This is a genomic window from Stenotrophomonas sp. yr243 (assembly GCF_900184195.1).
Classification (GTDB): Bacteria; Pseudomonadota; Gammaproteobacteria; order Xanthomonadales; family Xanthomonadaceae; genus Stenotrophomonas; species Stenotrophomonas lactitubi.
Map to the genome: position 1 here is coordinate 1,139,253 of NZ_FXWT01000002.1, position 115,343 is coordinate 1,254,595.

Annotated in this window: 97 protein-coding genes (2 of these 97 cut by a window edge); 27 read left to right on the forward strand and 70 right to left on the reverse strand. The window is 67.6% G+C overall.

Features of this window, described 5'->3' with window-relative positions:
* On the reverse strand, window positions 1-780 hold the 5' portion of the coding sequence (locus QOL57_RS11905) for a bestrophin family ion channel (RefSeq protein ID WP_089237659.1). Its footprint begins 138 nt before the window's first position; the window shows 780 of its 918 coding nt (coding positions 1-780); its start codon is at window positions 778-780; its stop codon lies off the left edge, out of view.
* 123 nt (window positions 781-903) lie between these two features.
* Window positions 904-1,152, reverse strand: coding sequence for a hypothetical protein (locus QOL57_RS11910; RefSeq protein WP_032952021.1), 249 nt, complete (start codon window positions 1,150-1,152; stop codon window positions 904-906).
* 183 nt (window positions 1,153-1,335) lie between these two features.
* Between QOL57_RS11910 and QOL57_RS11915 the strand changes: the two genes are divergently transcribed.
* Window positions 1,336-1,800 (forward strand): hypothetical protein, encoded by a 465-nt coding sequence (locus QOL57_RS11915; RefSeq protein ID WP_089237661.1) that lies wholly within the window; start codon window positions 1,336-1,338, stop codon window positions 1,798-1,800.
* Between the two features lie 91 nt (window positions 1,801-1,891).
* On the opposite strand, the gene QOL57_RS11920 is transcribed toward QOL57_RS11915, so the two are convergent.
* The 4 genes from QOL57_RS11920 to QOL57_RS11935 form a co-directional block, all read right to left on the reverse strand.
* Window positions 1,892-3,694, reverse strand: a complete 1,803-nt coding sequence (locus QOL57_RS11920; RefSeq protein WP_089237663.1) for a DUF885 domain-containing protein — start codon at window positions 3,692-3,694, stop codon at window positions 1,892-1,894.
* Window positions 3,695-3,770: 76 nt separating this feature from the next.
* Complete coding sequence (locus QOL57_RS11925; protein WP_089237665.1) at window positions 3,771-4,286, reverse strand: cytochrome c oxidase assembly factor Coa1 family protein; 516 nt, start codon at window positions 4,284-4,286, stop codon at window positions 3,771-3,773.
* Window positions 4,287-4,311: 25 nt separating this feature from the next.
* Window positions 4,312-6,537, reverse strand: a complete 2,226-nt coding sequence (locus QOL57_RS11930; RefSeq protein WP_089237667.1) for a DPP IV N-terminal domain-containing protein — start codon at window positions 6,535-6,537, stop codon at window positions 4,312-4,314.
* Window positions 6,538-6,748: 211 nt separating this feature from the next.
* Window positions 6,749-7,438 carry a glutathione binding-like protein gene (locus QOL57_RS11935; RefSeq protein ID WP_089237669.1) on the reverse strand — a complete coding sequence of 230 codons (690 nt, stop codon included), beginning with the start codon at window positions 7,436-7,438 and terminating at the stop codon, window positions 6,749-6,751.
* Window positions 7,439-7,551: 113 nt separating this feature from the next.
* Here QOL57_RS11935 and QOL57_RS11940 point away from each other — a divergent pair, with 113 nt between their 5' ends.
* Both QOL57_RS11940 and QOL57_RS11945 read left to right on the forward strand, forming a co-directional pair.
* Window positions 7,552-8,181 carry a TIGR00645 family protein gene (locus QOL57_RS11940; protein WP_089237670.1) on the forward strand — a complete coding sequence of 210 codons (630 nt, stop codon included), beginning with the start codon at window positions 7,552-7,554 and terminating at the stop codon, window positions 8,179-8,181.
* A gap of 200 nt (window positions 8,182-8,381) precedes the next feature.
* Window positions 8,382-9,389 carry an energy transducer TonB gene (locus QOL57_RS11945; RefSeq protein WP_089237672.1) on the forward strand — a complete coding sequence of 336 codons (1,008 nt, stop codon included), beginning with the start codon at window positions 8,382-8,384 and terminating at the stop codon, window positions 9,387-9,389.
* Window positions 9,390-9,472: 83 nt separating this feature from the next.
* Here QOL57_RS11945 and QOL57_RS11950 read toward each other — a convergent pair whose 3' ends face one another.
* On the reverse strand, window positions 9,473-9,727 hold the full coding sequence (locus QOL57_RS11950; protein WP_089237674.1) for a hypothetical protein: 255 nt from the start codon (window positions 9,725-9,727) through the stop codon (window positions 9,473-9,475).
* A gap of 75 nt (window positions 9,728-9,802) precedes the next feature.
* Here QOL57_RS11950 and QOL57_RS11955 point away from each other — a divergent pair, with 75 nt between their 5' ends.
* The gene (locus QOL57_RS11955; protein WP_089237676.1) at window positions 9,803-10,591 is read left to right on the forward strand and encodes a helix-turn-helix transcriptional regulator; all 789 of its coding nucleotides are present in this window, start codon (window positions 9,803-9,805) and stop codon (window positions 10,589-10,591) included.
* 67 nt (window positions 10,592-10,658) lie between these two features.
* Complete coding sequence (locus QOL57_RS11960) at window positions 10,659-11,084, forward strand: hypothetical protein (protein WP_089237678.1); 426 nt, start codon at window positions 10,659-10,661, stop codon at window positions 11,082-11,084.
* 72 nt (window positions 11,085-11,156) lie between these two features.
* On the opposite strand, the gene QOL57_RS11965 is transcribed toward QOL57_RS11960, so the two are convergent.
* The 4 genes from QOL57_RS11965 to QOL57_RS11980 all read right to left on the reverse strand — a co-directional run bounded on the left by QOL57_RS11965 (window position 11,157) and on the right by QOL57_RS11980 (window position 15,920).
* Window positions 11,157-12,341, reverse strand: a complete 1,185-nt coding sequence (locus tag QOL57_RS11965; protein ID WP_089237680.1) for an ABC transporter permease — start codon at window positions 12,339-12,341, stop codon at window positions 11,157-11,159.
* Entirely contained in the window at window positions 12,338-13,084 is a 747-nt protein-coding gene (locus QOL57_RS11970; RefSeq protein WP_089237682.1) for an ATP-binding cassette domain-containing protein, read from the reverse strand. The genes QOL57_RS11965 and QOL57_RS11970 overlap by 4 nt, the downstream gene beginning before the upstream one ends.
* A complete protein-coding gene (locus tag QOL57_RS11975; RefSeq protein ID WP_089237684.1) occupies window positions 13,081-14,607 on the reverse strand; it encodes an alpha/beta hydrolase in 1,527 nt (508 codons plus the stop codon). The genes QOL57_RS11970 and QOL57_RS11975 overlap by 4 nt, the downstream gene beginning before the upstream one ends.
* Window positions 14,608-14,726: 119 nt before the next feature.
* Window positions 14,727-15,920 carry a GGDEF domain-containing protein gene (locus QOL57_RS11980; protein ID WP_244900693.1) on the reverse strand — a complete coding sequence of 398 codons (1,194 nt, stop codon included), beginning with the start codon at window positions 15,918-15,920 and terminating at the stop codon, window positions 14,727-14,729.
* Window positions 15,921-16,056: 136 nt separating this feature from the next.
* On the opposite strand from QOL57_RS11980, the gene QOL57_RS11985 reads away from it, so the two are divergent.
* Window positions 16,057-16,542 carry a DUF1203 domain-containing protein gene (locus QOL57_RS11985; protein ID WP_089237686.1) on the forward strand — a complete coding sequence of 162 codons (486 nt, stop codon included), beginning with the start codon at window positions 16,057-16,059 and terminating at the stop codon, window positions 16,540-16,542.
* A gap of 236 nt (window positions 16,543-16,778) precedes the next feature.
* Window positions 16,779-17,948 (forward strand): lytic polysaccharide monooxygenase, encoded by a 1,170-nt coding sequence (locus QOL57_RS11990; protein WP_089237688.1) that lies wholly within the window; start codon window positions 16,779-16,781, stop codon window positions 17,946-17,948.
* Window positions 17,949-18,024: 76 nt separating this feature from the next.
* Here QOL57_RS11990 and QOL57_RS11995 read toward each other — a convergent pair whose 3' ends face one another.
* On the reverse strand, window positions 18,025-18,774 hold the full coding sequence (locus QOL57_RS11995) for a ferredoxin--NADP reductase (protein WP_089237690.1): 750 nt from the start codon (window positions 18,772-18,774) through the stop codon (window positions 18,025-18,027).
* An 84-nt stretch (window positions 18,775-18,858) separates the two neighbouring features.
* On the opposite strand from QOL57_RS11995, the gene QOL57_RS12000 reads away from it, so the two are divergent.
* The 4 genes from QOL57_RS12000 to QOL57_RS12015 all read left to right on the forward strand — a co-directional run bounded on the left by QOL57_RS12000 (window position 18,859) and on the right by QOL57_RS12015 (window position 23,173).
* A complete protein-coding gene (locus QOL57_RS12000) occupies window positions 18,859-19,827 on the forward strand; it encodes an ABC transporter ATP-binding protein (RefSeq protein ID WP_162291996.1) in 969 nt (322 codons plus the stop codon).
* On the forward strand, window positions 19,824-20,624 hold the full coding sequence (locus QOL57_RS12005; RefSeq protein WP_088101854.1) for an ABC transporter permease: 801 nt from the start codon (window positions 19,824-19,826) through the stop codon (window positions 20,622-20,624). Before QOL57_RS12000 ends, QOL57_RS12005 begins: the two co-directional genes overlap by 4 nt.
* A 682-nt stretch (window positions 20,625-21,306) precedes the next feature.
* Window positions 21,307-22,245, forward strand: a complete 939-nt coding sequence (gene panE / locus QOL57_RS12010; protein ID WP_089237692.1) for a 2-dehydropantoate 2-reductase — start codon at window positions 21,307-21,309, stop codon at window positions 22,243-22,245.
* Window positions 22,246-22,249: 4 nt separating this feature from the next.
* Window positions 22,250-23,173: an NAD-dependent epimerase/dehydratase family protein gene (locus QOL57_RS12015; RefSeq protein ID WP_089237694.1), complete on the forward strand. Its 924-nt coding sequence runs from the start codon at window positions 22,250-22,252 to the stop codon at window positions 23,171-23,173.
* A gap of 40 nt (window positions 23,174-23,213) precedes the next feature.
* Here the strand turns inward: QOL57_RS12015 and QOL57_RS12020 are convergent, their stop codons facing one another.
* Window positions 23,214-24,011: a TatD family hydrolase gene (locus QOL57_RS12020; protein ID WP_089237696.1), complete on the reverse strand. Its 798-nt coding sequence runs from the start codon at window positions 24,009-24,011 to the stop codon at window positions 23,214-23,216.
* A gap of 68 nt (window positions 24,012-24,079) precedes the next feature.
* Between QOL57_RS12020 and hrpB the strand changes: the two genes are divergently transcribed.
* Together hrpB and QOL57_RS12030 are read left to right on the forward strand one after the other, a co-directional pair.
* A complete protein-coding gene (gene hrpB / locus QOL57_RS12025; RefSeq protein WP_089237698.1) occupies window positions 24,080-26,587 on the forward strand; it encodes an ATP-dependent helicase HrpB in 2,508 nt (835 codons plus the stop codon).
* Between the two features lie 214 nt (window positions 26,588-26,801).
* Window positions 26,802-27,191: a hypothetical protein gene (locus QOL57_RS12030; protein ID WP_025877588.1), complete on the forward strand. Its 390-nt coding sequence runs from the start codon at window positions 26,802-26,804 to the stop codon at window positions 27,189-27,191.
* 93 nt (window positions 27,192-27,284) lie between these two features.
* Here the strand turns inward: QOL57_RS12030 and QOL57_RS12035 are convergent, their stop codons facing one another.
* Together QOL57_RS12035 and QOL57_RS12040 are read right to left on the reverse strand one after the other, a co-directional pair.
* On the reverse strand, window positions 27,285-27,824 hold the full coding sequence (locus QOL57_RS12035) for a pseudouridine synthase (RefSeq protein WP_089237700.1): 540 nt from the start codon (window positions 27,822-27,824) through the stop codon (window positions 27,285-27,287).
* A 176-nt stretch (window positions 27,825-28,000) separates the two neighbouring features.
* Entirely contained in the window at window positions 28,001-28,858 is an 858-nt protein-coding gene (locus tag QOL57_RS12040) for a class I SAM-dependent methyltransferase (RefSeq protein WP_089237702.1), read from the reverse strand.
* Window positions 28,859-29,027: 169 nt separating this feature from the next.
* Between QOL57_RS12040 and QOL57_RS12045 the strand changes: the two genes are divergently transcribed.
* The gene (locus QOL57_RS12045) at window positions 29,028-29,984 is read left to right on the forward strand and encodes an aldo/keto reductase (protein WP_089237704.1); all 957 of its coding nucleotides are present in this window, start codon (window positions 29,028-29,030) and stop codon (window positions 29,982-29,984) included.
* 66 nt (window positions 29,985-30,050) lie between these two features.
* Here QOL57_RS12045 and QOL57_RS12050 read toward each other — a convergent pair whose 3' ends face one another.
* Entirely contained in the window at window positions 30,051-30,956 is a 906-nt protein-coding gene (locus QOL57_RS12050) for an NAD(P)/FAD-dependent oxidoreductase (protein ID WP_089237706.1), read from the reverse strand.
* Window positions 30,946-31,401, reverse strand: a complete 456-nt coding sequence (locus QOL57_RS12055) for an Rrf2 family transcriptional regulator (protein WP_089237708.1) — start codon at window positions 31,399-31,401, stop codon at window positions 30,946-30,948. The genes QOL57_RS12050 and QOL57_RS12055 overlap by 11 nt, the downstream gene beginning before the upstream one ends.
* A gap of 183 nt (window positions 31,402-31,584) precedes the next feature.
* On the opposite strand from QOL57_RS12055, the gene QOL57_RS12060 reads away from it, so the two are divergent.
* Window positions 31,585-33,705 (forward strand): methyl-accepting chemotaxis protein, encoded by a 2,121-nt coding sequence (locus QOL57_RS12060; RefSeq protein ID WP_089237710.1) that lies wholly within the window; start codon window positions 31,585-31,587, stop codon window positions 33,703-33,705.
* 91 nt (window positions 33,706-33,796) lie between these two features.
* On the opposite strand, the gene QOL57_RS12065 is transcribed toward QOL57_RS12060, so the two are convergent.
* Window positions 33,797-34,699, reverse strand: coding sequence for a LysR family transcriptional regulator (locus QOL57_RS12065; RefSeq protein ID WP_089237712.1), 903 nt, complete (start codon window positions 34,697-34,699; stop codon window positions 33,797-33,799).
* 105 nt (window positions 34,700-34,804) lie between these two features.
* Between QOL57_RS12065 and QOL57_RS12070 the strand changes: the two genes are divergently transcribed.
* Together QOL57_RS12070 and dkgB are read left to right on the forward strand one after the other, a co-directional pair.
* On the forward strand, window positions 34,805-36,019 hold the full coding sequence (locus QOL57_RS12070) for an MFS transporter (RefSeq protein ID WP_089237714.1): 1,215 nt from the start codon (window positions 34,805-34,807) through the stop codon (window positions 36,017-36,019).
* An 85-nt stretch (window positions 36,020-36,104) separates the two neighbouring features.
* On the forward strand, window positions 36,105-36,914 hold the full coding sequence (gene dkgB, locus QOL57_RS12075) for a 2,5-didehydrogluconate reductase DkgB (protein ID WP_089237716.1): 810 nt from the start codon (window positions 36,105-36,107) through the stop codon (window positions 36,912-36,914).
* 116 nt (window positions 36,915-37,030) lie between these two features.
* Here dkgB and QOL57_RS12080 read toward each other — a convergent pair whose 3' ends face one another.
* Window positions 37,031-37,738, reverse strand: coding sequence for an alpha/beta hydrolase (locus tag QOL57_RS12080; RefSeq protein WP_089237718.1), 708 nt, complete (start codon window positions 37,736-37,738; stop codon window positions 37,031-37,033).
* 45 nt (window positions 37,739-37,783) lie between these two features.
* Here QOL57_RS12080 and QOL57_RS12085 point away from each other — a divergent pair, with 45 nt between their 5' ends.
* Window positions 37,784-38,164, forward strand: coding sequence for a YbjQ family protein (locus QOL57_RS12085; protein ID WP_089237720.1), 381 nt, complete (start codon window positions 37,784-37,786; stop codon window positions 38,162-38,164).
* 48 nt (window positions 38,165-38,212) lie between these two features.
* Here the strand turns inward: QOL57_RS12085 and QOL57_RS12090 are convergent, their stop codons facing one another.
* Both QOL57_RS12090 and mgtE read right to left on the reverse strand, forming a co-directional pair.
* A complete protein-coding gene (locus QOL57_RS12090; protein ID WP_089237723.1) occupies window positions 38,213-40,939 on the reverse strand; it encodes a bifunctional acetate--CoA ligase family protein/GNAT family N-acetyltransferase in 2,727 nt (908 codons plus the stop codon).
* Window positions 40,940-41,074: 135 nt separating this feature from the next.
* Complete coding sequence (mgtE, locus tag QOL57_RS12095) at window positions 41,075-42,445, reverse strand: magnesium transporter (RefSeq protein ID WP_089237724.1); 1,371 nt, start codon at window positions 42,443-42,445, stop codon at window positions 41,075-41,077.
* Window positions 42,446-42,787: 342 nt separating this feature from the next.
* Here mgtE and QOL57_RS12100 point away from each other — a divergent pair, with 342 nt between their 5' ends.
* Entirely contained in the window at window positions 42,788-44,566 is a 1,779-nt protein-coding gene (locus QOL57_RS12100; protein WP_089237726.1) for a monovalent cation:proton antiporter-2 (CPA2) family protein, read from the forward strand.
* 170 nt (window positions 44,567-44,736) lie between these two features.
* Here the strand turns inward: QOL57_RS12100 and QOL57_RS12105 are convergent, their stop codons facing one another.
* The 27 genes from QOL57_RS12105 to QOL57_RS12235 all read right to left on the reverse strand — a co-directional run bounded on the left by QOL57_RS12105 (window position 44,737) and on the right by QOL57_RS12235 (window position 70,013).
* Window positions 44,737-48,075, reverse strand: coding sequence for an ankyrin repeat domain-containing protein (locus QOL57_RS12105; protein WP_089237728.1), 3,339 nt, complete (start codon window positions 48,073-48,075; stop codon window positions 44,737-44,739).
* A complete protein-coding gene (locus QOL57_RS12110) occupies window positions 48,068-48,328 on the reverse strand; it encodes a YcgL domain-containing protein (protein WP_089237730.1) in 261 nt (86 codons plus the stop codon). Before QOL57_RS12110 ends, QOL57_RS12105 begins: the two co-directional genes overlap by 8 nt.
* A 159-nt stretch (window positions 48,329-48,487) precedes the next feature.
* Window positions 48,488-48,928, reverse strand: coding sequence for a hypothetical protein (locus tag QOL57_RS12115; RefSeq protein ID WP_025877987.1), 441 nt, complete (start codon window positions 48,926-48,928; stop codon window positions 48,488-48,490).
* A 37-nt stretch (window positions 48,929-48,965) separates the two neighbouring features.
* On the reverse strand, window positions 48,966-50,204 hold the full coding sequence (locus tag QOL57_RS12120) for a beta-ketoacyl-ACP synthase (protein WP_089237732.1): 1,239 nt from the start codon (window positions 50,202-50,204) through the stop codon (window positions 48,966-48,968).
* Window positions 50,204-50,935 (reverse strand): 3-oxoacyl-ACP reductase FabG, encoded by a 732-nt coding sequence (gene fabG / locus QOL57_RS12125; protein WP_089237734.1) that lies wholly within the window; start codon window positions 50,933-50,935, stop codon window positions 50,204-50,206. The genes QOL57_RS12120 and fabG overlap by 1 nt, the downstream gene beginning before the upstream one ends.
* Window positions 50,932-51,390 (reverse strand): hotdog family protein, encoded by a 459-nt coding sequence (locus QOL57_RS12130; protein WP_089237736.1) that lies wholly within the window; start codon window positions 51,388-51,390, stop codon window positions 50,932-50,934. The genes fabG and QOL57_RS12130 overlap by 4 nt, the downstream gene beginning before the upstream one ends.
* Window positions 51,387-52,574: a beta-ketoacyl-[acyl-carrier-protein] synthase family protein gene (locus QOL57_RS12135; protein WP_089237738.1), complete on the reverse strand. Its 1,188-nt coding sequence runs from the start codon at window positions 52,572-52,574 to the stop codon at window positions 51,387-51,389. Before QOL57_RS12135 ends, QOL57_RS12130 begins: the two co-directional genes overlap by 4 nt.
* On the reverse strand, window positions 52,571-53,125 hold the full coding sequence (locus QOL57_RS12140) for a DUF3261 domain-containing protein (RefSeq protein ID WP_089237740.1): 555 nt from the start codon (window positions 53,123-53,125) through the stop codon (window positions 52,571-52,573). The genes QOL57_RS12135 and QOL57_RS12140 overlap by 4 nt, the downstream gene beginning before the upstream one ends.
* The gene (locus QOL57_RS12145) at window positions 53,113-54,387 is read right to left on the reverse strand and encodes an NAD(P)/FAD-dependent oxidoreductase (RefSeq protein ID WP_089237742.1); all 1,275 of its coding nucleotides are present in this window, start codon (window positions 54,385-54,387) and stop codon (window positions 53,113-53,115) included. The genes QOL57_RS12140 and QOL57_RS12145 overlap by 13 nt, the downstream gene beginning before the upstream one ends.
* Window positions 54,388-54,449: 62 nt before the next feature.
* Window positions 54,450-56,795 (reverse strand): hypothetical protein, encoded by a 2,346-nt coding sequence (locus QOL57_RS12150; protein WP_089237744.1) that lies wholly within the window; start codon window positions 56,793-56,795, stop codon window positions 54,450-54,452.
* Window positions 56,788-57,417: an outer membrane lipoprotein carrier protein LolA gene (locus QOL57_RS12155; protein WP_089237746.1), complete on the reverse strand. Its 630-nt coding sequence runs from the start codon at window positions 57,415-57,417 to the stop codon at window positions 56,788-56,790. Before QOL57_RS12155 ends, QOL57_RS12150 begins: the two co-directional genes overlap by 8 nt.
* Window positions 57,414-57,845, reverse strand: a complete 432-nt coding sequence (locus QOL57_RS12160; RefSeq protein ID WP_033832524.1) for an acyl-CoA thioesterase — start codon at window positions 57,843-57,845, stop codon at window positions 57,414-57,416. The genes QOL57_RS12155 and QOL57_RS12160 overlap by 4 nt, the downstream gene beginning before the upstream one ends.
* Entirely contained in the window at window positions 57,832-59,382 is a 1,551-nt protein-coding gene (locus QOL57_RS12165; protein WP_089237748.1) for an aromatic amino acid ammonia-lyase, read from the reverse strand. The genes QOL57_RS12160 and QOL57_RS12165 overlap by 14 nt, the downstream gene beginning before the upstream one ends.
* Window positions 59,372-60,313, reverse strand: a complete 942-nt coding sequence (locus QOL57_RS12170; protein ID WP_089237750.1) for an acyltransferase — start codon at window positions 60,311-60,313, stop codon at window positions 59,372-59,374. Before QOL57_RS12170 ends, QOL57_RS12165 begins: the two co-directional genes overlap by 11 nt.
* 1 nt (window position 60,314) lies before the next feature.
* Window positions 60,315-61,085 carry a glycosyltransferase family 2 protein gene (locus QOL57_RS12175; protein WP_089237752.1) on the reverse strand — a complete coding sequence of 257 codons (771 nt, stop codon included), beginning with the start codon at window positions 61,083-61,085 and terminating at the stop codon, window positions 60,315-60,317.
* The gene (locus tag QOL57_RS12180) at window positions 61,075-62,760 is read right to left on the reverse strand and encodes an AMP-binding protein (protein WP_089237754.1); all 1,686 of its coding nucleotides are present in this window, start codon (window positions 62,758-62,760) and stop codon (window positions 61,075-61,077) included. The genes QOL57_RS12175 and QOL57_RS12180 overlap by 11 nt, the downstream gene beginning before the upstream one ends.
* Window positions 62,753-63,304: a hypothetical protein gene (locus QOL57_RS12185; RefSeq protein ID WP_089238175.1), complete on the reverse strand. Its 552-nt coding sequence runs from the start codon at window positions 63,302-63,304 to the stop codon at window positions 62,753-62,755. Before QOL57_RS12185 ends, QOL57_RS12180 begins: the two co-directional genes overlap by 8 nt.
* 22 nt (window positions 63,305-63,326) lie before the next feature.
* On the reverse strand, window positions 63,327-63,584 hold the full coding sequence (locus QOL57_RS12190; protein WP_025878014.1) for an acyl carrier protein: 258 nt from the start codon (window positions 63,582-63,584) through the stop codon (window positions 63,327-63,329).
* A 16-nt stretch (window positions 63,585-63,600) separates the two neighbouring features.
* Window positions 63,601-63,858: a phosphopantetheine-binding protein gene (locus tag QOL57_RS12195; protein WP_005411610.1), complete on the reverse strand. Its 258-nt coding sequence runs from the start codon at window positions 63,856-63,858 to the stop codon at window positions 63,601-63,603.
* The gene (locus QOL57_RS12200) at window positions 63,845-64,642 is read right to left on the reverse strand and encodes a lysophospholipid acyltransferase family protein (RefSeq protein WP_089237756.1); all 798 of its coding nucleotides are present in this window, start codon (window positions 64,640-64,642) and stop codon (window positions 63,845-63,847) included. The genes QOL57_RS12195 and QOL57_RS12200 overlap by 14 nt, the downstream gene beginning before the upstream one ends.
* On the reverse strand, window positions 64,635-65,381 hold the full coding sequence (locus tag QOL57_RS12205) for a beta-ketoacyl synthase chain length factor (RefSeq protein WP_089237758.1): 747 nt from the start codon (window positions 65,379-65,381) through the stop codon (window positions 64,635-64,637). The genes QOL57_RS12200 and QOL57_RS12205 overlap by 8 nt, the downstream gene beginning before the upstream one ends.
* A gap of 229 nt (window positions 65,382-65,610) precedes the next feature.
* On the reverse strand, window positions 65,611-66,624 hold the full coding sequence (cydB, locus tag QOL57_RS12210) for a cytochrome d ubiquinol oxidase subunit II (RefSeq protein ID WP_089237760.1): 1,014 nt from the start codon (window positions 66,622-66,624) through the stop codon (window positions 65,611-65,613).
* 1 nt (window position 66,625) lies between these two features.
* Window positions 66,626-68,023 (reverse strand): cytochrome ubiquinol oxidase subunit I, encoded by a 1,398-nt coding sequence (locus QOL57_RS12215; RefSeq protein WP_089237762.1) that lies wholly within the window; start codon window positions 68,021-68,023, stop codon window positions 66,626-66,628.
* A gap of 246 nt (window positions 68,024-68,269) precedes the next feature.
* On the reverse strand, window positions 68,270-68,485 hold the full coding sequence (locus tag QOL57_RS12220) for a hypothetical protein (RefSeq protein ID WP_089237764.1): 216 nt from the start codon (window positions 68,483-68,485) through the stop codon (window positions 68,270-68,272).
* A complete protein-coding gene (locus QOL57_RS12225) occupies window positions 68,482-69,135 on the reverse strand; it encodes a sigma-70 family RNA polymerase sigma factor (RefSeq protein WP_089237765.1) in 654 nt (217 codons plus the stop codon). The genes QOL57_RS12220 and QOL57_RS12225 overlap by 4 nt, the downstream gene beginning before the upstream one ends.
* A 37-nt stretch (window positions 69,136-69,172) precedes the next feature.
* Window positions 69,173-69,502 (reverse strand): hypothetical protein, encoded by a 330-nt coding sequence (locus QOL57_RS12230; protein ID WP_089237767.1) that lies wholly within the window; start codon window positions 69,500-69,502, stop codon window positions 69,173-69,175.
* 70 nt (window positions 69,503-69,572) lie between these two features.
* Complete coding sequence (locus QOL57_RS12235) at window positions 69,573-70,013, reverse strand: hypothetical protein (RefSeq protein WP_089237769.1); 441 nt, start codon at window positions 70,011-70,013, stop codon at window positions 69,573-69,575.
* Window positions 70,014-70,163: 150 nt separating this feature from the next.
* On the opposite strand from QOL57_RS12235, the gene QOL57_RS12240 reads away from it, so the two are divergent.
* From QOL57_RS12240 to QOL57_RS12270, 7 genes are all read left to right on the forward strand, one after another.
* On the forward strand, window positions 70,164-72,536 hold the full coding sequence (locus QOL57_RS12240) for a S9 family peptidase (protein ID WP_089237771.1): 2,373 nt from the start codon (window positions 70,164-70,166) through the stop codon (window positions 72,534-72,536).
* Complete coding sequence (locus QOL57_RS12245) at window positions 72,533-72,952, forward strand: NUDIX domain-containing protein (RefSeq protein ID WP_089237773.1); 420 nt, start codon at window positions 72,533-72,535, stop codon at window positions 72,950-72,952. Before QOL57_RS12240 ends, QOL57_RS12245 begins: the two co-directional genes overlap by 4 nt.
* A gap of 30 nt (window positions 72,953-72,982) precedes the next feature.
* A complete protein-coding gene (locus QOL57_RS12250; RefSeq protein ID WP_089237775.1) occupies window positions 72,983-73,546 on the forward strand; it encodes a hypothetical protein in 564 nt (187 codons plus the stop codon).
* A 35-nt stretch (window positions 73,547-73,581) separates the two neighbouring features.
* The gene (locus tag QOL57_RS12255; RefSeq protein WP_089237777.1) at window positions 73,582-74,703 is read left to right on the forward strand and encodes a hypothetical protein; all 1,122 of its coding nucleotides are present in this window, start codon (window positions 73,582-73,584) and stop codon (window positions 74,701-74,703) included.
* Window positions 74,704-74,740: 37 nt separating this feature from the next.
* Complete coding sequence (locus QOL57_RS12260) at window positions 74,741-76,357, forward strand: hypothetical protein (protein WP_089237779.1); 1,617 nt, start codon at window positions 74,741-74,743, stop codon at window positions 76,355-76,357.
* Between the two features lie 54 nt (window positions 76,358-76,411).
* Window positions 76,412-77,308, forward strand: coding sequence for an oxygen-dependent coproporphyrinogen oxidase (gene hemF, locus QOL57_RS12265; RefSeq protein ID WP_089237781.1), 897 nt, complete (start codon window positions 76,412-76,414; stop codon window positions 77,306-77,308).
* Window positions 77,309-77,463: 155 nt separating this feature from the next.
* Window positions 77,464-78,984 (forward strand): hypothetical protein, encoded by a 1,521-nt coding sequence (locus tag QOL57_RS12270; protein ID WP_089237783.1) that lies wholly within the window; start codon window positions 77,464-77,466, stop codon window positions 78,982-78,984.
* 51 nt (window positions 78,985-79,035) lie between these two features.
* On the opposite strand, the gene QOL57_RS12275 is transcribed toward QOL57_RS12270, so the two are convergent.
* Window positions 79,036-79,518, reverse strand: coding sequence for a YetF domain-containing protein (locus QOL57_RS12275; protein ID WP_089237785.1), 483 nt, complete (start codon window positions 79,516-79,518; stop codon window positions 79,036-79,038).
* A gap of 315 nt (window positions 79,519-79,833) precedes the next feature.
* Window positions 79,834-82,608: a DNA polymerase I gene (polA, locus tag QOL57_RS12280; protein ID WP_089237787.1), complete on the reverse strand. Its 2,775-nt coding sequence runs from the start codon at window positions 82,606-82,608 to the stop codon at window positions 79,834-79,836.
* Between the two features lie 97 nt (window positions 82,609-82,705).
* Between polA and QOL57_RS12285 the strand changes: the two genes are divergently transcribed.
* The gene (locus tag QOL57_RS12285; protein WP_025878043.1) at window positions 82,706-82,990 is read left to right on the forward strand and encodes a DUF2782 domain-containing protein; all 285 of its coding nucleotides are present in this window, start codon (window positions 82,706-82,708) and stop codon (window positions 82,988-82,990) included.
* 70 nt (window positions 82,991-83,060) lie between these two features.
* On the opposite strand, the gene tssA is transcribed toward QOL57_RS12285, so the two are convergent.
* From tssA to tssH, 20 genes are all read right to left on the reverse strand, one after another.
* On the reverse strand, window positions 83,061-84,101 hold the full coding sequence (tssA, locus tag QOL57_RS12290; RefSeq protein ID WP_089238177.1) for a type VI secretion system protein TssA: 1,041 nt from the start codon (window positions 84,099-84,101) through the stop codon (window positions 83,061-83,063).
* Between the two features lie 37 nt (window positions 84,102-84,138).
* Window positions 84,139-90,213, reverse strand: a complete 6,075-nt coding sequence (locus QOL57_RS12295; protein ID WP_089237789.1) for a filamentous hemagglutinin N-terminal domain-containing protein — start codon at window positions 90,211-90,213, stop codon at window positions 84,139-84,141.
* Between the two features lie 10 nt (window positions 90,214-90,223).
* Window positions 90,224-91,888: a ShlB/FhaC/HecB family hemolysin secretion/activation protein gene (locus QOL57_RS12300; RefSeq protein ID WP_244900695.1), complete on the reverse strand. Its 1,665-nt coding sequence runs from the start codon at window positions 91,886-91,888 to the stop codon at window positions 90,224-90,226.
* A 121-nt stretch (window positions 91,889-92,009) separates the two neighbouring features.
* Window positions 92,010-92,297 (reverse strand): hypothetical protein, encoded by a 288-nt coding sequence (locus QOL57_RS12305; RefSeq protein ID WP_089237791.1) that lies wholly within the window; start codon window positions 92,295-92,297, stop codon window positions 92,010-92,012.
* The gene (locus QOL57_RS12310) at window positions 92,294-95,836 is read right to left on the reverse strand and encodes a bifunctional serine/threonine-protein kinase/formylglycine-generating enzyme family protein (protein ID WP_089238181.1); all 3,543 of its coding nucleotides are present in this window, start codon (window positions 95,834-95,836) and stop codon (window positions 92,294-92,296) included. The genes QOL57_RS12305 and QOL57_RS12310 overlap by 4 nt, the downstream gene beginning before the upstream one ends.
* Window positions 95,837-95,841: 5 nt before the next feature.
* Window positions 95,842-96,561, reverse strand: coding sequence for a PP2C family serine/threonine-protein phosphatase (locus tag QOL57_RS12315; protein WP_089237793.1), 720 nt, complete (start codon window positions 96,559-96,561; stop codon window positions 95,842-95,844).
* Window positions 96,558-97,199 carry a type VI secretion system-associated protein TagF gene (tagF, locus tag QOL57_RS12320; RefSeq protein ID WP_157803061.1) on the reverse strand — a complete coding sequence of 214 codons (642 nt, stop codon included), beginning with the start codon at window positions 97,197-97,199 and terminating at the stop codon, window positions 96,558-96,560. The genes QOL57_RS12315 and tagF overlap by 4 nt, the downstream gene beginning before the upstream one ends.
* Complete coding sequence (gene tssM, locus QOL57_RS12325; protein ID WP_089237797.1) at window positions 97,189-100,680, reverse strand: type VI secretion system membrane subunit TssM; 3,492 nt, start codon at window positions 100,678-100,680, stop codon at window positions 97,189-97,191. The genes tagF and tssM overlap by 11 nt, the downstream gene beginning before the upstream one ends.
* 3 nt (window positions 100,681-100,683) lie before the next feature.
* On the reverse strand, window positions 100,684-101,937 hold the full coding sequence (gene icmH / locus QOL57_RS12330) for a type IVB secretion system protein IcmH/DotU (RefSeq protein WP_089237799.1): 1,254 nt from the start codon (window positions 101,935-101,937) through the stop codon (window positions 100,684-100,686).
* A gap of 3 nt (window positions 101,938-101,940) precedes the next feature.
* A complete protein-coding gene (gene tssK, locus QOL57_RS12335) occupies window positions 101,941-103,278 on the reverse strand; it encodes a type VI secretion system baseplate subunit TssK (protein ID WP_089237801.1) in 1,338 nt (445 codons plus the stop codon).
* Window positions 103,279-103,407: 129 nt separating this feature from the next.
* Entirely contained in the window at window positions 103,408-104,697 is a 1,290-nt protein-coding gene (tagH, locus tag QOL57_RS12340) for a type VI secretion system-associated FHA domain protein TagH (RefSeq protein ID WP_089238183.1), read from the reverse strand.
* Window positions 104,698-104,785: 88 nt separating this feature from the next.
* Complete coding sequence (locus QOL57_RS12345; RefSeq protein ID WP_089237803.1) at window positions 104,786-105,328, reverse strand: hypothetical protein; 543 nt, start codon at window positions 105,326-105,328, stop codon at window positions 104,786-104,788.
* On the reverse strand, window positions 105,325-107,349 hold the full coding sequence (gene tssI / locus QOL57_RS12350; protein WP_089237805.1) for a type VI secretion system tip protein TssI/VgrG: 2,025 nt from the start codon (window positions 107,347-107,349) through the stop codon (window positions 105,325-105,327). Before tssI ends, QOL57_RS12345 begins: the two co-directional genes overlap by 4 nt.
* Before the next feature lie 102 nt (window positions 107,350-107,451).
* The gene (locus QOL57_RS12355; protein ID WP_089237807.1) at window positions 107,452-110,334 is read right to left on the reverse strand and encodes a protein kinase; all 2,883 of its coding nucleotides are present in this window, start codon (window positions 110,332-110,334) and stop codon (window positions 107,452-107,454) included.
* The gene (locus QOL57_RS12360) at window positions 110,328-110,891 is read right to left on the reverse strand and encodes an ECF-type sigma factor (RefSeq protein ID WP_089237809.1); all 564 of its coding nucleotides are present in this window, start codon (window positions 110,889-110,891) and stop codon (window positions 110,328-110,330) included. Before QOL57_RS12360 ends, QOL57_RS12355 begins: the two co-directional genes overlap by 7 nt.
* Window positions 110,892-111,222: 331 nt before the next feature.
* Entirely contained in the window at window positions 111,223-111,510 is a 288-nt protein-coding gene (locus tag QOL57_RS12365) for a PAAR domain-containing protein (protein WP_089237811.1), read from the reverse strand.
* A gap of 111 nt (window positions 111,511-111,621) precedes the next feature.
* A complete protein-coding gene (locus tag QOL57_RS12370; protein ID WP_089237813.1) occupies window positions 111,622-112,512 on the reverse strand; it encodes a hypothetical protein in 891 nt (296 codons plus the stop codon).
* Between the two features lie 72 nt (window positions 112,513-112,584).
* On the reverse strand, window positions 112,585-113,574 hold the full coding sequence (locus tag QOL57_RS12375) for a hypothetical protein (protein ID WP_089237815.1): 990 nt from the start codon (window positions 113,572-113,574) through the stop codon (window positions 112,585-112,587).
* Between the two features lie 121 nt (window positions 113,575-113,695).
* Window positions 113,696-114,556 carry a hypothetical protein gene (locus QOL57_RS12380; protein WP_141134232.1) on the reverse strand — a complete coding sequence of 287 codons (861 nt, stop codon included), beginning with the start codon at window positions 114,554-114,556 and terminating at the stop codon, window positions 113,696-113,698.
* Window positions 114,557-114,707: 151 nt separating this feature from the next.
* Window positions 114,708-115,343, reverse strand: the 3' portion of a protein-coding gene (tssH, locus tag QOL57_RS12385) for a type VI secretion system ATPase TssH (RefSeq protein ID WP_089237819.1). The gene runs 2,133 nt beyond the window's last position; the window shows 636 of its 2,769 coding nt (coding positions 2,134-2,769); its start codon lies off the right edge, out of view — the gene reads right to left on this strand; the stop codon is at window positions 114,708-114,710.

Below are 115,343 nucleotides of genomic sequence, written 5' to 3' on the forward strand. Positions count from 1 at the left end.
CATTTCTTCACCCAGCTGGTCCAGGCCGAAGAAGGCATAGGCCAGCACCGCCGACAGCACCGGCGTGGCCCAGCCCAGCGAACTGGCCAGGCCGAACGGCAGCAGTACGCAGAACATCCACGCGCAGCGGTGCAGCAGCAGGGTGTAGGCGAACGGCAGCGGGGTGGTGAGGATGCGCTCGCAGCCGGCCTGGATCGAGGACATCGCGTGCAGGCGCTCTTCCAGCTGGACGTAAAGAATGGAATCGAGCGTGCCTTCGCGACGGGCCTGGGCCAGTTCGGCGGCGATCATCGCCAGCAGCGCATCGGGCACGTTCTCGCGCTGGGCGAGCTGCCCGCGCTGTTCCTCGTCCAGCCATGGCACCGCGGCCAGCGCCACGTCGCGGGCACGCAGGCGCGCGGCCAGTGCATAGGCAAAAGCGGTGGTCAGGTAGCTGATGCGCTGGCGGCGTGGCGCATCGTCGGCCAGCAGTACCTGTACCTGCCGCGCCAGCGAACGCGATTCGAACACCAGCTGGCCCCACAGCTTGCGGCCCTCCCACCAGCGGTCGTAGCAGGCGCTGTTGCGGAAGCTGAGGAAGATCGACAGGACCAGGCCGAGCAGGGTGAACGGGGTGACCGAGACACGCTCGATGCCGACCGGCGGCGCCAACTCCACCACCGCGGCGACCGCGATGGAGAGGATGAGGATGGCCAGCACCTTCGGCGCGATCGCCGGGACGATGGAGCCACGCAGGATGTACAGCAGTTGCCAGCCGTGGGGACGGGAACGAATGATCATGGGAGCAGCCGCGCAGGGCGCAGTTCAACAGGCACGCGGGGGGCTCGCGCAGCCGCCCATTCTACTCCCTGCCCGGCCAGCGGCCGTGTACCTGCGACGCCCTGTCGCACCGGCTTGACCGGCTCAGATCACGCCACCGCCCAGCCCCAGGCGCAGGATGCCGACCACCACCACGATGCCGTTCAGGATCAGCCCGGTCCAGGCCCGGCCGCGCTTGCTGGGGTGGGTGAACAGGATGCCGAGCGCAGCGATGATCGCGCCGACCGCCGCGAACGGGATCAGGAACCAGTTGCCCCAGCCCAGCAGCGGTATCAACGCCAGGATCATCCACAACAGGGCCAGTACGCCCCACAACAGACTGATCACACCCATAGCGCACTCCCCGTGGTTGTTCGTGCTCCCAACCATAGCCGTTCCCGGCAGCGCCGCCTACCGCCGTTGCCGTCAACCTCACCGGCGCCGTGCTAGCGTGCGGCCATGGGTCGAGCCCCGATGTTGGCGCCGATTCAGAGTGCCCGGCTGATGATCCGAACCAGTCCTACAGGGGTATACGCCATGAACATCCGTTGGGTCGCCTTGGCGGCCATGCTGCTGACCGTTGCCGGTTGCGCCAGCACCTCCAAGGTCATGCTGGGCCGCGCCCGTGCGCCGATCGATCCGGCCCAGGTGCAGATCTATTCGACGCCGCCCGCCGGTTCGCAGGAAATCGCCCAGCTGGAGTCGTCTTCGGCGGTGGGCTTCGGCACGCAGGGCCAGACCGACGCCGCCGTGGCTCGCCTGAAGCGCGAAGCCGCTGCGCTCGGTGCCAATGGCGTGATCCTGATGGGCGTGGGCAGCAGCGGGTCACCGGTCGGCATGTCGGTGGGTGCCGGCAGTTACGGTTCGCACGTGGGCGGTGGCGTGGGCATCGGCATACCGACCACGCAGAAACGCGCGGCCGGCGTGGCGATCTGGGTGCCGAATCCGGCGCCGCCGGCACGCCTGCCGACGCAGACGATCACCCCGCAACCGCAGAGGTGACCCCCACGGGTCACCGCGGGTAGCGCCGGGCCATGCCCGGCGAGCGCAGCGGGGAAAACGGAATGCCGCCGGGCATGGCCCGGCGCTACCGTTACTTCTTCTGGTACTTCGGCACGAACACCTGGTTCACCGCTTCGGCCAGCTGGTCCGGCGGCAACAGGCCCTGGTCGAGCAGGAAATTGTTGAACGCCAGGCGGTCGAACTTCGCGCCCAGTGCCAGCTCGGTCTGCATGCGCAGTTCGAGGATGCGGGTGTAGCCATAGAAGTAGCTGCCCGCCTGGCCCGGCATGCGCACCATGTAGCGGTCCAGTTCCTGGGTAGCCATCGCCTTGGACAGGCCCACCTGCTCGATCAGCACGCGCTCGCCGTTGGCACGGTCGGTCAGGCCAAGATTGAGCATCGGGTCCAGCATCGCGCGGGCGGCACGCAGCAGGCGGAACTGCAGCGCGATCATCTGCCCGTCCAGCGGCTCGTACGGCACCATCTCCGCTTCGGCATACAGCGCCCAGCCTTCCACGTTCACCGAATTGAACGCGAACATCGTGCGCGCCAGCGATACGCCGCGCTCGACCATCGCGGTGAACTGCAGTTCGTGGCCCGGGCGGCCTTCATGCGCGCTCAGCGTCCACGCCGCCGACCCGAAGTTGAAGTCGTCGTACTGCGCACCCGCACCGGCCGCCGGGTTGCCCAGCGGCAGCACGAACGTGCCCTGCTGCCCGGTGTTGTTGACCAGCGGCGCGGGCAGGAAGTGCGGTGCCGGGCTGGCAGCGCTTTCGGCGGCCGAACCCAGGCGCATCTGCATCGCACGCTGCGGCACATCGACAATGCGATGTTCGCGGATCAGCGGATCGATGGCATCGATCACCTTGCGGTAATGACCTTCAAGCTGGTCATCGGCGATCTTCTCGCCCTTCAGCGCGCGGATCACCGCCACCGGGTCGCTCGGATCGCTGACCTTCAGGCCCTTCTCTTTCGCCACCAGCGGTGCCAGCTGGCGCATCGCCGAGCGCGTTTCCATGAACTCCAGCTGCGCGCGCTGCATCAGCAGCTTCGGGTCGATGTCGATGCCGACCTGCTTGAGCTGATAGGCGTACAGCGGGGCCGGCAGGCGCGCATCGGCACGTGCCTTCGGCAGCACCTCCTTGCGGGTCCATGCGGCGTAGTCCTTCATCTGTGCGGCGAGCGCCTTCATCGCCTCGTCGGCACCGGCGACCTGGTACTTCTTCAGCAGCGACTCGATACCGGTGATATAGGTCTCGACGTTGTCCAGCGACTGCTGCACTTCGATCTTCGTCGGCTGCAGCAGCGTGCTGTCCTTCAGGCGCTCTTCGTAGCGCTGACGGGCCAGCGTAGTGAACGCGGTGCCACCCGGCTGCAGGCCCGCGTATGCCTTGAGGCGATCGACCGCCTTGGCCCGGCGCTCGGCCGGTACCTGGTCGGACAGCAGCAGGTTGAGGCCGCTGAACACGCTCTGCGGCGCATCGCGCCACGGCAGCAGGTACTTCTGGTTGAGCTCGCTGCCTTCGATATTCTGGTTGGCGGCGGCGATCATGATCTCCAGGTCCTGGCGGACGTTGGGATCCTTCTCGCTGGCCAGCTTGGCCTTCAGTTCGTCGCGGGCCTTGGCCATCGCGGCGCGGTAGCGCTGGTCGTTGTCCGGGCCGAGATCGGCAACCTTGTCGTCGTAGCCGGGCACGCCGAAGAAGCCGGTTTCCTCGGGCTGGAACGGGCCCTGGGCATCCAGCAGGATCTGCGCCAGCGCGTTGCTGCGTGCGACCCAGGCCGGGCTGGCCGGCGTGGAGGCCTTGGCGGCCGGTGCGGCCAGGGCCGGTGGGGCCGACAGCAGCGGGGCGGCGGTCAGGGCCAGGGCGATGGCAAGCGCGATCGGCTTCATGGAGCACTCCAGGACAGGGTTGCCCGCACCCTACGCGCTCATGGCGGTGTCGACAATCGGCCGGAGGTCACACCCTCTACAGCGCGACCGTCAGCGCACACTCTCCGCGCGCGCGACAGGCCTGCAGTTCGCATTCGCCGGCCGCTTCGGCATCATCCAGCGCGCTCAGGTCGAAGGTCTGCTTGTCTTCGGCCAGCACGTACATCACCGGGTAATCCCACACGTCGTCGCTGCGGGTGCCCTTCACGAACAGGCGGCCGTGCGCATGCGGTCCTTCCAGCGCCACGGTCAGGCCGACATCGCGCTCGCCGTTGATGGCGGTCTGCATGCTGCCCAGCGGCAGCGTGCCGGCCTGCAGCGGTTCGCCGAACACCTGCACCAGTTCGACGCTGCAGCCGGCGCGACGCATCGCCTCGCGCATCGGCGCACTGTCGTGCGCGGCCTCGGTCCAGCGCAGCACGCTCCAGGCGATGGCACCACCGAGGGCGGCCAGGAACAGCAGCACCGCCAGCGGCATCGCCCAGCGCCAATGCCGGCACCACCAGCCGGAGGCCAGGTTGGAGGGAGCAGGAATCGGCGGCGGCAGGGTCATGGGCGGGCTCCTTCCCGGATGATGATCAAGGCTTCAGGCAACGTCCCAGGAAGGCTTCGGCAACGCGGTACCGATGCAGTGCGTCGGCACCGGACAGGCCGTGCTTGGCACCCGGATAGGTCATCAGTTCAAACGGCTGGCCACGCTTCTGCAGCGCGCTCATCAGGCTGGTCGAATTGGTGAACAGCACGTTGTCGTCGGCCATGCCGTGGATCAGCAGCAGCGGCGACCGCAGGCCCTCGATGTGGGTCAGCACGCGTGCTTCGCGGTAGCCGGCATCGTTGCGCGTCGGCAGGTCCATGTAGCGCTCGGTGTAGTGGCTGTCGTACAGGCCCCAATCGGTGACCGGTGCGCCGGCCACACCACAGGCGTAGCTGTCCGACGCCTTGGCCAGCAGCATCAGGGTCATATAACCGCCGTTGGACCAGCCCTGCACGCCGATGCGTGCCGGGTCCACCCACGGCTGCTGCTTCAACCACGCCACGCCACGCAGCTGGTCGGCCACTTCCACCGTGCCCTGCTTGCCATACAGCGCGCCGCCGAAGTCACGGCCACGGCGCGGGGTGCCGCGGTTGTCCAGCGAGAACACCACGTAGCCCTGCTGGGCCAGATACTGGTTGAACAGATGGTCGCCACGGCCGGGCCAGCTGTCGGTGACGGTCTGGCTGGCCGGGCCGCCATACACGTACACCGCCACCGGGTAGCGCTTGGCCGGATCGAAGCCGGCCGGCTTGATCACGCTGTAGTTCAGCGGGGTCTTGCCGTCGGCGGCCGTGAGCGTGCCGAATTCGACCGGACGCTGCGCATCGCGGTAGCGCGCGTACGGATGCTTCGGGTCGCCCAGATCGTTCTCGACCAGGGTGGCGATCTTCTCGCCGTTGGCGCGGAACAGTTCGATCTGCGGCGGGGTGCTGCTGTTGGACCAGCTGTCCACGTACACGCTGGCGTTGCGCGCGAAGCTGGCGCTGTGCATGCCCGGCGCCTTCGACAGGCGCTGCGGCTGGCCGCCCTGCAGCGGGACGGCGTGAATCTGACTCTCGCGCGCCGATTCGATGCCGGCGCGGAAGTACGCCAGGCCGGCCTTTTCATCGACCGCCAGCAGTTCATCGACCGACCAGTTGCCGTGGGTCAGCGCGGTGGCCTTGCCCTTGCTGTCGATGCGGTACAGATGCTGGAAACCGGTGCGCTCGGACGACCACAGGATGCTGCCGTCGTCGAGGAAACGCAGGCTGTTGTGCAGCGGCACCCAGGTCGGGCTGGTTTCGTGGGCCAGCACACGCTGCTGGTTCGAGGCCAGGGTGACTTCCACCAGGTCCAGCTTCTTCTGGTCGCGCGACTGGCGCTGGAAACTCAGGTGCTGCGGATCGCGCCAGTCGACGCGGGCCAGGTAGATGTCCTGCTCCTTGCCGAGGTCGATCCACTGCGTCTGCGCCTGTTCCGCCGGCGAGATCACGCCCAGCTTCACCTGCACGTTGGCATCGCCGGCGGCCGGGTAACGCTGTTCGATCACATCGGTGCGGTCGGCATAGACTTCGTAGCGCTTCTGCACCGGCACCGGGCTTTCGTCGATGCGGGCGTAGGCGATGGCCGAATCGTCCGGCGCCCACCAGTAACCGGTATGGCGATCCATCTCTTCGTCGGCGACGAATTCGGCGATACCGTTGCCGATGGTCGCGCTGCCATCAGCGGTCAGCTGCATCTGCTTCCCACTGGCCAGATCGATCACCCACAGGTTGCGGCCGCGGATGAAGCTGACGAAGCCGCCCTTGGGCGACAGCTTGGCATCGGTGGCAAAGCCTTCGCCGTGGGTCAGCTGGCGCACCGCTGCCTTGCCTTCCTGCTTGAGGTCGTACAGGTACAGCTCGCCGCCCAGCGGGAACAGCAGGCGCTGCGCGTCCGGCGACCACTGGTAGTCGACGATGCCGGTCATCGCCGCGATGCGCTGGCGCTCGCGGCGGGCCTTTTCTTCGTCACTGAGGGTTTCGGTGCCCGGCAGCACCACCTTCGAATCCACCAGCAGGCGGGTCTGGCCGCTGCCGATGTCGTAGCTCCACAGGTCCAGCTGGTTGCGGTCGCTGTCCTTGCCGCGCAGGAAGGTCACGCGCGAGCCGTCCGGCGCCACCTTCGGCTTCATCAGGGTCGGGCCGGACAACGGCAATGGGCCGGTGATGGCTTCCAGGGTGAGTTTTTCAGCGTGGGCGACGGTACTGGTGGCGAGCATGAGGGCGAGCGAGGCGAACAGATGGCGCATGGAGGATCCCGGCAAACGGCAGGTCCGTCACCGCGACGGGCGCGGGACGGTCAGCCTCCATCCTAACCAAGCCGGTGCGGGAAGACAGCATGACCTTCTGCCCATGCAAGGGCGCGCGCGGCACATCCGCCGGGCATGGCCCGGCGCTACCGTTGGCGGGCTGGGTAGCGCCGGGCCATGCCCGGCGAGCGCAGCGGACTGCGCTGAATCATCAGCGCTTGCCGAACAGGTGCTTGCGCTCTTCGTCGCTGAGCGGCTTGCCGGCGTCCGGGTTCACCTGCGTGCGCAGCGCATAGGCGCGCTGGGTCGCCGGACGGGCGGCGATGGCCTGGTGCCAGCGCTTGAGGTGGGGGAAGGCGTCGAAGTCCGCCGGCAGCTTGTCGTAGGCGCCAACCCACGGGTAGCTGGCCATGTCGGCGATGGTGTAGTCATCGCCGGCCAGGAAGGCGTGCTCGGCAAGGCGCTTGTCCATCACCCCGTGCAGGCGGCGCACTTCATTGTCGTAGCGCTCGATCGCGTACGGGATCTTCTCCGGCGCGTACACATTGAAATGGCCCATCTGCCCGCTCATCGGGCCCAGCCCGGCCATCTGCCAGAACAGCCATTCCAGGGTGGTGACGCGGCCACGCGGGTCCGCCGGCAGGAAGCGGCCGGTCTTCTCGGCCAGGTACAGCAGGATCGCGCCGGACTCGAACACGCTCTGCGGGGCGCCGCCGGCGGCCGGGGCGTGGTCGACGATGGCCGGCATCTTGTTGTTGGGGGAAATGGCCAGGAATTCCGGCTTGAACTGGTCGCCCGAGCCGATGTTGACCGGGTGGATGCGGTACTCCAGGCCGGCTTCTTCCAGCAGCAGGGTCACTTTGTGGCCGTTCGGGGTAGGCCAGTAATACAGGTCGATCATGGCGGCGGCTCTGGGGTACGGAAAGGAACCTGAAGTCTAGTGCGTGCGTTGGCTTGGCACCGTCATGGCGGGCCGGTAACCTCGCCTCTCCCCCGAAACGCAGCATCCTCCGCATGAGTGCAAACCGTCCGCTACTGTCCCCGCTGTCCAGCCTGATCTTCGCTACCCGCTGGCTGCAGCTGCCGCTGTACCTGGGTTTGATCGTTGCCCAGTGCGTTTACGTGTTCCTGTTCGGCAAGGAACTGTGGCACCTGATCTCGCACTCGGTGTCGATGGGCGAGCAGCAGATCATGCTGATCGTGCTGGGCCTGATCGACGTGGTGATGATCTCCAACCTGCTGGTGATGGTGATCGTCGGCGGCTATGAAACCTTCGTCTCGCGCCTGCGCCTGGAAGGCCACCCGGACCAGCCGGAATGGCTGAGCCACGTCAATGCCAGCGTGCTGAAGGTGAAGCTGGCGATGGCGATCATCGGCATCTCCTCGATCCACCTGTTGAAGACGTTCATTGCAGCCAGCCCGCTGGACGGCCTGCCGCTGTGCAAGCCGGAACAATGGGCGGCGGCGGCTTCGTCGGCATCGGCCAGCTTCTACAACGCCGGCCCCGATACCTGCACGACCCTGACCCCCGATGGCGTGTTGTGGCAGACCATCATCCACTGCGTGTTCATCCTGTCGGCGATCGGCATCGCCTGGACCGACAAGCTGATGTCCAACAGCCACAGCAAGGCTGCCGCGCACTGACGCCAACGCCGGCGGCGGCACGGTTGCCGCTGCCGGCCCCGCTCCCGGCCCTTGTACGCAAGGGTGGCCGGGATGCTAGATTGCACCCTCGCTGCAGGCGACGGTGACGCTGGGAAACGTCCCCCGCCACGCCCGGACCTTCGGTCCCGGCCATGCGTATCTACGTTTTTCGTAACGTCGTCTTCTTAGAGGGGAGCAGGATGTCGCACGTCGCAATGATCGCTGCCGCGCGCCGGTGGTTGCCGGTCGCTCTGGCATTGGCCCTGGCTGCCTGCTCGGGCAAGGAAGAAACACCGGCTCCGGCCGCGCAGGGTGCCGCCGCCCCCGTCGCTGTGGCGCCAGCCGCACCGGCCGTGGCCGCCAAGGTGCAGTCGATGGGCACCGAGCAGCTGCGCGAATCGGCCAGCCAGGCACTGCGCGAGAACCGCATGTACGCCCCGGCCGGCGACAACGCCATCGAGTATTACCTGGCACTGCGCGACAAGACGCCGGACGACGCGTCGGTGAAGAGCGCACTGACCGACCTGCTGCCCTACACCCTGATCGCCGCCGAGCAGCATCTGGGTCGCGAGGATTTCGCCGAAGCGCAGCGGCTGGTCGCCCTGATCGAAAAAGTCGATGCCTCCGCCCCGGCCCTGCCGCGCCTGAAGGAAGGCCTGAGCAAGGGCGTGCAGGTTGCGGCCAAGCGCACCGAAGACGAGACCGAGAAGGTCAAGAAGGACGCTGAAGACCGCACCAAGCAGCTGGCCGAGCAGCAGCGCCTGACCGAACAACGCGCCAAGGAAGCCGAGGCGGCCAAGCAGATTGCCGCGCAGCAGGATGTTGCCCGTCGTGACAGCGAGCGCCAGGAAGCAGAGCGCCAGGCCGCCGCGCGCCGCGATGCCGAGCAGAAGCAGCAGCAGGCCGCTGCACAGCAGGCCAACGCCGCCCGCCAGGCCGCGACCGCCGCTGCACCAAGCCTGCGCCCGGTCAGCACGCCGGCACCGCGCTACCCCGCCGATGCGCTGCGTGCGGGCACCTCCGGCGAAGTACTGGTGGAAATCACCGTCGGCACCGACGGCTCGGTAACCAATGCGCGCGTGCTGCGAGGTACACCCTCGCGCGTTTTCGATCGCGAAGCCCTCAATGCGGTCAAGCGCTGGCGCTTCGAGCCGGTCAATGCCCCGGTCACTACCCGCCGCACGCTGGTGTTCGCGCCGGGCAGCTGATCGCAGAAAAGCGGACGGAGGGGATTAAGTCGCTTCTGCCAACAACGACGCACAAGGCCCGGCATGTCCGGGCCCTGTGCGTTTCAGGCTGCGCCGTCGATCAACCGTTGCAGCGCCGGATCACGTGCGGCCAGCACCTGGAACAGGCCCAGCGCATGCAGCCCGGGCAGCAGACTGCGCAGATCGGTTTCGGCGACGGCACGGATGGCGGCATCACTGGCCGGGTCCTGCCAGTCGCGGACGCTGGCGAGGAAGGCGCCGACACTGCCCTTGCGCACGGTGAGTCCGTTCACCTGCACGTCGTTCTGGTGGTCGGGAAGAATGTCCTGCGGTCGCATGGCGTGCTCCAGGGGAATGGACGACCAGTGTCGACGCTCGCTCCCGGTGATTCTGCCGTATAACTGCCACCTTATATGGCAAAACAGACACTCCAGGCGCCACTGATCGATCCTGCACTGGCTGATGCCAGCGCGGGGCCTGCCCTGCTCGGCACGCAGCTGGCGATGCCGGGTTCGCGCCGCACCGCCCGCCACCAGCACGCGCGCGGGCAACTGCTGGGCGCGCACACGGGTCTGTTGCGGATCGAGGCGGGCGACATCCACTGGCTGCTTCCGGCCGGCCACGTGGCATGGCTTCCACCGTGGTACCCGCATGCACTTTGCAGCGTCGGCAGCTTCGATGGCTGGAGCCTGTACTTCAGCAAGGAGGCCTGCGCGGGATTGCCCACCGCCGCACGCATCTTCCAGCCCAGCGACCTGCTGCAGGTGGCGATGCGGCGGGCACTGCAGTGGTCCGGGCAGCCGTTGGATGCGGTGCAACAGCGCCTGGCTGGGGTGATCACCGATGAAATTGCCGCCAGCACGTCATTGCCGCTGGCCTTGCCCCAACCCAGTGACCGCCGCCTGCGCCGCATTGCGTCGGCCTTGGCACGCGCGCCGCATGACACCCGCACCGTAGAGGACTGGGCCGCAGCGAGCGGCCTGTCCAGTCGCAGCCTCGCCCGCCGCTGGCAGGCCGAGACGAACATGACTCTGACCCACTGGCGCCAACGCCTGCGCGTGCTGCTGGCGCTGCCGCGATTGCTGGCCGGCGAACCGGTCACCACCGTCGCACTGTCATTGGGCTACGACACGCCCAGTTCTTTCATCGCAGTGTTCAAGCACGAGATGGGAGTGACGCCGGCACGGTATGAGGGAGGCTGACGCATTCAACACTCCCGTCGTACCTCTTCGCGACCTAAGCTGCTTGTCGATTTCAAGAGGAAGGCAGATGAAGTACGACGACGCCAGCTGGCATTCCGACGGGGATTTTCCCGCCGACCTTGCACCCGAGGCCGGTGCGACGCACATCGGCATGTACGTGGCTTGGTTGTTGCTGCAGGGTATGGCCGGAGAAGAACTGGTCGATGACATGAAGGACGAACTGCATGCCTTGACCCAGCGCACGATGACACCCGGTCAGTTCCTGCTGGTGTGCGACGGCAAGTTCCTGGACGACATGATCAACGACGAGGCGAACGCATTTACGCTGGAGTACTACCAGGCTGATGACTGTCTTTACCCGGATGACTACATCGAGCTGCTCGCAGATGACCTCCCTTCGATCTACCACGCGGCAGACACCTGGGAAAATTTTGATCGACTGGCGCCGGTGATTGCCCAGCGCTTCACCACCTGGCAGGCAGCGCGCTCCTGAAAACAACGAGGCCCGGGATGACCGGGCCTCGTTCTGCATCCGCAGGGCATGGCCCGGTGCTACCGGCTACGCTCAGCCGGAAATCGCCAGACGTTCGTTGTGGTAACGACGCACGGCAGCAAACCACAGCACCGCGGCCAGACCCAGGCTTGCGCCAAGGTAGACCGCCCAGATCGTGGGGCTGATCGCCTCGTGGCGGATCACCTTCAACAGCATCTGGTTCTGCGACAGGAACGGCACTGCGTACTGCCACAGCTCGCTCTTCACCGGGTAGGCCATCAGCGCGTAGCCGGGCAGCATCGGCAGCAGCACCAGCCAGGTCATGTGGCTCTGCGCTTCCTTCATGCTCTTGGCTGCGGCCGAGAGGAAGGTCAGCAGCGAGGTGCCGATCAGCAGCATCGGCACCATCACCAGCAGCATCTGCAGCATCGAGCCGATGTTCATGTTGAGTTGCCGGCCGACATTGCCGGGCGCGATCTGCGCACTGGCCTTGAACGCGATCAACGTCAGCAGCAACGAGGCGAAGCCGACCACGCAGGCGGCGGCGATCTTGCCACTGACGATGGCACTGCGTGAACCCGGGGTCGCCAGCAGCGGCTCCAGCGATTGCCGCTCGCGCTCACCAGCAGTGGCATCCATCACCAGGTAGGCGCCACCGATGAACGAGGTCAGCGTCAGCAGTACCGGCAGCAGCATCGACAGCATCATGCCGCGCTTGGCCTCGGCACTGGCCATGTCCTGGGTGGCTACATCCAGCGGTCGCGCGACCTGTGCGTCGACGCCACGTGCCATCAGCCGCAGCGCCCCGACCTGACCGTTGTAGGTCGCCAAGGCCGCCTGCAGGCGGGCGCTGGGCACCTCGGCAGCGCGTCGGGTGCTGTCACGGATCACCTCCACCAGCGCGGGCTTGCCATCGGCCCAGTCCTTGCCGAAATCAGGGCTGATGCGCAGGGCCACGTCGATCTCCTGCGAGCGGATCGCCTCGGCCAGATCCTTCGGCGCCGGCGCGGTGTTCAACCCCTGCGCCGCCAGGAAGCGCACCAGGTTCGGCGCATTCTCGGCACCGATGGTCGGGATCTGCAGCGGCTGTTCAATCTGGATGCGTACGCGGCTTTCGGCCAGCTTGCCCATGCCCAGGATCAGCAGCGGGTACAGCAAGGGACCAAACAGCAGGGTCAGCATCAGGGTGCGGCGGTCACGCGAGAGGTCGCGCAGTTCCTTGCGCATCACCGTCATCATGGTCGACATCATGCTCATGCGTGCAGGCCCTCTTCGCTGCCGATCAGTTTCACGAACGCATCTTCCAGGTTGGGTTCGCCGGACTGCGCACGCAGTTCATCGGCACTGCCGGCGGCCATCACCGTGCCCTTGGCGATGATCACGATGTGGTCACACAGCGCACCGACCTCCTGCATGATGTGGCTGGACAGAATCACGCAGCGCCCTTCCTCGCGCAGACCCAGCAGGAAGCGGCGAAGCGCGCGGGTGGTCATCACGTCCAGGCCGTTGGTGGGTTCGTCGAAGATCACGTTGCGCGGGTCGTGCACCAGCGCGCGGGCAATGGCGGTCTTGGTGCGCTGGCCCTGCGAGAAACCATCGGTCTGGCGGTCGAGGATGTCGGCCATGTCCAGCGCATGCGACAGCACTTCGATGCGTTCGCGGATGCGCGACGCGGACAGGCCATGCAGCTCGCCGAAATAGGCGATGTTTTCACGCGCGGTCAGCCGCTTGTAGACGCCACGTGCGTCGGGCAGCACGCCAAGATGGCGACGCACTTCCACCGGATCGCGGGCTGCGTCGATGCCATCGACGGTGATGCTGCCTTCGTCCGGCGTCATCAACGTGTACAGCATGCGCATGGTGGTGGTCTTGCCGGCGCCGTTCGGCCCGAGCAGGCCGGTGATGCGACCATCCTCGGCGCGGAAGCCGACATCGGTCACCGCCTGGATACGACCGGTGCGGGTGTTGAAGGCCTTGTGCAGGTTGTCGGCGACGATCATGGGGCCCATCCGTTGAACGAGGTGAATGCCGGCACGTAGCTCAGCGTGTCCAGGCAGCTGGCATCCAGCGCCTTGGCATCGGTGGTGTCGATGAACTGGCCGAGCAGGCGCGGCATGCAACCGGCGGTCAGGGTGCCGTGGCCTTGCCCGCGGGCGACCAGCGCACGACCCTTCGGCAGCCCCTTGAGCACCTGTTCGGCGTAACGCGGCGGCGTCACCGGGTCCAGTTCGCCGGACAGCAGCAGCACCGGCAGATCGCTGCGCAGTGGCACTGCCGCTGCCGCCGGTGCCGGCTGGTGCGGCCAGACCGGGCAGGCGACGAAGAACGCACGCGCCGCTTCCGGTCCGAACAGCGCATCTGCGCTTTCCGCCGGCGCCTGGTAGCGCGGTGCATCTTCGCTGCAGATCACCGACCACTGCATCCCGCGGTTGATCTGGAAATCCATGCTGCGGGTCGCACCGCGTACCAGCGAGGCCAGTGGCGCGTAACGCCCCTGCGCGGCCTCATCCAGCACCAGTGGCAGCAGCGAGGAATACTGCGGCACGTAGGAGAAGGCGAACGCCAGGCCGACCACGCTGTCCGGGCTCAACACATCCTTGCGCGGCGCATTCGTGCCCGGATCACGGTACTCGACGGTAACCGGCGTGCGGCGCAGGGTGTCCGCGACGCTGCGCAGCTGTGCGCGGGTATCGACCGGGAAACGCTTGCTGCAGGCAGCATCCTTGCGGCACTGCGCCGACTGCAGGGTGATGGCGTTGTCGAAGGTATTGGCGAACTCACCTCCTACCACCAGATCGTTCGGTACCACGCCATCGATCACGATGCTGCGGGTGTGCTGCGGATAGGTCGCAGCGTAGCGCTGGGCAACGCGCGTACCGTACGAGCCACCGACCAGGTTGAGCGTGTCGGCGCCGAGCGCCTGGCGTACCGCGTCCAGATCGGCGATGGCCTCGGCGGTGGTATAGAAACGCGGGTCGGCACGGCCCTTCAGCGACGCAGCGCAGCGTTCCGCGTACTCGCGCAGCAGCGCTTCGCTGGGCGCAGCCTCTTCATCCATCGGCAGCTCCTTGCCATCCGCGCCCAGGCAGCTGAGCGGATTGGAGCCGCCGGTGCCGCGCTGGTCGATCAGGAAGATGTCGCGCTGCTTGCGTACCTGGCGCAATGCCGTATCGACGATGACGGCCACCTCACTGGCCGCCTGGCCGGGGCCGCCAGCCAGGAAGAACACCGGGTCTGGCAGACCGGAACCGCTGTTGCCCGACTCCAGCCAGGCTACGCGCAGGTCGATCCTGCGGCCATCCGGACGGGACCGGTCTTCCGGCACCTGGAACGTGGCGCACTGCGCCTCGACGTTCGCGCTGGCGCCTTCCGTAGCCAGCGTACAGGGACGGAAATCGATCTGGCCGTAGCGGCGGCTGGGCGTATCGCCTGCGCCGTCGGACCCTGCCTGCGGCGGTGTGCTGCAGCCGGCAATCAGCATGCTGGCCAGCAACCCGGCCCGCGCGAAATGGTGTCGTTGCATCGTGCGTGATTCCCCTGGGAATGTTCCTGTCCACCACGACGGTGTGCCGCGGCAGATGTGACCAAACAGATGTGACCCAACTTACACGCGCCGGACGCTGGCGGCGACAGGCGGATGTCCTAGACCGGCGTCGGCACCGCCACCAGGCGGTTGCGGCCCTCGGCCTTTGCCCGGTACAGGGCGGTGTCGGCCAGCGCGATCAAGCCGGAAAGATCGGTCCGGCCGTCGTCCAGCACCAGCCCGATGCTGGCGGTCACCGCCACCGGGCCTGTTTCGAGCAGGGCCGGACGCTGCTGCAGCCCGTGGCGGATCGCGTCGGCCAGCGCTGTCGCCTCGTTGCCACTGCTGCCTGGCAGCAGCAACAGGAACTCCTCGCCCCCATAGCGGCTGAGCAGATGCACGCGGCCGATCGCGCAGCGCTGCAGCACCCCGGTGAAATGCTGCAGCACGTGGTCACCCGCCAGATGACCCCAGCGATCGTTGACCTGCTTGAAATGATCCACATCCAGCAACAGCAGCGCCAACGGCGTACCGTGCCGGCGCGCCTGTTCCAGCTGCAGCTGCCCATCCGCCAGCACCGCGCTGCGATTGAGCAGGCCGGTGAGCCCATCGATCCGCGCAGCCCGGCGCAGTTCCACCAGCATGCGTTCGACCAGCAGCAGCACCAGTGCGAAGCAACGGGCCAACTCCAGCATCACCCCGGCCAGGTAGGTCACGAACATCGGCGTGCCGGTGCGCATGATGTCCTCGCCGGCGCCGGCAGCTACGGGCAGGAACAGGCGCACCACGTACAGCAGGCCCTCGGCGAGGAATACCGCAGCAGCCAGCCTGCAACTGGTGCGCTGCTGTGGCGGGGTGTGGCGCAGCAGCAGCCAGGCGATCCAGCCGTCGATGATCGCAGCGAACACACTGAATACATGAAGGCGCACGACCAGGTTGGGCCACGGCACCAGGAACAGGAAGATGCCGGCCATGAACGCGGCCACCAGCAACAGCGGTCGCCATGCCGGCAGCGGTTGGCCCAGATGCAGGGCCATGCCGCGCAGCAGCAGCACCGCGCAGGCGGCCATCGCCGCGTTGCCGGCCAGAATCGCCGGCACCTGCGGCAGGTAGGGACGCAGCGCCAGCAGGGTCACCCCCAGGGTCAGGGCCCACAGGCTGAGCGTCCACAGCCGCAGCACCGGTTGCCCGCGCAGCACCACCAGCAGCAACGAGAACCCCAGCGCGATGCCCACGCAGAGCAGGAAGCCAAGCACGGCGACGGTGGGGAAATCCAGGGACATGCGGCGCTGGAAGGAGGGCGGCGCGCGCATCTTAGCGCCTTGCGGCGGCCGCACGGACCGTTGCGGCCTGTGCAGGGCCAGGCGAGCCATCGAATCCGGTGGCGGAAAATGGCGAGCACGCGGCCCATGGCGCCGACAGAATGCGCGCAAAACCCGGAGACCCTCCATGCATTCGTGGCAACTCAGTGGCATCGACCACCAGCCGTTCGAAGCGCTTTTCGAAACCAGCGACGACGCCTTGGCCGCACAGGGAATCGTGCGGCGGCGCGCCGGCGACAGCGGCGGCTACCCCTGCAGGATCAGCTTGACCGACGCGCCTGCGGGTGCGGAACTGCTTCTACTGCCATACACGCACTTGGCCACGCAGTCGCCGTACCGCGCATCTGGCCCGATCTTCGTGCAGCGCGGTGCAACCCGCTGCGTGCTGCCAGTCGGCGTGGTACCTGCCTATGTGCACCGTCGGCTGATTTCAGTGCGCGCCTATGACAGCGCGGACTTCATGCTGAGCGGCACGGTCTGCCAGGGCACCGAGGTTGCCTCGCACCTGGACCGGTTGTTCGCCGACACGACGGTGGCCTTCGTGCACCTGCACAACGCAGGGCATGGATGCTTTTCGTGCCAGGTGGATCGGGTGGGCAATCAACGGTCATGACCGTGCGCGCGAACGTGATCGCCACCGCGCTGCAGGCGTGACCGCCAACGCATTCGTTCAGAGTGGCGTGAAGCCTGCGGGAAGGGCTTCACACACGTAGTCACGGATCTGCGTTGACGTGGTTTCGCGCTGTGCATCGCCGCTCGATACTCGCGGCGGTACCGCTCATTGTCCGTCGCGTGGCACAGCGCGGGTGCTGCGGTCACCGCTCTCTTCGACGACCACAAGGATGCGCCATGTCTCTGCGATACACCCCATTGCTGTTGGCTACCGTCTTCGTTGGCGCCGGTGTTGGCGTTGCCGGCAGCGCGGCCGCACACGGCACGATGATCACCCCGGTCAGCCGCGTCTATGCCTGCTTCCAGGGCAACCCGGAAAACCCCACCAACCCGGCCTGCGCGGCCGCCAAGGCAGTGGCCGGCTCACAGGCGTTCTACGACTGGAACGGCATCAACCAGGCCAACGCCAACGGCAACCACCAGACCGTGGTGCCCGACGGCAAGCTGTGCAGCGGCAACAACCCGACCTTCCGCGGCCTGGACCTGGATCGCAGCGACTGGCAGACCACGCCGATCCAGCCCGATGCGAACGGCAGGTTCACCTTCGTGTTCAAGGCTACCGCCCCGCATGCCACCCGTGACTGGAAGTTCTTTGTCACCCGCGCCGGCTGGCAGCCCGGCAGCCCGCTGCGCTGGGCCGACCTGCAGGAATTCTGCTCGCTGGGCAATACGCCGCTGTCGGCCGATGGCACCTACAAGCTGCAGTGCACGTTGCCGCAGCGCAGCGGCCAGCATGTGATCTACAACACCTGGCAGCGCTCGGATTCGACCGAAGCGTTCTACACCTGCATGGATGTGCGCTTTGAAGGCGGCGGTGGTACCACGCCGGTGCCGCAGTGGCAGGATGCCGGGCCGGTCACCGCGCGTACCGAACTGCCGGTCGGCACCACCCTGGCGCTGCGTGTGTTCAATGCCAACGGCAACGACGTGGAACGTGTGGAAGCCACGCTGGCCGCAGGCCAGACTGCGCCAGCGCAGTGGCCGCTGGCGCTGGCCCGCAAGGTCAATGCCAGTGCCCAGCATGCGCGCGTGGGGGTGCTCAGCAACGGCGCGATCACGCCGACCGCCTCGGCCACCGACAACCGCGTGTACCTGAAGGACGGCAACCGCTTCCAGCTGGACACGAAGGTGCCGGACCCGGGCACGCCCTCACCCGGCGGTGACTTCGACCACGTGTATCCCGCCGGCATCGGCAGCTACGTGCCCGGGCAGACCGTGGTGAAGAGCAGCGACGGCAAGCTGTACGCCTGCCGCCCGTTCCCGGAAGGCGCGTGGTGCAACGTCAATGCCGAGGCGTACCGGCCGGGTGTGGGCTCGGCCTGGCGCGACGCGTGGGTGCCGTACTGACGCATGGTCCGGGGGCGGCCGGGTGCCGCCTTCGGTTCATGGAGTTGCCGGCCAGCGGCCGGCACTACCCTTGGGCTTACTTGCTGCTGACGTACTTCTCGCGGCGGATCTGCGGATTGCCCAGGCCCGCCGCCTTCAGCGCTTCGGCACAAGCGTCGACCATGTCCGGGTTGCCGCACAGGTAGGCGATGTCGGTGGCCGGGTCCGGCGTGAACTCCGCCAGCGCCTGCTGCACGTAGCCATGGTGTACATCCGGGTGCGGCTCGGCCGGCAGTTCCCGCGACAGGCACGGCACATACCGGAAGTTCGGGTGCTTTTCGGCGAAGCTGTAGAAGTCTTCGCTGTACAGCAGCTCGCCCGGGCTGCGTGCGCCCTGCAGCAGGACCACCTGCACGCCGCGCTCGGCCATCGCCGTTGCCAGCAACGGCAGCATCGAGCGGTACGGGGTGACGCCGGTGCCGGTAGCGATCAGCAGGTAGCGGCCGTTGTGGTCGCCGGGGTTCAGGCAGAACCGACCGTAGGGGCCGGACGCACTGACCTGGCCGCCGATGTCCAGCGCCTCGAACAGGGCCGTGGCGGCGCCGCCGGGGACGAAGCTGACCGCGATATCCACCGCCTCGCCCGGGCCCAGCGCGTGGTCGTGGATGGTCGCCAGCGAATAGCTACGCTTGGTTTCGGTGCCATCGGCGTAGCTGAAATGGACCTGGATGAACTGGCCGGGCTGGAAATCCAGCGGCTGGCCGTCGTCACGCACGAACTGGTAATGGCCGATGGAGGGCGCCAGCATGCGGCGGTCGACCAGTTTGATGGGGAATTGGACAGGCACGACTTTTCGGGACAGTGTGTAGCCGGGGCAAGCCCTCGGGGTCTTCTATAATAGACCTTCCCCGCCCCTCTCCAGCGCCAGCCCATGGGCGCGAAGGCTTCGAGCTTGGCTTCCCAGAACGATACGGCGCCCGCCCTGCGCGTGCGCGACCTGCGTAAAACCTATGACAACGGCACCCAGGCCCTGAAAGGGGTCTCGCTGGAAGTGGCCCCCGGCGATTTTTTCGCCCTGCTGGGCCCGAACGGCGCCGGCAAGTCCACCCTGATCGGCATCATCAGCTCCCTGGTCAACCTCAGCGAGGGCCAGGTGGAGGTGTTCGGCAGCGACCTGGTGCGCAACCGCAGCGCCACCATGCGCCTGATCGGGCTGGTGCCGCAGGAAATCAACTTCAACCTGTTCGAAAAGCCCTTCGACATCCTGGTGAACTACGCCGGTTTCTACGGCGTGCCGCGCGCGGAAGCCGAGCAGATGGCCGAGGTCGAGCTCAAGCGCGCCCACCTGTGGGAGAAGGCGCAGGTGATGAGCCGCACCCTGTCCGGTGGCATGAAGCGCCGGCTGATGATCGCCCGCGCGATGATGACCCGGCCGCGCCTGCTGATCCTGGACGAACCGACCGCCGGCGTTGACATCGAGATCCGCCGCGACATGTGGCGGGTGCTGAAGGAGATCAACGCCGCCGGCACCACGATCATCCTGACCACCCACTACCTGGAAGAGGCCGAGCATCTGTGCCGCAACCTGGCCATCATCGACCATGGCCAGATCGTCACCCAGGGCCCGATGCGCGAACTGCTGGCCAAGCTTGATGTGGAAGGCTTCCTGCTGGACATCGACGGCGCCCTGCCGGCCCAGCTGCCGGTGATCGAGGGTGCGACCCTGATCGCCACCGACAGCCACACGCTGGACATCGACATGCCGCGCGCGATGGATCTGAACCGCGTGTTCGAGGCACTGAACGCAGCGGGCATCCGCGTGCGTTCGATGCGTACCAAGAGCAACCGCCTGGAGGAACTGTTCGTGCGCCTCACCGGCAACCAGGAGACATCCGCATGAGCAGCACCCCGACCCCGGTCCTGACCGACGGCCAGCGCAACCGCATCGCACTGATGACCATCGTGCGCCGCGAAGTCGCCCGCATCATGCGCATCTGGGGCCAGACCCTGGTGCCGCCGGCGATCACCATGACCCTGTACTTCCTGATCTTCGGCGGCCTGATCGGCTCGCGCGTGGGCGACATGGGCGGCTACACCTACATGCAGTTCATCGTGCCGGGCCTGGTGATGATGAGCGTGATCCAGAACAGTTACGGCAACATCAGTTCGTCGTTCTTCGGCGCCAAGTTCGGCCGCCACGTGGAAGAACTGCTGGTCAGCCCGATGCCGAACTGGGTGATCCTGTGGGGCTACGTGGCCGGTGCGGTGCTGCGCGGGCTGATGGTCGGCGTGATCGTGCTGATCATCGCGATGTTCTTCACCCCGGTGCGCATCCCGCATCCGCTGGTGACGCTGACCACGGTGATCCTGGGCGCGACGATCTTCTCGCTGGCCGGCTTCATCAACGCGGTGTATGCGAAGAAGTTCGACGACGTGGCAATCGTGCCGACCTTCATCCTGACCCCGCTGACCTACCTGGGCGGCGTGTTCTATTCGGTGAAGCTGCTGCCGCCATGGGCGGAGGCGGCCACGCACGCGAACCCGATCTTCTACATGGTCAACGCGTTCCGCTATGGCCTGCTGGGCAGCAGCGATGTGCCGGTGGTGGTGGCGTATGCGCTGATGATCGGTTTCGTGGTGGTGCTGACGGCGCTGGCACTGTGGTTGCTGCGCCGTGGCGTGGGCATGCGCAGCTGAGGATGTTCTGCAGGGCCTGCGGCCCTGCACCCGCGGTGGTAGTGCCGGCCGCTGGCCGGCAACAGCAACGTCAACGTCAACTTCAAAAGCGAGCTATCCGTGGGATGGCGGGGTGGGTCCGGTGGCGGGGGACGCCGTGAACCCATCCATGGGGGCTTGGCCGCGGCATCCATGCCGCGGACACCCCCGCCACCGGACCCACCCCGCCTTCGACAGTTTCCCGATGCTGTTGGAACGGCGGTCTGTGCTGCTGTTGGTAGGTGTCGACCTTGGTCGACACGGTAGATCCACGCCATGCGTGGATGGCTGGAGATCATGTAGAGCCGAGCCAATGCTCGGCTCTTTTTGTTTGCGATCTGGTGGATGGGGATCCACCGGAAAGATGATCGAGAGAACCGAACGAAGCGACCCGCTGTTGCTTTTGATTTTCTTCTTTCTTCTCCGTGGTGGACGCACACGGAACACGTCCGTGGCCGGGTGGGTAGGTTGCGCAGGGGCGTGAGCCGCATGGATGCGGCGACCGAGCCTACAAGGACGTATTTACGGCGTCCCCTGCGCACCCTACCCACCCGGCCAACCTCATGAACAGCGCTTTTCGCGAACCACCACGAGGGGCGCAGCCGTTGGCCGCAAACTCCGGCACAATCACAGCAGTGAATCTCCCAACTGCGGTGAGCGTGCAATGCGTATCCTGATCCTCGGCGCCGGCGGTACCGGCGGTTACTTCGGCGGTCGCCTGGCCCAGGCGGGCGTGGACGTGACCTTCCTCGTGCGCCCTGCCCGCGCCGCGCAACTGGATCGTGATGGTCTGGTGCTGCGCAGCCCGGTGGGTGACGCCACGTTCCCGGTGCAGCATGTCACCGCAGATGCCCTGGCGACGCTGGCTGCAGACAAGCCGTTCGATCTGGTGATCCTCAGCTGCAAGGCCTACGACCTGGACAGCTCGATCGATGCGATCGCACCGGCCGTGGGTGCGGACACCACCGTACTGCCGATCCTCAACGGCCTGCATCACTACAACGCGCTCGACGCGCGCTTCGGTCGCGAGGCAGTGCTCGGCGGGCTGTGCTTCATCAGTGCGACCAAGGCGCCCGATGGTGCCGTGCTGCATCTGGGCAAGCCAGCCAAGCTGACCTTCGGCGAACGCGATGGCGGTGCGGTCTCCGCGCGCGTGCAGGCATTTGCTGCAGCCTGTGCGCAGGCGAATCTCGATCATCTGGCGAGCGAGCACATCGGCCAGGAACAGTGGATCAAGTACACGTTCCTCACCGCGCTGGCGGCGGCTACCTGCCTGCTGCGTGCGGACATCGGCACCATCGTGGCCACCGACGACGGCGACGCCATCGTGCGCGGGCTCTACGACGAATGCCTGGCGGTGGCCGAAGCCGCGGGCGAACCGGTGCCGGACGCTGCGCAGGACACCGCGCGCGGCACCTTGACCCAGGCGGGTTCGGCGCTGAAGGCGTCGATGCTGCGCGACCTGGAAGCGGGCCAGCAGGTGGAAGCCGCTCAGATCGTCGGCGACATGCTGGCGCGTGCGCGCGCCGCGGGCCAGGAAGCGTTGCTGCTGCAGGTGGCCTACAGCAGCCTGCAGGCCTACCAGGCCCAGCGCGCGGTGTGATCCGATGAACCTGCCTGGCCCGTTGCCGAAGCGCCTGCTGATCCTCGGCATGGGCTGGAGTGGGCGCGTGTTGGCTACCCGTCTTCAGGCCCAGGGCGTGCAGGTGGAAGGCACCGTGCGCGATCCGGCGTCGGCACCTGACGATGGCCTGCAGCGTCATCAGCTGAGTGCCGACGCTGCGCTCTCACCCGCCCTGCTCGATGCCATCGCACGCGCCGACGCGGTGCTGTGCAGCGTGCCACCCGATGCCGAGGGCGACCCGGCGCTGCGACTGCTGCATGCCGCGTTGCGTGACAGCGTTTCCTTGCGCTGGCTTGGCTACCTGTCATCGACCTCGGTCTACGGCGACCGCGACGGTGACTGGATCGACGAGCACAGTGCTGCCGATGCTACCGAGCCGGCCGGTATGCAGCGTCGCCTTGCCGAAACGCAATGGCGTGCGCTGGCGGATGCGCGCGGCATCGCATCGGCGATGTTCCGCCTGCCTGGCCTCTATGGGCCCAGGCGCAATGCGCTGCTGCAGCTGTCCCAGGGCCGCGCGCGGCACGTGGTGCGGCCAGGGCTCGTGTTCAATCGCCTGCATGTCGAAGACCTGGCAACGGTGGTGATCGCCGCGATGCGGCGCCCCACGGCCAATGCGCTGTATCTGCCGAGCGATGACGAACCGGCGCCGCCGCAGGATGTACTGGCCTTCGCCGCGCAGCTGGGAGGTTTCGCCCTGCCGCCCGCAGTGGCCTGGCATGATCCATCGCTCAGCGCGACATTGCGGCGTTTCTACCAGAGCAACAAGCGCATCGACAGCCGCGGCACGCGCGAAGCGCTGGGCTGGACGCCGCGGTTTCCAACGTATCGGGAAGGGCTGACGGATCTTGCCGCTTCGCTCGCCGGGCATGGCCCGGCGCTACCGGATCCGGGCGTTCCCGGCTGACGTGCAGTGTCGGCCGCTGGCCGGCACTACCGTTTGCCGATCAGGCCGCGTCGGGCAGGCGGAAGAACGCACGCGTGGCCGCCGTGGCGTTCGCTGCTGTGGTCTGCACATCCTCGCCACGATCCCGCGCCAGCTCTTCCACGATGTGCGACAGGAACACCGGTTCGTTGCGGCGGTCCTTCGGCATCGGCTTCAGGGTGCGCGGCAACAGATACGGCGCGTCGGTCTCGATCATCAGGCGATTGGCCGGAATGTTCTTCACCAGCTCGCGCAGGTGCCCACCACGGCGCTCGTCGCACAGCCAACCGGTGATGCCGATGTACCAATCCTGGTCCAGGTAATCGAACAGCTCCTGCCGCTCGCCGGTGAAGCAGTGCACCACTGCCGGACCGATGTGGCCTTCGAAGTTCTTCATCTGCGCCATGAAATCGGCATGCGCATCGCGCTGGTGCAGGAACAAGGGCTTGCCGTTGTCCGCAGCCAGCTGCAGCTGGCGTTCAAACGCGCGGTGCTGCGCCGGACGCGGCGAGAAATCGCGGAAATAGTCCAGCCCGCACTCGCCTACCGCCACGACTTCAGGGTGGGCATGCAGCGCGCGCATCTCCGCATCGCACTCGTCGGTGTATTCCACCGCGTGGTGCGGGTGCACGCCGGCGGTGGCGTACAGGAACCCCGGGTGCTGCTGCGCCAGCTGCACGGCCAGCGGCGAATGCTCGCGGCTGGCACCGGTGATGATCATCTGCACCACACCGACCTGCCGTGCGCGGTCCAGCACGGCATCGCGGTCGCGGTCGAAGGAGTCGTGGGTCAGGTTGGCGCCGATATCGATCAGATGCATGGGGGCAGCAGAGACAGGAAAACCCGCGCATTGTACCCGTGCCCGCCATGGCCCCTTATCCTTTGCACATGAACGTCCCGCAATTCCCCATCTCCCCGCTGCTGCCGCAGATCCAGCAGCACCTGGCCATGCACCCACGGCTGGTGCTGGAAGCCCCGCCCGGCGCCGGCAAGACCACCCAGGTGCCGTTGGCGCTGCTCGATGCGCCCTGGCTGCAGGGCCGCAGGATCATCCTGCTGGAACCGCGCCGGGTGGCCGCGCGTAGTGCCGCGATGTTCATGGCGCGCCAGCTCGGCGAGGAGGTCGGCGGCATCGTCGGCTATCGCATCCGCTTCGAGAACAAGGTATCGGCGCGCACCCGCATCGAGGTGGTCACCGAAGGCATCCTGACCCGGATGCTGCAGGACGACCCGATGCTGGAAACCGTCGGCGCGATCCTGTTCGATGAATTCCACGAGCGCCACCTCAGCGGCGATCTAGGCCTGGCGCTGGCCCTGGACGTGCAGTCGCAGCTGCGCGACGACCTGCGGCTGCTGGTGATGTCGGCGACGCTGGACGGTGAGCGCCTGGCCCGCTTCCTCGATGCACCACGACTGAGCAGTGAGGGCCGCAGCTATCCGGTGGCGATCAGCCACTTCCCGGCGCGGCGGGACGAGGCACTGGAGCTGCAGGTGCGGCGCGCCGTGCAGCAGGCGCTGGCCGAGCACCCCGGCGACCTGCTGGTGTTCCTGCCCGGCCAGCGTGAGATCGCACGCGTGCAGGCCGGCCTGCAGGACAGCCTTGATGGCGCTGCAGTGGACGTGCTGGCCCTGCACGGTGAACTGCCGGTGGAACAGCAGGCGCGCGTGCTGCAGGCCTCCAGCGATGGCCGCCGCCGCGTGGTGCTGGCCACCAACGTGGCCGAATCCTCGGTGACGCTGCCCGGCGTGCGTGTAGTGATCGACAGCGGCCAGGCACGCGAGCCACGCTACGACCCCAACAGTGGCTTCACCCGCTTGGACGTGGTCGCCATCGCACAGGCTTCGGCCGACCAGCGTGCCGGCCGCGCCGGGCGTGTGGCCGAGGGCGTGGCCTGGCGGCTGTGGCCGCAGTCGCAACGGCTGGAGCCGCAGCGTCGCGCCGAAATCGACCAGGTCGAACTGGCCGGCCTTGCGCTGGAACTGGCTGCCTGGGGCAGCAGTGACCTGCGCTTCCTCGACCCGCCACCGACCGGGCCGATGGCCGCCGCACGCGAACTGCTGCAGCGCCTGGGTGCACTGTCCAGCAGCGGCGCGATCACTGCACTCGGCCGTCGCGTGCTGGCGCTGGGCACCCATCCGCGGATGGCCGCGATGCTGCTGGCCGCACCCGATGCCCGCGCACAAGCCTTGGCCGCCGATCTTGCCGCATTGCTGGAGGCCCGCGACCCGTTGCGCCAAGGCGGTGATGCATTGGCCGCTCGCTGGCGTGCACTCGCGGCCTTCCGTAATGGCCGTGCGCCGGCCGATGCCAATCGCAGTGGCCTGGCCGCCATCGATGCCGCTGCCAAACAGTGGCGCCGTCGCCTGCGCTGCGAGGGCGCGCCACCGGCCAGCATCGAGGCGCATGAGCTGGGCGACCTGCTGGCCCACGCCTTCCCCGACCGCATTGCTTTCCAGCATCCGAACGACCCGTTGCGTTACCTGCTGGCCAACGGCCGCAGTGCCAGGCTGCATGAACTGAGCGATCTGCGGGGCGAACCGTGGCTGGTGGCCAGCGAACTGCGCTTCGAGGCACGCGATGCGCTGCTGCTGCGCGCCGCACCGGTGGATGAAGGCTATCTGCGCAGGAGCTGGCCCGACCGCTTCGTGACCGAAGACGCGGTGCGCTGGGATGACACGCGCCTCGCGCTGGTCGCACTGCGCGAAACACGCTTCGACCGCATCGTGATGGACAGTCGTTCGGCCGGCCGGGTTGATCCACAGCTGGCGGCGCAGGCGCTCACCGATGCCGTTGCCGAGCTCGGCCTGCAGGCATTGCCATGGACCGAGGGCCTGCGCCAGTGGCAGGCGCGGGTGGAATCGCTGCGGCGCTGGATGCCGGAGCTGGGCCTGCCCGACTGCAGTGACGTCGCATTGCTGGCCAACCGTGCGCAATGGCTGCAGCCGGCATTCGCTGGCAGGACACGTCTGGATGCGCTGGACGAGGCCAGTTTCGGCGAAGCGCTGAAGTCGCCACTGGAATGGTCGCAGCGGCAGCTGGTCGAGCGTCACGCGCCCACCCGGATCACCGTACCGTCAGGGCTGGAACGGCCGATCACCTACGCGCTGGACGGCGAAAGCGGCGAGCCGCTGCCGCCCGTGCTGGCGGTGAAGCTGCAGGAATTGTTTGGGCTGGCCGATACGCCGCGCATCGCCGATGGCCGGGTGCCGCTGACCCTGCACCTGCTGTCACCGGGCGGCCGACCGTTGCAGGTCACCCAGGATCTGCGCAATTTCTGGGAGAACACCTACGCCGAGGTGAAGAAGGAGATGAAGGGCCGTTACCCGCGCCACCCGTGGCCAGACGATCCGTGGACGGCCACGGCGACCCACCGGGCCAAGCCACGCGGGACCTGAGTGGCGGGGTCGGATCCCTTTGCATGGCAAAGGGCTCTGACCCCAAGGATGCGCGCCGGGGTCAGAGCCCTTTCCCAACGGAAAGGGATCCGACCCCAGCCCGCCCGTTCCTGAATGGCTGCGGTAGAGTCACACCACGCGCCCGCCTGACTGACATACCGTTTACGGGCAACACGCGACACTGGACTTCGACCCGAGGCAAGGACACCCCCGCATGAGCAAACTGACCGTAATCACCGACCGCGCCCTGGAGCGCGCCCTCGACCTGGCCCACACCGCGGGCGATGGCCTGAAGAGCGCTGGCGGCAGCCTGCGTCACCTCGGCCCTCAGGCCAGCGACTGGATCAAGACCGGTGCCGCGCTTGGCGCGGTGAAGACCGGCGGCAAGGTCGCCACCAAGTTCGCCCGCCGCAATCCGGCGGTGACCATCGCGGCGGCTGCCGTGGGCGTGGGCCTTCTGGGCTACGCGCTGTACCGCAAGCAGCAGAAGAAGAAGGCCGCCAATGGCCATGTCGTGAACGGCCAGGCCCAGCGCATCAACGCGCGTGATCGCCGCAACGACACCGTGGTCGACGAACACAGCGATATCGGCAGCGACGCCTGATTGGCCGGGGTCGGATCCCTTCCTCAGGAAGGGCTCTGACCCCATGACGCTGCACGAGGGTCGGACGCCGCAAGGCCTCCGGCCTTTTTTCTTTCAGCCGATCTGCCGCCACTGCCCCGGCTGCAGGTCATCCAGCCGGTACGGCCCCATGGCAGCGCGTACCAGGCGCAGCGTCGGCAGGTTCACGGCCGCGGTCATCCGCCGCACCTGACGGTTGCGTCCCTCGCGGATCGTGATCGCCAACCAGCTGTCGGGCACCGTCTTGCGGAAGCGCACCGGTGGATCGCGGGGCCACAGGTCAGGCGCGGGGTCGAGGCGCTCGATCTTCGCCGGCAGCGTCGGACCATCATTGAGCACCACGCCATCACGCAGCTGCTGCAGCTGCTCGTCGCTGGGCGTGCCTTCCACCTGCACCCAGTAGAGCTTGTCCGCCTTGTGCTTCGGGTCGGTCAGCTTGTGCGCCAACGTGCCGTTGTCGGTCAGCAGCAGCAGGCCTTCGCTGTCATGGTCGAGGCGGCCGGCGGCGTAGACGCGCGGCGGCAATCCAAAACCCGCGAGGGTCGGCCGCGGCGGCACGCTGCGGTCGGTGAACTGGCAGAGCACGTTGAACGGCTTGTTGAAGGCAATCAGCATCGCGGGGACGACAGGCGGCGGGTAAGGCATTGTCCCACGCCGCGCGTCGTGCAACCGACCTGTAGAGCCGAGCCCATGCTCGGCTGCTGTTGCGTTCCGTCGCGCTGTGCGCGATGAGCCGAGCATGGGCTCGGCTCTACAGCGGGGAATCCGCGCTGGCAGTACGACGTGCCGGCTTACGGCTTCACGAAACGCAGGGTCATGCGGTCGCTTTCACCGATGGCCTGGTACTTGGCGTCGTCCGCCTTGTCATGCTGGTTGGTCGGCGGCAGGGTCCAGACGCCATTCGGATGATCCTTGGTATCACGCGGGTTGGCATTGACCTCGGTACGCGCATCCAGCTTGAAACCGGCGGCCTCGGCCATCGCGATCACCTGCTGCTGGCCCACATAGCCGGTGTCGTCAGCGTCGGCCACGTCGGCCTTGGCGCGGTGCTCGACCACGCCGAGCACGCCGCCCGGCTTGAGCACGTTGAAGAAGCCCTGGAACATGCCCTGCGCCTGGCCGGCCTTGCGCCAGTTGTGCACGTTGCGGAAGGTCAGCACCACATCGGCCGAGTTGGCCGCGCCGAACACCGGCTTGGCCGGGTCGTAGGCGACCACGGCGGTCTTGTCGAACTGTGCCGGTGCGGCGGCGTACTTCTTTTCCAGGCTGTCGCGGCTGCGCTGCTGGTAGTCGCGGCCGCGGCCTTCCGCCACGGCCTGCGGATCGACCACCGCAGCGATGTAATGCCCCTTGTCGCGCAGCAGCGGCGCCAGGATTTCCGAGTACCAGCCATTGCCGGGCGTGATCTCGATGACGGTCTTCTCCGGCGCCACGCCAAAGAAGCCCAGCGTCTGCGCAGGATGACGGAAACCGTCGCGCTTGACGTTGGCCGGGTCGCGGGTAGAGGCCTTCACCGCCGCATCGATCGCCGGCGACACCTGGATCTTTGCCGGTGCGACCGTGGCCGGTGCAGCGAATGCGGGAACGGCGACCAGCAGCGCCGAGGCAAGCAGCACGCGGCAACCACGCAGGGATGAGGCAGCAATCATCGGGGCGACTCCAGCGGAAGATGCGGCGAGACTAGCAGCCGCCGCGCCACAGGTGTTCACAAAATGTTAGCCGCATGCGCGTCGCGGAACACAGTTTTGTGGCCAGCGCCGCAGCGCGGTCACACATCGCGCTCTATCCTGAAGGACTTCCCCCAAGGAGTCCGTGCCCATGACGGCAATCCGCGAACTGGGCCGTTCCGGCCTGCATGTAGCTCCGCTCGCCTTCGGTGGCAACGTATTCGGCTGGAGCGCCGATGAGAAGGCCAGCTTCGCCCTGCTGGATGCCTTCGTCGATGCCGGCTTCAACCTGGTCGACACCGCCGATGTGTACTCGGCGTGGGTGCCGGGCAACCAGGGTGGCGAGTCGGAGACGCTGCTCGGCAAGTGGTTCGCGCGCAGCGGCAAGCGCGACAAGGTGGTGCTGGCGACCAAGGTGGCCAAGTGGGCCGAGCGGCCCGGCCTCACCCCGGACAACATCAATGCGGCCGTCGAAGATTCGCTGCGTAGGCTGCAGACCGATGTGATCGATCTGTACCAGGCCCACGAGGACGATGAATCCACGCCGCTGGAAGCCACCCTGGCTGCGTTCGGTCGCCTGATCGAGGCAGGCAAGGTGCGCGCGATCGGCGCGTCCAACTACAGCGCCACGCGCCTGGCCGAAGCACTGAAGGTGTCCACCGACTACAAGCTGCCGCGTTACGAAACCCTGCAGCCGGAGTACAACCTGTACGACCGCGCCGGCTATGAGAAGGAACTGGAACCGCTGGTGCAGCGCGAGCAGATCGGGGTGATCAATTACTACGCACTGGCCAGTGGCTTCCTCAGTGGCAAGTACCGCACGCCCGACGATGCCAGCAAGAGCAGCGCGCGCGGCGCCACCGTGGTCAAGCGCTATCTGAACCCGCGCGGCCTGCGCATCCTGCAGGCGCTGGATGATGTGGCCAGCAAGCACAACGCCACTGCCGCGCAGATCGCGCTGGCCTGGCAGATTGCACGGCCATCGATCACCGCACCGATTGTCAGCGCCACCAGCGTGGAACAGCTGCACGACCTGCTGGCGGCGGCGAACGTCGCGTTGAGCGTGCAGGACGTGGCGCAGCTGGATGCGGCCAGCGTGGAAGGGTGAGGATGGACGGTGCCGACCAACGTCGGCACCGTTCAGTAGATCCACGCCACGCGTGGATGCAGTAGCTCAACGCGGCAGGCTGTCTTCGCCGACCAGCGCATGGTGCACGCCGATACCCGCGCGCACGCCTTCGGCCATGGCCAGGGTGATGTTGCCTACCGTGGTCGCATCACCGGCCGCATGGACGTTCGGCACCGAGGTCTGTTTCATCATGTCCACCTCGATCAGCACGCCCAGCGGACTCTCCACCAACGCGCAGCCCAGTTGCTGCACCAGCGGCGTGGCCATCGCCTGCCCGGCAGGCACGAACAGCGCACGCTGGGCGATGCGCCGGCCATCGGCCAGCTCGACCTCCAGCCAGGTGGGCTGTTCGCCGTGCACGCCGACCACCGGCGTGGTTTCGATCTGCACGCTGCGCTGCTGCATGGCGGCCAGTTCCTCGTCGCTGATCGGCAGGCCCTGGCTGAAGAAGGTGACGTTGCCCCAATCGGCGAACAACGGCGCCTTGCCGGCCGACATCGGATGGCCGCCGAGCAGGCCGATCGAACCGCCGCCCACTTCGTAACCATGGCAGTACGGGCAGTGCAGCACGGTGCTGCCCCAGCGCTCGGCCATACCGGGCAGTTCGGGCAGCTGGTCGGCGATGCCGGTGGCCAGCAGCAGCTTGCGCGCGGTCAGCACCTGGCCGTCGGCGGTATGCACCTCCACACCCTCGGCGCCGGCCGTGGCCCGCACGGCTTCGGCATTCAGCCAACGCACGGTCGGGTAGTCCAGCAACTGCTGGCGTGCGTTCTTCAGCAATTCGGCGCCACTGATGCCGTCCATGCCCAGTACGCCGTGCGAATGGCTGGCAAAGCGGTTGCGCGGCGAACCCGCGTCGATGATCGTGACCGGCCGACGCGCACGCGCCAGGATCAGACCGGCGGCGATGCCGGCGTAGCTGCCGCCGACGATGAGGACATCAGGATTCATGGTGAGCTTCCAGGGAACGGTGATGGGCAAGATGGCGGGCGAAGTCGGCGCCAAGCTGGTCGAGGGTGGTTGCCTGCAGCCGCCGCTCGAGCAGGCGCTGCGCTTCGCGGGCGCTCTCCAGCAGGGCCTGGTTGACCAGCTGCTGGATCGGGCAGCCGCCCATGCCTTCGCGGGTACCGACCTGGACCATCGGCGGCGCGCCGATGGCCTGGTAGACGTCGTGCAGGGTGATCGTCGCCGCATCGCGGGCGAGCTGGCTGCCGCCACCGTGGCCGCGCGTGCTGCGGACCAGGCCGGCCTTGTGCATCTGCGCCAGCAGGCGGCGGATCACCACCGGATGGGTCGGCAGGCAGGTGGCCAGCTGTTCGGAGGTTCGCGGCCCGGGCTGGCCGACCAGATGGGCCATCACGTGCAGGGCGTCGGAGAGCGGATTCGCGGATTTCATGTAACTACGATAGTTACATTTAAACCAGCTGTCGAGGGTCTGCTTTCGTTCCATATGGACACATTTGTCCTATGAAACACATTCTTCACATCGTTAAACAGAACGGGAATGTGACACGCATCGCACTTCAGAGCCATCAAGGACGGTCGATACCGCATCGCACCCCTTCCGAGATTCCGTCCCATGAAAGCCTCTTCCCATGCGCCGCGGCTGCAGTCGAAGCTGCTCGGTGCCGTTTCTGTTGGTCTGGCCGTTGTCCTGTTGTGCGCCCTGGCGGGCCTGGCGTCTGCCTGGTTGAAGCTGTCCACCGAAGTGCCCCCGGAGGTCGCCCACAGCCGCGACGCCGAGCGCCTGCAGCGTGAGTTCCGCGGGCAGGTGCAGGAATGGAAGAACGTGCTGCTGCGTGGCCACGATGACGCGTTGCGCCAGCACCACCTGCAGGCCTTCGACAGCGAAGGCCGCCTCGTTGCCGAACTGGCCAAAGGCCTGGCCGCCAGCCCCGATGCACGCACCCGGGAACTGGCTCAAGCGTTTTCCGGCCTGCACGCACAGTTGCAGCTGGACTACCACGCGGCACTGCAGGCCTTCGCTGACGCCGGCTACGATCCTGCGGCCGGCGATTCGCTGGTGCGTGGCAAAGATCGTCCGGTGGCGACCGCGCTGGATGCGCTGGGTACGCAGGCCACTCAGGTGGCCGAAGCCGCGGTGACCGCGCGTTCGCAGCAGGCACGGCAGACGCTGCTGCTGTGCGCCGCGCTGACCATTGGCGCGGCCGTGCTGCTGTTGATCGGCCTGGGCTGGTGGCTGCGGCATGCCGTGGTGCAGCCGGTGCTGGCGGTGGAAGCGGCCGCGCGTGCGGTCGCTGCCGGCGATCTCGACTACAAGGTGCAGGTACGCAGCCGCGACGAGATCGGTCGCCTGGCGCAGGCGATGCAGGCCGTGCAGAGCACCGTGCGCGGCGTGCTCGACGCGCAGACCGCGATGGCCAAGGCACATGATGCCGGCACGATCAGCCACCGCATGGACAGCAGCGCCTTCCCCGGCGCCTACGGCACGATGGTGGCCGATACCAACACCCTGGTCGATGCGCACATCCAGGTGAAGATGCGCGCGATCGCGATCATGGGCCGCTATGCGGTGGGCGACCTCAGCCTGGACATGGAGCGTCTGCCGGGCGAAAAGGCGGTGATCACCCAGGCACTGGATGCGGTCAAATCCAACCTCGGCGCGATCAACAGCGAGATTCGTCACCTGGCCGAAGCCGCTGCCGCAGGCGACTTCAGCCAGCGCGGCGACAGCGCGCGCTTCGAGCATGATTTCCGCGCGATGGTCGATGGCCTGAACCGATTGATGCAGACCACCGAACACAACCTCGGCGACGTCTCGACGATGCTGCGTGCCATTGCCGATGGTCGCCTGGGTGCACGCATGCACGGCGATTTCCAGGGCGTGTTCGCCCGCATTGCCGGCGATGCCAACACCACGGCGGCACAGCTGGCCACGATCGTCACCGACATCAAGCACGCCTCGGGCAACATCCACACCGCCGCCGCCGAGATTGCCGCCGGCAACAACGACCTGTCGCGCCGCACCGAACAGCAGGCGGCGAACCTGGAAGAAACCGCCGCGTCGATGGAGGAACTGACCTCCACCGTGCGCCAGAACGCCGAGCATGCGCGGCAGGCGAACCAGCTGGCGATCGGTGCACACAGCGTGGCCTCGCACGGCGGTGAAGTGGTCGGCCAGGTGGTGGCGACGATGGATGCGATCGAAGGCTCCTCGCGGCAGATCGCCGACATCATCAGCGTGATCGACGGCATCGCATTCCAGACCAACATCCTGGCGTTGAATGCGGCGGTGGAAGCGGCGCGTGCCGGCGAGCAGGGCCGCGGCTTCGCGGTGGTCGCCAGTGAAGTGCGCACGCTCGCACAGCGGTCGGCGGCAGCGGCCAAGGAAATCAAATCGCTGATCGAGGCGTCGGTGGAACAGGTGGGCCACGGTGCGCTGCGTGTGCGCCAGGCCGGCGACACCATGGCCGAGATCGTCGCTTCGGTGCAGCGCGTGACCGACATCATGGCCGAGATCTCCGCTGCTTCGCAGGAGCAGTCGGCCGGCATCGAGCAGGTCAGCCAGACCATCATCCAGATGGACGGCACCACCCAGCAGAATGCCGCGCTGGTGGAAGAAGCGAGTGCGGCGGCGCGCAGCCTGGAACAGCAGGCGAACCGGTTGATCGACTCGGTGGATGTGTTCGATCTGTCGACCACGGCGGCGGCGAAGGGTGCCTTGGCGCGCGCGGCTTGATTCTTTGCAGGCAGCCGAGCATGGGCTCGGCCCTACACCGGGCCGTCGATCGTTCCGGGCTCTGTAGAGCCGAGCCTACGCTCGGCTCACATCAGCGGAGATAATCCGATGCGGCCATCGCTTCACCCAGGTAATCCAGGAACGAGCTGATCCGTGCCGATACGGCCGTGTTGCGGTAGTACACCGCGTGGATCGGCTGATACACGTCCAGCGTCTGTGCGGCCAGCACAGGTACCAACGTGCCGGCCGCACGATCGCGTTCGGTCACGAAGTCGGACAGGCAGGTGATGCCCACGCCCTCCACCGCCAGCGTGCGCAGCGTCTCGCCGCTGGATACCGCGATATCCGGGCGCACCAGCAACTGCCCGTCGGCATCGCCCGGCAGCGGCCAGCGGTTCAGCGATTCCGGTTCGTTGAAGCTGAGCAGCGTGTGCTGGCCCAGCGCCGCCACGCTGGCCGGCTCGCCGTGCACGGCCAGATAGCCCGGGCTGGCCAGCACCTGCAGCCGGCAGCGTCCCAGCGGCCGTGCATGCAGCGTGGAATCAGCCAGCGGGCCGATGCGGATCGCCAGGTCGGTACGCCGTTCCAGCAGGTCGATGTAGCGCTCGGAACTGTTCAACTCCAGCTGCACGTCCGGATAGCGCGCGCGGTAGCCGGCCACCAACGGCGCGATCACGTGCAGCACGAACGGCATCGCCGCATCCACCCGCAGCCGGCCAGCCGGACGCTCGCGGCGCGCCGCCATCTGTTCCTCGGCTGATTCCACCGCATCGATGATCGCCCGCGCATGACGCAGGTAGGCCTCGCCCTCGGCGGTCAGGTGCAGGCGGCGGGTGGTACGGGTCAGCAGGGTGGTACCCAGCTTGTCCTCCAGCCGGCCCAGCGCGCGGCTCACGCCTGAAGGCGTCTGCCCCAGCTGCTCGGCAGCCGCGCTGATCGAACCGCTGTCGATCACCGAGAGGAAGGCCTGCATTTCGTCGAGGGTGGTTTTCATGACGCCATTATTGACCACCAGGCAAGAGTGATTGGCGTGAAGACCGGTTTTTCGGCAAAGGTCGGCCGCGCACACTGCGCCCCTTCCTTCGCTCTGGACACTGTCATGATCCGTGGCATTCCGCTCGCCCTGCTGGCGCTGACCCTCGGCGCCTTCGCCATCGGCACCACCGAGTTCGTCATCGTCGGCCTGATCCCGACCATCGCCGCCGACCTGCAGGTCAGCCTGCCGTCGGCCGGCCTGCTGGTCTCCCTGTATGCGCTCGGCGTGGCCGTCGGCGCACCGGTGCTGACCGCACTCACCGGCCGTGTGCCGCGCAAGACCCTGCTGGTCGCGCTGATGGTGCTGTTCACCCTCGGCAACGTCATCGCGTGGATGGCACCGGGTTACACCTCGCTGATCGTCGCCCGCATCCTCACCGGCCTGGCCCACGGGGTGTTCTTCTCCATCGGCTCGATCATCGCCACCGCCGTGGTGCCGAAGGAGAAGGCCGCCAGTGCCATCGCCATCATGTTCACCGGCCTGACCGTGGCGCTGGTGACCGGCGTACCGCTGGGTACCTTCATCGGCCAGCACCTGGGCTGGCGCGCCACGTTCCTGGCCGTGGCCGGGCTGGGCGTGATCGCGCTGCTGGGCGCCCTGCTGTTCGTGCCGCGCGGCCTGGCACAGAGCGCGCCGGCCACCTTCCGCCAGCAGCTGGGCGTGCTTGCGCAGCCGCGTCTGCTGATGGTCTACGCCATCACCGCACTCGGATACGGCGGCACCTTCCTGTCCTTCACCTACCTGACGCCGATCCTGCAGGACGTCACCGGCTTCTCGGCCAACGCGGTCAGCCTGGTGCTGCTGGTGTATGGCGTGTCGGTTGCGATCGGCAACCTGTGGGGCGGCCGCATGGCCGACCGCATGGGCCCGGTGCCCGCGCTGAAGCGCATCTTCGCGCTGCTGGCCGTGGTGCTGCTGGTCATGACCTTCACCGCCCACAACACCTGGTTGATGCTGCTGACCGTACTGGCACTGGGCGCAGTAGCGTTCGGCAACGTGCCCGGCCTGCAGGTGTATGTGGTCAAGCAGGCACAGCGCTACGCACCGCAGGCCACCGATGTGGCCTCGGGCCTGAACATCGCCGCCTTCAACATCGGCATCGCGCTGGGTGCATCGCTGGGCGGCCTGGTGGTCGAACACATCGGCCTGATGCACACACCGTGGCTGGGCGCACTGGTGGTGGTCGGCGCGTATGGCCTGACCGTGCTGAGTGGCCGCCTGGACCGTCGCGACGGCATCGATGATCGCGCCGAGGGCATCACGGTGGCGGCGCATTGATGAGCGCAATGCACCGTTGCCGGCATGCACACGGCCCCTGCCCTACCCTTTGTGATCACCTCCTTCCCCCGCTTTGGAGTTCCCCATGACTGTTCCCGCTTTTGGTCTCGGCACCTTCCGCCTGAAAGACCAGACCGTGATCGACTCGGTGCGCAACGCACTGGACGTCGGCTACCGCGCCATCGACACCGCGCAGATCTACGGCAACGAAGCCGAGGTCGGCCAGGCCATCGCCGAATCCAGCGTGCCGCGTGACGAGATCTACCTGACCACCAAGGTATGGATCACCGAGTTCAAGCGCGATGCACTGCTGGCGAGCCTGCGCACCAGCCTGGAAAAGCTGCGCACCGACCATGTCGACCTGGCGTTGATCCACTGGCCGTCGCCGAATGACAAGGTCGATACGCCGATGGAGGAGTACCTGGCCGCGCTGGCTGAAGCCAAGGCACAAGGGCTGACCCGCGAGATTGGCATCTCCAACTTCACCATCGCCCAGACCCGCAAGGCGATTGAAATCCTCGGTGCCGATGCCATCGCAACCAACCAGGTCGAGATCCATCCGTACCTGCAGAACCGCCTGCTGGTGAAGTTCCTGCAGGACAACGGCATCCGCGTCACCGCGTACATGAGCCTGGCCTATGGCGAGGTCATCAAGGACCCGGTGATCCAGGCCATCGCCGGCCGCCACCAGGCCAGCCCGGCGCAGATCGCGCTGGCGTGGGCGCTGCAGCAGGACTACGCTGTCATCCCGTCGTCGACCAAGCGCGAGAACCTGGCCAGCAACCTGGAAGCGGCAGCGATCCGCCTGACCGAGGACGACATGGCGCAGATCGCCAAGCTGGACCGCGGCCATCGCCTGGCCAACCCGGAAGGCATTGCGCCGGCCTGGGATTGATCCCAGCGTCGGGCACGGGCAGGTTTTGGTAGATGCCGACCTTGGTCGGCGCTTACCTCTCGTCGATCAATGAAACACCGTGCCGACCAAGGTCGGCACCTACCAGAAGCGTAGGTTCAATCCTGGCCCTGCAACAACCACGCCCGCATCGCCGCACTGACTTCATCCGGCTTTTCCATCGGTGCCAGATGCCCGCAATCGGGCACCACCACCAGCTGCGAATGCGGCACCAGCGCGTGCATTTCCTCGCTCACCGCCAACGGCGTGATGCGGTCGTTTGCACCACAGACGATCAGCAGCGGATCGCGGTAGCCGGCCAGCACGTCGTGGCCGTCACTCCGTTCCAGCGCGCTCTGCCGCAGGAATACCTCCGCACCCAATCGCGCGGTCATGTCGCGCACGCGCTGCACCAGCACGTAGTCGTCCAGCCGCGAGGCATCGATGTAGCTGCGCATCAGCACATCGCCAAAGCCATGGAATTTCCCGGGCAGACGCACGCTGGCACGCTGGCTGCGCCGCTGTTCGGCACGTTCGGGAGAGTCGGCATGGATCGAGGTATCGATCAGGGCCAGCTGCAGCACGCGCTCCGGCGCGATGCGCAGGATCTGCTGGGCGACGAAGCCGCCCAGTGAGAAACCGGCCAGCGCGAAACGCGGGGGCGCCTGCGCCAGCACGTCCTCGACCACCGCCTGCAGGGTCTCGCCCCGGGTCTGGTCGCCCACGGTGCAGTCGGCGATATCGGCCAGGTCGGCCAGCTGCGCGCGCCAGAGTTCGGCATCGTTGAGCAGGCCGGGGAGCAGCAGCAGGGGAATGCGGTCGGTCATGGCGGTATTGTGGCGCCTTCAAACCCACAAGACGACCAGACACCCATGGCCGATCCCTACAACAGTGGCACTCCCACCACCTCTGCAGCGCGCTTCGATGATTCGATGGTGACCACCGCCTTCGAGCTGCCCGGCTACCGCATCGCGCGCAACCTCGGCGTGGTACGCGGCATCACCGTGCGCTCGCGCTCGATCGTGGGCAACTTCCTCGGCGGCATCCAGACGATCTTCGGTGGCAACATCACCATCTACACCGAGCTGTGCGAGCAGGCGCGCGAGGAAACCTACCGCGACATGGTCAAGCATGCGCGGCAGCTGGGTGCCAACGCGGTCATCGGCATGCGCTACGACGCCACCGATGTGATGACCGGGCTGACCGAAGTGCTGTGCTATGGCACGGCGGTGGTGGTCGAGCCGCTGCGTTGAATCCGATGTTCCGCCGGGCATGGCCCGGCGCTACCGTCAGGGTGACGGTCACGCCACCGGCGGCACTTCGGGCACTTCCACCTGCTGCACCGGCAACGTCACCATCATCACCGTCGGGTCGTCCGGGTCCAGCCGGGTCTTGAAGCCCAGGCTCTGGCACATCGCCAGCATGGTGCTGTTCTCGCGCAGCACCTGGCCTTCCACCACGTCCAGGCCCAGCCACTTGGCGTACTCGATCATGATCGCCATCAGGCGCCAGCCGATGCCATGGCCCTTCAGGTCCGAGCGGATCAGGATGCCGTACTCGCCGCGGTGATAGTCCGCATCGGCATGCAGTCGCACCGCACCCAGCATCTCGCCGCTGCGCGGTTCAATGGCCACCAATGCGATCGAGCGCGCGTAGTCCAGCTGGGTCAGGCGGGCGATGAACTCGTGGCTGAAGTGCTTGACCGACTGGAAGAAGCGCAGGCGCAGATCCTCGTCACTGACGCGCGCGAAGAACGCGCGGAACAATGCGTCATCTTCCGGCCGCACCGGGCGTACGAACGCGCGACCGCCATCGGACAGTTCGATGGTGCGCTCCCATTCCTTCGGATACGGGAACACGGCGAAGCGCGGATGGCCGCGTCCCTTGTGCAGGATGCGCGACGGGGCCACCGCCACGCGTGCGTCCAGCGCCAGGATGCCCTTGCTGTCGACCAGCAGCGGGTTGATGTCCAGCGTGCGCACTTCGGGAATGTCTGCTGCCAGCTGCGCCAGCTTGACCAGCGCCAACGCCAGCGCGCGCTCGTCGGCTGCTGGCACATCGCCGTAGGCCTTGAGGATGCGCGAGGCCCGGGTCTGGCCGATCAGCTCGTGGGCCAGGCGCAGGTCCAGCGGTGGCAGTGCCAAGGCCTTGTCATTGATGACTTCCACCGCCGTGCCACCACGTCCGACCACGATCACCGGGCCGAACGTGGCGTCGTCGGCGATGCCGACGATGAGCTCGCGTGCCTTCGGGCGGACGATGGTCGGCTGCACCAGCAGACCGTCGATGCGCGCGTCCGGCCGCAGTTGCCGCGCGCGGGCAAGGATCGCCTTGGCCGCGCTCTGCACCGCAGGCAGCGTCGCCAGATTCAGGCGCACGCCATCCACTTCGGATTTGTGCGGAATATCGGGTGACAGGATCTTCAGTGCGACGGTCGCACCACGCTCCAGCAGCGGTTGCGCCAGGTCCATCGCCTCGTGCGCATCACGCGCGTGCATCACCGGTGCAGAGGGAATGCCGTAGGCCTTCAGCAGTTCATGGGTGGCCAGCGGATCCAGCCAGCCTTGACCGTTGGCCAGCGCGGCCTCGACCAGCGCGCGTGCACGCACGGTGTCCACGCTGAAGTCCTGCGGCAGGCTGGGCGGCGTTTCCATCAACGCGTTCTGTGCTTCGCGGTAACGCACCAGATGCTGGAAACCGCGCACGGCCTCGGCTTCGGTGGGATAGGTCGGCACGCGTGCCGCATTGAGGGTGGCGGTGGCCTGGTCGTCGTTGCCCAGCCACACCGCGAACACCGGCTTGTCACGGTGATGGCGCGGGCGCAGGCCGAGCGTGCGGGTCAGCGCCTGCGCGGCGTCGGCCGAGGAGGTGAACGCCGTGGGCACGTTGACCACCAGCACCGCGTCGTTCTCGTTGTCGGCCAGCAGCGCCTCGATGGCCGTGGCATAACGATCGCCATCGGCGTCGACCACGATGTCGACCGGGTTGCTGCGCGACCAGCCCTGCGGCAGTACCGCATCGAGCTTCTGTACGGTGCTGTCGGACAGTTGCGCCAACGTGCCATGCAGGGCGATCAACTGGTCCACCGCCAGGTGGCCGACACCGCCGCCGTTGCTGAGGATGGCCAGGCGACGCCCGGGGAAGGTGCCGAGGCGACCCAACGATTCGGCCGCGGTGAACAGTTCGTCCAGCGCGCTCACCCGCAGCAGGCCGGCACGGTTGAATGCCGCGCCGTAGACATCATCGGCGCGCGCCAGTGCCTGCACGTGGGTATCGGCGCTGCCCGGCTGCACCCGTTCGGCGCGGCCGGACTTCACCACCACCACCGGCTTGGCACGCGCAGCGGCACGTGCGGCCGACATGAACTTGCGGGCGTCCTTGATCTGCTCGACATAGAGCAGGATGGCGCGGGTGCGGTAGTCGGTGGCGAAATAGTCCAGCAGGTCGCCGAAGTCCACGTCCATGGTGTCGCCCAGCGAGACCACGGCGGAGAACCCCACCGAACGTGCCACGCCCCACTCCACCAGGGCGGCGGCGATCGCTGAGGATTCGGAAATCAGCGCGAGGTCGCCGGCCTGCGGGAAATGCGCGGCGATGCTGGCATTGAGCCGTGCATGCGGTGCGATCACGCCCAGGCAGTGCGGACCTAGGATGCGCAGGCCGTGCGCGCGCGCGGCGGCCTCCACCTGTGCCCACGGCGAACCCGGACCCTCACCCAGATGCGCGGTGAGGATGATCGCGGCCTGCACGCCGCGTTCGGCAGCGGTGCGTACCACCTGCGGCACGATCGCCGCCGGCGCGGTGATCACTACCAGTTCCGGCACCCAGTCCAGGTCCTTCAACCGCTTTACCGTGCGGATGCCATCGATCTCGGCGTGGCGCGGGTTGATCCATGCCACCTTGCCGGGGAAGCCGGTGCCACGCAGGTTGCGCATCACTGCGCGGCCGGCCGAGCGCTCACGCGGGCTGCCGCCGATCACCGCGACCGACTGCGGACGGAACACGGACTGCAGATGGTAGGTACTCATGTGCCTACGGTACACGGACCGGCGCTGCGGCGGCATGATCGTGCGCAGGAACCTGGCACAGCATCCACGCATGGCGTGGATCTACTACGGCGGCCAGGACCAGTAGATCCACGCCATGCGTGGATGACGCACCCGTTACAGCAGGGTGCCGTGCAGGATCATCGCGGCGATGCTGAAATAGATCACCAGGCCGGTCACATCCACCAGGGTGGCGACGAACGGGGCCGAGGCGCTGGCCGGGTCAAAGCCCAGCCGCTTGAGGATGAAGGGCAGCATCGACCCGGACAGCGAGCCGAAGGTAACGATGCCCACCAGCGCAGCGCCGATGGTGATCGCCAGCAGGATCCAGTGCTCGCCGTAGTCATGGAAGCCACCGAGCTGCCAGATCACGATGCGCACGATGGCCAGGCAGCCGAGGATGGCACCGAGCACCATGCCGGTGGGCACTTCGCGCAGGGCCACTTTCCACCAGTCACGCAGGCGCAGCTCACGCAGGGCCAGGCTGCGGATCAGCAGCGAGGTCGCCTGCGAACCGGAGTTGCCGCCCGAGCTCATGATCAACGGAATGAACAGGGTCAGCACCACTGCGCGGGCCAGTTCATCCTCGTAGTGCTGCATCGCGCTGGCGGTCAGCATCTCGCCCACGAACAGCACGCTCAACCAGCCGGCACGCTTGCGCAGCATCTCGAAGAAGCCGATCTGCATGTACGGCTTGTCCAATGCTTCCATGCCGCCGAACTTGTGCGCGTCTTCGGTGGACTCTTCGATCAGCGCATCGAGGATGTCATCAACGGTGACGATGCCGAGCATGTGCTGCTGCGCGTCCACCACCGGGATCGCCAGCAGATCGTGGCGGCGAATCAGTCGTGCCACGTCTTCCTGGTCCATCTGCGCATCCACCATCACCGGCGGATTGACCTGGGCCACGTCCAGGATCGATTCCTCCGGCAGGCCGGTGATCAGCCGGCGCATGGTCACCACCTGCTGCAGCTGCTGGTTGCCCGGGTCGAGGACGTAGATTGCATACACGGTCTCGCGCGTGCGCTCGACCTGGCGGATGTGCTGCAGGGTCTGGGCCACGGTCCAGGTGGCGGGCACGGCGACGAACTCGGTGGTCATCAGCGCGCCGGCGGTGTTCGGCGGGTAGCTCAGCAGCTTCTGGATGGTCTGCCGGGCTTCGTTGCCCAGCAGCGGAATCAGGCGCGCGCGTTCTTCTTCATCCAGCTCGTGGACGATGTCGGTGGCACGGTCGTCGGCCATCAACCCCAGCAGCGCCGCGGCGCGTGCCGGAGGCAGCGCGGCAACCAGTTTGCCACTGCGGTGCAGCTCCGGCGCCTCCAGCATCTTCACCGCACGTGGCAACGACAGCGCGGCCAGCGTCTCGGCGGCGCGCTCCAGTTCAAGCGTGTTGAGGAATTCCACCGCGTCGGCGGTGTTGTAGTTCGCCAGCGGTGCCGACAATGCTGCGGCATCGGCCACCGGACGCAGCAATTGCTTCTGGTTCATGGTGATTCGCCTTCATGGGGTGCGACATCGCGCAACGCCAACGCAGGCAAACCGTCCCGATGTCAGGCGGTGGCCATCGCTGGCGTCGACCGAGGTCGACTTCTACTGTCGCTGGACATGGGTTGGGGACTCTGGAGGGGTGTACTGACGGGCATGCCGGCAGCGGCGGGCAGTCTGGACCTGCGGTCGATGCAGGTCAACCCGCGGCCGGTGACCGGGCAAGGGGCCGACTGCCGTTCTCGTGCGTACACAGCCGCGCGCGCATAATGGCCAGGTGGCATCCGCCGCGCTTCCCCCCGCCGAATGGACGCACAGCCGGCCTCCCGATGACCAGGTATTCCCATGCATAGCGGTGGTCTGGAACTGGCATTGGTGCTGCTGCTGGCCGCGGTGATCGCGGTGCCGGTGTTCAAGAAATTCGGCTTCGGCGCGGTGCTGGGCTACCTGGCGGCCGGCGTGGTGCTGGGGCCGGATGGCCTCGGCTTCGTACAGGACGCCGACCGCATCCTCGGCGCGGCGGAGATCGGCGTGGTCATGCTGCTGTTCGTGATCGGGCTGGAGCTGTCCCCTGCCCGGCTGAAGGTGATGCGGCGCTCGGTGTTCGGTGCGGGCGCGGCGCAGGTGGCGCTGTCCGGGCTGGTGCTGGGTGGCCTGCTGCTGCTCGATCACTTCCAGTGGAAGAGCGCGCTGGTGGTGGGCGTGGCGCTGGCGCTGTCGTCGACCGCGGTCGGCCTGCAGCTGTTGTCCGAGCACAAGGCGATCAACAGTGACCATGGCCGGCTGGGGTTTGCCATCCTGCTGTTCCAGGACCTGATCGCCATTCCGCTGCTGGCCGCGATTCCGCTGCTGGGTGGGGCCAAGAACGAGACGCTGCGCTGGGAAGATGCGGCCGTCGCGCTGGGCGCGCTGGCAGTGGTGATCCTGTTCGGGCGGCCGGTGCTTCGCCGCCTGTTCGGCATCATCGCGCGCACCCGCAGCCCGGAAGTGTTCACCGCCACCGCCTTGCTGGTGGTGCTGGGCACCGCCTGGTTCATGCAGGAAGCCGGCCTGAGCCCCAGCTTGGGAGCGTTCCTGGCCGGCGTGCTGCTGTCCGATTCGGAATTCCGGCACGAGCTGGAATCGCAGATCGAGCCGTTCAAGGGTTTGCTGCTGGGCCTGTTCTTCATCGCGGTGGGCATGGGCATCGACCTGGACCGTATCGCCGCCGAACCGTGGATGATCGCCGCGGGTGTGGCGATCCTGCTGGTGGTGAAGTTCAGCCTGCTGTACGCCATCGGCCGCATTGCCAAGCTCAGTTCCCGGCAGTCGCTGCTGCTGGGCAGCGTGTTGTGGCTGGGCGGCGAATTCGCCTTCGTGGTATTCAACGAAGCGCAGCGCGCGCACCTGCTGGGCAATGCCAACCATGACCGGCTGGTGGCGATCGTCGGTCTGTCGATGGCGATCACCCCGTTGCTGATGATCGCCCTGCTGCGCCTGCTCGGCCAGGAGAAGGCCGCGCCACGGCAGGCGGCGGAGGCCGACAAGGTGGCGCCGGACAATCGCCCGAAGGTGCTGATTGCCGGCATGGGCCGCTTCGGCCAGGTGATCGCGCGCCTGCTGACCGCGCAGAAGGTGCCGTTCGTGGCGCTGGAAGCGAACCCGGACACGGTGGCCGACCTGCGCCGCTTCGGCAACCAGCTGTACTACGGCGACCCGACCCGGCCGGAGATGCTGCGCGCCGCCGGTGGCGAGCACATCGACGTGTTCGTGATCACCGTGGACGACCCGGAAACCAACCTGCGCGCGGTGCGCATGGTGCGCCGCCTGTATCCGGACGCGACGGTGCTGGCACGCGCACGCAACCGCCAGCATGCGTGGCGGTTGATGGACATGTCGGCCGAACCGTTCCGCGAAGTGTTCGGTACCAGCCTGGAAATGAGCGGGCGCGTGCTGACCGCGCTTGGCGTGGCCCCGAACGTGGCCGAGCGCCATGTGCAGCAGTTCCGCGAACACGACGAGAAGCTGCTGCGCGACCAGTACCTGGTCTACGACGACGAGGCGGCGGTGATCCAGACCTCGCGTGATGCGCGCAACGACCTGATGCACCTGTTCGAAGCGGACGCGGAAAGCGACGACAAGTAGATCCACACCATGTGTGGATGCTTCTCTGTTTCGCCGCACGATCATCCACGCATGGCGTGGATCTACTGAAGGCATCCTGCCGACCAACGGTCGGCACCCACCAGGGGTAGGATCCCAGGGTATTGGGGTCAGAGCCCTTTCCGTTGGAAAGGGATCCGACCCCGGACCGGTCAGCCGTTGTCGCGCAGGAACCTGGCCATCGACGATACGCCCGGCACGCGCGGCTCGAACTCGGCGGCGACGTCGATGAAGCCGCGCATCACCGCGATCTCGCGCGGGCTGCGGTTCAAGCCATCACGCGCTTCCGGATCGGCACCGGCGCGCAGCAGGCGCTGTACCAGCAGCGGCAACCCGTGCAGGGCGGCCAGGTGCAACGGGCCGAAGCCACGCGGATCGCGCACATCCAGGCTCACGTCTTCATCCAGCAGGCGCTCGACAGCGGCCATCACCACCTGCTCGTCGCAGGCGGTGCCCGGTTCGGCGCGCGCGCCCATCAGCAGCAGCAACGGCGTGACCGCACCGGCAGCGGCCTGGTCCGGCTCTGCACCGGCCAGCAGCAGGGTGTCGAGCAGCGCCAGCAGGCGCGAACGGTCGCGCGCACTGAAGCCATACAGGGCTGCACAGTGCAGCGGCGCCAGCTGCTGGGCATCGCCGGCATGCACGTCGGCACCGGCGGTGAGCAGGCGCGCCACGATGTCCGGCAGGCCCAGCGCCGAGGCCAGCATCAGCACGGTGACCCCGCCTGGCAGGCGGTGTTCGAGCTGCGCCCCGGCATCGAGCAGGGCCGAGACGATATCGACCTGGCGCATGCTGACCGCCGCCGACAACGGCGTCGCACCACTGGCAGCGGCATGCTGCGGATCGGCGCCGCGCGCCAGCAGCAGGTCGACCACGGCCAGATGGCCACCACCGGCAGCACGCAGCAGCGCGGTGCAGCCCTGCGCATCGACGGCGTCGATGGCAAAGCCCAGATCATTCAAACGACGCACGGCATCGACATCGCCGGCCATCGCGGCGGCCGGCAGATCGCCTTCGCGCAGGGTCCTGCGCGGCAGCGGCCAGACCCGCCAGTCCAGCCAGTCGGCCAGATCGCGACGACCGATCGACAGCGCCACGCCCAGCGGCGTCTGCCCATCGGCAGCACGCGCTTCGGGTGAGGCACCGTGCTGCACCAGCAGCTTCAGTGCACTTTCGCGCGCCAGTGCGGTGGCCAGATGCAGCGCGGTCATGCCATGGCTGTCGCGTGCTTCACGGTCCACGCCGGTCGTGAGCAGGGCCTGCTGCAGGCGCAGCCAACCCAGGCGCACGGCCAGTGACAACGGCGGATCACCGGCCGGCGAGGCTGCAAACGGATCGGCGCCGCGTTCCAGCAGTTCCAGCGCCAGCTGTTCCAGGCCACGCGCCGCCTGGTCGTGCTGCGCACACGCAGCCAGGAAACGCGCCAGGCCACCACGTCCGGCCGGTGACAAGCCATGCTGCAGCATCACCTGCAGGGCCGGTACGGCATCGATTCCGCGCGACAGCAGCGCGAACATCGGTGTATCGGCACAGGCGTCACGCACGTACGGATCGGCACCATGGGCGAGCAACCAGTCGACCGCGCGCGGCTCCAGTGCCAGCTCCGGATCGAGCAGCAGGCCACCCAGTTCTTCGGGCTGGCACAGCCTGGCCAGTGCGGCCATGCCATCGGTATTGCCGAACCCGAGCGCCTCGCGCAGCAGGGTCAACGGCGGGCGATCGGGCAGCAGGCCGCTGGCACTGGCCGTCTCACCGCGCTCGGCCAGGCCATCGCTGACCGCGGCAGGCAGCGGGTAGGACGGATCCAGCAGGGCGACGATCGCCCAGCGACCGGCTTCGGCGGCGTAGTCGACCGCGCGTCGACCGGCCGGATCGCTGCCGTCGGCGGCGATGCCCAGTTCCAGCAGGCGCTTGATCAACAGCGGCGAAACGTCCTCGGCCATCGTTGCCAGCAGCACCGCGTTGCGGCCATCGGTGTCGACAGCAACCAGGTCGGGCTTGTGCGGCAGCAGGTGCTCGACCACGGCGGCGCGGCCGGCACGTGCAGCTTCCAGCCACGGGGTACGGCCCAGTGCGTCGCGCGCTTCCAGGTTGGCACCGGCGGCAAGCAGCACGCCGATGATGTCCACGTGGCCAGCCAATGCCGCTTCGTGCAGCGCGCTGCGGCGCTGGCGGTCACGCGCGTCGGCACGTGCCTTGTGCTTCAGCAGCAGCTGCACGCCGGCTGGATCATCGTCTTCGGTGGCGGCCGCGGCCAGCAGCACCGGGGTGCCGTCAGCCGGTTCGCTGCGGGCGCCGCGCTCCAGCAGGAAGCGCGCCAGCCGCCAGTTGCCGACCTGGCAGGCCACCGCCAACGGCGACCAGCCATCACGGTTCAGTGCGTCGACTTCAGCGGCCGCGTCACGCAGCAGCGCGGCCACGCCCGGGTCTGAACTGCGGGCGGCATGGTGCAGGGGCGTATTGCCCTCACTGTCGGTTGCACGCGAATCGGCGCCGTTGGCCAGCAGGGTCATCACCGCTTCCGGACGCCCATGCCAGCTGTCGCGGGTCGCGGCCAGCAGCGGGGTCATGCCGCGATGCGGCGCGTTCACATCGACGCCGCGGCCGATCAACTCACGCAGCAGGCGCAGGTCCGGCAGGACAGCGGCGAGCACCGCCAGGCTGCGCTGGTCGCGCCAGTTCGGGTCAGGCAGGGAATACGGATCGGCGCCGGCCTGCAGCAGCTGCAGCGCACGGTCGATGCGGCCGTGGCGTGCGGCTTCGTACAGGGCTGGGGTCAGCTCCTGGGGCGCCAAGGCTTCCAGTGGGGTGGTGTCGGCGACCGCGCTGAACAACGTTTCGCGATCGACCGGCAGTTCAGCGCCAAGCGGGCTGCGCAGCGAGACCAGCGGCGCCGGTGCAATGCGCTGCAGCAGCAGATGCAGCAGCGGCGACAGCAGCAGCACCGCCAGTGCCGACGGCCAACGTGCGCTTTCCGGCAGCAGGTCCGGCCAGGTCGGCAGTACGACCAGTGCCGCCAGGGCCATCACCAGTGCCGCCACAGCAAGGCCACGCCAGGCACCGAGGTCACGGCCGGCCAACGCCTGCCAATGCTGGGCCAGCCCACCATCGAGACGCTCGACATCGTTCCACAGCGGCCAGGTGCGCCAGGCCGCCAACAGGCCGGCGCTGACCAGCACGCTCAGGCCCAGCACCGCGGCCAGGCTGCCGCTATCGCGCAGCGCAGCCAGTGGCCAGGCCAGCAGCAGGGCCAGCAGCAACGGCGCGGCGGTCCACAGTGCCAGCAGCGCCGGCAGGTCCTGGCGGGCGATCACCTTGGGTGGCAACAGCGCGCGGCTGCGCCGCCACCACGAGATTCCCAGTGCGAACGCCGGTTGCGCCAGTGCCGCCAGTACCGCGCCGGGCAGGCCACCCAGCGCAGAACCCAGCGCCAGCAAGGCACCGAGGATGAAGGCCAGCGACAGGGCGCGGGATCGGGAAAGCTCAGTCATAGTGGCGCAGCATCATGCTGCTCACCGACGGCGGCACCTGCAGGTAGAACCCGCGCTCGGTCAGTTCGCTGCGCACCTTGGCCGGGTCGGCCTGGGCCAGCTGGCGCTGCGCGTCCAGGGTCACTTCCAGCACGAAGACGAGCGAACCCAACGACGCCGACAGCGGCGCAGGCAAAGCGCTGAAGTCATCGCGTCGGGCGAGATAGACGTAGGTGTCCGGCTTGAGTTGGCTTTTATAGACGTAGGCGTGCATGTCCACGGGACGATAACCCGGGAAGAGCCGTGATTGTGTCGGAAAGCCGACACCGGGGAAAGCCGTCACGCGACGATGGCGGCGCGATCGACGGCGTTTCCCCGTTGAGGTTCAGCAATGTGGCGACGCCGTTCAGCCAGCGCCACCGGTCGGCCGCGCTTACTTGACCTTGGCGTAGGTGCCCTTCAAGGCCACGCCGGCGACGAAGGTGCCAGCCCAGCACTCGTAGTTGGTCGCGCTCTTGAACTCGTTCTTCTTGTAGTAGCTGACGATGTCGACCACGGCGTTGGCGCCGCGCGACTTGGCACCGTCCTGCAGCGCCAGCAGCGCCGACAGGGCAACCCAGTTGCAGGCCTCGACGTCGCTCTTGTTGGCGGCGTTGGTCTTCTTGTTGGTCACGTCTTCGCCCAGGCGCTGCTGCACGCTGACCGGCTGGCCGGCCAGGTAGAAGCGCACGCTGCCGTCGATGCCGGCATCTTTGGCGGCCTGCGAACTGATCAGCTCGCGCAGGGACTGTTCGACGCGGGTATCGCGCGCCGAAGCGGTGGAAGTCAGGGCCAGCAGCGCGGTGGCAGTGGCGATCAGCAGAGTGCGGCGCATCGGAACGTCTCCTTGTTGAGGTGCGGGTAGGGCGGGATCATTCGGTCCAGCGACGGAACACCAGCGAGGTGTTGATGCCGCCGAAGGCGAAGTTGTTGCTCATCACGTACTCGGCCTGCAGCTCGCGGCCTTGTCCGGTGATGAAGTCGAGCTGGCCGCAGCGCGGGTCCACCTCGACCAGATTCAGGGTTGGCGCGAACCAGCCGGCGCGCATCATCTCGATGCTCATCCAGGCTTCGAACGCACCGCAACCGCCCAGCATGTGGCCGACGTAGCTCTTCAACGAGCTGATCGGCACGCGGCTGCCGAACACCTGGGCAGTGGCCTGGGTCTCGGCGATGTCGCCGTGGTCGGTGGCCGTGCCGTGGGCGTTCACGTAGTCGATCTGCGCCGGCTGCAGGCCGGCGTCTTCCAGCGCCAGGCGCATGGCCTGGGCCATGGTGTCGGCGCTGGGCTGGGTAACGTGCTGGCCGTCGCTGTTGGTGCCGTAGCCCACGATCTCGGCAAGGATGGTCGCGCCGCGTGCCTGCGCGTGCTCCAGATCCTCCAGGATCAGCGTGCAGGCGCCCTCGCCCAGCACCAGGCCATCGCGGCCGGCATCGAACGGGCGCGGAGTGGTGTGCGGCGCATCGTTGCGCGTGCTGGTGGCAAACAGGGTGTCGAACACTGCGGCGGCGGTGGCGTCGAGCTGCTCGGCGCCACCGGCCACCATCACCGTCTGCTTGCCGCTGCGGATCGCTTCGTAGCCGGCGCCCACGCCCTGGCTGCCCGACGTACAGGCGCTGGAGGTGGTGTAGACACGTCCGGACAAGCCGAAGAACACACCGATGTTGACCGGCGCGGTATGGCTCATCATCTTCAGGTAGGTGGTGGCGCTGATGCCGTCGGTGGTGAACTCATGCAGCATGCGACCGAATTCGCCGGTGGCCTCGTGGCTGCCCGACGATGAGCCGTAGGCCACGCCGGTGCGGCCACTGCGCAGAACCGGGTGCTCGAACAGTCCTGCCTCACGCAGGGCGACCTCGGTGGCGCGCACCGACATGATCGCCACCTTGCCCATCGAGCGGGTGGTCTTGCGGTTGTAGTTCGGCGGCAGCTCGTAGTCCTGCGCCGGCGCGGCCAGCTTGGTGTTCAGACCCGCATACACATCCCATTCCGGCATCGAACGCACCGCGTTGCGGCAGCTGCGCAGATGGGCCTGGATGGTCGGCCAGTCGTGGCCGAGCGGACTGATGGCGGCGGCACCGGTGACCACCACTCGACGATCGGCGGCCATCAGATCATCCCTCCGTTGACCGAGATCACCTGGCGGGTGATGTACCCGGCCGGCTCGGACAGCAGGAACGCGACCGTGGCCGCCACTTCCTCGGGACGGCCGACGCGGCCGGCCGGGATCAGCTTCAAGGCGTGTTCGACCACTTCTTCGTTGAGCATGTCGGTCTCGATCAGGCCCGGGGCCACGCAGTTGACGGTGATCTGGCGGCTGGCCAGCTCCAGCGCCAATGCCTTGCTGGCGCCGATGATGCCGGCCTTGGCCGCACTGTAATTGACCTGGCCACGGTTGCCGGCCACGCCGGACACCGAGGACAGGGTGACGATGCGGCCCGGCTTGCGCCGCCGCACCATCGGCATGATCAGCGGATGCAGCACGTTGTAGAAGCCGTCCAGATTGGTGTGGATCACCTGGTCCCAGTCGTCCTCGGACAATGCCGGGAACGCGCCGTCACGGGCGATGCCGGCATTGCACACCACGCCGTAATAGGCGCCATGTGCCTCCACGTCTGACTCCAGCGCGGCACGTGCGGCGGCACGATCGGCCACGTCGAACGCCAGCACGCGGGCCTGCTGGCCCAGTGCCTGGATCTCGTCGGCCACTGCCTGTGCTTCTTCCACACGGCTGCGGCAATGCACCACCACGTCGAAGCCATCGCGCGCGATACGCAGCGCAATGGCCCGGCCGATGCCCCGGCTCGCGCCGGTCACCAGCACGCTTCGATTCCCTGTCATGCCTGTCCACTCTCCAGATAGGCCATCGAGTCGGCCGGTTCGAACACCGACACGTTGGCAACCGCCCATTCTTCTTCGCCTGCCAGGATGCGGCAGGCAAACATCCCTAATCCATTGTCGCCCAACAGCTCGCAACGCGCCTGTACCTGCAGGCGGGTACCGCTGGGGAAGCTGCTGCGCGTGCTGGCATAGCGCCGGCTGCCGAGCAGGAAGCCCAGCTGCGGCGGGTTGCCGGCCGTACGCGCACGGCAGCCGGCCCAGGCGGCGATGGCCTGGGCCATGTATTCGATGCCGACCCATGCCGGTACCGCACCGTCTTCGATGAACAGGCCGGCCTCGGGCACCACCAGTTCCGCCTCGATGCTGTCCTGGTCCCAGCGCAGGATGCGGTCCAGCAGGCACATGTCCTGGCGGTGCGGCACCACTTCTTCGATGGCATACAGCGGCATGTTCATCGGCGCTCCAGTGCCAGCACGGCATTGCTGCCGCCGAAGGCGAACGAATTGCTCAGCACCCGCCGCGGCAGCTGCGGCAGGAAGGTCGCCGGGGCGACCAGCGGCAACGCCGGCAGCGCCGGATCGGCCACGCCGTCCCACCAGTGCGGCGGCAGCTGCTGCTGCGGATTCTCGGCCAGCAGGATCCAGCACAGCGCCGCTTCGATCGCGCCGGACGCACCCAGAGTGTGGCCAGTCAATGGCTTGGTCGAGCTGGCCGGCACATCGGTGCCCAGTACCTGCGCCACGGCGTGGCTTTCCATCGCGTCGTTGTGGCCGGTCGCGGTGCCATGCAGGTTCACGTAATCCACTTCCGAAGGCGCCCAGCCGGCACGCTGCAATGCCTGCTGCAGGGCATCGATGGCACCCAGACCCTGCGGATCCGGTGCGGACATATGGTGCGCGTCGGCCGACTCACCCCAACCGGCCAGGCTGACCGGACCCGGTTCGCGGGTCAGCAGGAACAGCGCGGCGCCCTCGCCGATGTTGATCCCGCAGCGATGCTGCGAGAACGGGTTGCAGCGCACGGCGGAGACTGATTCGAGCGCGCTGAATCCGGCGACGGTGAACCGGCACAGGGAATCGGCACCACCGGCGATGACCGCATCGACGATGCCCGAACGCAGCATGCGCGCAGCCGACATCAACGCCTTGGCGCTGGACGAACAGGCCGTGGACAGCGTCCAGGCCGGGCCCAGCGCGCCACTGCGCTCCCGCACGAACTGCGCGGCGGTGCCCATTTCCTGCTGCGCGTAGTCGAACCCTTCGGGCCAATGGCCGTGCTCGGCGCGGGTACGCAGCGCCTGCTCTGATTCACCGATGCCCGAGGTACTGGTGCCCAGCACCACGGCCACGCGTTCGGCACCGTAACAGCTGATGGCCTCGGCAACGGCCGGCGCAATCTGCGCCAGGGCCACGTCCAGCAGCGCGTTGTTGCGGCCACGCAGGGACACCGGCAGGGCTTCCAGCGTCGGCAACGGGCTGTGCACTTCGCCCAGCGCCAGAGTGCGACCTGGCAGCAGGGTAGCGTTGTCGCTCAACCCGCCGGGCACGTCGGCAAACAGCGCAGCCGCCACTGCGGCGCGGCCGTCACCCAATGCGCAGACCACGCCGAGGTCGTTGAGGAAAATGGGCGCGCTCTTCATTGCTGGCCGGCCATGTCGATCGATTCGATGCGCAGGGTGTAGCCCTCGGCGCGGTTGTCCAGTTGCACGCTGCCATCAGCCAAGCGCTGCAGCTGCAGCCACACGGTGCCATCGCGCAACAGGCTGCGCTGGCGGCCGTCATCGCTCACCTGCCAGCCGGCCGGCAGCGCGGCGGCAACGGCGTCGGTTGGCCACAGCGCGAACTGCAGGTCGTCCAGCACGCGTTCGGCGCGCACCTGTGGCGGCAGCCACGGTGCACGCTGCTGGGTCAGCTGCTGGCCATCCCACTGCAGGCGCACGCCGGTCTGGCCCATCGCCTGCACGGCCAGCCGCACCTGCTGCGCGTCAGCCTCCAGCAGCGCGTCCAGATCACGCTCGTGGCTGCCGAAGCGGAAGTGCAGCTGCTGCTGCAGGGCCAACGGCGCCGGCAGGCTGGACGGTGCCAGCCGCAACGGCGGCAGTTCGACCAGCGGTCGCGGCATGCGGCTGGCACAGGCGGCCAGCAGCAGGCACAGCAGGACCGCAGAAAGGCGGGCAATCAGGCGCTGCACAGTTCCTCCAGCACACGCATGCGGCGGCCGCTGTCGTCGGCCACATACGGATTGTTGGTGTCCCAAGCGTAGCCGGCCAGGATGGAGCTGATCATGTCGCGCACCTGCGGCTGCTGGTCGGGGTGGTAGATGATCTTCTGGAAGCCGCCCTGGTACCAGCTTTCGACGAAGCGGCGGAAGGTCTTCACGCCGGCACGCAGCGGAATCGAGAAGTCCTTTTCCCAGTCAACGGTCTCGCCCGCGTAGCGGCGCTTCAGGCATTCGCTGGCCAACTGCGCGGATTTGAACGCGATGGTGACACCGGAGGAGAACACCGGATCGAGGAACTCGCCGGCGTTGCCCAGCAGCGCATAGCCCGGGCCCCACAGCGAGCTGACGTTGGCCGAATAGCCGGTGATGCGGCGCACCGGCAGCACTGCCCATTCGGCGTTGGCCAGCAGCGAGGTCAGGTTCGGATCTTCGCCGACGATGGCCTGCAGCTTCTGCAGATCGTCGCCTTCGTAGCGCTCGAAGAATGACGGCTCGGCAACCACGCCCAGCGAGCAGCAGCCGTTGGAGAACGGAATCGTCCAGTACCAGACGTCGATGTGCTCGGGATGGGTGGTGATCAGGATCTTGTTGCGGTCGAAATCCGCTTCGGCCGGGATGTTGTCACGCACGTGGCAGAAGATCGCGCCACGCACCGGGAAATTGGACGGCGATTCCAGGTTGAGCAGGCGCGGCAGCAGCCGTGCGAAGCCGGACGCGTCGAGGATGAAATCGGCTTCGATGCGGTACTCGCTGCCATCCGGGCGGCGCACGTTCACCACCGGCTGTTCGCCCGGCTCGACTGCCAGCACTTCGTCGCCGAAACGCAGGGTCGCGCCCATGCGCTCGGCGCCGCGCGCCAGCACGTTGTCGAAGTCGGCGCGCTGCACCTGGTAGGTGGTGCCCCAGCCCGGCGAGAACTTCTTCCTGAAGTCGAACGCGGTGCGCGCTTCCCCGTGCACGAAGGCCGCGCCGTTCTTGTACTGGAAGCCCGCCTCGACCACGTCCTGCAGCAGACCCGCCGCTTCGATGTATTCCATGCTCTGCGGCAGCAGGCTCTCGCCGATGGAAAAGCGCGGGAACTGCTGGCGTTCCAGCATCAGCACCTTGCGGCCCTGCTGGCGCAGCATCGCCGCGGCCACCGAACCGGCCGGGCCCGCGCCGATGATCAGGATTTCGGTACGTTCCACGTCTTCGTGGCTGGAAGAATCAGCAGCATCCACAGCAGTAGTCATCGGTGCGTCCTTGTTGCTCGATCAGGTGGAAAAGCGGAGGAATCGGAATGAAGCGTGTCCGCTCAGGCCGGCGGCACGTCATGCGGTGGCGGCCGGAACAGCGGCGAGATCAGCCAGACCAGGCCGATGCCGAACAGCAGGGTGAGCCCGAACGCGCGCAGCGCCGGCGTCTGCGAAAGACCCAGCAGGCCGAACGACAGCCAGGTGCTGGCCGCGCCCACGCACACCGCCAGCCAAGCACTGGCGTCGCCGCGGTGCTCGATCAGGAAGATGCCGTAGTCGATGCCCATGCCCAGCAGCAGCATGAATGCCAGCACATTGAACAGCTGCAGCGGCTGACCGAACAGGCCAAGCAGGCCCAGGGTGAGCGCGCCGGCGACCAGGGTTGGTGCGAACACGCGCCAGGCCTGGCGACGGTAACGCAGCCACAGGGCGCCGAACACCAGCGCGATGCCGACCAGCAGCAGGCCGCCCATCAGCTTGCGGTAGTGACCCAGCAGCTGCGAGAAATCAGCGGTGCGGTCGACCCAGCGCACGCCGTCCAGGCCTTCGGCGGCACCGCGCAGGGTGGCCAGCGCATCGGCACGCGACAGGTCATCGACCATCACCACGCTGATCATCTGCCCGCCTACGTTGCCGACCCAGAGGTGGCGGAACGGCTGCGACGCGGGCGAAGCGAGGAAGGCGTCGGCGCTCAGCGGCGCCGCCGCGAATGCAGGGCGCTGCAAGGGCTCGCCCACCGCTTCGCCCACGGCGGCCAGTACACCCGGTTCCACCCGGGCGGTCAGCGCCGCATCGGCCTGCTGACGCGCAGGCGACGGCAACCAGTCACTGATCGCACGGTAACCACCGATGCGCTTGTCGTTGGTCAGTTCGCGCAGGCGCGTGGTCAGCGCTTCTTCGCGCTGCAGAAGTTGTGCGGCATCGCGGCCCTGCACCAGGTAGAACTGCGCCGGGCTGGGCATGCCCAGCAACTGGCTGAGGCGGATCTGCTGGGCCATCAGCGCCGGTGGCGACGACTGCAGGCTGCGCAGGTCGTCATTGCTCTGCAGGCGGGCGATGCCGATGGCCGACACCAGCGCGGCCATGCCGAGGAAGATCGCCACCGGGCGACGCCCGTGCAGGCGCGGGAAACGCTCGAGCGTATTGCCCAGCCACTGCGCGAAGCGGGTAGTACGGATCTCGCCACCGTCCAGCCACGGGAACCAGAAGATCACCGTGAGGAAGGCAGCGGCCAGGCCGACCACCGAGAACAACGCCATCTGCCGCAGGCCGGGGAACGGCGCCAGGCCCAGTGCCAGGTAGGCCAGCGCGCTGGTCAGCAGGGCAAGCCACAGGCCTGGCAGCAGATGCCGCAGCAGCTTCCAGCGGCGGTCGGCCGGCTCGGCCTGGCGCGAAGCGAACCAGTGAATGCCGTAGTCCTCGGCCACGCCAACCAGCGAAGCACCGAACACCAGGGTCAGCACATGCACCTTGTCGAACACCAGCACGGTCACCGCCAGCGCCACACCACAACCGATCAGCAGCGAGGCGGCGACCAGCAGGATCGGCCGCAGCGAGCGGAACGCCAGCCACACCAGCAGCAGCACCGCCGCCAGCGAACCCCAGCCAATGGTGTTGATCTCCTGGTTGGCCTGCACGGCGGCCGCTTCGGCATGCAACGGCACGCCGGCATGCAGGATCTCCAGATCCGGCGCAGCGGCCTTGGCCGCCTGTCCGGCGCGCTCGAGCAGACCGTCGAGATGGCGCTCGCCATCAAGCCTGAAGGCCGAGCCCGGCGTATCGAACTGCAGCGCCGCCCAGTGCTTGCCCTCGGCCTCCAGCAGGCCGTCATCGCCCAGGCGCAGACCGGAGCCCTGGGCCTGCTGCTGCCACCATTGCGGCCACAGCGACAGCGGATCCTGCCGCCACTCGGTCAGGCGCGGCGCGCCCATCGGTCCGTACAGCGCACCCAGCGCCTGTTCGGCCAGCGCAGCGGGTTCGGCCTGCTGCAGCTGCTCGCGCTGGGCCGGGGTCAGCAGGCGGTCGCGGTACGGTGCGTAGAACGCACGTGCGTCATCGAACCAGCCTTCGATCGAACCACTGGGCACCAGCAGCGCGCTGTCGGCATCGCTGGCCATTGCCGCAGCGAACGCCGCCTGCGCGCGCTTGGCAGCGGCTCCGTCGGTGCTGCCGAGCAGCACCACCACCTGCCGCGAGCTGCCATCGGCGATGCGCCGGGTGACGTCGCTGAGCAGGCGGTCGTGCGCGTCCTGCGGCAGCAGGGCGAGGATGTCGGTGTCGATCCGCGACTCCTGGCTCCACAGCCGCCACTGCTGTGCGCCCAGCACCAGCAACAGCAACAGCCAGGCGATGCCCAGCCAGTGCCACCAGCGGCGCAGGCGATCCGGTGCGGCGCTGTCACTCAAAGCGGCGCGCCTCGTCGGCGTTCAACGTGGCCGGCGCTTCGCTCAGCGCAGTGAACTGGATGCGGGTGCGATCCTGGTTGGCTTCGACGATCTCGACCTGGCGCACGTAACGGTCGCCCTGCAACGTCAGCGACTGGAAGGCCTTGGCCAGCATCGCCGATTTCGGCGTCAGCTTCAGGCGCCAGCCCTGCCCTTCACGCGTGGCCTCGACGTTGAACTGGCTGGACAGTGCCTGCACGTCACCGCTCATCAACGCGAACATGATCGCGTTGACCGAGCGCATCGCCGGCTGCTGGCGTGCGTCCAGTTCGACGCGGGTGCTGCCATCGCGCTGGCGGCTGAGGATGCGGTCGGCGGTAACCACCACCTCGGACGGGAACGGCTTGAGCGTGGACCAGATCACCCCATGCTTGCGCGCGACCACGAACTGGCCCTGCGAGCGCAGCGGGTTCTTGAAGCCGCTGACCTGCTTTTCCTGGGTGAACTGCCCGCGCAGCACGTCCGGCCGGGCGACGGCCTGGGTGATGGCATCGACGGCGGGATCGGCGGCCTGCAGCAGCGGCGCGGCAACCAGCAGCAGCGTGCACAGCAGCACGCGCGGAAGACGAAGGGATCGGATCACGGGGCAGGCACTCCAAGACGCTGCCACAGCACCGGCGGGCACTGGTACAGCATTTCCTTGCTGGCCGCGTCGACCGCGACCTGGATGGTCATCGCGCGGGTCAGCACCTGGCCGCTTTCCGCATCGAGGATCTCGTATTCGATCTTCAGCCGGTTCTCCCACTCGACGATGCGCGAGCGCACGCGCAGCGCCTGCCCGAACAGCAGCGGCCGCACGTACTTCACCCGCGCATCGACCACCGGCCACAGGTAGCCCGATTCGAGCATCTGCGGATAGTCGTAGTCGTAGCGCTTCAGCAACGCGCAGCGCGCGATCTCGAAGTACTTGAAGTAGTTGCCATGCCAGACCACGTTCATCGGATCGCAGTCATGGAATGCGGGGGCCAGCTCGATTTCACCGACCAGTTCGTTGCCTTCATTCACCGACATACAGCTCCCAGCGTTGCGCGCGGATCTCCACCAGCAGTTCCCGCAGTTCGCGATCCAGCGCGCGGTCTTCTTCGACCAGGGCGATGCGCTGCCCCAGGTCGGCGTACATGTCGGCCAGACTGCCATGCAGCTGCGCGTTCATGCCAACCCGTTCGCGCAGCGCCAGCCCCTGGCGGGCGGCGATCAGCATGGCCGCCACCACCTGTTCAGTCAGCTCGATCACGCGCAGGCAGTCGCGCGCGGCGATGGTGCCCATGCTGACCTTGTCCTGGTTGTGGCATTCGGTGGAGCGCGAGAACACCGAAGCCGGCATGGTCTGCTTCAGTGCCTCCGCCGTCCATGCCGAAACGCTGATCTGCAGCGCCTTCAGGCCATGGTTGATCGCCGCACGCGGGCCGGTGGCCGCCGACAGGTTGGCCGGCAGGCCATGGTTGTAGCGGGCATCGACCACCAGCGCCAGCTGCCGGTCAAGCAGGTCGGCGATGTTGGCCACGGTGTTCTTCAGCGTGTCCATCGCCAGCGCGATGTGACCGCCGTAGAAGTGGCCACCGTGCAGGATGCGCTCGCCGTCGGCATCGATCAGCGGGTTGTCGTTGGCGCTGTTCAGCTCGGTTTCGATCAGCTGGCGCAGGAACGGCAGGGTGTCTTCCAGCACCCCGATCACGTGCGGCGCGCAGCGCAGCGAGTAGCGGTCCTGCAGGCGCTGCTCGTTGCGCGGCGGGCGCTCGCTGTGCAGGTCGCTGCGCAGGCGCGCAGCAATGCGCGACTGCCCCGGGTGCGGCTTGGCGGCGAACAGGGTTTCATCGAAGTGGTGCGCGTTGCCGTCGCTGGACAGCACGTTGAACGCCGTCAGGCGCGTGGCCATGCGCGCCAGGTAATCGGCGCGCTGCCAGGCCAGGCAGGCCAGGCCGGTCATCACCGCCGTGCCGTTCATGATCGCCAGGCCTTCCTTCGGCCGCAGCTTCAACGGGGTCATGCCGATCTTCGCCAGCACGTCGGCCGCCGGCTGCACGCGGCCATCGTGCAGCACCTCGCGTTCGCCGCACAGCACGGCTGCCACGTACGACAGCGGGGTCAGGTCGCCACTGGCACCCACCGAACCTTCGGCGGGAATCAACGGCAGCACATCGTGCTGCAGCAGCGTGGCCAGGCCTTCCAGCAACGGCACGCTGACACCGGACATGCCACGCACCAGCGAGGCCAGGCGCGCAGCCAGCACGGCGCGGGTCTCGGCCGGGTCCAGGTAACGGCCCAGGCCGCAGCCATGGTAGGTGTACAGGTGGTGCGGCAGCTCGGCGACCAGTGCCGGCGGAATGTTCACCGTGCACGAATCGCCGTAGCCGGTGGTCACGCCATAGATGACGCCATCCTCGCGAAGCAGGCGGTCGAGGAAATCGGCACCGCGCTGGATATGTGCGCGGAACGCCGGCGCATCGCTCAGCGCGGCCTCGCACGTGCGCTGGGCCAGGGCGACCACGTCTTCGATGGTCAGCGGTGCATCGCCGAAACGGCACACGGGTACGGCGTCAATCGTCATGAGGAGCCTGATCCCAGAAGGGGAAGAAATTGAACCAGTCCAGCGGGGACTGGATGACCTGGAGTTCCAGCCAGTGCGCGAAGCGCTGCGCCTGTTCGGCCAGTGCGGCATCGCGCGAACCGCGCGGCAGCACCACGCGCTCGGCGAACTGTTCGAATGCCACCCGATAGCCGTCGCCCTGGTGCAGGCACGACATCGTGTAGACCGGGCAGCCCAGCGCTGCCGCCAGCACGTAGGCGCCGATCGGGAACGGCGCACGGTGGCCGAGGAAATCGGCCATCACGCTGCGCCCGCCCTGCACCGGCACGCGGTCGCCGACGATGGCGACGAAGCCACCCGAAGCGACCTTGTCGGCCAGCAGCATCGCCGTGGCAGGGCCCATTTCGGTGACCTGCACCAGCTCAACGGCGGCCAGCGGGTCCAGCCGCTGCAGCAGGCGGTTGAAACGCTGCGCATGTGCGGTATGCACCAGCACGGTGATGCGGAAACCGGGCACCTGCTCTGCCAGCACCTGGCACAACTCCAGGCAGCCGATGTGCGCGGTGAGGATCAGGCCGCCTTCGCGGCGTGCGATCTTGCCCAGCACCAGGTCGCGCTGCAGGCGGATGCGCTCGGGCGGATAGCGGCCGCCAAGGCCCAGAATCTTGTCCAGCATCGTGTCGGCGAAGCTGAAGAAATGGCGCAGGCTGTCGCGCCGGGTGGGCGCATGCCCCAGCGCCCCGGTATGCGCCTGCAGTCGTTGCAGGTACTGCATCGAGGCCTGGCGGCCGACGCGGTTGCCGAGCCAATGGCAGGCCACCACCGGCCACACGCACAGGCGGAACGGCCAGCGCCCGAACCAACGGTGCACCCAGCACAGGAACAGTACGCCGGCCACCGAGGTGGACTCGCCGATGTCGGCCCAGTGCGGGGCGTTCTGCGCGCGGCTCATCTCAGCCCTGCCCCTGCAGCCGGCGCCACAGCAGGCGCGGCGCACGCCACAGCATGCCGAAGAACAGCCGGGTATGCATGCGGCTGATGCGCACGTTGTCGCGCCACACATCGAAATGCGAAACCCCGTCGGCGGGATAGGTCACGCGCGTGGCCAGGTGTTCGACCGGTACCTGTCGCCAGTACAGGCGCACCATCACTTCGGTGTCGAAATCCATGCGCCGGCCGATGGTTTCCTCGCCGATCAGGTGCAGCACCGGCGGCAGCGGATACACGCGGAATCCACACATGGTGTCGCGCAGGTGCAGCGACAGCGTGTTGATCCACACCCAGATGTGGGTGGCGTAGCGACCGTACAGGCGGGCCTTCGGTACGCTGGCATCGTAGGCCGGAATGCCGCAGATCACTGCGTCCGGGCGGGTACGTGCGGCATTGATGAAACGCGGCAGGTCGCCGGTATCGTGCTGGCCGTCGGCATCGATCTGCAGCACGTGGGTGTAGCCACGACGCTGCGCTTCAGCGAAACCGGCCAGCATCGCACCACCCTTGCCCTGGTTCACGTCCAGCCGCAGCAGGTCGACGCCCGCCCGCTGCGCCAGTTCCCGCAGCACCGCCGCGCACGAGGGCTGCGAGCCATCGTCGACCAGCAGGCAGGACAGACCCGCGGCCTGCACACCATCGACCACCGCGGCGATGGCGTGTTCGTGGTCGTACACGGGAATGACCACCAGCGGCGCGAACGCGCCGCCAGCGGTGGCCGGGTCAATGCGCATCGGCGAAGACCACCCTGCCGCTGGCATGCACGCCATGCTCGGAGGTATAGCGGAACGTCAGCACGCCGCGCTCGGCGTCCCACTGCAGTTGCAGGGTCAGCTCGTCGCCAGGGCGGGCCACGCGCTGGAACTTCACTGCATCCATGCGCTGGAAACCGGTCGGCAGCACGAAGGCCTGGCGACCGAAGCGCACCGCCCAGTCCAGCTGGGCCACGCCGGGCAGGATCGCCGCCTGCGGGAAGTGGCCCTGGAACGCGCGCAGCGCGGGGTCCAGCGTCATCCGCAGGGTGGCCTCCGCCTCTTCGCGACAGTCCCAGACCGGCACCGGCATCAGCGGCTGGAACAGCGCGACCAGCGCCGCCTGGGTGACCTTGCCCTGGGCATTGATCGGCAGCGATTCGACCAGGCGCCAGCGGCGCGGCCGGGTGACCGCGTCATGGCCCTGCGCCAGCCGCGTGCCCAGCCGTTGCCCCAGCGCACGCCGTGCGCTGTCACCGGCACGTGCCAGCGCCGGATCAGCCGGCACCACCACGGCCGCCAGCTGCTCACGCTGGCCCTGCAGCACCAGTACGCGCGCGTCCTCGACTTCAGGGTCCTCGCGCAGCGCGCGCTCCAGTGCGTCCAGCGAAACGCGCCGTTCTTCGATCTTGACGATGCGATCGGCGCGGCCCAGCAGGCGGAAGCGGCCATCGGCCAGTGCTTCCACGCGATCCTGGGTGCGCCACCAGTCCGACGTCTCCAGGTGCGGCGAGGCGACCGCCAGGCAGTCCTCCTCGATCCGCCACTGCACGCCCGGCAACGGCCGCCACGGCGGTGCATCGGAGTCCCAGCGTCGCCAGGCGATGCCGCCGGTTTCACTGCTGCCATAAACCTCGGTGGGCGCCACGCCCAACCACTGACGGACCTGGCGCGCTGCGTCCTCCGGCAGCGGGCCGCCGGAGGAAAACACCGCGCGCAGGCGACCGTGCAGGCTGGCCCAGTCGAGCTGCTCGGGCAGGCGCTTGAGATGGGCCGGGGTGGCGACCAGCACCGTATCGGTACCGGCCAGCGCGCCCACCAGGTCTTCGTGGAAGAAGCGCCGGGGCTGGATCGCGCGGCCGGCAGCCAGCGGCCACAGCACGCGGAACAGCAGGCCATAGATATGCTGGTGGGACACGGTGCCATGCACCTGCGCGCCGTCGAGCTGGGCGCCGAAGGCGGCCTGCAGTGCGTCGACCTCGCGCGCCAGCTGGTCCAGCCGCTTGCTGATCGCGCTGGGTTGGCCGGTGCTGCCGGAGGTGAACACACATAGTTCGCAGGCGCGTTCGTCCAACGGCAGCAGCGGCGCATCGTCGGCGACAGCGGTGGCCTGCAACGGCTGGTAATCGGCCGACAGGTCGCCTGCAAAACCACTCACCTGCGGCTGCAGCGCCAGCAATGTCGCGGGCAGGTTGTCGGCGGCCAGGAACACCCGCTTGCCGGCATGCCAGGCACCGAACAACGCGGCAGCGAAGGCCACGGTGTCATCGAAGTAAAGCGCCCAGTCGCGGCCTTCGGCAGTGCTGAAAGCGTCATGCCAGGCCAGCACGCGCAGGCGGAAGGCGGCATGGTTGACGGCAATGCCATCGCAGACACCGATGTCGCGGCCGGGCTGCGCCGTGATCAGCAGCCGATCCAGGGCGATCCAGTCAGCCATGCGCGTGCGCTGCCTTGACCCGACGCCGTACCAGCCATTCGCCCCCGAACAACAATCCCATCATCACGTACGCCAACAATCCGTTGTAGAGCATCCAGACCCGGTCCGACGCATACAGCGCGGTGAGCAGGGCGAGACCACCATTGAGAACGAAAAAGCCGCACCACACCTGGGTGACGCGACGGGTATAGATCACCGCGAACGGTGGCAGGTCCGGCTCCTGCAGGCGCGCCAGGCGTTCCACCAGGGGCGGACCGAAGCGCAGGCTGGTGGCGAACACCGTCAACATCACCACGTTCACCAGCGCCGGATACAGCTTCAGCGGCAGCGCCTGGTTGAGCACGGTGGCCAGCCCGGCCAGCAGGCCCGCGCCGGCGGCGGCGGCCCACCACAGGGGCTGCCGGGTACTCAGCGCGCGCAGCAGGGCCAGCGCAAACAGCAGCAGCGCCAGCCAGCGCGGCTCGAAGCGGCCCATCGCCGCGTAGACCAGCACCGGATAGGCAAGCGAAATCGCTGCCACCACGACCATGCGTGCCCGTGCCATGGTCGCGGCGTCCGTGCTGCTGTCAGGCAGCGGCCTGACCGGGCAGCAGGCCATGCACGACATCAACGATGTCCTGCACGGTGCGCACGGCCTTGAACGCTTCAGGCTGCAGGTTGCGGCCGAGCAGCGGCTTGAGCTGCACGATCAGGTCCACGGCATCGATGCTGTCGATGTCCAGGTCGTCGTACAGGCGCGATTCCGGGCTGATCCGCGCCGGCTCGATCTCGAAGCTGTCGGTCAGGATGCGGACGATGCGCTCGAACAATTCATTCTTGGTCATGGCAGTTCCTGGCGCCTTACGACTGGCGGGCGGCGACGAACTCGCCGAGCGCGCGCACGCTGGAGAAATGGCGACGGGTTTCTTCCGAGTCGGCCGAGAGGCTGACACCGTACTTCTTCTGCAGCGCCAGGCCCAGTTCCAGCGCATCGATCGAGTCCAGGCCGAGGCCTTCCACGAACAGAGGCGCGGTCGGATCGATGTCCTCCGGGGTGATGTCCTCCAGTGAAAGCGAGGAAATGATCAATTCCTTGATCTCGTGCTCAAGTGCTTGCACGGGTCGGATCTCCAGACAGGTCGAAATAACGAGTGAGGTGGTCGGTGACGCGACGGGCCGCCAGGGCATCCCCCCTTGGCGAGTCATCTTCGGCCAGAAACGGCGCGATCGGGATATCTTCGCCGATCTGCAGCTGAACGTGAAAACGACGTGAGGGCACACGATACCACTTCTGGCCCTTGGTCAACGTCGGCGGGGTGCAGGTAATGCGCACCGGGGTGATGTCCAGGCGCCCGCGCACGGCGATGTTGGCGGCGCCGCGCTGCAGCCGCAGCGGCTGCCCGGGCACACTGCGGGTACCCTCCGGGAAGATGACCAGGGTGCCGCCGGCATGCACGGCCGCCGCGCAGTCATCGACCAGGCCAGCGCCGTCGTCATTGGAAATGTAGCCCGCCGCGCGCACCGGGCCGCGCATGAACGGGTTGCAGGCCACCGCCCGCTTGACCACGCAGTCAGCGTTGGGCAGCAGGGCGATCAGGCAGACCACGTCGATCAGAGTCGGGTGGTTGGCAAGCACCAGCAGGCCGTCGCGCTGCAGGCGTTCGCGCCCTTCCACCTGCAGGGTCATCACCCCCAGCCGGCACATCAGCCATACGTGGCTGGCGAAGGCGCGCTGGACCAGCCGGCGGGCCCGGCGACGACGGGCAACCGGGTCGCGCATCAGCAGCAGCACCGGCATCACCAGCACGCCCAGCAACAACCCACCCACGCCAAACGCGGCAAAGCTCAGACCGGTGCCGAACACCCGCCAGGCATGATCGAGGCGGCGCAGCGCCTCAGCCACGGCGGCGCCAGGACCAGCGCTGGCCTTGGGTCACGTGCTGCAGCACCGGATCTGCGGCCAGCAGGAAGCGGTGCAGGTCCAGCGCATGCGGCAGCAGGCCCGGCGCGCTCTGATCGACGTCGTCGGCGACCTGCCAGGACAGCGAAAGATCGGTGCCACCGGCGGTGCCGACGGGTGCCAGACGCCAGCACCAGGCAAAGAACGGGTCGGGTTCGTCGGCGAATTCGGCGTAAACGTCGGGCAATGGCGACTCATAGACCACGATCCGAACTTCACTGGCCCCATCACCAAGCAGGCCGACGGCCTCCAGGCACGCCGCTTCCACCGTCGACTGGCCGGCGGACAACGCCAGGTAGTTGCCACGGTGGCCGCGGGCGATCGAGTACAGCGCGGCGATGGCGTTGTGCACCGACAGGCCGAAGCCGGTGGGCGACAGCGGCTGATCGGCCACCAGCGAGCCCAGCAGGTCCATCGAACGGGCGACATCGCCATGGCGGCTGGCGAACACCAGCGGCACCTGGCTGTCAGCGCCCTGCCCGTCCTCGCACCAGCACGCCGCCTGGATCGCCATGCGGCCCAGGCGCTCGATACGGCGGCGCTGCATGGCCGGAATCTCGGCCAGCGCCGGCGTGTCCTCGCCCTGCGGCAGGAACGGCGACCCGGCCCAGCCCATCCATTGGCTACGCTCGGTCAGGCCAGGCGCCCAGGCGGCCCAGTCGACAACGGAAAATTCGATCATTACCGGTGATGTTTCGATGGGCGAACGAGAGTCTCGAGCCATTACGGCGACACGCGGCTGCCCCCCATTCCTGCAGCCATGCATCCGTCCAGGACGTCGCCGGCTGCCCCCCTGGCTGCCGGAAAGGAGCGCACGCTAGCACGTCCGACACAGGGATGACATGTTTCACAAAGCACAACGGGGAACGGTCAGCGACCGTCCCCCGCGTGGATTGATCCAGCGAACGGATTCAGTGGTAGCCGGCGTCAGCGCGCACCTTGCCGCGGAACACCCGGTACGACCAGGCCGTGTAGCCCAGGATCACCGGCAACAGCACCACCAGCCCGACCAGGGTGAAGCTGAGCGAAGAGGCCGGCGCGGCGGCCTGCCACAGCGTCATCGACGGCGGCAGCAGGTACGGCCACATGCCCAGCACCAAGCCAGCGAAGCCAAGCACGAACAAGGCCAGGCTGAGCAGGAACGGCGGCAGGTCGCGACGCGGATGGGTGGCGCTGCGCCACAGCGCGATGGCCACCGCCAGGGTCAGCAGCGGCACCGGCGACAACCACCAGAAGTTGCCGTCGCTGAACCAACGGTCCATCAGCCGCGACTGCAGGAACGGCAGCCAGCTGCTGACCAGGCCCATCGCCGCGATCACCGCCACCACCAGCGGCCGGGTCATCTGCCGGGCCAGCGCCTGCACGCGGCCTTCGGTCTTCAGGATCAGCCAGGTGCTGCCCAGCAATGCGTAGCCGGCTACCAGCGCGGCACCGGTCAGCATCGCGAACGGGCTGAACCAGCCGAACGCACCGCCCTGGTACACACCATCGACCAGCGGCAGGCCCTGCACCAGCGTGCCGAGGATCACACCCTGGGCGAAGGTGGCCAGCAGCGAACCGAGGCCGAACGCCACGCTCCACAGCCGCCGCGAACGATGCGCCTTGAAACGGAACTCGAAGGCCACGCCACGGAACACCAGCGCCACCACCAGCAGCAGCACCGGCAGGTACAGCGCCGACAGCAGCACCGCGTAGGCCTTCGGGAACGCCGCCATCAGGCCGGCGCCGCCGAGCACCAGCCAGGTCTCGTTGCCGTCCCAGATCGGCGCGGCGGTGTTCATCATCAGGTCCAGCTGTTCCTCGTCCTCGGCGAACGGCGCGAGGATGCCGATGCCGAGCACGAAGCCATCCAGCACTACGTACATCAGCACGCCGAAGCCGATCACCGCGAACCATGCCACCGGCAGCCAGGTCATCAGGTCCATGTCAGCGCTCCTCCAGCGGTTCGTCGGCGGCCGACAGCGGCCGCGCCGGGGTGTGGCTGCCATGGTCCAGCGACGGCCCTGCGTCGTACGGCTGCGGGCCATGGCGCAGGATCTTCACCAGGTACCAGATACCCCAGCCGAACACGAAGGCATAGCCGACCACGTACACCGTCAGCGACAGCGCGGTCATCCACGCGCTCTGCGGGCCAACCGCATCGGCGGTGCGCAGCACCCCGTACACCACCCACGGCTGCCGTCCCATCTCGGTGACGAACCAGCCCGATATCAGCGCGATGAAGCCACTGGGCAGCATCCAGTTCCAGCCGCGCAGCAGCCACGGCGAATCGAGCAGCTTCTTCCGCCACAGCTGGATGGCCGAGACCCAGGCCAGCACCAGCATCAGCGTGCCCAGACCGACCATGATGCGGAAGGCGAAGAACACCGGCGTCACCGGCGGCCGCTCGCTGGCCGGCACCGACGTCAGCGGATCGAACGTACCGTCCAGGGTGTGGGTGAGAATCACGCTGCCGAGCTTGGGAATGGCCACCTCGAAATCGTTGCGCTCTTCCTTCTCGTTGGGCAGTGCGAACACCACCAGCGGCACGCCCTCGCCCTGCTTGGTCTCATGCCAGTGCGCTTCCATCGCCGCGATCTTCATCGGCTGGTGCTTGAGCGTGTTCAGGCCATGCATGTCGCCGACGAAGATCTGCAGCGGCACGGTGAGCGCGGCGAACGCGACGGCGGCGATCAGCATCCGCCGACCCGCTTCCACGTGTTGGCCACGACGCAGGTACCAGGCGCCGACACCACCGATCACGAAACAGGTAGTGATGAACGAGCCCAACGCCATGTGCGCCAACCGGTACGGGAAGGACGGGTTGAATACCACCTGCCACCAGTCGACCGGATGCACGATGCCGTTGACCATCTCGTAGCCGGCCGGCGTATGCAGCCAGCTGTTGGACGCCAGGATCCAGAACGTCGAGAACAACGTGCCCAGCGCTACCATGCACGTGGACAGCCAATGCAGGCGCGGCGATACCCGGCCCCAACCAAACATCATCACGCCGAGGAAGCTGGCTTCCAGGAAGAACGCGGTGAGCACCTCGTAGGTCAGCAGTGGGCCGATGACCGTGCCGGCCACTTCGCTCAGCCGCGGCCAGTTGGTGCCGAACTGGAAGGCCATGACGATGCCGCTGACCACGCCCATGCCGAACGACACCGCGAAGATCTTCTGCCAGAAGAAATACAGCTCGCGCCATACCGGCAGCTTGGTGCGCAGCCAGCGCCATTCGATGAAGGCCAGCCAGCTGGCCGTGCCGATGGTGAAGGCCGGGAACAGTACGTGGAAACTGATGACGAATCCGAACTGGATCCGCGACAACAACAACGCGTCCAAGGGACGCCTCCTGCCAGGAGCCGGTGGGATACCGGACCACTTTAGGAGGATTTCGTTAAGGTGGGATGCGACCGGGTGACGCGCTGCTTCACTTTGTCGCAGGTGGAGGCGGCGCAGCCGACATGGCGCGGCACTACCGTTCAGCCGCTCTGGTAGCTGCCAACCTTGGTTGGCACACACCCAAGCGCCGACCAAGGTCGGCATCTACCAACAGCAATTGGAGCAGCCCATCACCCGGCGGGCGCCTCAGCGCCAGAAATACCAGACGCCCCCCGCCACCAGCGCCCCCAGCAGCAGCACCTGCACCACCACATAGCCCACGCCGCTGTCGCGCGATTCGGAGACAAGGCGCTTCTGCAGCGCCTCGCTCACATCCGGCGTCTGTTCCTGCTGCGCCTGCTCACGCAACGCCTGTGCCAGCGCGCGCTCTTCCGCATCGCGGGAATCGGTCGGTCGGTTCACAACAGCTCTCCGGCGGTGGCGTGCCGCACCAGTTCCTGCTTCAGGACCTGGCGCGCACGGTACAGGTGGCTCTTGATGGTACCGCGTGCCAGGCCTGTCACCTGTTCGATCTCGGCCAGATCGAAATCCTCCAGATAATGCAGGCCTACGATCAGGCGCTGCGGCGCACTCAATCGTTCCAGCGCAGCCCCGAGGTGGCGGCCGGCCTGCAATGTCTCGCTGAGTTCCGCCGGGCCCGGCCCGTCGTCACCAACGCCCAGTTCCTCGGGCGCTTGCACCGCCACCATCCACTGCGCCTCCAGCCGCCGCCGTCGCAGGTACTGCAGCGCGGTGGTGTAGGCCACGCGCGAAATCCAGGTGCGCAGCGAGGATTCGAAACGGAACCGGTGCAGCTGGCGGAATACCGCCAGGAACGTTTCCTGCAGCAGGTCGGCCACCTGGTCGCGGTCGCCGACCATGCGGCCGATCACATGCGCGCAGGTGCGCTGATGTGTTTCCACCAGCTGCGCGAAGGCCGGTTGCGAGCCGTCGATGATGGCGCGCACCAGCACCTGGTCCGCATCCAGCGGCTCGGCAGGGATGGTCGCGGCCGCGCCATCCTGTCGATGCCGCCCCCGCAATGCAGCCAGCGCTTCCCCCAGCAGGCTCATGCGTGGGGCTCCTCCTGCGCCCGCAGCATGCGCCGGTTCAGCCCTTGCGCACTGCGGGGCGGGTGAAGTGCCAGGCCAGCAGCTGACCCAGGCCGGCGCTGCCGACCATCGCGGCGGCGGCGCCGAACGTCAGGTCGCGTGCACCGATGGCCTCCAGCAGCGCCATGGCCAGTGCCAGGCACACCAGGCTGATGCCCCAGCGCAGCGCGCCCTGGCGGCGGCGCTCCTCTTCCAGCAGCGCCAGCGAGCGGATCACCTCTTCCGGCACGTGCGGCGCCACCAGCTTGCTGCGCGCACGCGCATCGGCGATGGCATGGATCGCATAGGCGGTGCAGATGAAGAGGGTGATCGGGATGAGTTCCTGCATGGTCGTGCTCCTGTCCGCTGGATGATGCGGGTTCAGGAGATTGGATGCGCGAGGCCGGCAGCCGGTTGCACTAGGCGCCATCGGCTTCGGGCGCCGGCGGTTCGTCCGGGAAATAGGTTTCCAGCTGGAAGCCCACGCGCAGGTCCGCCATCAGTCGTACAAGATCGCCATCCAGCTCGAAGCCGGCCCACGCGCGCTTCCCGAAGATGCCAATCCGCAGGCCGAGCTCCGCCCCTTCCTGGTTCAACGCCTGAATCACCTGGGCACGTGCCTGAAGCGTCTCCACGACTTCCGGCCACGCGTCCATCAACCAGCCGTCCTTGTCCTTCGGCAGCTGGAACAACACCCAGGTAAACGCGTACACACGGATCAGGCTGCCATCCTCGCGACGCAGATCGGTGCCCGCATCGCGGAAGAACTCGCGTTCCATTCCGAGACGGGCTGAGATATCGGCGCTGGCCGCGGACGGGTGCTTGATCCCCAGGGAGATGGTGTAGTCGTAGCGGTACATATCGGTTCCTTCCGAAGTGAACCCCCATCATGCGCCAGGCCCGGCCCTGCCATGCCCTTTGCCCAAGCGGTCAGCATGACCTGTGGCCCCTTCCCCCGGCCCTTGCGGCTGCTACGCTTGCCCGGTTTCCTCTTCTGGTGCTGTCCGCCCATGTCCCGAGTGCTGCCCCTGTCCCTCCTGCTGTCTGCCGTGCTGGCCGCTCCGGCCGCCCAGGCCGCGCCGACGCCGATCACCATCGAACAGGCCATGGCCGACCCGGACTGGATCGGTCCGCCGGTGGAAAAGGCCTGGTGGTCGTGGAACAGCCAGCAGGTGGAATACCAGCTCAAGCGCAACGGCAGCCCGGTGCGCGATACCTTCCGCCAGCCGGTGGCCGGTGGCGTGGCCGCACAGGTGGCCGATGACCAGCGCGGCAGCCTCGACGTGGCCGATCCGGTCTATGACCGCAGCCGCAGCCGCAGCGCCTTCGTGCGCAACGGCGACGTGTTCGTCCGCGACCTGCGCAGCGGCGCGCTGACCCAGCTGACCCGCAGCAACGAACGCGCCGCCGGCGTGAACTTCGCCGCCGACAACGGGGTGATCTGGCGCGTCGGCCAGAACTGGTTCCACTGGACCGCCGCCAGCGGTGTGCAGCAGGTGGCCAGCCTGAAGGCCGACAAGGATCCGAGCACGCCACCGAAGGCCGACGTGCTGCGCGACCAGCAGCTGCGCACGCTGGAAACCCTGCGCCGCGACCGCGAACAGCGCGAGGCGCTGAAGGACCAGGACCAGCGCTGGCGCCAGGCCGACCCGACCCGCGCACCGGGCCCGGTGTTCCTGGGTGCCGACGTGGAGATCGTCGACAGCGTGCTGTCGCCGGACCTGGGCCACCTGATCGTGACCACCAAGCCGAAGGACTTCGATGATGGCCGCGGCGGCAAGATGCCGCTGTACGTGACCGAGTCGGGCTACGAGGAAACCGAGGACACCCGTCCCCGCGTCGGCCGCAACGGCTTCGAGCCGCACACCCTGTGGTTCGTGGATGTACGCAGCGGCAAGGCCGAGAAGCTGTCGCTGTCCAGCCTGCCGGGCATCGGCACCGATCCGCTGGCCGAGCTGCGCCGCAAGGCCGGCAAGGACGCGCTGAAGGGCGACCGCAGCGTGCAGGTGATGAGCGACTTCATGGGCGGTGGCATCCGCTGGAGCGCCGATGGCCAGCAGGCCGCGGTGATGCTGCGCGCCAACGACAACAAGGATCGCTGGATCGTCAGCGTTGCTGCCGCCGACGGCCGCGTGCAGAACCGTCACCGGCTGACCGACAACGCCTGGATCAACTGGGGCTTCAACGATTTCGGCTGGATGGCCGATGGCCGCACGCTGTGGCTGCTGTCCGAGGAATCGGGCTTCTCGCACCTGTACACCCAGGCCGGTGGCAGCAAGCCGCAGGCGTTGACCAGTGGCAAGTGGGAGACCTCGGCGCCGGTGCTGTCGGCCGACGGCAAGGGCTTCTACTTCCTGTGCAACCAGCAGGCCCCGCATGACTACGAAGTCTGCGCGGTCGATACCGCTGCCCGCCAGGTGCGCGAGCTGACCAGCCTCAATGGCGTGGAAGACTTCTCGCTGTCGCCGGACGGCCAGCAGCTGCTGGTGCGCTACTCCGGTGCCTACCTGCCGGCGCAGCTGGCGGTGGTGCCGAGCACCGGCGCTGGCCAGGCGCGCGTGCTGACCGATACCCGCACCGCCGACTACAAGGCGCGCCAGTGGGTCCAGCCGAAGCTGGTGGCGGTGCCGTCCAAGCATGGCGCCGGCGTGGTCTGGGCGAAGTATTACGAGCCGGAAAACAAGGAACCGGGAAAGAAGTACCCGGTCGTGATGTTCGTGCACGGTGCCGGCTACCTGCAGAACGTGCACCAGCGCTACCCGGCCTATTTCCGCGAGCAGATGTTCCACAACCTGCTGGTGCAGAAGGGCTACATCGTGCTGGACATGGACTACCGCGGCAGCGAGGGCTACGGCCGCGACTGGCGCACGGCGATCTACCGCAACATGGGCCACCCGGAACTGGAAGACTACAAGGACGGCCTGGACTGGCTGGTCGACACCCAGCAGGGCGACCGTGACCACGCCGGCATCTACGGCGGTTCCTACGGCGGTTTCATGACCTTCATGGCGCTGTTCCGCTCGCCGGGCACGTTCAAGGCCGGCGCCGCGCTGCGCCCGGTGGTCGACTGGCACCAGTACAACCACGGCTACACCAGCAACATCCTCAACACCCCCGACATCGATCCGGAGGCGTACCGCGTGTCGTCGCCGATCGAGTACGCGCAGAACCTGCAGGACAACCTGCTGATCGCCCACGGCATGATGGACGACAACGTGTTCTTCCAGGATTCGGTGAACCTGACCCAGCGCCTGATCGAGCTGCACAAGGACAACTGGTCGATCGCGCCGTACCCGCTGGAGCGCCACGGCTACGTGCGTGCCGACTCCTGGCTGGACCAGTACAAGCGCATCCTCAAGCTGTTCGAGCAGAACCTGAAGTGAGTGCTGCCGCGGCCACGATCCACATCGTGGCCGCGGTCATCCTCGATGATCGCGGCCGGGCGCTGGTGGTGCGCAAGCACGGTGCCAGCCGCTTCATGCAGCCGGGCGGCAAGCCCGAGCCGGGCGAGGAGCCGCTGCAGGCACTGGCACGCGAACTGGACGAGGAACTGGGCGTGCAGCTGCATACCGCCTCCGCCATCGCACTGGGCAATTTCGAGGACTGGGCGGTGAACGAGCCCGGCCACCGCGTGCAGGCACAGGCCTGGCGGGTGTGGATCGAAGGTGAGCCGTGCGCGCGTGCGGAGATCGCCGAACTGGCCTGGGTACCGCTGCAGCCGCCGCACGGGCAGCCCTTGGCACCCTTGAGCGAACACCATATCCTGCCGGCGGTCGCTGCCCTGGCGACGGCCCGCTGACGAAGCGGGCACCGCCCAGCCGGACAACGGATGTCAGCCTCGATTCCCCCGATCCCCGCACCCACCCCACCCCCACCCAACAACTGGGTCGCTGCGGTGGCGCAGGGCTCGTTCTGGCTGTGCCTGCTGGTCACCCTCTACTTCCTCGCGCAGGCGCTGATGGCGGCGGCACTGGCCCGCACCGGGTTCTGGACGACGCTGGTGACACTGGCGTGGGAGCAGCAGCTCGACGGCAGCCTGTGGTGGATGCTGAAACATCCGGCGGCCACCTCGCTGCTTGTTGCCCTGCTCTGCCTGGTCTCGACCCTGGCCAGCTGGGGCCTGTGGCGCGGGCGACGATGGGGTCTGTGGGCCTACGTGTGGATGCTGGGCCTGAGTGCGCTGGCCAACTTCGTGATCGCCTGGTGGATGGACCGCCTGCTGCTGGTGTTGATCGCGCTGCTCGCCAGCGACCCGACGGCGCAGCATGAGCTGCAGGTGCAGCGCGTGCTGTTCACCCTGACACTGGTCGGCACCTCGGTGCTGTTCGCGGGCCTGCAGGGCTGGCTGGGCTGGCGCCTGCTGCGGCCGGATATCCGCGCGCGTTTCCGCTGAGCCCTATCTCTTTCCCGCACGACAAGGACCGTCGCATGCGTTTGTTGAACTTCCTGCCCACCCTGTTCCTGCTCATCGCACTGCCTGCCGGTGCCGATGCGCTGCGGTGTGGCGAATACCGCAGTACCGATGGCGGCATGGCGCTCGTGTTCACCACCCCCAGTACCGGCTACCGCCACAACGACATTGGTGAGCCGGAGCCGCTGTGGATCGATCGCAGTGCGGCACAGACCCGCATGGTCATTCTCGACGATGGCGTGGCGCAGCCGATCCGGATCAGTGCCGATGGGCAGCGCATCGAGGACGACGTCGTCGTGGTCTACACCCTGCGCCAGCCTCGCGCCTGCGCCATCGAACCCAGCGCGATGGACGGCAGCTGCCGCGCCGCCGGCAGCCACTGCATCGCGCAGCTGCCCACGGCCTCGCCCGGCCAGGCCAAACGCGCGTGCAACGAAGGCGTTGGCGCGGGCTGCTCCACAGTGCTGCGACAGCTGCGCGATGAAGTGACTGCGGTGGGAAGCGACGACATCGGCCCCGCGCGCTTCGAGCGCCCGCCCGTCTGCCGCGAACACACGCCCGGACATGACACAGCAGCCTGCGAGGCGCTGACCGACGACGCGCTGGCTGCCGCCATGCAGCGGGTGGGTGAACGCCTGCAACGGGAAGACGAAGACACACTGGATTCGCGCCTTACGGCCGCTGCACGCGATCACCTGCAGCAGCTGTGCCTGCAGCACCGTAGTGGCCGCTTCTGCGTCGAAGTGGCCGAACAACAGTTGATTGCGCTGGAACCTGCGCTGGCGGTGCAGGCCCTGCAGGTGGTCTGCGATGCGGGGCGCGTCAGCGCCTGCGAACGTACCGCACCATTGCGTGAACTCGGTGCCGATCTACGCTTGGTGCCGCTCCTGCAGGTGCCGTGCGGCCGCTATCAGGCCGATGGTGGCGTGATCGAGACGCTCGACTTTGGCGATGGCACACGCGCCCGCCTGCAGGAAGGCGCCATCCACCTGCAGCAGGATGGTGAAACCCTTGTGCTGCGCCAGCTGGGCAACGGCGACCTGCTCGGCATGGATGCGCAGACCGGCTACCAGCGTTACCAGCCCGTGCCCGGCACGGCACAATGCACGCCCCCGCGCGAGGGCAATCGTTCGCCATAGCGCCTGGAGTGTCCCGTTCGATCGTCAAGGAGACGACATGCTTTCATCCGCACCGCGCCGCCGCTGGCTGGCCTGGGCGTTGCTGCTGGCCACGCCGATGGCTGCTGCACAATCGCCACAATGCGGCCTGTTCAAGGCCGATGAAGGCAGCAGCACGCTGCGCGTCAGTTCACCCAATCGCGGCGAGCAGAAGCATTTCGGCAGCGCGCCGTCTCCGGTCGCCTTCCAGCAGATCGACGGAAAGCTGCAGCTGGTGAGCCTGGAATACGGCCTGCCCAGCGCGCTGCAGGTGCGCGATCATGGCCGCACCGTCGAAGTGGATGGCACGGTCTACACCCTGCAGACGCCGGCACAGTGCGCTGCGGCTGCCACACCTGCCGCTGGCAGCTGCCTGGCCGATGCGGCGGCGTGCCTGGACAATCGCACCATCGCCCCGCTTTCCGTTCTTGAATCGGCCTGCCAGGAGGGCGTGCCGGGCATGTGCCTGCAGTTGGCTGATCGTTGGCACGATGAGGCCAAACCTGCGGTCGACGCCGATCCTGCCGTACAGAAGGCTGCGCTCGACGCCGCCCTGTCCGGCATTGCGCTCCCTGCCGCCTGCCACGACGGCGGCTTCGAGCAGGGAACCCCGGCCTGTGCCGCAGCCCTGGAGGCCGCCCCTGCGGTGCAGGAGCAGCTGGTCAAGGCAGCGATGACCGCAGCCATGACCGAAGCAGTGGTGACGATGGCGGCGCCCACCGCACCGGTGATCGTGGCCGCTGAGCGCCGCCAAGCGCTGCTGCAGCTGTGCCGGAAGGTACCGCACGGCGGCTTCTGTACCCGCGTGGCTGAACTTTCCTGGGAGGCGGGAGATCCCCTGCAGGCGGTGCAGGCACTGGCTGCGGCCTGCACCCCCGGCAATGAAACCTCTGCCTGCGAGCGCCTGCCTGCGCTGCAGGCGGTGGGCGTATCACTGCGACCGCAGCCCGCAACGGCCCTGCCCTGTGGCAACTACCGGTCCGACGGCGGCCTGATGGACACGCTGGATTTCGGTGACGCCGGTCTGGTCGGGGTTGGCTGGAGCAGCCAGCTGCGTGCGCGTGTCGAGAGCGGCGACATCCGTATCCGCCATGACAAGGGCGGTGACTTCGTACTGCGTCCACTGCCGGGCGGCCAATTGCTGGGCCTGGACAGCTGGACCCGTTTCCAGGTGTTCGCGCCCACGGGTGAGGGCGCAACCGGCTGCAGCGCACCGACGCAGTACACGGTGCTGCCGCTGCCACAGGATTGCCCGCTGGCACTGGCCGATGGCGGTGGTGCCGAGGCCTGCTGCGCACAAGGCAAGCTGCAGGGCTGCAACATCCTCGGCAACCGCCTTGCGCTGTCCGGGAACTGGCTGCAGGCCGCCGAGTACTACACCACGGTCTGCCGCGCCGGTGTCCGCGAGGGGTGCGAGAACCTGGTCACCGCGCAGGGCAACGGTGCCGGTGTGGACGCACGTGCGACCCTGGAACAGCTGTGCAAGGCCGACCGCAACGGCCTCCACGTGGCCTGCGACGTGCTCGAAACACAGAACTGGAAGCTGATCGTTCTGGGGGGCGCCCTGCAGAAGGCGGCCGATGAGGCGGCAGTGGAAGACACCCCGGTGCCGCGCAATTCCAACCGCAAGCGCTGAGTCCGCCAGGGCCTGCCCGCAGCTTCGGGCAGGCCCTGCGGTAAAGTACGCGCCATGAACGAATTCGAGCGCGTTCGCGCCTACCTCACCGACCTGCAGGACCGCATCTGTGCGGCGATCGAGTCCGCCGATGGCCGCGCACGCTTCCAGGAAGACCTGTGGCAGCGTGCCGAGGGCGGCGGTGGCCGCACCCGCGTGCTGCGCGATGGCACGGTGTTCGAACAAGCCGGCATCGGCTTTTCCGATGTAGCGGGTAGCCGCCTGCCGCCGTCTGCCTCGGCCAACCGGCCAGAGCTGGCTGGTGCCTCATGGCGCGCGACCGGGGTGTCGCTGGTGTTTCACCCGCTCAATCCTTATGTGCCAACCACCCACGCCAACGTGCGCTTCTTCCAGGCGCAGCGCGATGGCGAAGTGGTGGCCAGCTGGTTCGGCGGTGGCTTCGACCTGACCCCGTTCTACCCGTTCGACGAGGACGTGCAGCACTGGCATCGGGTGGCACGCGATCTGTGCGCGCCGTTCGGTGAAGAACGCTACGCCGCGCACAAGCGCTGGTGCGATGAGTATTTCTTCCTGCGCCATCGCAACGAAACACGCGGCGTGGGCGGTCTGTTCTTCGACGATCTGCACGGCGATTTCGAGCGTGACTTCGCCTACCTGCGCGCGGTCGGTGATGGTTTCCTCGATGCGTATCTGCCGATCGTGCAGCAGCGCAAGGACACGCCATACGGCGAGCGCGAACGCGAGTTCCAGCTGTACCGCCGTGGCCGCTACGTCGAGTTCAACCTGGTCTACGACCGCGGCACGCTGTTCGGCCTGCAGAGCGGCGGCCGCAGCGAGAGCATCCTGATGAGCCTGCCGCCGCGGGTGCGCTGGGAGTACGGCTTTACCCCGGAAGACGGCAGCGCCGAAGCGCGCCTGGCCGATTACCTGGTGCCGCGCGACTGGCTGTAGGCGCTTCGGGTACCGGACGCTGCACGCGTTGCCGCTGCGCGATCCCGGCTGTTGTGCGGACCGCGACCCGCGCGGCGGCGGCCCCGCTGCGGCGTGCTCCGCTGCGGCGTGCTCCACTTCATTCCCCCTCTTGTTTTGAATCAAGGAAGACCGTGATGCCCGTTGTTGTTTCCCCACGCCGCCGGATGACCACCTGGCGCGTCATGCTGCTGCTCGCGCTGGCCGTGCCCAGCCTGCCGGTGGCCGCGCAGTCGATGGCCTGCGGTACCTACCTGCAGGACGATGGCAACGCGAGCCTGACCATCGAGAGCGAAGCCCACGGCTTCCTTTCAGGCCCCTACCAGGCCACGGAGCGGCTGCGGCTGGTACGCCAGGACAACCTGCTGGGTACCGGCAACCTGTCCACCGGCCGCCTGGAGAACTGGGAGTTCAGCGACAACGACCGCACGGTCACCGGCGGATACCACACGTTCCACCTGAAAGCAGCGGCCGCCTGCAAGCCGGTACCGGAGATGGTCGAAGGCAGTTGCATGGCCGACACCAGCGACTGCCTGGAGGCACTGCCCGAAGCCGCGCCCACGCAGCTGCACGCCTGGTGCAGCGAGGGCGTGGAGGCAGCCTGCACCCAACTGCAGGAGACCTACCAGCGCCAGGCCGAGGAGGCGCAGCCGCAGCGTGCCCAGGCCGAGCCGCAGATGCCGCCCTACTGCCGCGAAGACGCATCGCCCGAGGAGGGGGAAGCCTGCATGGCCGTCATGAAGGCCATGGCCGGCGAACTGATGGGCAGGGCGGTGATGGGCCTGGAGCAGACGCTGGACGCACCGCTGCCAGCAGCGCAGCTGGATGAACTGGCGGCGCTGTGCGCGCAGCAGCAGGGCGAGTCGTTCTGCAGCAACGTGGCCGAGGCGCTGTGGAACGGCGGACGCCTGCAGCAGGCGCAACAGGCCCTGCAGCGCTCGTGCACGCAGCGCGAGGGCACCTACGCCTGCGGCCCGGCCAAGGGCCTGGCGATGCTGACCCCGCTGGCGCCGTCGGCGCTGACCCCGGTCGCAGCTACCGCACTTCCCTGCGGCCGCTTCGAGGCCGAGCTTGGCCTGCTGTCGCCGCTGCGGTTCCTGGATGGCGGCCTGGTCGAAGTGGAGGGCGTCGGCACCCGCCTGCGCGCACGCGTGCAGGACGGCAGGATTCTGATCCGCCGTGACGTCGGCAGCGATTTCGTACTGCAGCCACTGAGCAATGGCACCCTGGCCGGGATGGACAAGGACAACCGCTACGGCTACTACCAGCGCATGGACAAGTCTGCGACGAACTGCCAACCGCCGCCGGCATTCGTGGAGATCCCACAGCCGCTGGACTGCCCGATCCTGGCCCGCAAGGGCGGTGCCGCGTCATGCTGCAACGACGGCAAGCTGCTCGGCTGCAAGGTCGCGGGTGAGGAACTGCACAGCGCGGAGAAGTGGGCGCAGGCCCAGCCCTATTTCATCAAGCTGTGCAGCGCCGGCGTGCGCGATGGCTGCCTGGGGCTCGCCGCAGGCTACGCGCATACCGCCGACCCCAAGGTTCCGCAGACGATGGCGGCGATCTGCGCCAAGGACGGCAAGGGCACCCATGTAGCCTGCGATGTGGACGCCACACGCGACTGGGCGGGCATGAAGGCGCAGGCGGCCGAACAGTAAACCGTAGTGCCGTGGGCCGGAGGAATACCGCCTTCGGCCCACCGCGCCCGCTCAATCGTCCTTGCGCTTGGGAATGATGGTGATGTGGCCGTTGGTTTCCAGCAGCGCCAGTTCCACCTCTTCCACGCCGATACAGCTCTGCTGGCGCATGGCGACCTCGAAATCGGCGCGGCTGACCAGCTCGCGCCGCAGCACGCTGTCGAAGAGCTTGCCGTTGCGCGCGATCACCACCGGTTCGCCTTCGATCAGCCGTTCCATGCGGCGGCTGCGGGCGGTGATCCAGCCCACGCCGTAGTTCAGCAGGATCAGCGTGGCGGCCAGCAGCAGACCACCGGCCAGCGACGTATCGGTGCCCAGCAACGCGTTCTGCACCGCGTTGCCGAGCAGCACGATCAGCAGCACATCGAACGGCGTGACCTGCCCCAGCGCGCGCTTGCCACTGAGCCGGACCATGCCCAGCACCACCGCGTAGACCACCACCGCGCGCAGGATGAATTCCCACCACGGCATCGCCAGGGCGAACAGGTCGGGCATTGCGGGTTCCCCTGCTGAGCGATGGCCCAGCGTGGCGCAGCAGCGCACAAATAAAAAGCCCCGCTGACCAGGGGGAGGTCAACGGGGCCGGGGAACGGGTGCTTGGGGAGGAGCCCCCGTTCCGAGATCTGCTCCAGGGGATGGGAGAGATCCACAACAGGCATTGCGCCTGTCGGGAGTTATAGAAGCACTCCGAACACTAACGGTTCGTGAAGGGGCCCAATTTAATAAGCACCCCTCAGGGAAACATTCATGTTTGAGTCAGAAACATCGTACAAATGAACGAATTCACGGCGTTTTCGGCCTGAATGCGACTCAATGCGCCTCATCCCAGTTGCTGCCGATACCGGTATCGACCACCAATGGCACCCGCAATTGTGCTGCTTGCGACATGTGCTGCACGACATTGCTGCGCAGCTCTTCAATGAACCCGGTCTCGGCTTCGAATACCAGTTCATCGTGCACCTGCAGGATCATCCGCGCCGGAGCACCGCTGTCACGCAGCCACTGGTCCACCGCGACCATGGCGCGCTTGATGATGTCGGCGGCCGTGCCCTGCATCGGGGCATTGATCGCCGCACGTTCAGCGCCGGCACGCAGGCCCTGGTTACGTGCATGAATGTCGTTCAGGTACAGGCGGCGACCGAACAGGGTCTCGACGTAGCCCTGCTCCCGGGCCTGCTCGCGCATGCGCTCCATGAAGTCGCGCACGCCCGGGTAGCGACTGAAGTACAGCGCTACGTAGTCCTGCGCCTGGCCGCGGTCGATGCCGAGGTTGCGGGCCAGTCCGAACGCGCTCATGCCGTACATCAGGCCGAAGTTGATCGCCTTGGCCGCGCGACGCTCGTTGCTGGTCACTTCTTCCAGGGTGCGGCCGAACACTTCGGCGGCGGTAGCGCGATGCACATCGGCGCCCTGCTCGAAGGCGCGCACCAGGCCCGGGTCTCCGGACAGGTGGGCCATGATCCGCAGCTCGATCTGCGAATAGTCGGCCGCCAGCAGCTGGAAGCCTTCCGGGGCGATGAACGCGCGGCGGATGCGGCGGCCATCCTCGGTGCGGATCGGGATGTTCTGCAGGTTCGGATCGGACGAGGACAGGCGGCCGGTGGCCGCGCCGGACTGGTGGTAGCTGGTGTGCACCCGGCCGGTGTCCGGGTTGACCATCTCCGGCAGCTTGTCGGTATAGGTGCTGCGCAGCTTGGCCAGGCCACGGTATTCAAGGATCACCCGCGGCAGCTCGTGCTGCTCTGCAATCGCCTCCAGCGCTTCTTCATTCGTGCTGGGCTGGCCCTTGGGGGTCTTCACCACCGCCGGCAGCTTCAGTTCGTCGAACAGCACCGCCTGCAGCTGCTTGGGCGAATCCAGGTTGAAGCTGCGCCCGGCCAGTTCGGTGGCCTTCTGCTGCGCGGCCAGCATGCGCGAGGACAGGTCCTGGCTCTGCCGGCGCAGTTCGTCGGTGTCGATCCGCACGCCGTTGGCTTCGATGCTGGTCAGCACCGGCACCAGCGGCATCTCGATGCTGCGGTACACGCTGTCCAGGGTCGGTTCGGCCAGCAGCTGCGGCTGCAGCGCGTGGTGCAGGCGCAGGGTGATGTCGGCGTCTTCGGCGGCGTAGCGGCTGGCCTCGTCGATGCCCACCTGCGAGAACGAGATCTGCTTGGCGCCCTTGCCGGCCACCTCCTCGAACTTGATGGTGTTGTAGCCCAGGTAACGCAGGGCCAGCGAATCCATGTCGTGGCGGGTGGCGGTGGAATTGAGCACGAAGCTCTCGAGCATGGTGTCGTCGTGGTAGCCCTGCACGTCCACGCCATGACGGCGCAGCACGTGCAGGTCGTACTTGCCATGCTGGCCCAGCTTCTTCTTCGCCGGGTCCTGCAGCACCGGCCGCAGCGCATCGAGCACCTGTGCCAGCGGCAGCTGTGCCGGCGCGCCCGGATAGTCATGGCCGACCGGGATGTAGGCGGCCTTGCCCGGCTCCACCGCCAGGCTGATGCCCACCAGCCGCGCGCGCATCGCATCCAGCGCGTCGGTCTCGGTATCGAAGCTGATCAGATCGGCCTGCTGCACGCGTGCCACCCAGGCCTGCAGCTGCTCCGTGGTCAGCACGGTCTCGTATTCGCCGGGCGCCGACAGCGCCGGATCAAGCTCGCCCGCAGGCGGTGCTTCGGCGCTGCCACGGGCAAAGCCGGCTGCGGTGCCGCGCAGGCTGGGGGTGGCCTCGCTGACCTGCGCCGGTGCGGCGATCGGACCACCCAGTTCCTTCAACGCCTGGGTGAAGCCGTAGCGCAGGTACAGCTCGCCCAGCGTGGGCACGTCCGGATCACGCAGGGCCAGCGTGGTAGGGCTGGCGTCCAGCGCGACGTCGGTGCGGATGGTCACCAGTTCCTTGTTCAGCGGCAGCCGCTCCAGCGCGGCGCGCAGGTTCTCGCCGATCTTGCCCTTCATGGTCGGCGCGGCCGCGATCACCCCGTCCAGGTGCTGGTATTCGGCCAGCCACTTGGCCGCCGTCTTCGGCCCGCACTTCTCAACCCCGGGCACGTTGTCCACGGTGTCGCCCATCAGCGCCAGCAGGTCGACGATCTGGTCGGCACGCACGCCGAACTTGTCCATCACCGCGGCGTCCGAATCCATGCGGCTGCCGGTCATGGTGTTGACCAGTTCGATGCCCGGCCGGACCAGCTGGGCGAAATCCTTGTCGCCGGTCGAGATGGTGACCTTCAGGTCCTGTGCCACGCCCTGCAGGGCCAGGGTGCCGATCACATCGTCGGCCTCCACGCCGTCGATGCGCAGGATGCTGATGCCCAGCGCTTCGACGATGCGGCACATCGGCTCGACCTGGCTGCGCAGTTCGTCGGGCATCGGCGGGCGGTTGGCCTTGTACTGGTCGTACAGGTCGTCACGGAAGGTCTTGCCGGGGGCATCGACGACGAACGCGACGTAGGCCGGACGTTCCTTCAGCGTCGAGCGCAGCATGTTGACCACGCCGAACAGCGCGCCGGTGGGCTCACCCTGTGCATTGGACAGGGGCGGCAGCGCGTGGAACGCGCGGTACAGGTAACTGGACCCGTCGATCAGGACTAATCTGCTCATGTGTCGATTCTACGCGCCTGTTCCTGCATCGCGGCGACACGGCAGCGACGCGGCGTTGGGGCATAATCAAGGCTCTTTCCAGGCAAAGGCCCCGCCGATGAAGACCCTGATGCTGGCTTCCCTGCTCCTGCTTGCTGGCTGCGCCAGCATGGGCGGTGCGGGCGCTCCCCCGGTGGACGTCAAGGGCGCGGATGTCTCCAAGCGCACGATGGACAACGGTGACACCATCGAGGAGTACCGGGTGTCCGGCCAGCTGCGCATGGTCAAGGTGACCCCGGCGCGCGGCGCCCCGTTCTACATGTACGACAAGAACGGCGATGGCCGCTTCGACAACGACAAGGATGGTGTGTCGCCGGTGTACTGGAAGCTGTACAGCTGGTGATGCGCTTGCAGTAGGTGCGCGCCATCCACGCATGGCGTGGATCTACCCTGAGCGCGACGGCACCCCACGATCATCCGCCTTCGCTGCGACCAACCACGCGTTCCAGTTCATCCATGCCGCCTGGCGCAAGGTCGCGCAGCAGGGCGAGGAAGTCGCCACCGACCAGGCGGCGGGCCCGCTGCAGCAGCAACGGCACCGGGCTGGACGGCTCGCAGCGCGCGTAATACTCGCAGATCTCATCCAGCCGCCGGCGCACATCGTCGGTGCTTTCGATGCGTTGGCTGCGTGCTGCCGCCGGCCGTGATCCAGCAGCCCCCTGCCCGTCGTCCACGCCCTCCTCGACGGTCGTCTCGTCGCTGCCGTTGCGCGCCTGCCAGCGTGGTTGCAGGAAACGGTCCAGCGTGGCCAGGTCATCCAGCAGTGGCTTCAGGTCTGGCGCCGAGGCGCCCAGCTGCTCTGCCAGCAGGCGGTCGATGGCGCGGGCGGCCTGCAACGACTGGTGTGCCGCTTCGGCGCTGCTGGCCAACAACGGCAGCGGGCAGTCCAGGCAACAGGCGTCGATCTCCTCCAGGGTCGGCGGTGGTTCGGCATTGGCCGCCAGTTTCAATGTGCCATCGGCCAGGCGCAGTTCGCGCAGGGCGAAGCGTCCCAGCCGCGGCGACTGCACGAACGGCAGCGTGCGCAGCCGACCCAGCGCGCCCATCGGGTCGGCAAGCGCCAGCACCGCGTTGACCCGTGCGGTGGGGTCGTCATCGTCCTCGGCATCCAGCTGCGGATGCACCTGCGCCCATTGCTGCTGCAGCAGCCCCTGCACCAGGCGCAGGCCGTCGGCCCAGCCGCTCCAGCCCTGCTGGCGGCTCCAGGCGGTGGCCAGGTGCACCGCTACACGCAGGTCGCGGGTGCGTTGCAGCAGCGCCAATGCCTGTTCGCCCACGCGGTCCCAGTCCGGCTCCTCGGCGGCCAACACGCTGTCGCCCACGACGCGTTCGGCACGTGCGGCGGCGGCCTGGTCAAGGGCCAGGAATGCGGGGTCGTACTCCAGGTTGTCTCCGCAGGCGGCGCCATCGGGCAATGCCGCGCACAGGCTGTCGAGCAGATCGTTGCGGTCCATCAGTTCCTCCGCGGCCATCGGCCGTACTTGAGGGGGCTCATTGCGCGCAGTCCGCGTCCGGGTCGCCGCTGTCGCAGGCCACGGTCTGGTCAGCGGGCAGGCGGATGCCCGGCTGCACGATGCCGAAGGCTCGGTACTGTGCGTTCAATGCCCCCATGTCGACATAGGCCACGCGCGGCAGCACCCCCCCCTGCGCGCGCGCGCCGACAACTGCCGTGGGCAGGTTGAGTCCCCCGCCCACCACCAGCGGCAGGCCATCCACGCCCACGCCGTAGAAATACGCTGGCGGCCTACCGATGAAGTCGACCGTGTGGCCGGTACCGACGCTGGTCAGGTAGATCGGCAAGGGCTGGGTGCCGATGCCACCGCTGGACCACCAGTGGCTGGCACCGGCCAGTACCGGCGTAATGCCCAGCTGGCGGATGTCACCGCCCTGCACCTTCAGGTAGAAGCCGCTGCTGCCGGCATCCACGCTGAAGCCACTGCCGTTGAGCGTGGCCAAGGTCAGGGTGCCACTGTTGGTCAGGCTGAAACCTGCAGGCGACCGGAAGTCGCCCAGGGTGCCAATGGTATTGGCGATGAACAACGAGGCATCGCCCAGCATCGTCGGGCCAGCAGCACGTCCAGTGAGCTGGTCGGCCTGCAGGCGGCCGCCGGCACCGGCGCGGATCGCTCCGGTCGACTGCAGGCGCAGCTGACCGGCCTGCACGCTGCCGTCGAGCAGCAGATCGCCGCCGCGCACGTCGAGCAGGGCGTGCGCTCCAGCCTGCACGGTGCCGGTCACCTGCAGGCCCTGCGTGGTCTGCAGGTCCAGGCCTTGGCTGTTGAAATCACCGAGCGTGGCAATGCGGTTGTCACCGCGCAGGATGGCCTTGCCGTTGGCGCTGCCCTGCAGTCGCTGTGCGGCCAGCACACCACCGGTCTGGGTCAGTGCACCTGCACTGCCCAGCTGCAATACCCCGGCGGCCAGCACATCCTGACCCAGTTGCAGGTCCTGGCCGCTGCGCAGGGTGATGTTGTTGCCGCGCAGTGCCGCCGGCAGCTGCAGGGCGCCTGCGGCCAGCAACTGCAGGTCAGCGCTGCCGGTATCGATCACGCTGCCAGGCAGCAGCAGGGCGCCTCCGGCCTGCAGACGCACCGCCGTGTTGCGGTTGTCGATCGAGGCGATGCGCAGATCGCCGGCACTGGCCAGGTCGATGCCCGCGCCGGCCACCGACACCGCACCGCGCAGATCGTTGCCGGACAGTGCCAGGGCGATCGCCCCGTTGCTGTCCAGAGTGCTGCTGCCATCCACACGCAGGGTGCCGTCCTGGTCGATGCCGGTGCTGCCCCCGGCCCGCAGTTCGCCCCCTACATGGGTAGTGCCGAAGTGCAGGCGTTGACCCTGCAGCGTCGCATTGCCGGCTATATCGGCCGCCGCCAGGGTCAGCAGACCAGCACTGCGGGCAACCAGGCTGTCTGCGCGCACGCCCTGCAGCTGCAAGGCGCCAGCGCTGGCCAACGCAACCTGGCGGCCCTGCACCGTAACGGTGCCGCCGAAGCGGTTGCCACCCGCCTGCAGGTCGATGTCCCCCCCGGCATGCAGACGGGTTGCACCCGCCGCCTGCACGCTACCCTGCTGACGGATGTCACCGGCACTGGCCAGGGACAGCTGGCCACCGGCGCTGACCGTGCCCAGCAACAGCGACGTGGCGGCCACGTCGATATCGCCGCCCACCAGGCTGAGCGCACCGCCGAACTGGTTGCCGGCATTGCCCAGGGCGATGCGACCGTTGCCGGCGTTGACCTGCACCGCTCCATTCGACCGCACGCTGCCGCCGACGCCATTGAGCATGGCGTCCTGCACGATGTCGCCGTTGCTGCTGAGCAGGGTCAATGAACCGCTGCTGCGCAGGTCGCCACCCAGGCGCACGCCATCACGCCCGGCCAGGGTCACGTTGTTGCCGGCCAGCAGTGCATTGGCCTGCAGCGCGCCACCTTCGGCAAGCAGGGTCAGGTTGCCGGTACCGGTATCGATGGCCGTGGCCGGCAGCTGCAGCCCGCCACCGGCCTGCAGGCGGACGTCGGCCTGGCCGGTGTTGCCCAGGCGGTCGAGCTGCAGATTGCCGTCCGTCCGCAGGTTGATACCGCGACCATCCAGGCCCACCGCGCCGGCAAAGCGGTTGTCGGCGCGGTCCAGCACGATGCTCCCCGGGGTACGGATGTCGCTGCGGCCATCGATGCGCAGCGCCGCCTGCTGGCGGATGCCGGCGCTGCCGGCACGTGCATCCAGGTCACCGGTAGTGATCACGCTGTCGAACAGCAGGCCGTCGCTGCTGGTGATCGCCACGTTGCGACCGTCCAGTGCAACGGCGCCATCAAAGCGGTTGCCGGCCTGATCCAGACTGATGTCGGTGGCCGCCTTGAACCGGCTGCTGCCACCGACCTGCAGTGCGTCGGTCTGGGTGATCGCTGCGAAACTGTCGATCGACAGCGCCCCCTGCGCGGAGAGGTTGCCCAGGCGTACGCCATTGCCGCTGAGGGTGGCATCACGGGTAGCCTGCAACTGCTGCAGGTCCAGCGCCGTGGCACTGGTCAGCACGACGTCGCGGCCGCCGGCCTGCAGCGCGCTACCCAGTTGATTGCCGGCATTGCCGAGCACGATGTCGTTGCTGGCGGTCAGCTGGCTGTTGCTGCCGATGACCAGACTGCCGCTTCCCTGGCGGATGTCACCGGCGCTTGCGCTGGCCACCAGCGCACCATCGATGCGGGCATCATCGATCAGCAGCGAGGCTGCATCGAGACCGGCTCTTCCCGCAATGCGGGCATCGGCCAGCGACAGGCTGCCCGTACTGCTGGCATCCAGCGTGGCGACATCGATGCCCTCCAGCGCCAATGCCGACTGCGCGCCGATCCGCGCCTGCCTGCCCTGTAGTGTCACCGTGCCGCCAAACGTATTGGGCTCCCTGTCCAGGGTCAGGTCGCCGCCGCTGCCGGCAGTGAAGCTGGCGTTGCCACCAACGCTGAGTCCGCCGTCCTGGGCGAAGCCGCTGGTGCTGGCGATGTCGAGCCGGCCGCTGGTACGGATGGCCTTCGCTTTCACCGTCGCGCCGCTCAGCTGCAGGTTGTTCAACCGTGCGCCGGCAAGCGTGCCGGCATCACCCTGCAGGTCCAAAGTGCCGTGTGCGGCAAGTGCCAGACTGGCCTGGCCGGTGCTGGTGCCGTCGATGCGTCCCACCTGCAGGCTGCCGCTGTTGCTGCGCACGCTGAACAACTGCGGGATGGCCGAGGACAGGCTGAGGTTGCCGAGCATGATCGCGCCATCGGCGGTGATGTTGCCGCTCAGGCGCAGTGGCCCGCCGTTGCGGGTATCGAGGCTGGCCAGTGCGCGGTTGCTGCCCACGTTGCCACCGAACACGACATCCAGGGCCCGTGCGATGGTCAGCGCGTAACCGCCGTCGACGCTGCCCTGGAAGTTGATCTCGCCCAGCTGGCTGTCCAGCACGGTATCGCCAGCCAGTTCGATGGCACCCTGGTAGTACTGCAGGCCGATGCTGCGGCCCGCCACGGGAAGCTTCACGGTATCGGCGATCGCCACCACGCTGGCCACATCCAGATCCGCGAATGCCAACGTGCCTGTGCCGCGGATGCTGCTGTTGCCGCCGCTAAGCGAGACCGGGCCACCAAACCGGTTGACCGCGCGACCCTGGTTGTCCGTGTTGTCCAGCTGGATCGAGGTGCCGGCTGCAATGCGCGTGGCCCCACCGACATCCAGCATGCTGCCGGCGCTCTGGCCGAGCCCGCCGCTCAGCGCCAGCGTGAGATCGCGGTCCAGCCTGCTGCTGCCGAGGAGGAGGTTGCCTGCGTGCAGTTCGGCATTGACGGCACTCAGGCTGACCTCGCCGCTGAAGCGGTTGCCGGCATCGCGCAGGACGATGTCGCCGTCGGAGCTGATACGTGTCCTGCCATCGACCTGGTAGGCACCGGCCTGGGCCAGCGAGGCGGTGGTGCTGATGTCGAGGTTGCCCCTGCTGGTGATGCCCTGGCCGCTGAACTGCGATCCTTTGATGGCGACATTGGCGGCGCTGATGTTGCCGTTGACGTGGATCGCACCGTCGGTAACAAGGCCCAGGTCGTAGCCATTGGGCCGGGTACTGGTGATGCCACCGGTGGTGATGGCGCCACTGCCGGTGCTGGTCAGCAGAGTAGTGCCGGCCAGTTGCACATCGCCATCGAGCATGATCGTGCCGCTGCTGGTGATGGCATTGCCAACAGTGATGGTAGTGGCCTGGGCGAGCAGGCCTGCCACCGCACCGCTGCCTCCAACTGCACCGCCGAAGGTCAGGTTGCGTGCACTCAGGGACAACGCACCGCCGTCACCGTCCACCGTACCGGCAAGCTCCACGTTCCCGGTGGTGGAGGTCAGGCTGCGCGAGCCGACCAGGCGCAGCGGGCCGTAGAAGGCGATGCTGCCGAGGGCGTTGACGTTGCCGGCCAGCTGGATGCCACCACCGGCATCGACACTCAGGCCCTGCAGCGGCGAGACGCTGCCCACCGCGCTGGAGAACGTGGACGACCCCGTGGATGCAACGTCCAGGCGATAGTTGCCGTCGATCGTGCCATCGAAGGCGATCGCGCTTCCCGCCAGCGTTGAATTGCCGGTCAGCGTCACCGCAGATCGATAGGTCTGGTTGCCAGTGGTCGTGACTGCGCCGTTCAGGCCGATGCTGCCGCCCTGCGCTACGAGGGTTGTTGCATCGATGGTCCCCAACCCCAGCCTGCCGCTGCCGACCAGCATCAGGTCGGCGCCGGTGGCGTTGACCTGTCCGCCGAAACTGTTGCCGGTGTTGGTCAGCGTGATGTTCCTGCGGGCACCGGCTTGGCCTGCGCTGAGGGTGCTGGTGCCGCCGACCGACAAGGCTGCGCCATTGGTCAGGTCGGTGCTGGTGGTCAGCGTCAAGCCAGCTCCGACCGTACCGCCGACGGTGGTGATGCGGTTGCCGGCCTGCGCCAGGTTCACGCTGCCTTGCGTGCCCAGCTGCAGCGTGCCCTGCACGGCACCGGCCGTCTGCATCACACTGCCCGCCTGGATCGCGATGTCATCGGCGTTGATGTCGCCGGCCAGTCCGACAGCATCGGTGGCCGCCAGATCGACCGATCGGGCAGTGACGTTGCCACCGGACATCTGGATGGCGCTGGAGCTGCGGATGGTGAGGCTGCCATCGCCTGCATCGATGGCGTTGGCGATGATGGTTCCGCCTGTGTTGATGCCGACGCTGGACAGGCCAGGCCCCATCAGCGCGTTCATGCCGATGTTGCGTGCGTTGAGGACACCGGCATTGCTGATGCCGGTGCCGGCGATCGTACTGGCTGCCGTCGGCAGGAACGTCAACTGCGACATTCCCGAGGACGAGACACCATTCATGACCGTGGCAGCACCAGCGGCGACCAGGTCGATGTTGCCGTTGCTCGCCGAGATGACGCCGGTGTTGGACACGGCGCCGCCAATCAGGCTGATGCCACCGGCGAGGGCAGTCAGCGTGGCCCCGTTGTTGCTGACCACGGCACTGGTGCCCCCACCGGCCAGCTGGAAGGTGGGCGAAACCCCGTTGGCGTCCAGCAGCCCCGGCGTGCCGGGCAACAGCGTGCTGGCCAGCAGCCCACCTACGTTCACGCTGGAGCCCGCATTGAACGTGATGCCCGCCGGGTTGATCAGGAATACCTGGCCGTTGGACGTCAGTTGACCATTGATGAGACTGCCCGAACTGCCTGTGACCAGGTTGATCGCCGTCGCCTGCGAACCCTGCAGGAGATTGAACTGGACCGTGTTGGCGGCGCCGATGTTGAAGCTGTTCCATTCGATGAGCGAGGCCCGGCTGGCCTGGTCGATCGTCATCACCGTGCCGCTGACGTTGATGATGGCCGAGCCTGACCGGATGATCTGACCCTGCGGCAGCGTCTGTGCCGCCGCCTGCAGGCTGGTGGCCAGCAGCAGCGCGGCACTGAGCGGCGCCAGCCACAATGGCCTGCGCGCGGATGCCGGAGCAGGTCGACGGGCGCTTCGGGCGAACTCCGCAGCGACCTGCACCTGGCCCAGCGAGGGGTTGAAGACGAGTCGGTAGATACGGTTCATGGGTCGCTCCTCAGAAGGTCAGGCCAAGCCGCGCGTACACGCGGACATCGCGGCCGTCGCCCGGTCGCAGGGCACTGGTCGGCTTGGCAGCCGCCACGCGCAGTTCCAGGTTGTTCCAGTGGCGTACGCGGAAGGTGGCGCCCAGCCCTACCGACGCCAGGTCGGCCGGCGCTTCCAGACCATCGACATCGAACACGCGGGCCTGGTCGGCAAACACATCGAACTCCAGTACTTCACGCCAGGGCACGCCGCGGAACGGCGAGGCCGCATCACCGAAGCCTGGTGCATCGACGTGGTACTCCAGCGCGCCGTACCAGCCACGATCGCCCAACGTCTCGCCCTGCGCATAGCCCCGCACGCTTTCATTTCCGCCGACCTGGAACTGTTCCAGTGCCGGCAGCGAATTGTTGCTGTACTGGCCGTTGAACTTGAACAGCAGGCGCTGGCTGCGGCTGAGATACTGCAGCCGCAGCAGGCCAAGACGAACCACGGTGAATGTGCTGTCACGGGTCATGTTGATCGCATCGAACGCAGCCGAGCGATCATCGAGTGAATGGCGCACGCTCAGCTGCGCCAGATTGATGCCGTGCAACCGGGTGTCGGTGTGGCGCAGGCTGATACCGAGCTCGGCCACGTCGTACTTCTGCTTGGACAACAGCAGGCCCAGCGCCTCGAAGCGCGAGCTTTCGCGGATGTAACGTACCGAGCTGGTCATCTGCAGTGCGGGACTGTTGATGAATTTCCAGTCCGCCCCTGCATAGGCCTGCGCTGCCGGGCCCTTGAGCTTGAACCCCTGCAGGATGCCGTCGTCGACTTCCAGTTCGCTGCGGTTGGCACCGGCCAGCACCGACAAGCCCGGCACCGACTGCAGCGGCACGCTGTAGGACAACGCACCGGCGCGGCTGGCTTGTGGGTCGAAGCCATAGGTCGCGCTGGCAGCGAACACATCGCCCAGGCCCAGCGGGCTGTTCCAGGTCACACCAAGCTGGGCGCGGCCACGGCCGGTCAGCTCGGTACCGTGGTTGTCCACGCTGGTGCTGATTTCATAGGGCCGGCCGCTTTCGCGCGCGACCAGCACCAGGTCGGTTTCGCCGACATTTTCGCCGGGCTGCAGCACCGAGGACACCGATACACCTGGCAGGTCGCGGGCGTACAGGAGTGCGCTGTCGATGTCGGCCTGGCGCAGGGGCTGGCCACGCAGGTGGTCGGCCACGCTGCTGAGGGTGTGGCTGCGGTAGCGCTGGTTGCCCTGCACTACCACCTTGCCGATGCGGCCCTCCAGCACGCGCACTTCGATGCGACCTTCCGCATCGAGGCGCTGCGGTGGCAGGTAGGCCACGCTGACCAGGAAGCCGGCCTTGCGGTAGGCCGCGGTCACTGCATCGGCGGCACCCTGCAGCTGGGTGAAATCCAGCGCGGCCACATCGGCACCGCCCGCCAGACCAGCAAAGTAGCCGTCCAGTACCGCCTGCACGCTGTCCGGTGTGATGCCACGCTGCGGGTGCGCGCCCACGTCACCAGCGCGGAAACCGCGAACCTGCAGCGTCTGGTTGCCGCTGCGGGCGGCGACCTCGGGAAGCTCGGCGGCAGGTGCCGGCGCGCTTTGCTGCGCGGTTGCAGCCACGGGCATCGCCGCGACCAGCAGCAACGCGAACGACAGGCGGTTCAAGCGCATGAATGCGTCCTCCAATGACGATGGGTGCTGGGTCGCTGCGCCCAACGCGCCGCCAGTCCCCGGGCGGCGCAGGTGATGTGAAACCGGGCATGGCACAGCGCCCCTGGCAGACCGATGACCATCAGCCACCTGCCAGGACGTAGACGCACAGCAGCAACCCCGCCGCGAGCATGCCACAAAGGAGCCACAGCCACCGCCGCCGGCCGCGGGGGCGACTGTGGCCCTGCGCGGGCGAGGGCCCGGCGGCGGCCCACGGTGCATGTGGCTGGGTCTGCAGGCAACGTTCGCGAACGCCCTGCAGCACCCGGCGTCGGCGTGAGCGGTATTCCTGCAGGTCGATCTGGCCGCGCTGGTGGGCGTCGGCCAGCGACTGCAGGCTGCGGTTGGCGTGTTCTTCCCAGCCGCTCACTTCACTTCCCTCAGCACCCGGAAGCCAACATCGGCCTGGCCACCACCAGCCAATGGCCGCTGCGCCTGTACCGTGCAGTCGGACCAGAAGCTGGCATAGCTGCCGCCGCGTACGCTGCCCCCGGCGGTCCATTCCCAGACGTTGCCGGTCAGGTTGACCAGCCCCCAGGGATTGGCCTCGCGCCCGCGCACCCCGACCGGTGCGCCATTGCCGGCGCTGGCGTTGGGTGCGATGCAGTTGCTGTCCGGCGCCTGTTTCCACTGCTGCTGGGCCTGCGCGGCATGCAGCCACTCGGCATCGGTGGGCAGGCGGTAGCGCCAACCACCGGTGGCGCGGGTCAACCAGCGCGCATAACCCTGGGCCTGCGCCAGACTGAGGTTGCGTGCTGGCAGCCGGCCCTGCTCGGCCGTGGTCGCAGGCTGCGGCGCGCAGCGGCCACTGGCACGGCAATAGCGGTTGAAGTCGTCCACTGCGATCTCACCTCGCGACAGCGCGTACGGCGTGCCACCGGCCAGGCCGGGCACCACCACCAGCATCGGGCCGCGGGCATCGGCAAGTGCATCGAAACAGGCCTGGCCACGACCGGCCAGGCCGGCACACGGGTCCGGTCCCTCGGGCACCGGCGGCAGCGGATCGTCTTCGCTTGCAGTGCCGACGGCAGTGCTGGGCGCGGCAGCGCTCGCCGCCCGTGGCGCCGGCCGTGACGGACGGTTGGCTGCGGCGGCAGTGGCCACGGGCGCCGGTTGCGCGGCGACCGCAGTGCCCTTGCCGGCCAGCAGCAATGCCTGCAACGACTCCGCACTGAGCCTGCCACGTGCACGCAGCACCCTCTCCAGGCGTTCCATTGCCTGCGGGTCGCGCCGGTACTGGGTGTCCAACTGCTGTCGCAGACGCTCGCGTTCGCTGTCCTTCATTGCCGGCTGCGCCGCTGCTGCAAGCACAGCGGCGACCACTTCCAGGCGACCTTGCCCGGCCTGCAGCGCCGGGCGCGCGCCCATTGTCTGCAGCGCGCGCGTCAGCAGTGCGTCGGCGGCAGCCGGGTCACCCTGTGCCAGACGCTGACTGGCCTGGTCCAGGGTGGCCTGGTCGAGCATTGCCGGCGCCTGTTCGCGCACGAACGGCGCATCGGGCTGCAGGGCGTGCAACCGCTGCCAGGCGCGTTGCGCCTTGTCCAGATCACCGGCGGCAATTGCACGCCGCAACGATTCACTCTGCGCGGCGACGGCCGCCTCGCTGCGGCTGCCGGCGAGACTCTGCTGCACGGCCAGTTGGCGCTTCTGCAACTGGCTGGCGGCGGAGGCCAGGGCGGCGGTATCAGGGGCCTGGCGACGGGCAAAATCGAGCAGCACCAGATCATCCGGCAGCTGCGCCGGGGTGCGTTGGCCTGCCAGGGCGCCTGCCACGGCGGTCGCCAGCGCGGCCTGGGCCGCGGCAAGTTCGGCGCCGGCATCGCGGCGGATCACCTGCAGCGCAGCTGCCACATCGGTCTGCCACGCGGCATCGGCACTGGGCTGCTGCAACCGCTGCTGCAGCCGCTCGCGGGCCTCTGCAACCGTGGCCGGCAACGCAGTGGCAAGCAGGTCCGGCTGCAGCGCCATGCGCAGCTGGGCCGCCTGCAGGCGCAGGCCGAGTGCATCGGGGAAACTGCGTTGCGCCTGCTGCAGACGGGTCTGCGCCTGCGCACTGTCGCCCTGCGCCAGCGCGCTCGCTACAGTCTGCTCATATGCCTGTTCCAGTGCGGGATCCCGCAGCAACGCGTTGTCCGGGTCGATCGCTGCGATCGCAGCCAGCGTGGCCTGCAGGCTGCCTTCGCCATGGCCGAACAGATCGCCCTGCGCGATATGTTGCTGCCGCAGTGTATCCAGCCGGTTGAGCTCCCGGTCACGCTCGGCCTGCATGCGCTCGCGACGTGTATCCAGCGTGGGGGAATACAACCGCAGGCGATCACGCAAGGCGAACACTTCAGCCGTGGCCGGGTAGCGGTAACGACCGGCCGCCGGTGCCCACAGCGCATCCAGCCGCCGCAACAGGAAATCCTCGATGCGGTCGGGGTGGTCCAGCAGCAGCTTGGCGCGCTGATCGTGGTCGAGGCTGGACAGGCCTTCCCAAGCCTGTGCGGCGTCCTGGTAGCGCTGCGGATCGTCGCCGCCGAGGCGGGCACTGACCTCGGCCAGGCGCTGCTGGTACAGGTGTCGTGTAGTGAACACGGCGGCTGCCGCAAGTACCAGCACCGCCGCCGCCGCGTAACCGATACGTGGCAGCACGCGTTCGCGCCAGCCATGCGGGCGCAGGCCTGCGATCAAGGCATCGACGTCGGCCAGCCGCTTTTCTGCCGGCAACGCGATGGCCGCGCACAGGGTGCGGTACTGGCGGCGCTGCAGGCCGCGCAGCGGCGGTGGCTGCCGGCCCTCGCGCAGCGCGACCTCGGCGCTGGCCTTGTCATACGGGTGGCGGCCACTGAGCAGTTCGAAGCAGACGCAGCCCAGTGCATAGACATCGTCGGCCGGCGTCGGTGCCTGCCCGCGCAGCATTTCCAGGCTGGCGTAAGCAGGGGTCAGCGCGCCCAGCGAGGCGGCGTCGAACACGGTCTGTTCGCCAGCAACGTCCACCGCATGCTTGCCTGCGCGCGCGATGCCGAAATCGAACACCTTCGGTACACCCTGCGCGGTGACCATCACGTTGCCCGGCTTGAAGTCGGAATGGACGATGCCGCCGGTGTGTGCGCGGCGCAGCGCCAGCGCCATGGACTGGATCAGCGGCCACGCGCGTGCCATCGGCATGCCATCGAACGCTTGTTCGCGGATCAGCGTGCGCAGGTCCTGGCCATCGACATATTCCATCGTCATGAACACGATGGCGCCGTCCTTGTCGAAGTCATACACACGCACGATGTTGTCGTGGCCGAGCTGCTGGGACCGCCGCGCCTCGCGCTGCAATGCGACCAGCGCATCGGGATGGCGTCGGAACTCATCGCTGAGCACCTTGACCGCCAGCCACGGATCACGGTCGCGGGCTTCCACCTTGCGCGCGTCACGCGCGAGGTAGACCACGCCCATGCCGCCGCGACCCAGTTCGCGCTCCAGCTGGAAGCGCCCCTTCAGCACACTGCCGACGGTGACGGTCTGGCCGTCGGCGGCCGCGACCTGACGCCACGCCGACAGGCTCGAACTCTGCGAGGCGGTGCCGCTGGTGCGGCCCTCGCCGGGCTCGGGGATGGGTTCGGTGCCAGGCTGCACCCGGGTCATTTCATCCGGCACTGCGGTGCGGGTCGGTTTGACCACAGTGATGTCATCGTTGCTGGCCACCACTGCCCCGGCGCCTTCGCGCAGGGCCTGCAGGCGCTGCAGCAACGTGCTCATCGACGCTTCGTCGATGGCCTTGTCCTGGCGCATGCGCCACAGCGTGTCGACGCCATTGCGGTACTCGGCGTCTGCGACGCTGCGGTGCTGGGCCAGGCCCTGCAGCAGCGCGGGCAGGTCCAGGCTTCCCCTGCTGAAGGCGGTGACCAGTTCGACCACGGAGACGGTGTCCTCTTGCACGTTGTTCACTCCTGCCTGCGCACGATGACCGCCGAGACGTTGTCGCGTGCGGCGCGTCCCAAGGCCAGTTCGAACAGCCGCGCCAGCAGGGCGCGCGGTTCGCGCTGGCGACGGCATTCCAGATCAAGTTCGGCGTCGGGGATTTCCTTGTTGACGCCGTCGCTGCACAACAGAAACGGTGCGCCGCTGGCATGGCTGGCGACGATCCAGTCGACCAGCAGCCCCTCCTGCGCGCCGACGGCGCGGGTCAGGGTGCCCGGCGCGGCATCAGGCACGGCGGCAAACTGTGTCGCGTCGTCCTTGATGCCGTGTACGTGGTCGCGGGTGAGCTGGCGCAGGCTGCCCTCCTCGATGCCGTACGCGCGGCTGTCGCCGACCCAGCCGCACAGCATGAAGTCGCGGTCGTAGACCAGCACCACCACGGTCGAGCCGATCAGGTCCACGCGCAGGTCGCGGGCGCGCAGCAGCAGCTCCTGGTTGACCTGCTGCAGTGTGTCTTCGATGGCTTCGATGAAATCGACCACGTCATCCTGCCGTTGCAGGCGCGCCAGGCGCTCGACGATCAGGCCACTGGCGAAATCGCCGGCAGCGTGGCCGCCGAGGCCATCGGCCACCACCCACAGGCCGAGATCGTCGCGCAGCAGGATCGCGTCTTCATTGAGCTTGCGGACCTTACCGGTATCGGTATGGCCTGCGGAGGCATAGCGGGTTGCGGCAGCGATCATCGGCAGGATTCCTCACGGTCGATGGCGATGGTGAACATGCGTGCGAATGCGCTGGCATCGGGCAGGCCCGGCACTACGCAGGGTGCGTGCCCATCGCGCCACCACAGGCTGCCCTGCTGCACCCAGCACTGCTGCCACGCCAACCCCAACGGCATGGCAGCGATCGCGCCCGGCACCACCGCGGGCAGGGCATGGCAGCCCGCGTCGAGTTCGTCCGGCAGGCGCAGCGTGCCCTGCTGCGCGCGGTGCAGCAGCTGGTGCACGGCATCGAACCAGGTCGCCGACGGCAACGCAGGGGCGCCTGTCGTCTCGGCATCAGTCAGTGGCAACGCCACCAGCAGCGGGAATGCGCGACCGACACGATCACGCAGGGGTGCCACCGAACCAGCCCAGCCCCGTACATCGCAGACGCCGGCAGCCATGGCGAACGACCAGCGCTGGCCGGCGGCGACGGCGGCATCCCAGGGTGCACCGCGCAGGCCGGGCACGTCGGCCAGCTGCTGGCTCACGTGGGCATCCCAGGCCTGAACCAGGGCGTCGCTGAGACGACGCCGGACGAAATCGCCGACCCCGCACAGCTTGCCGTGGAAGCCGGGCACAGCGGCCGGACGATCAACGGTGGTCGTATCAACTGCCACAACGAAACCGCGCCAGGTCGGCATCGTTGAACGGATGGCGCAGGTTGCGTGCCTGCAGGGGCAGTGCGGTGGGGTGCCCACCCAGGTCCAGGTGCAGCACGTAGTCCAGGTCCGAACGTGCTTCCAGCGCACCGGCCTGCAGCGCGCGGAACAGTGCCCAGTCGCCCTGGAACTGCAGTGCGCCCAGCGGCGCGCCAGCAGCATCGAATGCGGAGATCGATACCTGCCCGGGGGTCGGCCCGGGCCAGGTGACCGCCATGCGGCTGACCGTACCGGCGCTGTAGTCCAGCCGCTGGCCGTCGATGTCCACCTGCAGGCGGGCGACACCGGCGTCCAGCTGCGGCGACAGCAGGGTGAACTCGACACGCGGCTGTTCACCGCCACGGAAGTACCGTTGCCTGATCGCATCGGCCAGCTGCATGCGCGCCGGCAACGCTGGATCGCTACCGAGCGGCGCTGCATCCTTCCAGCGCCAGCTGGCCGAGCGTGTATCCAGCAACGGTGCCAGCGTCTGCCGGTACAGGCTGTCGAAGCGGCCACCGTTGCCGAACAGCTCGGCGAAATTCTGCAGCGGGATATCCTCGGCCGCAGTGCGGTCGAACGGATAGCGATGACCGGTGAACTCGGTGCAGACCTGGCCGACGGCCTCGCCCACCCGCTCGTCCAGCGCCACCTGCTGCTGCGCGCCGATGGCCGCAGCACCCTGTCCGCTCAGTACCAGCAACCAGCTGGACACGGGCATCGGCAGTTGTGAGGCCTGCTGTCGTGCCTGGAGCAGCAGGGTGTCAGCCGCACCTGCATTCGCCGCGGGTGCGGCCAGCAGGCGCTCTGCGAGCTGGGCGAAGGTGGCCAGCGTCAGGTCGAGCGGTGTGGCGCCTGGGGCGCCGTTGCACAGCTGCGCCAACGCGGCGAAGTGTTCGCTGATGGCTGCACCTGCCGGAGCGGCGACGGGCATGCCGGCAGCTGGCGCCAACGCCGCCTGCAGCGCGGCACCACTGGCACCGGCCTTGGCCAACGCCGCCCCTCCCGCCTTGGCCGTGGCTGCATCCCGCGCGGAGGCCGCCGCGGCAAGCGGTGGCGCGCGCAGCAGATCCTGCGTCTGCTCGCGCAGCAGCACCAGCAGCAACCGCAGTGGCGAGGTCGGGCCCGCGATGCGCGCCAGCTGGGTCGAGGTGGCAGCATCGTCGGCGCCCGGACGCAGCTGCAGGTCGGCCAGCAATGCATCCCAGGCATGGATGTAGTCGCGTTCGTACAGGCGCAGTACCTGCTGCACCAGCCGCGCGCGGCCCAGCTCGTCAATCCGTTGCGGCCCCAGCACCCAGTCATCGGCAACGAAACGCGTGACCGCATCGTCGATGCCGTCGCGCGCCAGCTGCGCGAACACCGGCTGTGTATACAGCGCCGGCAGTGGCGCAGCCAGCGGCGTGCCGCTGCGTCGTTCGAAGGCATCGGCCTGCAGGCCGAGCACCTTGTCCAGGCGCAGCGACGACGGCTGCGTGCGCACCTGCATGGCCAGGTCGCTGTACACCAGCGTCGCCAGTTCGGCGGCACGCAGGCTGGCCCGGGCCTGTTCCACCCGTACCGGATCGGGCCGGATCGCGCGTACCTGTCCGGTTGGCTCCAGCAGCGAGGCCAGCTGGCCATCGTAGGCATCGGCCAGCACCGCGTCGTTGCCGAAGCGCCGGCGCGCATCGAGTGCGGCCAGCATGCGCAGTTGCGCCGGCTGCAGGCGCTCGGGCTCGCCCAGCATCAGGTAGCCCTTCAGATAGTAGTACAGCCGCTGCGGATCACCGGCACTGTCGGCCAGTCCTTCGCGCAGCTGGGCGGCAACAGCGGGCAGCAGCACCGCGTTCAGTTCACGCACGCGTGCCTGCTGCAGGGTGCGTTGCACCGCGTCGCCCTGGTACAGGCCCCACCGCATTGTCCACGGTACCGGCTGCGGCGGCGCTGCGGCGGCCACCGCAGCCGACGTGGCCTGGCTGCGCTGCACCGCTCGCAGCAGATAGTCACGCAGATCCTTCGCGCTGCCGGGGTCGGGTGTCTGTGGTCGCTGCTGCAGCACCTGGTGGGCATGGGCGAGGTATTCGCGGTTGCCGTGGTAGCTGCCCGCCATGGCGGTCAACAGGCCCACCGTCGCCACCAGCAGTGCCGCCTGGGCGGCCCAGTGCCAGCGACGACGGCGGCGTTGCGCCTGTGGCTGCAGGCCGGCCAGGCCGTGTTCGGGCAGCACCACCCCGCGCAGCAGGCGCTCGACGAAGAACGTGCGTGGCGCAGCCGTGGCCACCGCTGCGCGCGCCGGTTCCAGGCCGAAACTGCGCGCCACTGCACCCAGCATGCGATCGATCGGCGTGCCCTCCTGGGTGCCGGAGGTGAAGTACACGCCACGCAGCAACGGTGCCGGTGCGTAGGCATGGCCGGCGAAAGCGGACTCGATGAACTGCCGTGCGTTCTCGCCCAGCGCAGCGAACTGCGGCGGGAAGGCCAACAAGGCGGCACGGCGGCTGCGCTCGCGCTCATCGTGCAGACGCTGCAATACCCGTGCATTGAGGCGATCGAGCAGGCGCGCGAAGGCATCGGCGAAGCTGCGTGCCGCACTGCCATCATGGGTCTTGTGCAGCGGGAAGGTCGTGCCCCAGACCTGGCCGCGCTGCTCGCTGCCAAGGTCGTCGAAGAACTCACCGAAGCCGGCCAGCAGATCGCACTTGGTCAGCACCAGGTACACCGGCACCTGCAGCTGCAGGTGCTCGGCCAGCTCATCCAGGCGTCGGCGGATGGCCTGCGCATGCTGTTCGCGTTCGCCCACGTCAAGCTGCAGCAGGTCGGCCAGGCTCATGCTGACCAGTACCCCGTTCAACGGCCGCGCACGCCGGTGGCGGCGCAGCAGACGCAGGAAGTCCAGCCAGCCGGCGGCATCCACCGCGCGTTCGGAATCCTGGGTGGTGTAGCGGCCGGCGGTGTCGAGGAACACGGCCTGGTCGGTGAACCACCAATCGCACTGGCGGGTGCCACCCACGCCACGCACGGCATCGCTGCCCAACCGTGCCGCCAGCGGGAACTGCAGGCCGGAATTCTGCAGCAGCGTGGTCTTGCCCGATCCCGGCGGGCCGATCAGCAGGTACCACGGCACGCTGCCGATGCTGCTGCCACGACGACGGCGCAGCAGGCCCAGCGCTTCCTGGAAACGGCGTTCCAGCTGGCTGCGTTCGCTGGCCACGCGATGACCTGGATCATCGCCCTCATGCAACGCTTCACCCATGCGCTGGTCGCGTCGCCGCGCACGCCAGACTCGCCATGCGCCGATGCCGGCCACCAGCACGACCAGTGCAACCAGCACCAGCACGCGAACCAGCACGCCCGCCAGCGGCACCTGTCCGGCAATGGCCACCCACGGGCCACCGAACCACACCAGCAGGGCCAGCAGCAGGATGCCACCGACCACGATCCAGTTCACCCGGCGCAATGCGCCCTTGATCGCCTGCATGGCTCAATCCCCCGGCTGGAACAGAATGTCGACGCGGCGGTTGCGCGCGCGGTTGGCCGGCAACTGTGGTGGTGAGGCGAGCGGTTGCGAATCGCCGGCACCCACGGCCTCGAGCCGGGCCGGATCGTGAAGTTCAGCACCGAGCACGTCGGCCACTGCCTGGGCACGCGCCGCCGACAACGCGAAGTTGTCCTTCCACAGTGCCGAGCGCAGTGGCTGGTCATCGGTGTGGCCGACCACCAGCACGCGCCCGCGCAGTGGATCCAGCGCCTTGGCGATCGTGGCCAGCAGCGGCCGCTGTGCCGGATCCAGGGCGACGCCGCCGGAAGCGAACATGCTGGCCGCGTTGAGGCGCACCTGCGCGCTGCCATCGGCCGCTTCCTGCACGCTCAGCAGTCCGGCACGTTCCTGCGCTGCCAATCGTTGTTTCAGACCCAACTGCGGTGCCGCTGGCGTAGGGCTGGGCACATGGTTGGCCTGCAGGCCCATGCGTGCCGCCTCGGCATTGATCGGTGCGGCCAACGCGTTGAGGCGCGCATGCGCCCACAGGAACGCGGCCAGCAGCACACTGGCCGCCACCAGCACGCTGATCCACAACGGCACCCGCCAGCGCGTGCGCCAGGCATCGTCGCCCACTCCCTGCCAGCGCGGCGACAGTTCTTCCGGTGCGGCGCCCCGTTGACCACGGATGAGGCGGTACAGATCGTCCTCGATCGCCGACAGGCGCAGCGCGCCATCGGCCTCGATCTGGTAGCGGCCGGCAAAGCCCATGGCAAGGCACAGGTACAGCAGTTCCAGCAGTTCCAGATGCCGCGCCGGGTCCTGCCGCAGGCGGTCGAGGATCGCGAAGAACTTGGCCCCGCCGTAAGACTCGCCATGGAAGGCGGTCAACAAGGTGCGCTGGGCCCAACCGCTGCGCTCGCCCCACGGCGCATTGAGCACGGCCTCGTCGACCACCGCGCACAGCACGTAGCGCGCGGTCATCACCACGTCAGCCGGGTAGCGTGCATCGCGCATGCGCCCTTCCAGTCGCCGTACCTGCAACTCGGTCTGCTCGCGCAGGCGCGCCACGTCCGGCGCCTGCACGCTGTGGCGCAGCTGCACTGCCAGCAACAGGAGTGGAGTGGCCGCCTGCACCAGTGGATTGAGGCTGTCACCGAGGAACTCGCTGATCTCGGCGCGCACAGGCTCAGCGGCCTCTGCCGGATTGCCTGCCTGTGCCCGCTGCGCCGCATTGCGCATGTCCTGCACGTTCATCGGCTACCCCCGGATCGCCCACAGCTGCACACCCAGTCCGGGGAACTCGTTGCCCAGGTGCAGAGCCAGCCCGCCGGCGTTGCGCAGCGCGCGCCACAGCGGCGACTGCGTGTCGAATTCGAAGTACACATGACCGGCGTGATACGGAATCTGCCGGGGTGCCACCGCCATCGGTGCCAGGCCGATGCCCGGCAGCTGCAGGTTGACCAGGTCGCGGATCTGCTCGACCGGGCCGATCTTGGCGGTTGATGGCAGGCGTCGGCGCAACTCTTCGGTGGGCAGGTCGGCCTTCACCGCCAGCACGAAGCTGGCACTGTCCAGCAGACCCGGATCGGGCACCACCGCCACCCACACGCCGAACTTCCGCTCCTGCACCGGAATCGCCAGTGCCGTCTGTTCCAGCACTGCGCTGAGGCTGCCACGCAACGCGGCGATCAGCGGTTCGAACGTCTCACGCAGGGCGTCATGGCGATACGGCGCGAACACCGGCGGCCGCTTGCCCGGCGTGGTGAACGTGCTCAGTTCGCCAGCCAGCGCCAGCAGTGCGCGGTACAGCGCTTCCGGATGCGGATGCGGCTGGGCAGCCCAGTGCGCGACCACCGGTTGCCAGCGGTTGACCACCTGCAGCAGCAGGAAATCGGCGATCTCCGCTGCGCCACCACGGTCGCTCAGCGCCACCCGTGCCGCCAGCGCTTCGCCGCGCTGGTGCAACAGGCCCAGCAGTTCGACCAGGAACGTGGCCAGGCGCGGCGAGGAGGCACTGTGCAGCACGCTGGCAATGAACGCGTCGTCCAGTTGCACGCGGCGATCAGCGCGGGTCTCCAGCACATGGGCCACTGCAATCCGGGCCAGGCCCTCCTGCGGTTGTGAGGCCGGCAGCAGGCGCGCATTGAGGCCGCCGACTTCCATCAGCACGCGCTCGTCGACACTGCCCGAAGCATCCAGTGCCTCGCTCTCGCGCACGCGGTAACGGTACAACTGGTCGCTCGGCGATTCGGCACGTCCAACGTCGGCCTGCGACGGCAACCGCAACGGCAATGTGAGATAGATGGTCTGGTCGCGTCCATTGGGATCCAGATCCAGCGCCGGCGGCAGCGGGTCGTCGGCCGGCATCGCGAAGGGGGTGCCATCGGGAAACACGCCGCGCGCGCGGCGCAGGCCCAGCTTGCCGACCGCCAGCAGGTCCGGCTCCAGTTCCAGCTCGGTGAAGCCCCAGCCCAACGCGGCCGGCAGCGCCACGCGCAGGTCGACGTAGCGCTCGAGATAGCGCTCCTGCTGCTGCAGGTGCTGTGGCCGCAGGAACAGCCCTTCGCTCCATACGACCTTGTTGTTCTGGGTCATCCGTGCGGCTCACAGGTAGCGGCGGGAGGTGGCGCACACGGTGGGCAGTGCGCGAACACGCCATGGCCACCACGCGCCGGCTGTCTGCGATTGTCCGCAGCGCACCGTGCAACCGCCCGACAATTCGTCTCAGCCCGGCCGCGCCTCGCCTGTGCGGCGCCCACTGCGATAGCGCGCCAGCTGCGTTTCATAGGCACGCGCGAACTCGTCGCCGAACAGGCGACGGAAGCAGTCGTCCGGGTCCTTGACCATGCGCTGGAAATTCTCGCGATAGCGCTCCCAGTAGCGCCCCTTGCCGGGGAAGGCCAGACGCCGCCCATTGCCGTCGGCTTCCTGTTCGATGCGATCAGGGCTGAAGTGGAACAGCATCGCTTCGTAGGCCGCGCGCATGCCGGCCAGCATCGCCATCTGGTGGCACCGAATATCGTCGAAGGCATCATCGAACGCGGCGGCACCGCTGAGGAAGGCACCGCCCTCGGGGGCGGCCAGCTTCTGCATCGCCTCCTGCGCGGTGGCCGCAAACTTCAACGGGTTGTTCTCCGATCGCTGGATCACGGTGACCGGCAGGCGGAAGCTGTTCTTGATCTCCGCGCGTGCGCGCAGCACGTCCATCACCCCATCGACGACGATCGCAAACACGCGCTCAAGGTCTTCCGGCAGGCCCGCTGCGGGAACGCTCGCGCGCGCGGGCGCTGCCGGCGGGGGGAGCGGCGCAGCAGCGGGCACGCCGTAGTCGCCCTGGGTCAGGTCCCAGTCGTCGGGCAAACGCGCTGTCGACTGCAGCGGTGATGGCGGGCGGAAATGATCCTGGCTGGCGGCGGCATGATGCCAGGCATCAGGATCGCTGTGCGGCACAGGCACGGCCACCCTCGCCGCGGGCAGCAACTGCAGGGGATCCAGTTCGGCGGCGGGGGCCAGGCCGAGGTCGTCCAGCGTGCCCGACGCCGCAGACGCAGCCGCGGGCGCACGTCCCCACAGCAGCTCGAATGGATCATCCAGCGCCACCGCCGCAACCTGCTCGCGGCGCGCGGGTGCTGCGACCACCACCTGGGTCAGGTCCGGATTGCTGGCGTCGGCGCCGGGGAGCGGCATCGACGACGGACCCACGCTTTGCAGGCGAACGTCGATCTCGAAACTGTCCAGTTGCAGGCGATCGCCATCGCCGAGCGCGGACGGCTCGCCGCGCGTCAGCGCCTGGCCATTGAGCAGCATGCCGTTGGTGCTGCAGTCCTCGATGAAGTACATGCCGTTGAGGAAGCGCACCACCGCGTGCACCCGCGATACGCCGGACGCGGGCAGTACCCAGTCGCACTCGTCGGAGCGCCCCAGGCTGCCGCCGCCCTGTACGAATACCTTCTGCGCGGCCGGGCCGAACTGGGCGGCCTGGCGGCCGCTGACGGTCAGGATCAGGTTGTGGATGGCACTCACGCGGGTCGTACTCCAGCAGGATCAGGGTCACCGATTCGCGCAACGGCATCGGTCCGGGGGAAGACGTACACACGCTGGTTCATCGTGCCGCGCCCAGCAGGGCCAACGCCTGTTCTGCGTAGCCGCGGCGACGCTGCTGGAACGCCTGTGGCTGTTCAGCTGCGAGTAGTCCCAACGCAGCCACCGCCGCCCGCGCCACCAGATGGTCCGGTGGTGTGACCACGACGCTCTGCCCGGCGGGCGCCAGGCTTCCTTCAGCCCAACCAGCGCTGGCCGCCAACCAGGCGCCGACACTGCGGTAGCCCCCGGCCGTGGCGAATTCATACGCAGCGCGGCGATTGCCTTCGCTGGGATCGCGCAACCAACGCTCGGCCAGCATGGCGCCGGCGCGGGCTTCCGGCGCCAGGGTTTCACCACGCGCGCACTGGCACAGCCAGGCCACCACGTAGCGCTTGGGCAGCAGCCGCGCCGCCAGCTGCAGGGCCGCCTGCACATGCCCGGCCTGCAGCAGCACCTGCACCGCCTGCGCAGCGGTCAGCGCCGGAGTCAGCAGCGCACGCGCGGACGTGTCGATTTCCATGTCGTCGCAGGCGCGGCTGATCGCATCCATCGCCGTACTCATCCGATCGTGACCAGTGCTGCGGCCAGCTTCGCCAGCGCATCACCCGACAGCGTGAGCATCGGCGCCTTGACCTCGGCCATCGCACCACCCTGGACCTGCAGGATGGCATCGGAGTGCATCTTCAGGCTGGCACCGGCACCGATATCCATGCTCGCGCCGGCCTTGATGCGCACTTCCACGCCCCCTTCGATCTCCACCGTGCTGCTGCCGCCGATGCGTACGTTGACACCCTCCACGGCGATGTCGCCGGCGCTGTTCATCACGATGCGCGAGGCGCCGGTGACCAGTTCGATCTCCTGCCCCGCCTGCAGACGGAAGCGCTGGCCGATGCGGGTCTGCGCATTGATGCCCACCTCCAGCGTGTCGTCGTTGTCGATCTTCGTGCTGCGGTCGTGGCGCACGACCACGGCCTGGTCGTGCTCGACCGTCAGCGCCTGGTCGTTGCCGATGGTCGCCTGCTGGTCATGGCCTACCTTCAGGGTACGGTCGTGCTCGGCTTCCACGTGCAGGTCGCGCTGTGCATGCAGCCGAAGTTCCTCGGCGCCCTTGCGGTCCTCGAAGCGGATCTCGTTGTAGTCCTCGGCGCCGCCATCGGGATGGCTGCGGCTGCGGATGCCGGACTGCGTGCGGTTGTCGGGCAATGCATACGGCAGCATGTGGTCGGCGTTGAACACGCTGCCGACGATGAGCGGCCGGTCCGGGTCACCATCGAGGAACGCCACCAGCACCTCCTGGCCCACGCGCGGCAGGCTCTGAGCGCCCCAGCCCTTGCCTGCCCAGGGCGTGGCCACGCGTACCGGGCACGATACCCGGCCATTGGGCCGTGCCGGACTGCTCCAATGGAAGTGCACGGTGACCCGACCCTGTCCATCAACGGCAATGTCCTCCTCACGCTCGCCGGCGACGATCGCACTCTGCAGGCCAGCAATCCGGGGCCACGGCGTGTCGGCAGGCAGGCGATAGGGCACGCTGCTGTCCTGCACCTGCAGCCGGCACAGCAGCGCCGGCCCCTCCGACATACGCGCCGAGCCGGGCACCGCTTCGCTGACCTCCAGCTCGCTGGCCAGCACCAGGTACTGGCGGTTGCAGTCGCCGTGCGGGCAGCCGCTCAGATCGAACAGGTGGCCGGCGCCCAGGTTCCAGGCACGGGTCCGGCCCTGCCAGCGTGACCGCGAGGACTGCGCGGCCTCGACCTGCATCTGCGCCTGCTGGCGTCCCTGGTCGGGGGAGAGATGGCGGCCATGCCCGCGGTACACCGACAGACCGGCAACGCCGCCGTCATGGGCTGCGCGTGCTTCACCCTGCAGCACGGCGCGTGGCTTCAGCGGGTCGAATTCACCCAGCTGCCAGAGTGTCTGCCGCAGCTGGTGCTGCTCCTGCCATCCCGCCATTCCCGGCTCACCCAGCGCAGGTGGCTCGGCCTCGGCCTGCCACGGCAGTCGCTCGAACGGAGCCGCGCTGGTGTGTGCCCCCAGTCCATCGGCCAGCACCAGCGTATGGCAGTCGGCCTCATGTTCGAAGAAGTAGTAGATGCCTTCCTGCTGCAGCAGGCGATGGATGAAATCCAGTGTCGATTCTTCGTACTGCACGCAGTGTTCGCGCGGTGCGTGGTTGCCGCTCAGCTGCAGGCGGACATCGGTGCAGCCGATCTCCGCCAGCAGCATGCGCACGATGTCCGGCACCGATTGCCCTGCGAAGATGCGGCAGTCGTACTGCTGTCCCAGCAGCCACAATCGTGGCACCAGGGTGATCTGCAGGATGCCGAAGGCCTGGTTGCCGATGTCGCGCCGACCTTGCTGCGCCACCGCAGCCACGATGCCGTGCAGATGGCGGCTGCCATTGTCATGGACCAGGCTGATGCCCAGCGGGGTGCCCAGCAGCACACTGGCATCGACCAGTTCGCCGCTGCACAGCGCAGACAACACATAGCGATAGGGCTGGCCAAGTGCCTCATGCCCCTGCAGCTGCTGGAAACGCAGCCGCCCGCCCAGGTCCGACTGCAGAGTGATCGTGCGCGCCATGCCCGTCCACGGTGAAGGAAGTGCACCCCGCCGGCACCGTTGCCGGAAAGGTCTGCACGCGGATGCTCCCATGCGCTGTGGGCGCCCATCCGGCAATTCGTCTCACCTGCCGACACCGCCCATGTCGGCAGGACCCTGCATGGCAGCGAGCGCCTCGTCACGTACGCTGCGCTGCGAGGTGTTCAACGTTGCCGGATCACGTGCAATCACCGGATCCAGGTAGTTGCGCTTGACCTCGGCCATCGCCTCGGCGGCGTGCATGCGTCGCAGCACTGCATACAGGCGGGATGCACTCTCGGTGGTGTGCGCGTCGAGCACACCGCGGCTGGAGACCCGCAGCTCCAGCGCCTTGGCATGGGCATCGCGGGCCGCCGCCAGGTGCCCGGCACGGTTCTCCACCCGTCCCACCACGTCCCAGGTCGCCGAGATCAACCGATAGTCGTCAGGCAGCAGTCGCTGGTTGCCTTCAAGCGCCGCGTACGCGGCTTCGCGGGCCTCGTCGAAATGATCGGTATTTGCCAGCATGCTGGCCAGGCCACCAAGGGTGAACAGCGTGTCCGGGTGCATCCGGCCGAGGATGCGCGTGCGCTGCTGCAGCAGTTCGCGCTGCAGCTGCACCGCGCGCTCGAAGCGCACGCTGTCCTTCTGCTTGGCCAGCACGCGTACCAGCTCGGATCGGGTCTGCATGGTGTCGGGATGGTCGTTGCCGAGCACCCGCTGCTGGTCCGCCAGCAGGTGTTCCATGAACGTCTGCGCCTGGGTGAACGCCGGTTCGGCCTGCGCCAGGCGCACCATGTTGAACCCCTGCAGCGCGGCCGCCGTCAGTGTTTCCGGATGGTCCGAACCGAGGCTGCGCTCGCGCCGCTGGTGCACTTCAGTTGCCAGAGCCAGCGAGTTCTCGTACTCGTTGAACGTGTTCTGCAGGCGCGCCAGCATCAGCATCGCCGCCAGCGTGCGCGGTGCGTTGTCGCCAAAGCGCGCACGGAAGCGTGGCAGCAGGGGTTCCAGCTTCGCCAGCGCATCCTCGCGCCGGGTCAGTTCGCTGAGCGTGGTGACCATCCCCAGTTCCAGTTCCAGCAGCGCCGGCGCATCCTTCTCGAGCTGTGGCGTCCACAGCGCCACCAGCGCTTGTTGCTGCTGCAGCGCTTTGCCCAGTTCTCCCTGCGCTGCCATCACCTGGGCCTGCTGCGCACCTACCCGCAACCAGAGTGGATCGCGCGGGGCCAGGCCGGGACGTTGCAGCGACAGGGCTTCATCCAGCAGCCCGCGCGCCTCTGCCATGCTTCCGCGGCGATACAGCGCATCGGCCAGGTCGGCCAGCACCGATACCAACCGCATGCCGCCGGCATGCTGGCCGCGCTGCACCGACAGCACCGATTGCAGTTCACGTACCGCCGCCGGGTAACGACCGATGGCGATCAGCACCCGTGCCAGCGATTGCCGCATGTCGGCCGACAACGCCGGGTCGTCGGCGAAGTCCTGCTGCAGGCGCTCCAGCGCGTGCGCCACCACGTAGCGTTCCAGCAGGTCGCGGGCGATGTCCGACGCCGGCACGCGTGCCCGCAATACGTCCAGATCGATGGAGGCCGCGGCCGAGGTGGAACCGAGGGCCTGTTCCATGGCAGCGCTGTTGGCCGCCAACATCGCATACCCCATTGCATCCACGTCCACGCTCTGCAGCATTTCCTGCTGGAACTCCACCATCCGCTCCAGCTGCTGCTGGCGATGTGCGGCAACGGCCTGCTGGCTTCGCGCCTGCTGCAACGCCCACAGCGAAGCGCCCAGACCCACCACCACGCAGCCCAGGGTCAGCGCGGCCAGCAGGACCGGCAGTCGATGGCGCTGCAGGAACTTGCGGGCCACCAGCAGGCGCTGATGGCGCGACACCAGCGGTGGCATGTTGCGGTGCCAGCGGTCGAGATCGGTCAGCAGCGCGGACACGCCGTCGTAACGGCCGGCACGCTGCGGGTCGGTGGCACGGCGCACGATGGCGTCCAGGCCGTCTTCCAGCGCCCGTCGCAGGGCACGACGACTGCACTGGCAGGCTGCCGCCAGCGCCGCCTGCGCCTCCGGGACCAGCTCAAGGAACACCCGCAGCGGCGACAACGGCACAGGCATCCGCGCCGGCGGTCGCTGCCCGCACAGCAGTTCATGCAGCATTGCCCCCAGCGAGTACACATCGCTGCGCGCGTCGATGTCGATGTCGACCCCGGTCTGCTCGGGACTCATGTAGCCGGGCGTACCGCCGGACCAACGATCGGTATCACCGTGGCTGCCAGCGATGGCGATGCCGAAGTCGATGATCTTCGGCTGCGGCGTTCCATCCACCGCCCCCACCAGTACGTTGCTCGGCTTCAGGTCGCGATGGATCACGCCCTTCTGGTGCGCGTGCTGCACGCCTTGGCAGACCAGCATCATCAGGCGCACGCGCAGGTCCAGCGGTGCACGGCGCTGCTCGCACCAACGATCGATGCCCTCGCCATCGATGTATTCCATCACCAGGTACGGTCGCTCACCCTCGTGCACGCCGGCGTCGTAGATCTGCGCGATCGCCGGGTGATGCATCTGTGCCTGCATCTGGCACTCGAACTCGAAGAACGCGCGCGTCTTCTCGTCCAGCCCCGGGTTGGCCATCATCTTGATGGCGACCTGCTGCTGGTAGGCACCATCGGCGCGATGCCCCAGGTAGACCCGGCCCATGCCACCGGTGCCGATCATCGCGTCCACCGCCCATGGCCCGCAGCGGGTGCCCGGTGGCAGGATCGGCGGCGGCTCGCGGCCGATTTCCGACACTGCCTGCCGCAACGGTACGCGCAGGCGCACCGTGGCCTCAGCCTCCACCGCCAGCATCGCCTCCAGCTCCCGCCGTAGCGGCGGATCGTGGCCGACCTCGGCCTGCACGAACGCTGCACGCGCCGCACCGCTCAATGCGCTGGCGCGGTGGAACAGGTCTTCCAGCTGACGCCAGCGATCCAGGCTCAACATGGTGACAGCCGCGCCGCCAGCCACACCCGCACGAAGCGCAGGTCACGTTCTGCGGTGGGCACCGAGATGCCCAGCATCGCCGCCGTCTCGGCCACGGTCAGGCCCACCAGCTCGGTCATCGCAAAGGCACGCGCCTTGCGCGCATCCAGTCGTGCCAGTTCGTCGAACGCCTCAGCGATGCTGAACAGATCGATCGGTGGCACACCGGGATCGACCAGCTTCACCGTCAACGTGACCTGCTGCCCGCGACGTTTGCCGCGATCGCGCAGGCGCGCCAGATCCACCAGCAGATGGCGCATCTGCAGCGACGCCACCGCGTAGAAATGGCCGCGCGAGGCGAACCCATGTTCGCGCGCGGAGAGTCGCATCCAGGCTTCATTGACGAGCTCGGTGGGCTGGAAGCCATCGGCCACACCGCGTGCCAGGCTGCGCACCGCGATCAGATGCAGCTCGTCGTAGACCAGTCGCGCCAGCGTATCGCTGGCCGGCGCTTCGCCGTCCTGCCAGCGCGCGAGCAGGTGGGTGATGCCCTCGGCGGGCGGCAGCGTGTCATTCATTGCATTCCCTCGCTCGATGCCGGACATGCCGCCCTGCAGGAATGCAGGGCGAAGCAATGCCCGCCCGCAACGAAAAGACGTCGCGCTGGCCGCTGGGGCGACAGCATTGGCAGGGCGATTATCCGGAACAAGGCCGCGGATCCCCAGGCGCGGCGGGACTGATCCTACGCCAGCAAAGCGTTCAGATGTAGACAGGCGGTTTCGTATAAGGGCCGAATTTCACGGCAATGCCCGATGCGTGAAGCGGCCTTCCGTCTCATTTCATGCAGGCGGAACTGATTTGGATCGACCTAAACGCGTGTGGTGGTCACAGAAGTGTTGCCGGCAGCGATCAACCCACCAGAACAGTGAAACACCCGAGCACGATCACCCCACCATGAGCGGTGGTATCGCCCAGGCGCGCAGCGGGCTGTCCTTTGATGAAGACCTTCATCGAGCCTTTGACGATGCTGTCGGGCGGGCCGACGCAGGTGCACAGATCACCGACCCGCGCTGCGGGCAGCCCGCCGATCAGCACGGTGGGCGCACCCGGCGCGGTGATGGGGCCACCGACGTGCGGAACCACGCCGGTGACCATCGGGCAGGTGTGGAGATCGGTCAAGCGCGCGGCAGGTTGCATCAGAGCACTCCACGTCGGGAAGCAAAGCCTGGCCTAGCCTGGCAAATGTGCCCGACAGAATGTCTCACCGTGCATGAGGCGCCTGCTGGGTGTGACCGCAGCCTGATTACCTCACTTGCCGACTGCCTTCTTCAGTCGATCCCTGAGCCGCTGCGCATCGGTCTTGCTGAAGAGCGTCATGCGGCCATCCATTGGCAGCGTGTCCAACAGCTTGCCGTCGCGGGACCTGAAAATGGAGTAGAGGATGAAATCTGCAACGTCTCCGCTTCTGCAGTAGACATCGATCTTCACCTCGATATGTGTCTTTCCCCGCAGGCACTCTTCTACCACCGACATGTACGTATTGAGAGCGTAATGCCCTGCAACGAGATTGCCAGCCAACGTGTACCCACCAAGGCAGACCGCTTGCAGATGGCACCACTCGTAGTGGTTCCGCGACGACAGCGAGAAGCGGCCGGCGTTGGGCGCACCGCACTTCACCGCGCGCTTCCACGCTGCGATACCGCCCATTGCAGTGCTTGTGCTCTTGCCGCGCTCTCCCCGCACTGCGGCGGTGATCTGGACCCGGCCCGATGACTTTTCCGCACCCTTGCGAGGAGGTCGAACCCGCAGGCCCGATTCCATATGCCCCAGGGTGAAGCGCATCGCGGGCGAGTACTGCTCCGGCGGCGCCCAGTCCTCGTCCGTACTCGCATACGCTTTATTCCTGGGTCGCTTCTGTGCGTCACCAGAGATCTCGTCGTCACTGTCGTCGTCATCGCTATAGATCACGGGCGCATACTTGCGCTTTACCGCCTGCCTGGCGACCTGGAACTCATACGATGGATGCAGCTCAGCGGTGCGCCTGCGGATAATGGGCGCTCCATGGCTCACCATGGTTCCTGCGCAATGCGGAACAATGCAGGCCAGCGTCTGGTGCTCCTTGAGCACCTGCTGCAGCGTGTCCCGCCTGATCATCAGAATCCGCCCGCATGCGCCACACCTCACCTTCTGCCAGACCATGTATTTCTCCTTCAAAGCGTTTCGGCCCACTCGCCTCGGCCAGGGATCATCGCGCCTTCAGCGACGCGCACATCAAAGACCTTCCGGCATGTCCAGTGCGATGTAATGCAGATGCGGACCCAGCTGTGTCCACTGATCGGCGGCGACAGCGGTTCTGTGCGCGCCGTCCAGAATCACCAGCTCAGGTGCTGAGCCAGCTTTTGCATGGATGAAGAAGCCTGGAGACAGCAGGTTCTCGCTGGCCTGCAAGTGGCCCACCGTATTGGATACCAGCAGGTGAAAATTCACCGCGCCGCGCGTGCTGTTTGATCTCAAGGCCGCAAGGTTATGTTCCTGGCAGATCTCGATGCCTGCGGTGAAGGTGCCGTCCGGAATGCCGAAGCTCGGTTCATCATTGCCGGGCGCGAACCTGTAGCGTCCCTGATACCGATCCATGGCCTTCTGGATGCCCGGAGCCGCAGGTAGCAGTGTCCCGCCGGGTCCTCGTCGCACCGTGTTGCCTGCCATGGCGGCAAGATCCCCCATTGATCCAGCGGCCCTGACCGATCGGTACCTGGGTGTGCCGTCTGCACCGTCCTTGTCCTTGCGCACGTGCATCTTCTTCTCGAAGCTTCCGCATCGCTGGCGATACAGCCGGAGCGCATCCTCAGGCAGGACTTCCCCACCCCCATGGCGCTTTCCATACAGGGCCAGCTGCTGCCCGTCGTAGTGGATGGGCGCCTCGTTGTGTACGCACCATTCGGATTTTTCGTCTCCCTTCCTGGCCTGTTCGGCCCAGCACACGCTGCCCCCCACCAGCAGGGTTCGCCTGAAGATCCGCGATGCCTCCGCCAATCCGTGCAGTGCTTCGTCGCGCTCCGACGGTGAGTACCAGCGAATCTGTTTTGCATCCGATCGACCATGCATGAACAGAAATTCCGCTGCGATGAAGACAATGAAGGTCGGCGTTGTCGCATGCGTGATCTGCAGCAGGTGGTTGCGGAGACGTGCCATGCGGCTGGCAACGTCTTCGTTTGCCATCCTTGCGGAATCCTCCGACCAGATTGCCACGATAAGACTCATCTGCTCATTTCCTTTGACTGGAGTGGGTACGGGCAATGAGCGATGGCAGCGGTCACGGCAAGCTCCCCGTAGCGCAGGAGGTCCTCTGGACAGGCAGGAGGTTCTGCTCCTCCAGGGCTGCTCAGCTCAGTTCGTATTTCACGACTGGCGGCTCATTCTTCTTTCCCTGTACGAGCCGCTTCACGTCCTTGATCGCCGACGATCTGGCATCCACGTTCTGCCGCCAACTCACATCCGCTGGACGTTGTCGACCAGGGGTCCATTCCGTCCGCAACGCCCAGCCGTAGCTTTCAGTCACGATCTCGCTGATGGGCCTGTTGTACGGGCGGCCTTGTTCCCACACTGGATAGCTCGCATCGCTGCTTCCATGCACTGCCTTGTAGGGACTCAGCAGCGACCAGCACCATGCCCAGATCACGATGTCTCCGCACCTCATGCGTTCCATGCTGAGCCGCTTGGTCCGCTTCATGCTGGTCCCAGCAGTGGTGCCGACGTCCCAGATCGTCACCTTGGGTCCGGTCTTGTTCGGCATCAGTTCCTTGCGTAGGTGCTCACGCTTGATGATGTCCTCCGCCACATGTCGCGGATCTTTCAGGGAGTCATGGAACAGGCCTGAATCCGACGCCTGGATGATTGTTCCCTGTGTCGTGCCGTGGCGTCCGGTGAATACAGAGACCCCCTTCCTGTTGCCGTCAGCATTCGTGTTGCCACCCGCACATATGGAGTGGATCAGGTCGACCCAGCCCTGATCATTGCCGGTCGTTACCGTTACATAGAGATTGCCGACACGCACCCATGGGCAGTAATCGCCTCCTTTGATCTGCGTGTACTGATCGATCCCGGCGGTTGTGTACGAGCAGCTGAGACCATCGAAGATCTTCCCTGAGCTAGGAAGGTTCAGATCTGCTCTCCATCTATCGGCATCGATCCTCTGCCGGTCGAGCTCAGTCTTGTTGAACAGCCGTGCCTTGTCACTGGCCAATCTCGTGCAGTAGCTGCAGCGTCCAGGCTCGTGCATAGGCCCCTTGCACGATTCCTTGCGCGCGTTGCTCTCACACCCCTCTACCTCCTGGGTCCTGCACGAGTTGCAGGCCAGGACGGTGTAGGGACCTGCGCAATCGTTCCGACGTTGCTTACAGCTCATCGCATTTCTCCACCTGATTTTCGGACAGGCAGTAACGGAATCTGCCATCGCCAATGGAGACGGACACGCCAGAGGCAGAGTCTCCGCCGACCATCCCGGCCAGGAACACCCGACTGATCTCCGGCAACATCGAATTGGTCAGGATCGCGTCGATCATCCTTCCACCCGATTCCCCTTCGGTGCAGCGGCTCACCACCAGCTCAACCACCGAGTCGTCGTACTCGAACGGAATGCGGTAGTGCGCCTCCACCCGCTTCTTGATGCGGTTCAACTGCAACCGCACGATGCGTCCGAGCATGTCCGCGCTCAGCGGGTAGTACGGAATCGCCACCAACCGCCCCAGCAGCGCCGGCGGGAATACCTTCAGCAGCGGTGCGCGCAGCGCCTTGGCCATGCTCTCCGGGTCCGGAATCAGTTCCGGGTCGGCGCACAGGCTGGCGATCAGTTCGGTGCCGGCATTGCTGGTCAGCAGGATCAACGTGTTGCGAAAGTCGATGCGGCGGCCCTCGCCGTCTTCCATCCAGCCCTTGTCGAACACCTGGAAGAACAGCTCATGCACATCCGGGTGCGCCTTCTCCACCTCATCCAGCAGCACCACCGAATACGGTTTGCGGCGCACGGCCTC

Excerpts from the sequence above, each read along its gene's own strand:
- QOL57_RS11910 (WP_032952021.1), bottom strand. The coding sequence starts at position 1,152 with ATGGGTGTGATCAGTCTGTTGTGGGGCGTACTGGCCCTGTTGTGGATG.
- QOL57_RS11915 (WP_089237661.1), top strand. The coding sequence starts at position 1,336 with ATGAACATCCGTTGGGTCGCCTTGGCGGCCATGCTGCTGACCGTTGCC.
- QOL57_RS11920 (WP_089237663.1), bottom strand. The coding sequence starts at position 3,694 with ATGAAGCCGATCGCGCTTGCCATCGCCCTGGCCCTGACCGCCGCCCCG.
- QOL57_RS11925 (WP_089237665.1), bottom strand. The coding sequence starts at position 4,286 with ATGACCCTGCCGCCGCCGATTCCTGCTCCCTCCAACCTGGCCTCCGGC.
- QOL57_RS11930 (WP_089237667.1), bottom strand. The coding sequence starts at position 6,537 with ATGCGCCATCTGTTCGCCTCGCTCGCCCTCATGCTCGCCACCAGTACC.
- QOL57_RS11935 (WP_089237669.1), bottom strand. The coding sequence starts at position 7,438 with ATGATCGACCTGTATTACTGGCCTACCCCGAACGGCCACAAAGTGACC.
- QOL57_RS11940 (WP_089237670.1), top strand. The coding sequence starts at position 7,552 with ATGAGTGCAAACCGTCCGCTACTGTCCCCGCTGTCCAGCCTGATCTTC.
- QOL57_RS11945 (WP_089237672.1), top strand. The coding sequence starts at position 8,382 with ATGTCGCACGTCGCAATGATCGCTGCCGCGCGCCGGTGGTTGCCGGTC.
- QOL57_RS11950 (WP_089237674.1), bottom strand. The coding sequence starts at position 9,727 with ATGCGACCGCAGGACATTCTTCCCGACCACCAGAACGACGTGCAGGTG.
- QOL57_RS11955 (WP_089237676.1), top strand. The coding sequence starts at position 9,803 with ATGGCAAAACAGACACTCCAGGCGCCACTGATCGATCCTGCACTGGCT.
- QOL57_RS11960 (WP_089237678.1), top strand. The coding sequence starts at position 10,659 with ATGAAGTACGACGACGCCAGCTGGCATTCCGACGGGGATTTTCCCGCC.
- QOL57_RS11965 (WP_089237680.1), bottom strand. The coding sequence starts at position 12,341 with ATGAGCATGATGTCGACCATGATGACGGTGATGCGCAAGGAACTGCGC.
- QOL57_RS11970 (WP_089237682.1), bottom strand. The coding sequence starts at position 13,084 with ATGATCGTCGCCGACAACCTGCACAAGGCCTTCAACACCCGCACCGGT.
- QOL57_RS11975 (WP_089237684.1), bottom strand. The coding sequence starts at position 14,607 with ATGCAACGACACCATTTCGCGCGGGCCGGGTTGCTGGCCAGCATGCTG.
- QOL57_RS11980 (WP_244900693.1), bottom strand. The coding sequence starts at position 15,920 with ATGCGCGCGCCGCCCTCCTTCCAGCGCCGCATGTCCCTGGATTTCCCC.
- QOL57_RS11985 (WP_089237686.1), top strand. The coding sequence starts at position 16,057 with ATGCATTCGTGGCAACTCAGTGGCATCGACCACCAGCCGTTCGAAGCG.
- QOL57_RS11990 (WP_089237688.1), top strand. The coding sequence starts at position 16,779 with ATGTCTCTGCGATACACCCCATTGCTGTTGGCTACCGTCTTCGTTGGC.
- QOL57_RS12000 (WP_162291996.1), top strand. The coding sequence starts at position 18,859 with ATGGGCGCGAAGGCTTCGAGCTTGGCTTCCCAGAACGATACGGCGCCC.
- QOL57_RS12005 (WP_088101854.1), top strand. The coding sequence starts at position 19,824 with ATGAGCAGCACCCCGACCCCGGTCCTGACCGACGGCCAGCGCAACCGC.
- panE (WP_089237692.1), top strand. The coding sequence starts at position 21,307 with ATGCGTATCCTGATCCTCGGCGCCGGCGGTACCGGCGGTTACTTCGGC.
- QOL57_RS12015 (WP_089237694.1), top strand. The coding sequence starts at position 22,250 with ATGAACCTGCCTGGCCCGTTGCCGAAGCGCCTGCTGATCCTCGGCATG.
- QOL57_RS12020 (WP_089237696.1), bottom strand. The coding sequence starts at position 24,011 with ATGCATCTGATCGATATCGGCGCCAACCTGACCCACGACTCCTTCGAC.
- hrpB (WP_089237698.1), top strand. The coding sequence starts at position 24,080 with ATGAACGTCCCGCAATTCCCCATCTCCCCGCTGCTGCCGCAGATCCAG.
- QOL57_RS12030 (WP_025877588.1), top strand. The coding sequence starts at position 26,802 with ATGAGCAAACTGACCGTAATCACCGACCGCGCCCTGGAGCGCGCCCTC.
- QOL57_RS12035 (WP_089237700.1), bottom strand. The coding sequence starts at position 27,824 with ATGCTGATTGCCTTCAACAAGCCGTTCAACGTGCTCTGCCAGTTCACC.
- QOL57_RS12040 (WP_089237702.1), bottom strand. The coding sequence starts at position 28,858 with ATGATTGCTGCCTCATCCCTGCGTGGTTGCCGCGTGCTGCTTGCCTCG.
- QOL57_RS12045 (WP_089237704.1), top strand. The coding sequence starts at position 29,028 with ATGACGGCAATCCGCGAACTGGGCCGTTCCGGCCTGCATGTAGCTCCG.
- QOL57_RS12050 (WP_089237706.1), bottom strand. The coding sequence starts at position 30,956 with ATGAATCCTGATGTCCTCATCGTCGGCGGCAGCTACGCCGGCATCGCC.
- QOL57_RS12055 (WP_089237708.1), bottom strand. The coding sequence starts at position 31,401 with ATGAAATCCGCGAATCCGCTCTCCGACGCCCTGCACGTGATGGCCCAT.
- QOL57_RS12060 (WP_089237710.1), top strand. The coding sequence starts at position 31,585 with ATGAAAGCCTCTTCCCATGCGCCGCGGCTGCAGTCGAAGCTGCTCGGT.
- QOL57_RS12065 (WP_089237712.1), bottom strand. The coding sequence starts at position 34,699 with ATGAAAACCACCCTCGACGAAATGCAGGCCTTCCTCTCGGTGATCGAC.
- QOL57_RS12070 (WP_089237714.1), top strand. The coding sequence starts at position 34,805 with ATGATCCGTGGCATTCCGCTCGCCCTGCTGGCGCTGACCCTCGGCGCC.
- dkgB (WP_089237716.1), top strand. The coding sequence starts at position 36,105 with ATGACTGTTCCCGCTTTTGGTCTCGGCACCTTCCGCCTGAAAGACCAG.
- QOL57_RS12080 (WP_089237718.1), bottom strand. The coding sequence starts at position 37,738 with ATGACCGACCGCATTCCCCTGCTGCTGCTCCCCGGCCTGCTCAACGAT.
- QOL57_RS12085 (WP_089237720.1), top strand. The coding sequence starts at position 37,784 with ATGGCCGATCCCTACAACAGTGGCACTCCCACCACCTCTGCAGCGCGC.
- QOL57_RS12090 (WP_089237723.1), bottom strand. The coding sequence starts at position 40,939 with ATGAGTACCTACCATCTGCAGTCCGTGTTCCGTCCGCAGTCGGTCGCG.
- mgtE (WP_089237724.1), bottom strand. The coding sequence starts at position 42,445 with ATGAACCAGAAGCAATTGCTGCGTCCGGTGGCCGATGCCGCAGCATTG.
- QOL57_RS12100 (WP_089237726.1), top strand. The coding sequence starts at position 42,788 with ATGCATAGCGGTGGTCTGGAACTGGCATTGGTGCTGCTGCTGGCCGCG.
- QOL57_RS12105 (WP_089237728.1), bottom strand. The coding sequence starts at position 48,075 with ATGACTGAGCTTTCCCGATCCCGCGCCCTGTCGCTGGCCTTCATCCTC.
- QOL57_RS12110 (WP_089237730.1), bottom strand. The coding sequence starts at position 48,328 with ATGCACGCCTACGTCTATAAAAGCCAACTCAAGCCGGACACCTACGTC.
- QOL57_RS12115 (WP_025877987.1), bottom strand. The coding sequence starts at position 48,928 with ATGCGCCGCACTCTGCTGATCGCCACTGCCACCGCGCTGCTGGCCCTG.
- QOL57_RS12120 (WP_089237732.1), bottom strand. The coding sequence starts at position 50,204 with ATGGCCGCCGATCGTCGAGTGGTGGTCACCGGTGCCGCCGCCATCAGT.
- fabG (WP_089237734.1), bottom strand. The coding sequence starts at position 50,935 with ATGACAGGGAATCGAAGCGTGCTGGTGACCGGCGCGAGCCGGGGCATC.
- QOL57_RS12130 (WP_089237736.1), bottom strand. The coding sequence starts at position 51,390 with ATGAACATGCCGCTGTATGCCATCGAAGAAGTGGTGCCGCACCGCCAG.
- QOL57_RS12135 (WP_089237738.1), bottom strand. The coding sequence starts at position 52,574 with ATGAAGAGCGCGCCCATTTTCCTCAACGACCTCGGCGTGGTCTGCGCA.
- QOL57_RS12145 (WP_089237742.1), bottom strand. The coding sequence starts at position 54,387 with ATGACTACTGCTGTGGATGCTGCTGATTCTTCCAGCCACGAAGACGTG.
- QOL57_RS12160 (WP_033832524.1), bottom strand. The coding sequence starts at position 57,845 with ATGTCGGTGAATGAAGGCAACGAACTGGTCGGTGAAATCGAGCTGGCC.
- QOL57_RS12165 (WP_089237748.1), bottom strand. The coding sequence starts at position 59,382 with ATGACGATTGACGCCGTACCCGTGTGCCGTTTCGGCGATGCACCGCTG.
- QOL57_RS12170 (WP_089237750.1), bottom strand. The coding sequence starts at position 60,313 with ATGAGCCGCGCGCAGAACGCCCCGCACTGGGCCGACATCGGCGAGTCC.
- QOL57_RS12175 (WP_089237752.1), bottom strand. The coding sequence starts at position 61,085 with ATGCGCATTGACCCGGCCACCGCTGGCGGCGCGTTCGCGCCGCTGGTG.
- QOL57_RS12180 (WP_089237754.1), bottom strand. The coding sequence starts at position 62,760 with ATGGCTGACTGGATCGCCCTGGATCGGCTGCTGATCACGGCGCAGCCC.
- QOL57_RS12185 (WP_089238175.1), bottom strand. The coding sequence starts at position 63,304 with ATGGCACGGGCACGCATGGTCGTGGTGGCAGCGATTTCGCTTGCCTAT.
- QOL57_RS12190 (WP_025878014.1), bottom strand. The coding sequence starts at position 63,584 with ATGACCAAGAATGAATTGTTCGAGCGCATCGTCCGCATCCTGACCGAC.
- QOL57_RS12205 (WP_089237758.1), bottom strand. The coding sequence starts at position 65,381 with ATGATCGAATTTTCCGTTGTCGACTGGGCCGCCTGGGCGCCTGGCCTG.
- cydB (WP_089237760.1), bottom strand. The coding sequence starts at position 66,624 with ATGGACCTGATGACCTGGCTGCCGGTGGCATGGTTCGCGGTGATCGGC.
- QOL57_RS12225 (WP_089237765.1), bottom strand. The coding sequence starts at position 69,135 with ATGAGCCTGCTGGGGGAAGCGCTGGCTGCATTGCGGGGGCGGCATCGA.
- QOL57_RS12230 (WP_089237767.1), bottom strand. The coding sequence starts at position 69,502 with ATGCAGGAACTCATCCCGATCACCCTCTTCATCTGCACCGCCTATGCG.
- QOL57_RS12235 (WP_089237769.1), bottom strand. The coding sequence starts at position 70,013 with ATGTACCGCTACGACTACACCATCTCCCTGGGGATCAAGCACCCGTCC.
- QOL57_RS12240 (WP_089237771.1), top strand. The coding sequence starts at position 70,164 with ATGTCCCGAGTGCTGCCCCTGTCCCTCCTGCTGTCTGCCGTGCTGGCC.
- QOL57_RS12250 (WP_089237775.1), top strand. The coding sequence starts at position 72,983 with ATGTCAGCCTCGATTCCCCCGATCCCCGCACCCACCCCACCCCCACCC.
- QOL57_RS12255 (WP_089237777.1), top strand. The coding sequence starts at position 73,582 with ATGCGTTTGTTGAACTTCCTGCCCACCCTGTTCCTGCTCATCGCACTG.
- QOL57_RS12260 (WP_089237779.1), top strand. The coding sequence starts at position 74,741 with ATGCTTTCATCCGCACCGCGCCGCCGCTGGCTGGCCTGGGCGTTGCTG.
- hemF (WP_089237781.1), top strand. The coding sequence starts at position 76,412 with ATGAACGAATTCGAGCGCGTTCGCGCCTACCTCACCGACCTGCAGGAC.
- QOL57_RS12270 (WP_089237783.1), top strand. The coding sequence starts at position 77,464 with ATGCCCGTTGTTGTTTCCCCACGCCGCCGGATGACCACCTGGCGCGTC.
- QOL57_RS12275 (WP_089237785.1), bottom strand. The coding sequence starts at position 79,518 with ATGCCCGACCTGTTCGCCCTGGCGATGCCGTGGTGGGAATTCATCCTG.
- polA (WP_089237787.1), bottom strand. The coding sequence starts at position 82,608 with ATGAGCAGATTAGTCCTGATCGACGGGTCCAGTTACCTGTACCGCGCG.
- QOL57_RS12285 (WP_025878043.1), top strand. The coding sequence starts at position 82,706 with ATGAAGACCCTGATGCTGGCTTCCCTGCTCCTGCTTGCTGGCTGCGCC.
- tssA (WP_089238177.1), bottom strand. The coding sequence starts at position 84,101 with ATGGACCGCAACGATCTGCTCGACAGCCTGTGCGCGGCATTGCCCGAT.
- QOL57_RS12295 (WP_089237789.1), bottom strand. The coding sequence starts at position 90,213 with ATGAACCGTATCTACCGACTCGTCTTCAACCCCTCGCTGGGCCAGGTG.
- QOL57_RS12300 (WP_244900695.1), bottom strand. The coding sequence starts at position 91,888 with ATGCGCTTGAACCGCCTGTCGTTCGCGTTGCTGCTGGTCGCGGCGATG.
- QOL57_RS12315 (WP_089237793.1), bottom strand. The coding sequence starts at position 96,561 with ATGATCGCTGCCGCAACCCGCTATGCCTCCGCAGGCCATACCGATACC.
- tssM (WP_089237797.1), bottom strand. The coding sequence starts at position 100,680 with ATGCAGGCGATCAAGGGCGCATTGCGCCGGGTGAACTGGATCGTGGTC.
- icmH (WP_089237799.1), bottom strand. The coding sequence starts at position 101,937 with ATGAACGTGCAGGACATGCGCAATGCGGCGCAGCGGGCACAGGCAGGC.
- tssK (WP_089237801.1), bottom strand. The coding sequence starts at position 103,278 with ATGACCCAGAACAACAAGGTCGTATGGAGCGAAGGGCTGTTCCTGCGG.
- QOL57_RS12345 (WP_089237803.1), bottom strand. The coding sequence starts at position 105,328 with ATGAGTACGGCGATGGATGCGATCAGCCGCGCCTGCGACGACATGGAA.
- tssI (WP_089237805.1), bottom strand. The coding sequence starts at position 107,349 with ATGGCGCGCACGATCACTCTGCAGTCGGACCTGGGCGGGCGGCTGCGT.
- QOL57_RS12355 (WP_089237807.1), bottom strand. The coding sequence starts at position 110,334 with ATGTTGAGCCTGGATCGCTGGCGTCAGCTGGAAGACCTGTTCCACCGC.
- QOL57_RS12360 (WP_089237809.1), bottom strand. The coding sequence starts at position 110,891 with ATGAATGACACGCTGCCGCCCGCCGAGGGCATCACCCACCTGCTCGCG.
- QOL57_RS12365 (WP_089237811.1), bottom strand. The coding sequence starts at position 111,510 with ATGCAACCTGCCGCGCGCTTGACCGATCTCCACACCTGCCCGATGGTC.
- QOL57_RS12370 (WP_089237813.1), bottom strand. The coding sequence starts at position 112,512 with ATGGTCTGGCAGAAGGTGAGGTGTGGCGCATGCGGGCGGATTCTGATG.
- QOL57_RS12375 (WP_089237815.1), bottom strand. The coding sequence starts at position 113,574 with ATGAGTCTTATCGTGGCAATCTGGTCGGAGGATTCCGCAAGGATGGCA.